The following is a 115,343-nucleotide window of genomic DNA, read 5'->3' as shown; positions in this document are numbered from 1 at the left end:
GTCACATGCCGGTTCGACCGTCCGGACACGACTACCATGTAGTCGCCCAGCGCGGACTTGCCTGCGATGTTGATCGAGACGATGTCTTCTGCCTTTGAGTCCTCAAGACTTGAGAGGACCAGCTCAAGCGCGCGGGCTGCGGCATCGGCGCCACGTTCCGGGCTTTTCGGGACGGCGACATGCGCTCTTCCCTTGGTGTGCACTGTTGTCAGAGGTCTTCCTTTCCTTGGTATAACAGAACAGCACGTCTGTGATTCCCCGATGAGGAAATCGCAGCAAAAGGTGGCATCGATCCGCTAATCTTTCAAGATAGCCAAATGATTTGGACCAGCCGCCCGATCACGCCTCGGCTGCGGCGCGAAGTGCCGACGAACTGAGCGTCGAGCGCGGGCCGTGGATGAAGGTCCAGGCCGGAGCGGGCTTGCGCCAGAGCACGCCGGCATCGTCCTCGTCGATACGGGCATAGTCGAACGTGCGGGCCATTTTCGACGAGAGATAGGACAGGGTCGAGCCGGGCCTGTCGATCACGGCGATCGGGAAGGTGGTGGCGATCTTGCGCCAGCGCTGCCAGTGGTGGAAACCGGCGAGATTGTCCGCGCCCATGATCCAGATGAAATGGGCATGCGGATTGCGGCTGCGGATGAAATCGAGCGTGCGGGCGGTGTAGCTGGTACCCAGCGCCTGCTCGAAGGCGGTAACCTTGATGCGCGGATCGGCGGCCATGTCTTCGCAGAGCGCCAGGCGCTCGGCCAGCGGCGCCAGCTCGCGGCGGCTCTTCAACGGATTGCCGGGCGTGACCATCCACCACAGCTGGTCGAGGCCAAGGCGGCGCAAGGCGATCTCGGCAACGAGCACGTGGCCCTGATGGGGCGGGTTGAACGAACCGCCGAAAAGGCCGACGACCATGCCTCGCTCGACATGGGGCATGACGCGGTAGCGATGGGCGACCTGTTCCTGCTCCACGATGTCGGGGACCGGGTTCAGGGCCGGACCTGGCCGGTGCCGCGCACACGGTATTTGAACGATGTGAGCTGTTCGACGCCGACGGGCCCGCGGGCATGCATCTTGCCGGTGGCAATTCCGATCTCGCCGCCCATGCCGAACTCGCCGCCATCGGCAAACTGGGTCGAGGCATTGTGAAGCAGAATGGCGGAATCGATCTCGTTGAAGAATCGCTCGACCACTTTCGGATCCTCGGCGATCACGGCTTCGGTGTGGTTGGACGAATAGCGTGCGATATGATCGATGGCGCCGGAAATGCCATCGACGATCGCAACCGCGATGATCGCATCGAGATATTCGGTGCGCCAGTCTGCCTCTACCGCCGGCTTCAGGCCAGGAACGACGCGCAGGACCGTTGCCGAGGCCCGGATTTCGCAGCCTGCTTCGGTGAGTACTTGAAGCAGCGGCTTCAGATGGGTGGCGATCGCGCCGCTGTCGACAAGCAGCGTTTCGGCCGAGCCGCATATGCCGGTGCGGCGCATCTTGGAATTGAGGACGATCTGCGTGGCCATGTCGACATCGGCCGATGCATCGACATAGACGTGGCACAGGCCTTCGAGATGGGCAAAGACCGGGACGCGGGCTTCCGACTGGACGCGGGCGACCAGGCTCTTGCCGCCGCGAGGCACGATGACGTCAATCGAATTGTCGAGGCCCGAAAGCATGGCGCCGACGGCGGCGCGATCGGTGGTCGGCACGAGCTGGATGGCGTCGGCGGGCAGGCCCGCTGCGACCAGGCCCTTGACCAGGCAGGCGTGAATGGCGCGCGAGGAATTGACGGAGTCGGAACCGCCGCGCAGGATCACGGCATTGCCGGCCTTCAGGCAGAGGGCGCCGGCATCGGCGGTGACATTCGGTCGGCTTTCATAGATGACGCCGATGACGCCGAGCGGCGTGCGCACGCGTTCGATATGCAGGCCGTTGGGGCGATCCCATTCGGCGATGATCGAGCCGACCGGATCCGGCAATTCGGCAATCTCGCGCAGGGACATGGCAATGCCGGCAATGCGAGCGGCATCGAGCGTCAGGCGGTCGATGAAGGAGGCGGCGACGCCGGTGTCTGCGGCATTCTTCAGATCGATCACATTGGCGGCGAGAATGTCTGTTTCCGCGGCGACAAGCGCATCGGCCATGGCGCGGAGCGCGGCATTCTTGGCTTCGGTCGAGGTGTTGGCCAATGGTCGGGCCGCGGCACGGGCGCGCCGGCCGATGTCCAGCATCAGGGCTTCGACGGAATTGCCATTGGCTGCGGTCTCAAGCATGGGCTGCATCTTTCCTGTCACTCTCGGCCAATTCATTGTCTGCCGGGCCGGCCTGGTTTGTCGGACCCTTGTCGGCGAGGTCCCCGCCGACGATATCCTGGCGGCTGCCGAGTTCGGTCATGACGAGATCGTCGCGGTGGATCATGGCGGCGCGGCCGGCATAGCCGAGGATTGCCTCGATTTCATTGGACTTGCGGCCACAGATGCGGCGCGCTTCCTCGGCGTCATAGCCAGCCAGCCCGCGGGCAATTTCGCGCCCTTCGACACCGATGACGGAAACGGTGTCGCCACGATGGAATTGCCCGGCAACGGAGCGCATGCCGGCGGGTAGCAGGCTCTTGCCAGCCTTCAGGGCGCCTTGCGCACCGCTGTCGACATGCAGTTCTCCAGCCGGCTGAAGCTGGCCGGCGATCCATGTCTTGCGGGCCGTGACCGGCGACCTGGAGGCGGAGAACCAGGAATGGCGCGCGCCATTCTGAATGGCCGCCAGCGGGTTCATGGTCTTGCCTGAGGCGATGATCATGGCGCAGCCGGCACTGGTCGCGATCTTGCCGGCGTCGATCTTGGTGCGCATGCCGCCGCGTGACAGTTCAGACGCAGCACCGCCGGCCATGGCCTCGATCTCCGGGGTGATGTCCTCGATGGTTTCAAGGAACCGGGCATCCGGGTCGAGATGCGGTGGCGCGGAATAGAGGCCGTCGATGTCGGAGAGCAGGATCAACAGGTCGGCGCCCGCCATGGTGGCCACCCGGGCGGCCAGCCGATCGTTGTCGCCGTAGCGGATTTCGGTCGTGGCGACCGTGTCGTTCTCGTTGATGATCGGCACGGCTCCGATCTTCAGCAGCTGCTGCAGGGTGGCCCGGGCGTTGAGGTAACGCCGGCGCTCTTCGGTATCGCCGAGCGTGAGCAGGATCTGGCCGGCCACGATCGACGCGCGCGACAGGCTTTCCGACCAGTGGCGGGCTAGGGCAATCTGGCCGACGGCCGCTGCCGCCTGACTTTCCTCGAGCTTCAGGGCGCCTTTCGGCAGATCGAGCACGGTGCGGCCAAGCGCAATGGCACCCGAGGAGACGACCAGAACATCGGTACCGCTTGCCTTCAGGGCGGCAATATCGTCGCAGATGGCATCAAGCCAGGCCTTCTTCAGGCCTGACATGCGATCAACCAGCAGCGCCGAACCGATCTTGATGACGATCCGCTTGCAGCGAGAGAGCGAGCGAAGCTTGGTGGCCATCAGGCGTCGCCTTCTCCGTCGAGGTCGTCCTCAGTCACGACATTGTTGTCGGGGCGGCTGTGCTTGCGGTTCTTCTCGCGGCGCTCGGGCTGTTGCCGGTTGCCGCCTGCCGAGACAATGACGTCGCGCAGCGCACGCAGTGCATCGGTCATGCCCTTGCCGGTGATCGCCGAGAGCAGTAGCGGCGTCTGGCCGCTGGCCTTCTTCAGTTCCGCGGATTTCTTCTTCAGCTCCGCTTCGTCCAGCACGTCGATCTGTGACAGCGCGACGATCTCGGCCTTGTCCTCAAGTCCGCCGCCATAGGCTTCGAGCTCGTGCTTGACCGTCTTGTAGGCCTTGCCGACTTCTTCTTCCTGGGCGGAGACAAGATGCAGAAGCACGCGGGTACGTTCGACATGGCCGAGGAAACGGTCGCCGATGCCGATGCCCTCATGGGCGCCTTCGATCAGGCCGGGAATGTCGGCAAGGATGAACTCACGTTCGTCGATCGTCGCCACGCCGAGGTTCGGGTGCAGCGTGGTGAAGGGATAATTGGCAATCTTCGGCCGGGCGCGGGTGACGGCGGCAAGGAATGTCGACTTGCCGGCATTGGGCAGGCCAACGAGGCCGGCATCGGCGATCAGCTTGAGCCGGAGCCAGACGTTCTTTTCCTCGCCCTCGAGGCCGGGATTGGCCCAGGTCGGCGCCTGATTGGTGGCGGACTTGAAATGGGCATTGCCGAAGCCGCCATTGCCGCCGGCCGCCAGCCGGAAGCGCTGACCTTCCTCGGTAAGGTCGACGATCAGGGTTTCGAAATCTTCCTCGAAGATCTGCGTGCCGACCGGCACGCGCAGCGTGACATCGCCGCCATTGGCGCCGGTGCGGTTGCGGCCCATGCCATGGGTACCGGTCTGCGCCTTGAAGTGCTGCTGGAAGCGGAAGTCGATCAGGGTGTTGAGGCCATTGACCGCCTCGACCCAGACATCGCCGCCGCGGCCGCCATCACCGCCGTCCGGACCACCGAATTCGATGAACTTTTCGCGCCGAAACGACACAGCACCGGCGCCGCCGTCGCCTGAGCGAATGTAAACTTTTGCTTCGTCGAGAAATTTCATCTTGGTGCCGTTGATCTTCTGTCTGGTTTTGCGGATGGATGGGGCGATGGGGCATCGATATAGCCGGTTGAGGCGGAGGTCAAAGAGTATCGTGAAGTTCGTCAGCTACAACATCCAGTATGGCATAGGTCAGGATGGTCGCTTTGACCCCGAACGCATAGCCCGCGCCGTCGATGGAGCCGATGTGATCGCGCTGCAGGAGGTGACGCGCGGATTTATCCGCAATGGCCATGCCGATCTTGTCGAAACCTTCTCGTCGCTGTTTCCGGCCTATTTCTCTGCCTTCGGCGCGGCCAGCGACGTGCTGGTCGATCATGCGATGGTCGAGGGCCGCCTGCGCGCGCGGCGTTTCCAGTTCGGCAATATGGTGCTGTCGCGCTTTCCGGTCGTGGCCGTGCGCAATCTGCTGCTTCCCAGAGCCCGGACTTTCGACAAGCTCAACCTGCAGCGGGGCGCGCTGGAGGCGGTGATCGATGCGCCGGGCGGCGCGGTGCGCGTCTATTCGGTCCATCTCGACCACGTCTCTCCCGACGAGCGCATGGCGCAGATCCGTTTCCTGAAGGCCCGGGCCAACGGCTTTGTCGACGAAGGCGGCGCGCTGACTGGAGCGAGCGAATTTGCCGTGCCGGATCCGGCGCTGCCGGCCGACTACCTGCTGATGGGCGATTTCAACATGGAACCGGAGGGGCCGGAATACATTGCGATGGTCGGGCAGGACGATGCCTTCTACGGCCGCGTGGCACGCGCCGACCGACCGATCGACGCCGAGGCGCATCTGAAAAAGCGGCCGGCGGACGGCTATAGCTGGATCAGTCCCGACGGGGCGGTGCGCAAGCATCTCGACTACTGTTTCGTCAGCGGCGGCCTGGTTTCGCGATTGAAAGCGGCCTTTGTGGACAATGAGACGATGGCCTCCGACCATTATCCGGTCTGGGTGGAGCTCGCCTGAGGCATGGCCGGGCGGCGAACCGCCCGGATATTCCGGTGGGCTAGCGATCCCGGTTGCGGCTTTGAAAGCCGGACTGGGTTACCCGCATATCGATCATCGGCGCCATGGCGCTGCGCGACAGCGAATAGACGTCGTTCACCCCGACAATCGTGCAGCCGAGCTTTTCCAGCACTTTGAACGAGGCCGGATTGTCGGCAAAGGCGCCTGCGGCGATCTCGGCCTGTGGCATGCGGCGGAAGACATGATCAAGCACGGCATCGGTTGCCTCGCTCATCAGGCCCTTGCCCCAGTAGAAGCGGTTCAGCCAGTAGCCGAGATGCCAGAGGCCATGGCGAAGCTCGATCGATACCGTGCCGATATGCACATCATCGGCCATGGTGATGGCAAAGTACCAATCCGGCCGCAGGCCGGATGTCACCGTGTTCAGCCAATCAAGCGCATCCTGCCGGTCATAGGGCACCGGCACGCGCGTCAGCATGCGGGCAACGGCGAAATCACCGAGCGATGCGGCGATCGGATCGGCATCGCCGAGCCGGTGGGCACGCAGCACGAGACGATCCGTCTCGATGAGCGGGCAGGGGCCGGGCATCGGCATGGCGGTTCGATCCGTCCGGGCGCGGGGCTTGCTCAACAGCGCGCTCATCGCATTTCCCCCCAGCTCTTCAGCGACAGCCAGGTCTTTCGGTCGAGCCTGTACCATTCGACCGGCACCATGCCGCCCATTGCCAGGTTGCCGACCATGCCGGAACCTTGGAACTGGAAGCCGCATTTCTGGATGACCCGGCGCGAGGCGATGTTGGTCACCCGGCATCTTGCATCGATGCGGACGATGTCGCGGGTGCGGAAGGCCATGTCGATCAGGGCGTGGGCGGCTTCCGTGGCATAGCCCCTGTTCCAGTAGGGTTCGCCCAGCCAATATCCCATTTCGAGCGTGTCTTCGTCGGCCGCATGCGGCTCCAGCGCGCAGCAACCGAGAAATTCGCCGTTCTCGGCTTTGGTAATGGCGTAGACGCACTTGCCAATCTCGCCAATATTCGTGCGTCGCACAAAATCAGCGGCGTCTTTTGCCGTGTAGGGGTGCGGCATGCGCGAGACCATGGTGGCGATCGCGGCATTGTTGGCGAGATGGGCAAGGGCGTCGATGTCTTCCACGTGCGGGCTGCGCAAAACGAGCCGTTGCGATAACAAGACGGGGCAATCGGTTCTCGACCGATCGGGCCTTGGCCGATCTTCGGGCGACCGCGATTGGTCATCCCTTAACATTAAGCTTTCCATGGGTCAGTCTCCTTCAGGTTGAAAAAAGGCACAAGAAAAAGGGGAGATGGCGCCCCATCTCCCCTTTTTTCTAGACTGAACCTGGTACGGCCAGCCGGGTCGATGAGACGCCGGCTGGTTTAAAACGCTACCGGCTTTTATTCTGCTGCTTCGGCCGCTTTCGGCATCACAGACACGTATACGCGGCCATTGGCCTTCGTACGGTAGGCGACGTTGCCGGCGGTCAGAGCAAAAATGGTGTGATCCTTGCCGAGGCCGACATTGGCGCCCGGATGCCACTGCGTGCCACGCTGGCGCAGGATGATGTTGCCTGGAATGACGACTTCGCCGCCGAACTTCTTCACGCCAAGGCGCTTGGAGTTGGAATCGCGACCGTTGCGCGATGAACCGCCAGCTTTTTTATGTGCCATGGGATTTCTCCTTTAAACCGTGTTTCTCGTTGACCGTTAGGCTGCCACGATGTCCGTGATACGGACGACCGTGTGATGCTGGCGATGACCGCGCGTGCGCTTGGAATTCTGGCGACGGCGCTTCTTGAACGCGATGACCTTCTTGCCACGGTTGTGTTCGACAACTTCTGCCTTGACGGACGCGCCAGCAACGAAGGGTGCGCCAAACGTGGCATCAGCACCTTCGCCGACAACGAGAACCTCGGTGAATTCGATGGTTGCACCAGCTTCGGCTTCCAGCTTTTCGATGGTCAGCACGTCGTTGGCGTTCACGCGGTACTGCTTACCGCCGGTCTTGATGACTGCGAACATTTTTTATCCTTTCATGTTCGTTCCGGCTCTTGTCCTTTTCGGACGGCCGTCTTTTTGTCAGTCGGATGGCAGAACGACGCATGCGCCTTTGTCCTGCCGGTGGGCTCCGCCTTTGGCGAAGAACGAAAGGCGCAGGTATCCCACGCTCTAAGTCATGGGTCGCATACGTGAGGCCCCTGAGGCTGTCAAGATAAAAGCTTCTGAAACCGTCACATTCGCTCTTGCAAGGGGGGTGAACTGTCGCTAAGAGACAGCCCGCGCACAACTTGCGCCGACCAGCAAAGCGGAGAGGTGGCTGAGTGGTCGAAAGCACCGCACTCGAAATGCGGCATACGGGCAACCGTATCGTGGGTTCGAATCCCACCCTCTCCGCCATATTCTTACATGTCCATAACGAAGACATAGGTAACATCCTGTACCTACTAAGGCATGGGTGACAACCTCGTGCCGAACGGGTGGTCGATGGTTGGCGGCACTCTTTGTTCCTGGTCGATGTATCCGCAATCATGCTGAATTGAGCTGAGAAGGCAGGTGCCCGGTGCCGGCCCTATTGGTTGCGGGGTTCCCGCGCGGCCGATTCGTGCGAAATGGTGATCGCTTGCAAATAGACGCATGCAAGCAAGTCGGTGGTCGGTGATTGGGAAGTCCGTTCACTGACGGTTCGTTGATGTTTGGCGGGGCGCAATCGGTACAGGCTTGGTTGGCGTTTTGCTTGACCGTTGTCTGCGGGATCGGCTGTCGGGGGAGTTTGGGCGGCGATTGCGAGCGTCGGCGCTTCGGTAGATTTCAGTTTAGCTTTCGGGTGAGGTCTGGGCTTCCGCGGTTCGCGGGCCCGGTGCCGTAGCTGTCTGCGCTTTGGCTGATTTTGAAACGGTCTTTTCGGCGTCGCGCAGGCGGCATCGAGGGCTTGACGCGCTCCGTGCAATTTGCACTATTGATCAGATGTCAGACCAATTGAGCTGAAAGACGCGGCGCTGATGAGCAGGCAAAGGGATGATAGGGCGGTATTGTCGCCGCTGCCTCCGGTTGATCGGGTGCAGCAGGTTACGGCTGCTCTTGCCGACTACATCAAGGGCTCCAATCTCGTCCCGGGCGACCGCTTGCCGGCAGAGCGCGAACTGATGCTGGCCTTGGCGGTCGGTCGTTCGACCATCCGCGAGGTGATCCGGCATTTCCAGGCGCTCGGTGTCGTCGAAGCGCGCAAGGGCAGCGGCACCTATCTGCTCAAGCCGATCTCCGGCACCACGATCCATATGCCGCTGTCGCTGGAGACCGCGCATCTGCGCGACGTGCTGCTCAAGACGCTCGAGGTTCGCCGCGGCATCGAGGCGGAGGCCGGCATGGTGGCCGCCCGCATGCGCAGCGCCGAAGACCTCAAGGACATCGAGGCGAAGCTCAACGAAATGGAGCGGGTGCATCTGTCCAAGGGCACGTCCGGGCCCGAGGACCTGCAGTTTCACCTCGCCATCTATGATGCGACCCATAATCCGCTGTTTCGCCAGTTGCTCGAGCAGATGCGCGAAGCCTTCGAGCGGTTCTGGGACAAGCCATTCGACCGGCCGGACTTTGCCCGCAGGTCCTTCCCGTTCCACCGCACCCTGTTCAACGCGATCGCGGACCAGGATCCCGAGGCTGCCCGCGCCGAGACACTGAAGATCCTCGACATCGTCGAGCAAGACATCAAGGAAATGTCCCAATGAGCAACGGCTTTGATCCGTTCGAGAATGCCTCCCTCATCGTCGCCCATGACGAGGGAAATGCCTATGATGCGGTCGTTCCGCCGATCGTGCAGACATCGCTTTTCACCTTTGCCGACTATGACGACATGGTCGCGTCCTATCGCGGCGAGAAGGTCCGGCCGATCTATACGCGCGGCCTCAATCCGACCGTGCGGATGTTCGAGGAGATGCTGGCGAAACTCGAAGGCGCCGAAGACGCGATCGGCTTTGCCAGCGGCATGTCGGCGATCTCGTCGACCGTCCTGTCGTTTGTCGAGCCGGGCGACAGGATCGTCGCGGTCAAGCATCTCTATCCGGATGCCTTCCGGCTGTTCGGCACGTTTTTGAAGCGCATGAAGGTCGAGGTGACCTATGTCGACGGGCGTGACGAGGAAGAGGTGGCCAGGGCCTTGCCGGGCGCCAAGCTCTTCTACATGGAGAGCCCGACCAGCTGGGTGATGCAGACCCATGATGTCAGGGCGCTTGCGGCGCTTGCCAGACGCCACGGCGTGATCACCACGATCGACAACAGCTGGTCGAGCCCGATCTTCCAGCAGCCGATCGCCCTGGGTGTCGATCTGGTCATTCATTCCGCCTCGAAATATCTCGGCGGCCATAGTGACGTTGTCGCCGGCGTCGTGGCCGGTTCGAAGGAACTGATCGGCCGGATCCGGGCAGAGGCCTATCCCTATCTCGGCGGCAAGCTCTCGCCGTTCGATGCATGGCTGCTGATCCGCGGCCTGCGCACCCTGCCGATCCGGATGCGGGCGCACGAGACCTCGACGGTTGCGATCGCCCGGCGGCTGCAGGGGCACGATGCGGTGGAAACGGTCTGCTATCCGGGGCTCGCCAACCAATTGCCGCCCGGCCTGTCCGGTACGTCCGGCCTGTTTTCCTTCATCTTCAAGGAAGGCGTCAATGTGCGCACCTTCGCCGATCATCTCAAGCTGTTCAAGCTGGGTGTGAGCTGGGGCGGGCACGAAAGCCTGATCGTGCCGGGCGAAGTCGTCCTGTCACAAAAAGCGCAACCCAATTCCGCGGAAGCCTTCGGCATCAGCCCGCGGTCGGTACGGCTCCATGTCGGCCTGGAGGGAACGGAGGCCCTCTGGAGCGATCTCGACGCGGCGATCACTGCCGCTTCGTCTGGCTGACACCACGACAAGCAACATCGAAACAGAGGGGAATAAACAATGAAAAAACTGATTACGGCGACATTGTTCGCCACCATGATGGCCGGAACGGCCATGGCCGACACGACGCTGAAGCTGGTCGAAGTGATCACCAGCCCGGAACGCACGGAAACGCTGAAATCGATCGTCGGCAAGTTCGAAGCCGCAAACCCCGGCACCAAGGTCGAGATCATCTCGCTGCCCTGGGGCGAAGCCTTCCAGAAATTCGCCACCATGGTTTCGGCCGGCGAAATTCCCGACGTTATGGAAATGCCCGACACCTGGCTGTCGCTTTATGCCAACAATGGCATGCTGGAGAGCCTCGAGCCCTATCTGAAGGATTGGGAACACACGGCCGGAATGACGGACCGCGCGCTGGAACTCGGCCGCGACGTCAAGGATACCGCCTATATGCTGCCTTACGGCTTCTATCTGCGCGCCATGTTCTACAACAAGAAGATCTTCGCGGAAGCCGGCGTCGACGGCCCACCGAAGACGATGGACGAATTCGTTGCGGCATCGGAGAAGATCTCCAAGCTGCCCGGCAAATACGGCTACTGCCTGCGCGGCGGCCCGGGCGGCCTTAACGGCTGGATGATGTTTGCCGCCACGATGGCCGGCAACAACGAATTCTTCAACGCCGACGGCACCTCGAAGTTCAGCGAACCGGACTGGATCAAGGGCATCGAATGGGTCGTTGACCTGTACAAGAAGGGTTATGCCCCGAAGGACAGCGTCAACTGGGGCTTCAACGAGATCGTCGCCGGCTTCTACACCGGAACCTGCGCCATGCTCGACCAGGATCCGGACGCGCTGATCGCCATCAGCGAGCGTATGGATGCCGCCGACTACGCGGTCGTGCCGATGCCGAAGGGTCCGGCCGGCAAGTCCTTCCCGACGATCGGCTATGCCGGCTGGTCGATGATGTCGGCCAGCGCCAACAAGGATCTGTCCTGGAAGCTGATCGCGACGCTTGAAGGCCCGGAAGGCAATATCGAGTGGAACAAGCGGATCGGCGCCCTTCCGGCGCTGAAGGTGGCCGAGAAGGATCCCTTCTATGCCGGCGAACAGTTCAAGGGGTGGTTCGACGAACTGGCTGACAAGGATGCCGTTCCGACCGTCATGCCGACCTACCTGGAAGAGTTCGCCTATTTCAAGGATTCGCTGGCGATCAAGACCACGCAGGAAGCCCTGCTCGGCGACATCACGCCGGAAGAGCTGGCCAAGCAATGGGCCGAATACCTGACGACCGCTCAGCAGAAGTTCCTGGCGAGCAAATAAGGCTCGCCAACGACGACCGGCAGGCGGCGGCCTCGAACCCGCTGCCTGCCGGCTCCTTTCCGACTGAAAACACGGCCCGCCGGCATCGGCTCGCCGCGAAACGGATTCTTGACGATGGCTTCACTTGCAGCCCGTGGCGGCGGCTCACCAAGAGACCAGCGACCGCTGAAAAAGCGACTGGCGGATGCATCCGCGCCCTATCTCTACAGCGCACCGGCGCTGATCCTCATCGTCACCGTGATGCTGGTGCCGCTGATCCTGGGCATTTCCTATGCGTTCCGGGATATCCAGCTGCTCAAGCCGTTTTCCGGTGGCTTCATCGGCCTCGATCATTTTGCCACGCTGGCCAAGGACGAGAATTTCTATCGGGCGCTGAGAAACACGCTGTGGTGGACGGGCTGGTCGGTCGTTTTGCAATTCATCTTCGGCCTGACGCTGGCGCTTCTGCTCGACAAGCCGTTCTATGGCCGCGGTGTCGTCCAGGCGCTGGTCTTCCTGCCCTGGGCCGTGCCGAGCTTCCTCGCCGGCCTCAACTGGGCTTGGCTGTTCAATCCGCTGGTCGGCCCTCTGCCCCATTGGCTGTTTGCGCTCGGGCTGATGAGCGAGCCGGCCAATATCCTCGCCGACCCGCAGCTCTCGATGTGGGGCCCGATCATCGCCAATGTCTGGTGGGGCATTCCGTTCTTCGCCATCACGCTGCTGGCAGCGCTGCAGGCAATCCCGCGGGATCTCTACGAGGCAGCCAGCATTGACGGTGCCGGTCCGGTCCAGCGCTTCGTGTCGATCACCCTGCCATTTCTCGCGCCGACCATTGCCATCACGGTTCTCTTGCGCACGGTATGGATTTCCAATTTCGCCGACCTGATCATCGTCATGACCAATGGCGGGCCGGCCGATCGCAGCCAGATCGTCGCCAGCTACATCTTCACCCAGGCCTTCAAACGGCTGGATTTCGGTTACGCCTCGGCCATCGCACTGGTGCTGCTCGTGTTGCTGATCACCTATTCGATGCTGATCGTCGTGTTGCGGCAATGGCTGTTGAGCAAGGATTGAGACCATGACCGGCACACGTGTAGTCTCCATCCTCGCCCATCGACTGGCCATTCTCGGCTATGTGGTCTTTGCGCTCTTCCCGCTCTACTGGCTGCTCAAGGTCTCGGTCACACCCAACAAGCTGCTGTATTCCGAGGGTATCCGCATGTGGCCGTCGCGGACCACGTTCGAGCATTTCGAATTTGTCCTGCGCCACAGCGACTTTCCGATCTTCTTCAAGAACAGCCTGATCGTTTCGGGATCGACAGCGATCATCGTCACGGTGCTTGCCTCGCTTGCCGGCTATGCGATGTCGCGGTTCACCTTCCGGGGCAAATACTGGATCGTGACGTTGATGCTGCTGACCCAGATGTTCCCGCTGGTGATGCTGGTCGCGCCGATCTTCAAGATGCTGTCGCCGCTCGGCCTGACCAACAGCCTGACCGGTCTCGTCATCGTCTACACCGCGTTCAACGTGCCGTTTGCCACGTTCCTGATGCAGTCGTTTTTCGACGGCATTCCGAAGGACCTCGAGGAGGCGGCGATGATCGACGGCGCGACGCAGTTCGTGGCGTTTCGTGAGATCATCCTGCCGCTGACGCTGCCCGGCATCGCGGCGACTCTCGGCTTCGTCTTCACCGCGGCGTGGAGCGAGCTGCTGTTTTCGCTGATGCTGATTTCGGGCAATGCTGCGGCAACCTTCCCGGTCGGCCTCTTGTCCTTTGTCTCGAAATTCTCGGTCGATTTCGGACAGATGATGGCGGCGGGCGTCATGGCGCTGATACCCGCCTGCCTGTTCTTCCTGTTGATCCAACGTTATCTCGTGCAGGGCCTGACGGCCGGCGCCGTGAAAGGCTGATCCCATGGCATCCATCGATATTGCCGACGTCCGCAAGTCCTACGGCATCCACCCGGTGCTGCATGGCATCGACCTGGAGATCAAGGATGGTGAATTCGTCGTGCTGGTCGGCCCTTCCGGTTGCGGCAAGTCCACGCTCTTGCGAATGATCGCCGGGCTTGAGGGTGTCACCGATGGCGAAATCCGCATCGACGGCAAACGGGTCAACGATCTCGCGCCGAAAGATCGCGACATTGCCATGGTGTTCCAATCCTATGCGCTCTACCCGCATATGAGCGTGGCCAGCAACATGAGCTACAGCCTGCGACTGCGGAAGATCGCCAAGGAGAAGATCGCCTCCGTGGTTGCCAATGCCGCCGGCAAGCTCGGGCTCGATCCGCTGATGGCGCGGCGTCCGAAGGCGCTGTCCGGTGGCCAGCGGCAGCGTGTCGCCATGGGGCGCGCCATCGTGCGCGAACCGAAAGCCTTCCTGTTCGACGAACCGCTATCCAACCTCGATGCGCGTCTGCGCGAACAGATGCGTGCCGAGATCAAGAAGCTGCACAAGGATCTTGGTGCCACTTCGATCTACGTCACCCATGACCAGATCGAGGCGATGACGCTTGCCGACCGGATTGTCGCCATGCATGGCGGCGTGATCCAGCAGGTCGGCAGCCCGCTCGAGCTCTATGACCGTCCGGCCAACCTGTTCGTCGCCGGCTTCATCGGATCGCCGGGCATGAACTTTTTCGAGGGCCGCTACCGGACCAGCGGGGATGCCGCGGAATTCACCCTCGACGGCGGTGTCGTCCTGCCGCTCGGCGCCACGGCCAATCTTCCCGACGGTAGTGCTGCTACGCTCGGTATACGGCCGGAGCATGTCGTCCTCGGTGCGGAAGGGCCCGATTTGTTCAAGGCAAGGGTCGATCTCGTCGAGCCGACCGGCTTCGGCATCATCGTGCATCTCAAGCTCGGCCCGGTCGCCTTCAAGGCGTTTACACTCGACCGGCGCTTCCTCGGCATGCAGGGTGAGGTCTCGGTCGGACTGCCGGTTGCCAACCTGCATTTCTTCAACGAGGCCGGCGACAAGGTCTAACCTTGGAAGGCTCACTTCAGGCGGGTTTTCCGGCCTTGTAGAAGTCACGGTACCAGTCGACAAAACGACGGACGCCCTCATCGACGGAAACGGTCGGCCGATAGCCGAGCTCGCGGATGAGATCGCTAACATCGGCATAGGTGTCGAGCGCGTCGCCCGGCTGGCGCGGCAGCATTTGCCTGATTGCCGTCTGTCCCAACGCCCGTTCAAGGGCCTCGATATAGGCAATGAGGTTCACCGGTTCGCTGTTGCCGATGTTGTAGAGGCGGAAGGGTGCAAAGCTCGATGCGGGATCCTGCCGGCTTCCGTCCCAGTCGGGGTTGGCCTGTGCGATCGCGTCGCTGGCGCGGATCACGCCTTCGACGATGTCGTCGATATAGGTGAAATCGCGGGTGTGATTGCCGTTGTTGAAGACTGTGATCGGCTGGCCTTCGAGGATATTCCCGGTGAACTTGAACAGCGCCATATCCGGGCGACCCCACGGACCGTAGACGGTGAAGAAGCGCAGGCCAGTGGTCGGCATGGCGAAGAGATGTGAATAGCTGTGTGCCATCAATTCGTTGGCACGCTTGGTGGCGGCGTAGAACTGCAGCGGATGATCCGCCATGTCGTGCTCGCTGAACGGCATCTTCGTGTTCGCGCCATAGACGCTCGACGTGGAGGCATAGGTCAGGTGGGCGACCTGCGCATGCCGGCAGGCCTCCAGAATATTGGTGAAGCCGATCAGGTTGCTTTCGACATAGGAATGGGGGTTTTCCAGGCTGTAGCGAATGCCGGCCTGTGCCGCCAAATGGATGACCCGATCGAAGCTATGATCGGCAAAGCAGGTTTCCACGGCGGTGCGATCGGCAAGATTGGCGCGAATGAAGCTATAGCGGCCACCCTGCCTGCCTGCCGCTTCGTTGAGCAGCGCCAGTCGCGCCTCCTTCAAGGCAGGATCATAGTAGTCGTTGACGACATCGAAGCCGACCACCTCGTCGCCGCGTTCGATCAACCGCTTGGCGACGTGATAGCCGATGAAGCCCGCATTGCCGGTCACGAGGACTTTCATCGTGCCTGCTCCACGGCATGCAGTCGCGGCAGGGCGGGGGCGCGGCCGATGCTCAGATAGGTCCAGCCGTCATCGCGAAGCCTTTCGGGGGCAAAGAGATTGCGACCGTCGAAGATGGTCTTTGCCTGCATGCGCAAGGCCATTTCGCCAAAGTCAGGTGCGCGGAACTGCTGCCATTCCGTGCAAACGGCCAGCGCATCGGCGCCATCGAGGGCCGAATACTTGTCCTTCACCAGGACCATGTCGGGGCGCGACCCATACAGGCGTGCGGCTTCTTCGCCGGCAACCGGGTCGAAGGCCCTGATCCTGGCGCCGGCAGACCAGAGTGATTCCATCAATACGCGGCTGGATGCTTCGCGCATATCGTCGGTATTGGGCTTGAACGACAGGCCCCAGATAGCAACCGTCTTGCCCGCGAGGTTGCGTTCGCCGCCGAAGTGGCCGGCTATCTTGTCGAAAAGCCGATGTTTCTGGCGGTTGTTGACCGCCTCGACCGCCTCGATCAGATGGGCGTCATAGCCGACTTCCCGTGCCGTCCGGGCGAGGGCCTGCACGTCCTTCGGAAAGCAGCTACCGCCATAGCCGATGCCGGGATAGATGAAATGATAGCCGATGCGCGGATCGGCTCCGATGCCGCGGCGCACATGCTCAATGTCGGCGCCCAGCTTCTCGGCCAGATTGGCGATCTCGTTGATGAAGGAAATCTTCGTCGCCAGCATGGCATTGGCGGCATATTTGGTCAGCTCGGACGAGCGACGGTCCATGTAGATCGTGCGTTCATGATTGCGGTTGAACGGCTCGTAGAGCTCGGCCATCATGGTGCGGGCCTTTGCCGAATCCGTACCGACGATGATGCGGTCGGGCTTGAGGAAGTCCGAGACTGCGGCGCCCTCTTTCAGAAATTCAGGATTGGACACGACTTCAAACGCCGGTGCGTTGGTGCGTGCGCCCAGCACGGTTTTCAAGCGTTCCGCGACCTTGTCGCAGGTGCCGACAGGTACCGTCGATTTGACGACGACCAGCTTGAAACCCGCCATGGTCCGGCCGATGGTTTCGGCGACCGACAGCACATATTGCAGGTCTGCGGCCCCGGATTCATCCGGCGGCGTGCCGACGGCCACGAACTGCATGTCCGCATGCGCCACCGCCCTTGCCGCATCGGTGGTGAACAGCAGTGTGCCATCCTTGATGTTGCGCTCGACGATCGCCTGCAGGCCCGGTTCGTAGATCGGAATCTCGCCCTTGTTCAGCCGGTCGATCTTACCCTGATCGATGTCCATGCACATGACATTGTGGCCGACATCCGCGAGGCACGCACCCGTGACCAAACCGACATAGCCTGTTCCAAAGATCGTAACGTTCACTGATGGGTTCCTTGCCTTGGCTCAAAGCTCAATCAAAGCTGGATGCGGATGCTTGCCGGTCGTAGGCCATGTGCCCCGGGATGGCAAGATTCCAGCGCCCGGCATGGTAGATATCGGAGCGCCAACGGATCCGTCGGCGCACCGTCGTGAAAATGCGTCCTGATAGCGTGGCCAAACGACATCCTTATGAAATCCTTATATCGGGCCGCCGGATTCCCTATCGAGATTTAATGCGCATCGGCGCGATGGTGCGGCCTGAATTCAACAACAGGAGTCCGTCGTGACCGATCTTTTGTTCATTGTGCTCGGCCTTGGCAGCTTCGCTGCCCTGGCTGTGTATGCACGCCTTCTCGGTCGTTTGTGAGGTTTGCCATGTTTGAACCCCTCCTTGGCCTCACGGCCGCGATCTTCATCTCAGTCTATCTCGTTGTGACGCTGATCCGTCCCGAGCGATTCTAGACCTCACATCCGGAGCACATCATGTCTTCCAACGGTTGGCTGCAAATCGGCCTGCTGCTCATCCTCGCGCTCGTCACCATCAAGCCCCTCGGCCTCTATCTGGCAAGGGTGTTTGAGGGCGAGCGCACATTCCTGTCCCCCGTTCTGGCGCCCGTCGAACGCGGCATGCTCTGGGCCTCCGGCGTCGACCCGCGCCGGGAGCAGGGCTGGCTTGCCTATACGCTGGCCATGCTCGCCTTCAATGCCATGGGCTTCCTGGCGCTTTATGCGATCCTGCGCCTGCAGGCGTATCTGCCCTACAACCAGCAGGGTTTTGCCGGCATGGCGCCGGACCTGGCCTTCAACACGGCGATCAGTTTCGTCACCAACACCAACTGGCAGTCCTATGCCGGTGAAACGACCGTCAGCAATTTCTCGCAGATGGCCGGCCTTGCCGTGCAGAACTTCCTGTCGGCTGCCACCGGTATCGCGATTGCGCTGGCTGTCACCCGCGCATTTGCGCGCTCGGCCGGCAACACGCTCGGCAATTTCTGGGTCGATATGACCCGCGCCACGCTGTATGTCCTGCTGCCGCTGGCGATTGTTCTCGCCCTCGTCTTCATCTGGCTCGGTCTGCCGCAGACGATGGATGCATCGGTGACGGCGACCACGCTGGAAGGTGCACAGCAGGCTATCGGTCTCGGCCCTGTCGCCAGCCAGGAGGCAATCAAGCAGCTGGGCACCAATGGTGGCGGCTTCTTCAACGTCAACGCGGCCCATCCGTTCGAAAATCCGTCGGCGCTCAGCAACTATTTCAATATCCTGGCCATGCTGTCGATTTCCAGCGCGCTGATCTATGCCTTCGGCAAGATGGTCGGCGATGTGCGCCAGGGCTGGGCGTTGCTTGCCAGCGTCGCCATCCTGCTGGTTGCCGGCATCGTTGCCGTCTATGTGGCTGAGACCTATGGCAATCCTATCCATATGGCATTGGGGCTCGATCCTTCACTTGGCAACATGGAAGGCAAAGAGGTCCGCTTCGGACAGGCGATGAGTGCCGCCTATGTGGCGATCACCACCGGCATTTCGAATGGCGGCGTCAATGCCATGCATGGGTCGTTGACGGCACTCGGCGGCCTTGTGCCGATGTTCCTGATCCAGCTCGGCGAGATCCTGCCTGGCGGCGTCGGCTCGGGACTTTACGGCCTGATCATCTTTTGCGTGCTTACCGTCTTCGTCGCCGGCTTGATGGTCGGCCGCACGCCGGAATTCCTCGGCAAGAAGATCGAGGGCCGCGAGATGAAATATGCGATGCTGGCGGTGCTCGTGCTGCCGTTTGCCATTCTCGGCTTTTCGGCGATTGCAGCCGTGCTGCCGGTGGCGATCGCCTCGCTCGGCAATGCCGGCCCGCATGGCCTGTCCGAGATCCTCTATGCCTATACGTCTGCAGCCGGCAACAACGGCTCTGCTTTCGGCGGTCTCTCGGCAAACACGCCCTGGTACAACACGACGCTCGGCATCGCCATGGCGCTCGGCCGCTTCGCCTATGCCGTGCCGGTTCTTGCCATCGCCGGTTCGCTGGTCGGCAAGACCCGCGGCACGCCTTCGGCCGGTACCTTCCCGACCCACACCCCGCTTTTCGTCGGCCTGCTCGTCGCCATCATCCTGATCCTTGGCGGATTGCAATATTTCCCGGCGTTGGCGCTTGGTCCCATTGCCGAGCATGTCAGCATGCTCGCCGGCAAAACCTTTTGAAAGAGGCTGTCATCATGACACCGTCCCATTCTACTTCCGGCTCCAAGCCGAGCCAAAGACTGTTTGAGCCCAAGATCATCAAGGGTGCGCTCAAGGATGCCGTGCTCAAGCTCGATCCGCGCCAGATGATCCGCAATCCGGTGATGTTCGTCACCGAAATCGTCGCCGCGGTCGTGACGATCCTGTTCCTGCGGGATCTCACTTCCGGCATGCCGGCGGCTTTCTCGGGCCAGATCGCCGCGTGGCTGTGGTTCACCGTGCTGTTTGCCACATTCGCCGAAGCCGTTGCCGAAGGGCGCGGCAAGGCGCAGGCCGACAGCCTGCGCCGGACCAAGAGCGAACTTTCCGCCCGCAAGGTCACCGGCAATGGTCGCGACATCACCACCATCCCAGCTACATCGCTGAAGATCGGCGATGTGGTGGTGGTCGCCGCCGGCGAACTCATTCCCGGCGATGGCGAAGTGATCGAAGGTGTGGCCTCGGTCAACGAAAGCGCGATCACGGGTGAATCCGCGCCGGTCATCCGTGAAGCCGGTGGCGACCGTTCGGCGGTTACCGGCGGCACGCAGGTGCTGTCGGATGAAATCCGCATCCGGATCACCGTGGCACCCGGCTCTTCCTTCGTCGATCGCATGATCGCGCTGATCGAAGGCGCCGAAAGGCAGAAGACGCCGAACGAGATCGCCCTGTCGATCCTGTTGTCGGGCCTGACGCTGATCTTCGTGATCGCTGTCGTGACCCTGTTCGGGCTGGCCAGCTATTCCGGCGTTCTGCTGTCGGTCACGGTGCTGGCCGCGCTTCTCGTGACGCTCATCCCGACGACGATCGGTGGCCTGCTGTCGGCGATCGGCATTGCCGGCATGGACCGCCTGGTGCGGTTCAACGTTATCGCGACCTCCGGTCGAGCGGTCGAGGCCGCAGGCGACGTGGATACGCTGCTGCTCGACAAAACCGGGACGATCACCTTCGGCAACCGCATGGCAAGCGACTTCCTGGCCGTTCCGGGCGTGTCCCCGGAGGAGTTGGCCAAGGCTGCCCTCCTCGCCAGCCTGTCGGACGAGACGCCGGAAGGCCGCTCGATCGTGGCGCTTGCCACCGGCGAGTATGGCCAGGTCCAGCCGAAAACTGTTCCGGATGCCGTGATCGCCTTTAGTGCCGAGACGCGACTTTCGGGTGTCGACATGGGTGGCCAGCGTCTGCGCAAGGGCGCTGTCGATTCGGTGCTGAAATTTGCCGAACTTAATGAGGCATCCGCGCCGAAGGCCTTCAACGATGCCGTCGCCCGTATCGCGCAATCGGGTGGTACGCCGCTTGCCGTTGCCGATGGCACACATTTGCTGGGTGTCATTCACCTGAAGGATGTGATCAAGCCGGGGATCAAGGAGCGCTTCGCGGCGCTGCGTGCGATGGGTATTCGCACCGTCATGGTGACGGGCGACAATCCGGTGACGGCTGCGGCCATCGCCTCCGAGGCCGGCGTCGACGACTTCCTTGCCCAGGCGACGCCGGAAGACAAGCTTGCCTATATCCGCAGGGCGCAGGAAGGCGGCCGGTTGATCGCCATGTGCGGTGACGGCACCAATGATGCGCCGGCCCTGGCCCAGGCCGATGTCGGTGTCGCCATGCAGACCGGCACGCAGGCGGCCCGGGAGGCGGCGAACATGGTCGATCTCGACTCCAGCCCAACCAAGCTGATCGAGATCGTCGAGATCGGCAAGCAGTTGCTGATGACGCGCGGTTCGCTGACCACCTTCTCGATCGCCAATGACGTGGCCAAATATTTCGCCATCATCCCGGCTCTGTTCATCTCGGCCTATCCGGGGCTGGCGGCGCTCAACGTCATGGGGCTCGCCTCGCCGCAATCGGCGATCCTGTCCGCGGTCATCTTCAACGCGCTGATCATCGTCGCGCTGATCCCGCTGGCGCTGAAAGGCGTTGCCTATCGCCCGGTCGGTGCCGCCGCGCTTCTGCGGCGCAACCTCTTCGTCTACGGCCTTGGCGGCCTTGTCCTGCCGTTCATTGGCATCAAGGCTGTCGATATCGCCATCACCACGCTTCAATGGGTGTAACCATGCTGTCTTATCTTCGTCCCGCCATTTCCATGGTGGTCATCTTCACCGGTCTCTGCGGTCTTGCCTATCCCCTGGCGATGACAGGTGCCGCGCAGGCGCTGATGCCGGCCCAGGCCAATGGCAGCCTCGTTCGTCAAGGCGACACGGTCATCGGTTCGGCACTGATCGGCCAGGCATTCACCGCCGATCGTTATTTCTGGCCGCGTCCTTCGGCGACCGGCGGTTCCGCCTACAACGGCCTTGCCTCGAGCGGCACCAATCTCGCGCCGACGTCGCAGAAGCTCCGTGACCAGATGGCTGTCGCGGTCGAGGGCTGGCGGGCCGGCGGTGGTACGGGCGAGGTTCCGGCCGATGCGGTGACTTCGTCCGGCTCCGGTCTCGATCCCGACATTTCGCCGGACAACGCGATGAGCCAGATCGGGCGCGTTGCTCAGGCTCGCGGCATGCCGCTAGCGGATGTCGCATCGATCGTCGAAACCCAGGTTCAGCAGCCTCTGTTCGGACTTATCGGAGAGCCGAGGATCAATGTCCTTCAACTGAACATGGCGCTCGATTCAGGCGGGGCGCCAAGATAAGGTTGCTGCATGCCCGACGATTCCCGCGATAACCTGAACCGGCCCGATCCCGATGCCCTTCTCGGGCTTGCGAACCGTGCCGGGCGGGGCAAGCTCACCATCTTTCTCGGCGCCGCCCCCGGCGTCGGGAAAACCTTCGCAATGTTGTCGCGCGCCCGCATTCGCAAGAATGCGGGCGCCGATGTCGTTGTCGGTCTCGTGGAAACCCATGGTCGGGCCGAGACGGAGGCGCTGGTCGAAAACCTCGAGTTCCTGCCCCGCAAGCAGATCGACTACAAGGGACGCAAGGTCGACGCGTTCGACATCGATGCGGCGCTTGTCCGGCGCCCAGCGATCCTGATCGTCGACGAACTGGCGCACACGAACGCGCCGGAAAGCCGGCACCCCAAACGCTACCAGGATATCGAGGAACTGATCGCGGCCGGTATCGATGTCTGGACGGCGCTCAATATCCAGCATCTCGAAAGCCTGTCGGAAATCGTCGCCCAGATCACCGGCGTGCAGGTGCGCGAGACCGTTCCGGACCGGGTGCTGAAGCAGGCCGATGAAGTGATCCTGATCGATCTGGCGCCGGAGGAACTGATCAACCGGCTGAAAGAGGGAAAGGTCTATCTGCCCGACAATGCGCGGCGGGCGGCCGACAGCTTTTTTCGCCTCGGCAATCTGACCGCCCTGCGGGAGCTTGCGCTCAGGCGAACCGCCGACCGCGTCGACGACCAGATGGTCGATTTCCTCAAGCAGAATGCGATCGAGGGGCCGTGGCGGACGAGCGAAAGGCTTCTGGTCTGCGTCGGCCCGGACACGCTGTCCGAAAAGGTCGTGCGAACTGCGAGCAACCTCGCCTCCGGCATGAACGCCCACTGGATCGTCGTGTCGCTGGAGCAGTCGGACATGGTGGACGACGATCCATCGCGGCAGATGCGGATCGATGTGCTTTTCCGGTTGGCGGAGCGATTGGGTGGCGAGACGAGGCGCGTGCAGGGGCGCGATTTCGTCCAGGAAATCCTGCGGATCGCCAAGCGCGAGCATGTGACGCAGATCGTTCTCGGGGCGCCGCAACGGTCCTTGTGGCAGCGGCTGCTGCGAAAGTCGCTGACCGATGCGCTGCTGGAAGAGTTGTCCGGGATCAGCATTCATCTGATCACCACGGAAGACCAGCCGACCCATGACTGGTTCGCCCCGCTGAAGCGGAGATTGGCCGCCAATCGGCTGAAGGTCCGGCCAAAAGACGTGGTGACGGCGCTGGCCACTACAGCGGTTGCGACACTCGGCGGCCGGGCGATGGTCGAAATCGTGTCACTGCCGAACGTGTCGATGCTGTTCTTGCTGGCCGTGCTGGTTTCGGCCTTGCGTGGCGGTTATTTCGCAGCGGTTCTCGCCTCCGTGCTGTCGGCGGTCGCCTATAATTTCTTCTTCATTTCGCCGGTCGGCACGCTGACCATCGCCGCGCCGCACGAGGTGTTCGCGTTCATCATATTCATTGCCGCGGCGCTGATTGCCGGCGGTATCGCATCCCGGATCCGGGAGCAGGGGAAAATTGCGGCTCGCCGTGCGGCGCAGACCCAGATCCTCTACGACATTTCGTCGAAACTTGCCGGAACCGTGGACCAGGATGCCATCGTATGGACAGCCGTCAGTCAGCTCAACGGGACGATCCAGAGACCGGTTGCATTGCTGTCGCCGATCGACGGGGTCCTGTCATTGCGCTCATGCTGGCCACCTGATACCGAGCTTGGCGTGGCCGAGATGGCTGCTGCCAGGTTTGCCTATGAGAAGGGAGAGGCGGCGGGGGCCGGCACCGGAACGCTGCCCAATTCGACCCTGCAGTTTCGGCCGCTGCGCGGCCCGGTCGGGACGCTTGCCGTGTGCGGCTACGGCATGGACGGGCATGCGCTCGACCCTGTCGAGGAACGGGCGCTCGGGGCCATTCTCGACCAGGTCACCATCGCATTCGATCGTGCCATGCTGACGACGCGCAGCGTCGAGGACAAGGCCCGACTGGAACGGGAACGTTTCCAGTCGACGCTTCTGTCTTCAATCTCCCACGACCTGCGCACGCCGCTTGCGACGATTACCGGCGCGGTGACCAGTCTCAAGGAGTTCGGCGACCGCATGCCGGCGGAAAGCCGTCGCGACCTGCTGCTGTCGATCGAGGAGGAAGGCGAAAGACTGTCTCGTTTCGTCGGCAATCTTCTCGACATGACCCGTATCGAGGCCGGCGCGCTCGAGCCGGTTCGCGACTGGGTCGATCTCGGCGATGTCATTCTCGACAGCGTTGCCCGTGTGCGCCGGATCTGGCCGGATCTCGACATATCCACCAGCATTGCCCCCGACCTGCCGCTGATCCGGGCAGACAGCGTTCTGCTGGGCCAGGTGCTGTTCAACCTGCTCGACAATGCTTTCAAGCATGGCGGCGGCGAGCCGGTAACGCTCTATGCAAAATTCGACGCCCGATCGGTGTCATTGTCTATCACCGATCTTGGTCGTGGCATTGCGGAGAAGGATATCGACCGGATCTTCGAGAAGTTCTATCGTCGCGGCAAGAAGGCGGATGGCCGCAAGCCTGGGACCGGCCTTGGACTGGCGATTGCGAAGGGATTTGTCGAGGCGATGGGCGGAACGATCACGGTCGAGAGCCCGGCCGTCAAACGACGCGGCACGCGGTTCACGCTGCGCTTCCCGATCGAGGATGCACTCAAGGACAGGCGGGAACCATGAAGGGCCAGCGCATCGTCGTGGTCGACGACGAACCGCAGATCCTGCGTTTTCTGCGCCCGGCGCTGACAGCTGCCGGCTATGATGTGGTGGAGGCAGAGACGGGCAAGCAGGCGCTTGCGCTGGTGGCAACAGTCGCCCCGGACCTGTTGATCCTCGATCTGGGCCTGCCGGACATGGACGGCAAGGATGTGATTGCGCAGTTGCGCAGCTGGAACGCGATCCCGATCATCGTCCTGTCGGCCCGCGACCGCGAAACGGAAAAGATCGCGGCGCTTGATCTCGGTGCCGACGACTACCTGGAAAAGCCGTTCGGCATCGGCGAGCTCACGGCGCGCATTCGGGTCGCGCTGCGTCACAAGACACATTCCGAGCCTGCACCCTCGACCATCCGCAGCGGCGATCTCGTTATCGATGTCGAGCACCGGCTGGTGAGCAAGGGTGAGCGGACGGTTAAACTGACGCCGAAGGAATATGACCTGCTGTTGCTGCTGGCATCCCATGCCGGTCGCGTTTTGACACATGGCGCTTTGCTGAAACAGGTCTGGGGACCGGCGCATGAACATGATTTGCAGTATCTGCGCGTGTTCATTCGCCAGATCCGCGCGAAGATCGAAACAAACGAGGCAGAGCCGATCTTCATCCTGACCGAGCCGGGCGTCGGCTATCGTTTCGTGACCACCTGAAAGGTCAGTTCCTGGGCGGCTGATAGCCGAGGGCCTGGGACGCCGTCATGCCGGCTGTGGTGAGAAGGTCGATATAGTCGGGCTTGCGCGCTTCATCGAACCGGAACAGCGGAAAGGCAATCGACATTGCAGCAATCGACTTGCCCATGTAGTTGAAGATCGGTGCGGCCATGCAGCGTACGCCTGCCTCGCTTTCTTCCACTTCCTCCGAATAGCCGCGGTTGCGGGTCAATCGCAACTGCTCGAGCAGGGCATCGGGCTCGGTGATGGTGCGAGGGGCGAGTTTGACCATGTCCATCCTGCCGATCCGCTCGCGGATTTCGTCCTCGTCGCGCCAGGCGAGCAGCGCCTTGCCAAGCGAGGTACTGTGCAACGGGTTGCGCAGGCCAAGGGTCGATTTCATCGACAGGCTGAAGGCGGAATCGTATTTGTGGATGTAGACGACCTTCTGGTCCCGATCGTCGAGAATGCCGAGGTTGATCGATTCTCCGGTTGCCCTGGAGAGTTTGCCCATCACCGGATCGGCCACGCGCAGAAGGTCGGCCTGTTCGGTGAGCGAGCGTGCGCCAAGACTGAAAAGCTTGAGCGTGAGGCCGTATTTCTCGGTTTCGGGGTCCTGCTCGACATAGCCGAGTTCGACCATGGTCTGGAGCAGCCGGTGGGCGGTGGTCTTTGAGGTCATGGCCCGCTGAGCAAGATCGGCGAGGCTGACCCGCTTGTCTTCGACAAGTGCCTCGACCACCGCAAAGACCTTGAGGACGGCAGCAACGTTTTCGGTCTTGGTCTGGGAATCTAACATCTCTGCCGTTCTGTTTTTTTTGGAATTCCATTCTGGAATTTGCGCCTGGTTGTGTCAAGATGGGCGTGGCCGTGCAATCCCGTCTTTTGACCAATCTGATATTTCCAACTCTGCGCGCAAAAAACAGCGTTGAAAAGTGGGCAGGAGTGTGATTTCTTAAATTCCGGAATTATGTTCCGAAAAATTTTTCAGCCTGGGAGGAGTTGAAACATGCATTCGCTGCTGAAGCAGAAGGACCACTTTATTCAGCGCAGCGATGTGTGCGGGCTGATCGACCGGCTGACGGATAATCTCATCCATATCGAGGACAAGACCGGCGAGTTCCTGCTGCGTCTCGATGACGGGCGGGTCATCGACACCAAGGGTTGGGCCGGGTGGGAATGGACGCACGGCATCGCGCTTTATGGCCTTTTGAAATACTGGCAGCAGACCGGCAATGCCAAGGCGATGGAGATCATCACGGGCTGGTTCGAGGCGCGCCTTTCGGAAGGCACGCCGACCAAGAACATCAACACCGTCGCGCCGTTTCTCACGCTTGCGCATCTCTACGAACTGAAGCCGGATCCGCGTTGGCTGCCCTATCTGGAAACCTGGGCCGAATGGGTCATGTACGAGATGCCGCGCACCCGCGAAGGCGGGCTGCAGCACATCACCTATAACAGCGTCAACGACCAGCAGATGTGGGACGATACGCTGATGATGAGCGTGTTGCCGCTGGCGAAGATCGGGCTCATCCTCAATCGTCCGGAATTCGTCGAGGAAGCGAAGTACCAGTTTCTGGTCCATGCGCAGTATCTCTGCGATACCGAGACGGGCCTCTGGTTCCACGGCTGGACCTTCGACGGCAACCATAATTTTGCCAGGGCGCGCTGGGCGCGTGGCAACAGCTGGCTAACCATCGCCATTCCGGAATTCATCGAACTGCTCGACATGAAGGATGGCGATCCCGTTCGCCGGCATCTCGTTTCGCTGCTTGGGCGGCAGGCAGCCGCGCTGAAGGCATGCCAGGATCCTTCGGGCCTGTGGCACACGTTGCTCGACGATCCGCAAAGCTATCTGGAGGCATCCGCCACGGCCGGCTTCGCCTATGGCCTGATGAAAGGCGTGCGCAAGCGTTATCTCGGACCCGAATATCTGGAAACGGCGGAACGCGCGATGAAGGGCGTCGTCGACAATATCAGCCCGGAAGGCGAGTTGCAGCAGGTGTCCTTCGGCACGGCGATGGGCAGCGATCTTGATTTTTACCGGCAGATCAAGCGGACCTCGATGCCGTATGGGCAGGCGATGGCGATGCTCTGCCTGACGGAGCTTTTGCGCAGTCACATCTGAGAGATTGCGCTGGAGAACAGGAGGCATGGGTCCGGTCAGGAGGAGACGGATTGCATGGTGCGGGACATGGTGAGGCAAAAGGGGGCGTCAGGAGATGACGCTCGTGTTCCTTGGAGGAGGATGCAATGACCAAACTGACAAGACGAAGCATGCTGGGCGCGATGGGTGCGGCGGCTGCCGCATCGGCGTTTTCGGCCATTCCGGCATGGGCTGCCGACCGGTCGATCCGGCATTTCTGGTGGGGCAATCCGGAGCGTGACAAACGCACCTTTGCTGTGATCGACGTGTTCCAGAAGGCCAATCCCGCTATCGAGGTTTCCGGCGAGACGATCGGCTGGGGCGACTACTGGACCAAGATGGCAACCCAGACCGCCGGCCGCAACATGGCCGATCTGGTTCAGATGGATTACCGCTTCCTGTTCGAATATGTGCGCCGCGGCGCGCTATTGCCGCTCGACGAGCATATCGGCAAGACCCTGATGATCGCCGACTTTGACCAGGGACCGCTGGAAGGCGGCAAGGTTGACGGCAAGCTCTATGCATTGAACATCGGCTCCAACAGCCAGGTGATGGTGCACAATACGCGCGTCTTCCAGGAAGCCGGCATCGATGCCGACCTGATCAACTGGACGTGGGACGATTTCGCCAAGGCCTGTGAAACGATCACTGCCAAGACCAATGGCGCGGTCAAGGGATCGGACGACCTGTCGCTGATGATCGAGACGTTCGAGTCCTGGGTGCGCCAGAACGGCCGTGAATTCTATGATGCAGACGGCAAGGTGACCGCGACCGTCGATGACGTCGCCAGTTATTGGCAGTTCTGGGCGGATCTGCGCGAGAAGGGCGCCGTCCGTGACGCGGACAAGACGGTGATCCTCGATCCGCCGATCGCCGAATCCGGCATTGCCGTCGGCGATACCGCGATGTCGCATTTCTGGTCCAACCAGCTGGTCGGCATCCAGGCAGTCGCCAAGGACAAGATCGGCGCCGCCATGGTGCCGCACAAGGCGGGCGGCAAGCCGGGTCAGTTCATCAAGCCATCGATGTTCATGTCGCTCAGCCGCGATGCCAAGGATACGGACGCCGCGATCGCCTACATGAATGCCTGGGTCAACGATCCGGAAACCACCGCGATCCTCGGACTGGAACGCGGCATTCCCTGCTCGCCGAAGGTGCGTGCGGCGCTGGCGCCCAATCTGACCGAGGTCGAGAAGATGTCGGTCGATTACTTCGAGGCGATCCAGAGCAAGGTCGGGCCGCTGCCACTGCCGGCTCCCAAGGGTGCCGGCGAAGTGCGCGACGCCTTCATGCGCGTCGGCACCGATGTGGTGCTTGGCAATGCGCAGGCGGCCGATGCAGCCACCGCGTTTATCGAAGAGGCGCAGTCGATCGTCGAGCGCGCCCAGTAAGACGTCCCGTGCCAATGGTTCCGGGCGGCTTATACCGCCCGGGCCGACCACCGAGAACAAGGTCGTTTCCATGAGACGTTTCTTCGCCCGCAATGCGCCGGCCTATGTGTTTCTGCTGCCCTGGCTGATCGGGTTCTTCCTGCTCGCGCTCGGACCGATCCTGGCGTCGCTCTATCTGTCGTTCACCCGCTACGACATGGTCAACGTTCCGGAATGGGTCGGTCTCGACAATTACGTCTACATGTTCACCCGCGACCGGCGGTTCTGGAAGGCGCTCGACGTGACCTTCACCTATGTCGCGCTGGCCGTGCCCGCCCGCCTGATCATGGCGCTCGGCGTTGCCATGCTGCTCGACAAGGGTCTGCGCACGATCGGGCTTTACCGCGCGATCTTTTACCTGCCCTCGCTGCTGGGCGCGTCGATCGCGATCGCCATCCTGTGGCGTCAGTTGTTTGCCGCGGACGGCGTGGTCAACCAGATCCTGGCTACCTTCGGTATTCAGGGCGCATCCTGGATCACCAATCCGAATACCTCGCTTTATACGCTGGTGATTTTGGCGATGTGGCAGTTCGGCTCGCCGATGCTGATCTTCCTCGCGGGTCTCAGGGGGATCCCGCGCGACCTTTACGAGGCGGCGGAAATCGACGGGACGCCGCGTTGGCGCCAGTTTACCCGGATCACACTGCCGCTGCTCGCCCCGGTGATCTTCTTCAATCTGGTGCTGCAGACCATCGACGCCTTCAAGACGTTTTCCAGCGCCTTCATCATCTCGAACGGAACCGGCGCGCCGGCCGATAGCCTTCTGTTCTACACGGTCTACCTGTTCAACGAGGCGTTCAAGTTCTTCCGCATGGGCTACGCCTCAGCGCTGGCCTGGGTGCTGCTGATCATCATCGCGGTTTTCACGGCGGTGGCCTTCTTCACCTCGAAATATTGGGTGCATTATGAAAACGAGCGCGACTGATCTCGACCTCGCGATCCAGGTGGACGAGGCGGCAAGGGTTGCCCACGCGGTGAAGCTGCGGCGTGACCGGCGCGAGCGCAATGGCCGCATCCTGAAGCATGTCTTCCTGATCGGCGTGTCCTGCGTGATGCTCTATCCGCTCTTCTGGCTGCTCGCCTCGTCGTTCAAGCCGGAAAACGAGATCTTCGGCAGTCTGACGCTCTGGCCGTCGGAATTCCGCTTCGACAACTATACCGCGGGTTGGAACGCCCTGCCGAAGTCGTTCACGGTGTTCTACATGAATTCGGCGATTGTCACCGGCCTTTCGGTGATCGGCAACCTGGTGTCCTGTTCGTTTGCGGCTTACGCTTTTGCCCGGCTGCAGTTTACCGGGCGCAGCTTCTTCTTCGCCCTGATGATGATGACCTTGATGATCCCGTATCATGTCGTCCTCATCCCGCAATATGTGCAGTTCCTCAAGCTTGGCTGGGTCGATACCTATCTGCCGCTGGTCGTGCCGCGCTTCCTCGCTTCGGACGCCTTCTTCATCTTCCTGATGGTGCAGTTCTTCCGCCAGTTGCCGCGCGAACTCGACGAAGCGGCGATGATCGACGGTTGTTCGCCCTTCAAGATCTACTGGGCGATCATCCTGCCGCTGTCGCTGCCGGCAATGGGTACGGCGGCGATCTTCTCGCTGATCTGGGTGTGGGAGGATTTTCTCGCGCCGCTCATCTATCTCAATGACATCAAGAGCTACACGGTGCCGCTGGCGCTTCGCCTCTTCCTCGATCAGGAAGGCAAGTCCGCCTATGGCCAGATGTTCGCGATGTCGGTGCTTTCGCTGGTTCCGGTCGTGATCTTCTTCGTCCTGTTCCAGAAAATGATCGTTCGTGGCATCGCCACCTCCGGAATGAAGTAGGGAACAGACGCATGGCAGGATTGACGCTTCGAAACGTCGGAAAGCGCTATGGAGCGCTCTCCATCATCCAGGGGCTCAACCTGGATATCCACGACGGCGAGTTCCTTGTGCTCGTCGGGCCCTCCGGCTGCGGCAAGTCGACATTACTGCGCATGATCGCCGGTCTCGAGGAGATCTCCGAGGGAACTGTGTCGATCGGAAGCAAGGTGGTCAACGACCTGCCGGCTTCCAAGCGCGAGCTGTCGATGGTGTTCCAGTCCTATGCGCTCTATCCGCATATGAGCGTGCGAAAGAACCTCGCCTTCGGTCTGCAGAATTTCAAGATGGCGCGGAACGAGGTCGAGCGTCGGGTGGCGGAGGCGGCCCGTATCCTGCAGATCGAACATCTGTTGGAGCGCAAGCCACGCCAGCTGTCCGGCGGGCAGAAGCAACGCGTGGCGATCGGGCGGGCCATCGTGCGCGAGCCGCAGCTCTTCCTGTTCGATGAGCCGCTGTCCAACCTCGATGCCGAACTGCGCGTCCAGATGCGGGCCGAACTTGCCTCGCTCTATGCAAGGCTCGGCACGACGATGATCTATGTGACGCATGACCAGGTGGAGGCGATGACCATGGCGACCCGGATCGTCGTGCTCCGGGGCGGCAAGATCGAACAGGTCGGCACGCCGCAGGAACTCTATACAAGGCCGCAGAACCTTTTCGTCGCCGGTTTCATCGGGTCGCCGAAGATCAACATGCTGCAGGCCACCATGTCGCACAGCAATGGCATTGCAACGGCGAGCGTTGCCGGGATGCCGGCGTTCGCAATCCCCAATCTTGCGACGTCGGATCCGGCGCTGACGCTCTGCGTGCGCCCGGCATCGCTGCAGATCGGCCGCGGTGAGGTGACCGCGGAAGGCACGATCAAGCTGGTCGAATATCTCGGCAGCGAAACATTGCTGCATATCGCCCTGTCCTCCGGCCAGACGCTGCTGGTCAGCGACAACGGCCGCACGGCCTATCGCATGGGCGATCCGGTGACGATCGGCTTCAATCTTTCCGACCTCCATTATTTCGACGGCAACGGCCAGCGCATCGAAGCCATCCAGAACGAGAGCCAGACCCAGTGAAGATCGCGATTGTAGGATGCGGTTCGCGGCACAAGATGTTTCGCGATTCCGTCGTTGAGGACTATGCGGACAAGCACGAGATCGTTGCCGTCTGCGACAGCAATTCGCACCGCCTGAACGAAGCGGCGAAGGCGGCCTCGAAACCCGGTACGAACGGCGTGGCGACCTACCTGTCCGGTGATTTCGACCGGCTGCTCACCGAGCAGAGGCCGGACACGGTCGTCGTGGCCACACCTGATTTCCTGCACGCGGACTATATCGTGCGGGCATTCGAGGCCGGTTGCGACGTGATCTGCGAAAAGCCGCTGACGATAGATCTTACCCGGCTAAAGATGATCGTCGACGCGCAGAAGCGCACCGGGCGCCAGGTCAAGGTCACCTTCAACTATCGCTATTCGCCGGCGCGCACGCAGATCAAGGAACTGATCGCGTCGGGGGCGATCGGAACCGTGACGGCGGTCGATTTTCGCTGGCATCTCGACCGGGTGCATGGCGCGGACTATTTCCGCCGCTGGCACCGGCAGAAGGAGAATTCCGGCGGGCTTCTGGTGCACAAGTCGACCCATCATTTCGACCTGCTCAACTGGTGGCTGGGCACGGTGCCGATCGAGGTTCTGGCGTCCGGCCGCCGTGCCTTCTACCGGCCGGAGACAGCCGTCGATCTCGGGCTTTCGGGCCGCGGGCCGCGTTGCCATCTCTGTCCGGTGGCGGACAAATGCGATTTCGAACTCGATCTGGCGGCGGATCCGAGCCTGAAAGAACTCTATCTGGATGCCGAGGGTGAGGACGGCTACTTCCGCGATCTTTGCGTCTTCGACGAGGAGATCGGGATCGAGGACACGATGCAGGCCCATATCCGCTACGCCTCGGGCGTGACTGCAAACTATACACTTACGGCCTATTCGCCGTGGGAGGGACTGGAGATCAAGTTCCAGGGCACCAAGGGCGATATCACCCATCGCCATGTCGAAGTGCACGGCGTGTTCGGCGGAGAGCGGGCGCATGCCGACGAGGATGCGATCACGACGGAATTGCATCTGGCAGGAGAAGCGCCGCGGCTGGTCGAGGTACCCAAGGCCAAGGGCCATCATGGCGGCGCCGACCCGGTCATGCTCGGCTATATCTTCGATCCGGACGGCATGGAGCCGGATCGCTTTGATCGCGCTTCCGACCATATCGGCGGCGCCTGGTCGATCCTGACCGGCATTGCGGCCAATGCGTCGATCGAGACCGGTTCGGTTGTCAACATTCAATCGATGCTACGGGCCCGTGGCATCAAACTGGAGCGGTAGAACAGATGGCTTTCGCGATACGCATCGGGGTGATCGGCATCGATCACAACCATATCTACGGCATGCTGAACGGGATGCTGAACGTCGGTGGGGTCGTTGTCGGTTGGGCCACCGGTGCAGAAACGCCGGAGACCCTGCGTCACGTCTTTCGCCAGTCCTATCCCGGCGTGCCCGAGGTGCCGGTCGAGGCGATCCTTGAGGACGAGAGCATCAATCTCGTTCTCTGCGCCGGGATCAACAGCGAACGCGCGGGCACCGCGATGGATGCGATGCGGTATGGCAAGGATGTGCTTGTCGACAAGCCGGGTTGCACCTCGCAGCAGCAATTGGCGGATATCCGCAAGACGGTCGCCGAGACCGGACGGCGGTGGACGGTGTGTTTCTCCGAAAGGTTGCTGGTGCAGAGCGTGACCGTTGCGGACCAAATGATCGCCGAGGGTAGGATCGGCAAGGTGGTGCAGACAGTCGGGCTCGGCCCGCACCGGCTCAATGCGCATCTGCGGCAGCCATGGTTCTGGGACCGGGCTCGTTTCGGCGGGATCCTCACCGATATCTGCGCTCATCAGTTCGATCAGTTCCTGCATTTCACCGGATCCACGCAGGCCAGTGTCGTGACAGCGCATATCGGCAATGTCGCCAATCTCGAACGACCGGATTTCCAGGATTTCGGCGAAGTCATCCTGGCCGGAAACGGCGGACGTGGCTATGCGCGTGTCGACTGGTTGACACCGGATGGCCTGCCGACCTGGGGCGACGGGCGGATGACCATCGTAGGCACCGAAGGTTATATCGAGCTTCGCAAATATATCGACATTGCCGGCCAGCCTGGGACCGATCATGTCTTCGTGGTCGACAAGGCGGGGGTCTCTCGCGTCGATGCGGCGGGTGCCGGAACACCATTCTTCGGGCGGCTGGCCCGCGATCTCGAGCAGGGTACGGAAACCGCCATGCCCCAGGCCCACGCATTTCTGGCAACGGATCTGGCGCTTCAGGCGCAGCGAATGGCGGAAACGGGAGCAGGTCAATGAGCGAACGTATTCGAGTGGCGGTCGTCGGCGCTGGGATCGGCAAGGATCATCTGGCCGGCTATGCGGCACTGCCCGAACTCTTCGAGGTTCGCTATGTCTGCGATCTCAATGCAGCGCGCGCGCAGGAAGGATCCGAGCAAGTTCCCGGCAGCCGTCCGGTCGCCGACATACAGGAGGTCTTTGCCGATCCGCAGGTGGATGTCGTGGACATCTGCCTGCCGCCACTGCTGCACGCGCCGATGACGCTTGCCGCGCTGAAGGCTGGCAAACACGTCGTTTGCGAGAAGCCGTTGTCCGGGTCCTTGTCGGATGTGCGCAAGATCGTTGCGCTGGCTGCACAGGTGGGGCGGCAAGTGTTCCCAGTGTTCCAGTACCGCTATGGTGCCGGATATCGCGCGGCGCATGAACTCAAAATGCGAGGGCTGCTGGGCCGGCCCTATGCCCTGTCGCTGGAGACCCATTGGCAACGTGGCGCAGATTATTATGCGGAGCGCTGGCGCGGCACGTGGACGGGCGAGTTGGGCGGTGCGATCGTCAGCCATGCCTGCCACGCGCATAACCTCGTCTGCCATCTGGTCGGTAACATCGTTCAAGTGGCGGCATTTCTCGACACGCGGGTCAACCCAATCGAGACGGAGGATTGTGCGGCGATCAGCATGCGGACGGCCGAAGGCGCGCTGGTGACGTCGTCGATCACCTTGGGTGCGGCCGGAAATACATCGCGTTTCAGGGCCTTGTTCGAACATGTGACCATGACATCAAGCACCAATCCCTATCAGATTGGCGCTGGACCCTGGACGTTCGAGGCAAGCGATCCGGGGCGTCAGGCCGAGATCGATGCCATTGTGGCATCCGTTCCCGACATACCGCATCGGTTTGCCGGTCAGTTCAGCGACATGCATGCCCGCCTGACCGGAGGAGCCGACCTCTATCTGCCGTCGCTGGAGGAGGGATATCACTCTGTCGAACTGATGACCGCGATCTATGCATCGGCACGGGACGGGCAGGTGGTTTCTCTGCCACTTCATGCCGATCACCCATTGTCCGACGGCTGGCTTCTGGCCGGGGCGGAGGTCGCCGGATGATGGGCAGGTACCCGATCGTTCACGCGCCACCCCAGTTTTCCCGGATATAGGCTTCGAAAAAGTCCGAGAAGGTCGCCACCCTCAGGGGCAGGTGTTCATAGGGCGGATAGTAGAGAGTGAGCCAGATTTCCGGTGTCGACCAGCCCTCGAGGACCTGGACGAGCCTGCCCGTATCGAGGAATTCCTCGACGATGAAATGTGGCAGCATGGCAATACCCTCGCCGGCGACCGCGAGCTGGGTGAGAAAATCGCCATTGTTGACGGTAAAGCGGCCGCGCGCCTCGATGCTGCGGGTGGTGCCGGCCCGGCTCAACTCCCAGATTTCGCTCATCGAATGCTCCTGGTAACTGAGGCATTCGAGTTTGACCAGATCTTCGGGGACCTGTGGCGTGCCATGGGTCTCGAGGAACTGCCTCGAAGCGACCAGAAGGCGCGGCACCGGGCAGATCTTTCGCCAGATCGTCGACTTGTCGCTCGGTGGTCCCGAAATGCGGATCGCCAGATCGTAATCGTCCTCGACGATATCGACGAAGCGGTCGGAAAGGTCGATTGCGACCTGGGTCTGAGGGTGAATGATGCCGAACTGGCCAAGAACGGCGGGCAGAACTTTCATGCCGAGCGACATCGGCGCCGAAATCTTCAGCGATCCGGCAGTCACCTTCTGCAGGTCCTTGGTCTCTTCGGTGGCGCGTGCCAGCCCTTCGGCCAGGGGGGCCACGCGGGCGGCATAGGCGGCGCCTGCCGAGGTCAGCGACACCTTGCGGGTTGTCCGCAGAAGCAGCTGGATGCCAAGCCGGTCTTCGAGTGCTGCGACCGTGCGGGTGATCGAGGCAGGTGTGCTGTTGAGCAGCCGCGCCGCTGCGCTGAAGCTGCGTTCTTCGGCGACCGTCAGGAAGGTACGGATGGATTCCAGTTCGCCCACGGAGCAACCTTTACGAAAATCGCAATAGTGTTTGCCGAATTATGCCTATTCTATGAAAATAATCCATCCCCCATATTCGCTTCAACACTGAACACGAACCGTTTGGACGGGAAGGATCACAATCATGATTACCCAGATCAAAGGACTGCATCACGTCACCTCGATGGCCGCCGATGCCCAGACCAACAACGACTTCTTCACCAAGACGCTCGGCCTTCGCCGCGTCAAGAAGACGGTCAACTTCGATTCACCGGATGTCTATCACCTCTATTACGGCGATGAAGTCGGCAATGCAGGCTCGGTGATGACCTATTTCCCCTTCGCCAACATGGGTGCCGGCAAGCGCGGCACCGGCGAAGTCGCCGATACCGTCTTCTCCGTTCCGAAGGGCACTTTGCCTTTCTGGCAGGAGCGCCTGAGCAGCCAGGGCGTGGCCGAACTGGCTCCCTACACCCTGTTTGGCGAAAACCGCCTGCGCTTTGCCGGTCCGGATGGCGATGGTTTCTCGCTGGCGGAAGTCGACGGTGACCAGCGTCTTCCGTTTGACCGCGGGCCGGTGGCCACCTCCGAAGGTATTCACGGCTTTCGTGGCGTCACCATGCGTCTGCGTGACGAAGGTGCAACCGGTGAACTGCTGAAGTTCATGGGCTACCAGGAGATCGACAAGCAGGGCGAGATGGTGCGCTACGCCATTCCCGGCGGCAATGGCGCCGACTATGTCGATCTGGAGGTCCTGCCGGGCGCGAAACATGCCCAGGCCGGCGCCGGTTCGGTTCACCACGTCGCCTTTGCCGTGGATGACCGTGCAGCCCAGCTCGAAGTGCGCAAGGCGCTGCTCGATACGGGTTATCAAGTCACGCCGGTGATCGACCGCGACTACTTCTGGGCGATCTATTTCCGCACACCAGGCGGCGTGCTGTTCGAAATCGCCACAAACGAGCCGGGCTTCAACCGTGACGAGGACACCGCGCATCTCGGCGAGGCCTTGAAGCTGCCGACCCGCTACACCCAGTATCGCTCGCAGATCGAGGCGCATCTGCCGCAGATCAAGGATTGATTGCCTTTGCCGGCCCGATCAGGCCGGCACCTCCACATCGAACATTTCTCCAGCGCGAGGATCTTTTATGTCCATCGATAGCTATCAACATCTGCATCAGGCGCCCGAGGGTGATGCCCCGGTCGTCTTCACCTTTCATGGCACGGGCGGCGACGAACAGCAGTTTCCCGGCTTGATTGCCCGCATCCAGCCCAAGGCTGGCATCGTCTCGCCACGCGGCGATGTGTCCGAATATGGCGCCAATCGCTTCTTTCGTCGCACGGGAGAGGGCGTTTATGACATGCCCGATCTGGCCAAGCGAACGGATGCGATGATCGCCTTTGTCGCGGCATACAGGGAACGGTATCCGGGCCGCGCGTTCCAGGCGCTTGGTTATTCCAACGGTGCCAATATCCTGGCTTCGGTGATGTTCCAGGCGCCCGATCTGTTCGATCGGGCCGTGCTGATGCATCCGCTGATCCCGTGGACGCCGGCCGCGCAGCAGGGCCTTGCCGGCCGCCATGTTCTGATCACGGCGGGCCAGCGGGATCCGATCTGCCCGATGCCGCTGACGGAAGCGCTTGCAGCTTATCTTGAAGGCCAGGGCGCGATCGTCCAGACCGTGCTGCATCCGGGTGGACACGAGATCTCGCAGGGCGAGATCGAGGCGATCAGCACGTTTCTTCGGGCATGATACAAAGGCGGCACCGGTTTTGCCGGTGCCGCCTTTTGTCTTCACCGGCCCTGCCGGGGCTATCCGTTACCTATCCGTATGATCGCCTTGATCAGTCCGGTCTTCTCGCTTGCCCAGCGCGGCAGGTCCTCTGCTACATCGGCAAGCGTTGTGCGATGGGTGATCAGCTGGTCGATCGGTACCTGACCCCGGGCGATGCAATCGCGCACGTGATCGAAATCGATCTTCGTCGCATTGCGGCTGCCGATCAGGGTCATTTCACGCTTGTGGAATTCGGGGTCGGAGAAGACGATCTCTTCCTTCACGACGCTGACGAAAACCAGGCTGCCGCCATGGGCGACATAAGCGAAGGCTTTTTCCATCGAACCGCGATAGCCTGTGGCGTCATAGACGACATCGAATCCGTCGCCCTGCGTCCGGGCCGATACAGCCTCGACGACGCCGTCACCGGCCAGAATGCCCGAGGTGAAGCCCAGTCGTTCGGCGGCCATGGACAGCCGTTCGGCGCTGGTATCGAGCAAGGTTACGTCCTGGCCGGCGATACGGGCAAAGATTGCCGTGCCGAGGCCGATCGGCCCGGCGCCGATCACCAGGGCGCGGATCGTCTCTTGTCCAGCGGCCGGGATCGCCGCACGACGCACGGCATGGGCGCCGATAGCGAGAAACTCCACCGTTGCTGCCGATTCCAGCGAGAGATTGCTTGCCGGATACAGATTGCCCGCAGGCACGATGATTTCCTCGCACATGGCGCCGTCGGAATGCACGCCGAGCACGCTGATCGCCGTGCAGCAATTCGGCTTGCCCTTGCGACAGGCGATACAGGTGCCGCAGGCGATATAGGGGTTGACGATGACCGTCGTGCCCGGCGCCAGATCGACGCCCTGGCCGGCTTCGACGACGGTCGCCGAGATTTCGTGCCCCATGACGCGGGGATAGGCGAGGAAGGGATGTTTGCCCTCGTAGATGTGGTAGTCGGTGCCGCAGATGCCGACATGGCTTATCGCAAGGCGGGCAAAGCCCGGAGCTGGCGTCTGCGGCGATGGCCGATCAACGATTTCGAGGCGACCCGGTTCAAGGCAGAGCGCGGCTTTCATGGTATGTCCTTCCGGAAGACCCGGGATGTCTGGTCGAAAAAAGAGAGTGGGGACACCCGCTCCCGTGCGTGTGGCGATCAGCGGCTGCCGCGGCGGCGCAACTGGTCGAAATAGACGATCAGGATGATCAGGGCACCGGTGATGATGCGCTGCCAGAACGAGTTGACGTTCAGCAGGTTGGCACCGTTGTTGATCGTTGCCAGAATGAAGGCGCCGAGCAGCGGACCCTGGACCGAACCAACCGCGCCGAACAGGCTGGTGCCGCCGATGACCGATGAGGCGATGGCCTGCAATTCCCAGCCTTCGGCCTGCGTGGCGTTGCCGATGCCGATGCGGGATGCAAGCAGGATGCCGACAAAGGCAGCACAGGTGGAAGACAGGATATAGGCGAGATAGATCGTCCGGTTGACGTTGACGCCGGACAGTCGGGCCGCCTCGCTGTTGGAGCCGACGGCGAACAGATAACGGCCCCAGCGGCTGAGATGCAGGAACACATAGGCCGGAATGGCGACCACGATGACCATCCAGAACAGGCTTGGCACGCCGAGGAAATCGGCGCGGGCAAAATTGGTGAAAGCGTCGTTCGAGATAGAGATGGTCGAACCATTGGTGATCAGCAGGCCGATGCCGCGCAGCGAGGTCAGTGTCGCCAGCGTGATGATGAACGGCGGCAGGCCCATGCGCACGATGCCGAAAGCATGGAACATGCCGATCGCCACGCCGACAAGGAGGGTGATGCCCATGGCGATCCAGAGCGGCACCCCGGCGGCGAGCAGCCAGGCGAGAATGACACTGGCAAAACCGACCACCGCGCCGACCGACAGGTCGATGCCGGCGGTGATGATGACGAAGGTCTGGCCGACGGCGAGGATAGCCGTCATCGCACCCTGGCGCAGCAAGTTGCTGATGTTGTTGGGTGTCCAGAAGCTGTTGGTCGAAAAAGCCAGCAGCAACCAGAGGAACAACAGGAGGCCGAGCAGGGTCAGACTGAAAAGGATGCTCATGCCCCTTTTTGGCGCGACCTTGGTTTCGGTGGTGTCCAGGCTCATTGTCGTTCTCCCTGTCGTCTTTTTTGATGTCGTTCGTCTGGCAATGCCGGATGGAAAGCGGTTTTACACGCCGATCGCTTCGGTCAGCACGTCCTCATGCGAGGCGGCCCGGTAATCATGGCTGGCGACCAGCCTGCCCTGCCTGAAGACATGCAGGCGGTCGGCGAGTTCGTAGACTTCCGGCAGGTAGGAGGAGATCAGGATGATGCCCGCCCCCTGTTTCAGCAGTTCGCCAAACAGCCGGTAGATTTCCGCCTTGGTGCCGACGTCGACGCCGACGGTCGGTTCGTCGAAGATGAACAGGCGGGCGCCGTGGCTCAGCCACTTGCCGATGACGATCTTCTGCTGGTTGCCGCCGGACATGGCGGACGCGAGGACCGCACGGGTCGGCGTCTTGATCTTCAGGTCGTTGATCTGCTTGTCGGCATTGGTGGTCTCGAGCTTGCGACTGATGGTCAGGCCACGGCTCAAGCGCTTGAAGACCGGCAGGTTGATGTTGAGGCCGATCGGCAGGTTGAGACAAAGGCCCTGGTCACGGCGGCTTTCCGGGGCGAGCGCAATGCCGAGGTCCATGGCCTTGCGCTCGCTGTTGATGGTGACCTTTTTGCCGTCCCAGTAGACTTCCCCGGCCGAACAGGGCTGACGGCCATAGAGGCCAAGCGCAAATTCGCTGCGGCCGGCGCCGATCAGACCGTAAAGGCCGACGATCTCGCCGGCGTGAACCGTGATCGACACATCGTTGAAGCCGGGACCACTGAGGTCTTTCGTTTCCAGGATTGTCGCACCGATCGGCAGCTTTTCCTTGTGGTAGATCTGCTCGATCGAGCGGTTGATCATCAGGGAAATCAGCTCGGCATCGTTGGTCTCGCCAATCAGGCGGGTACCGACATGGGTGCCGTCGCGCAGGACCGAGACGCGGTCCGCCAGCTCGAAAACCTCCTCCATGCGGTGGCTGATATAAACGATGGTCACGCCTTCGGATTGCAGCCGGCGGATCAGGCGGAAGAGCTGGGCCGATTCCTGGCGGGTCAGATAAGCCGTCGGCTCGTCGAAGATGAGGAAACGGATGCCGCGCATGGCGGCGCGGGCGGTGGCGACCAGCTGCTGCTGGCCGATGGTGAGATTGGCCAGCGTTTCGCCGGCGGGCAGATTGAAACCGAGGTCGTCCAGGACATTCTGAGCGGCCGTGGTCATGGCGCTCTTGCGCATGATGCCGCCGGACGACATCTCGTCGCCAAGAAACATATTGGCGGCAACGGAAAGATGCGGGCAGAGGACGACTTCCTGATGCACCGCATTGATGCCGCGCTGGATCGCCTCGTTGGGGTCGGCGAGCGGCACGGGCTTGCCGCACCAACAGATCTCGCCGGATGTGCGGGGGATGACGCCGGTCAGGAGCTTGATCAGGGTGGATTTTCCAGCACCGTTTTCACCGACGATGGCGTGGATCTCGCCTGCCAGGAAGGTGATGGTCGCGGGTTTCAGGGCTTCGACGGCGCCATATTTCTTCTGCAGGCCGACAAGCTCGAGGATCGGTGTTCCCGGTGGAATCCGGTCCGTCTCCAGAAGCTCCGGCGTGTCGTCGTGCCTGTGGCTGAGATCGTGCAGTCCCGTCATCGTTTCCTCCCGCGATCGCGGTTGTCTCAAGAGCAGGCTGGCCTTCTCCCAAGGCTTTGCCCTCCCTGCATGAAAGTCACGCGCGACGCGAGCCGCGCGTGACGAAAGATCGGATCAGTTGACCTTCGGGTTCAGAAGGGCGTCGATCTTCGGCTCGGCCATGTTGGCCTTGGTTACGAGGTTGGCGCCGGTATCGACGAAGGTTTCGACCTTCTCGCCCTTGGAAACGGCAAGCGCGGTCTTCACGCCATCGTAACCCATCCGGTAGGGATCCTGCACGACGAGGCCGGCGAGCACGCCTTCCTTGAGGAAGCCGACCGTCTTTTCATCGGAGTCGAAGCCGATCACCTTGATCTTGTCGCCGAGCTTGTTTTCAGCGATCGCCTGGCCAACGCCCTGCGCCATGATCAGGTTGGAGGCGAAGACGCCGACAAGGTTCGGGTTCGCGGTGATCAGGTCGGTCATCATGTTGAGACCGGTGGTTGCCTGGCCGTCGGCATATTTGTCGGCAACGACCGTCAGGCCCGGATACTTGGCCTTGAGCTGCTCCATGAAACCATCATGGCGCTGGTCGAGCGAACCGACGCCCGGCAGGCTGGTGATGACGGCGATTTCGCCTTCTTCCTTGCCCGTGGCTTCCTTGATGGCCGCGGCAAGACCATCGGCGGCGATGCGGCCGCCCTGGACGTTGTCGGTGGTCAAGAAGGAGGTGAATGCCTTGGAGTCGGCGCTGGAGTCGATGCCGATGATCGGAACGGACTTGGCGGCTTCATCGATCGGCTTGCCGAGCGCCTTGAATTCGGTCGGCGAAATGACGACGGCAGCCGGCTTGCCGGCGACGGCGTTTTCAAGAATGCTGATCTGGCCGTTGATGTCGGATTCCGACTGCGCGCCGAGTTCCGGAACGGTGACGCCGAGATCCTTGCCAGCGGCGCGAGCGCCGGCAAGCACGATCTGCCAGTAGAAGGATGTGGTGTCCTTGACGATGATCGGGATGGTGACGTCCTGCGCAAAGGACGCAGCCGGCATTGCCGATACCATCATTGCAGCACCGGCAACCCCGATCAGGGCGCGGCGCGTCATGCTGTTCAGAATAGACATGTGGTTCTCCTCTCAATTTGCGTCCTGTTCCTCCAGTGAGATCTTCCCGCAGAACGCGACCGAGACGATCTTTTATCGATAAAAAACATTTTACCGAGGCACGCTACTCCAGCATTCTGGAGAAATCAAGCGGGCAGAAAACGCAAGCTCCCATTGCGTCAGATGCCTTGTTTTTCAGGCGTTCCGGCAGGCTCGCCCGCACGGGCCCGCGGCTAAACGCGGTGGACTTCCTCCGGATAGACGACGCCTTTCTTCAAGATGATATTGCCATAGATCCTGAGCTCCGTCGTGGCGACGATATAGGCCGCATTGGCGGCGCGCTCATAAAAGGCGAAGCGTTCAAGCGATGTCAGCTTGAAGTCGCCGCTGAGGCGCTGGACCATGGCGCCGAACTCCTGGCAGATCTCCGGAACGGTGATGGGATCGCCGACGATCTGCATGTACCAGGCTGCCTCGTCGACGAACTGATCAAGCGGCATATGCGCGAGAATGGCCTCGAGGACCGCCACGGCGCCGAGGCCATCGGCCCGCACAACGGGCGGCCCGATCGTGCTCGAGGGGAAATTGCCATCGGCGATGACGATTTCGTCGCCATGGCCCATGGTGGCTATGGCGTGAAGCAGTTCAGGTCCAAGCAGAGGATGAATTCCCTTCAGCATGGCATACTCCTATTCGCGGACCGGCACATCGCCGAGCGGCGGGGCGACCAGGGTGTGAGGCTCGAAGGGCGCGAAGGCGGAAGCGGGCAGTTCTTCCTCGGTCAGCGCCATGTTGCGGTTCAGGCTTTCCGGCTTTGCGGTCCCGATGATGACGGAGGCGACGGCCGGGTGCTGCAGCGGGAATTGCAAGGCATACTCGGCGAGCGGCCTTCCCGCGGCCTTGGCTACCTCCTCCATGGCGCGAACCTTGGCAATGATCTCGTCGGTTGCCGGCGTATAGTCGAAATGGGCGCCGGGGACGACGCCGGTCGCCAGGATGCCGGAATTGAAGACGCCGCCCGCGGTGATCGACGTGCCGCGTTTCTCGCAGAGCGGTAGCAATTCCTCGACGGCCGAGCGATCCAGCAGCGAGTAGCGCCCCGCCATTAGGATGACGTCGATGTCGATGTCGGCCATCATCGCGAGGCAGGCCGGCACTTCGTTGACGCCGAGACCGAAGGCCTTGATAGCACCGGAGGACTTGAGTTCGTCGAGGGCCTTGTAACCGCCGTCGCGCAACTGCTTCACGTAGCGGTCGTTGGCTTCGCGTCCATGCGTGTACACGCCGATGTCGTGGACATAGAGGATATCGATGCGGTTGAGGCCGAGCCGTGCGTAGCTGAAGTCGACCGATCGCATGATGCCGTCATAGCTGTAGTCATAAACCAGCTTGAAAGGCAGCGGATCGACGAAGCCGACATTGGGGATCTGATCGCGTGGAACCGGTGCCAGAAGGCGACCGACCTTGGTGGAGAGCACGTAGCTGTCTTCCGGCTTGTCGCGCAGGAAATCGCCGACATAACGTTCGGCCTGGCCGAAGCCGTAATGCGGGGCAGTATCGAAGTAGCGGATGCCGTGGTCCCAGGCTGCCTGGAGCGTCGCCAGGCCAGCCTCGCGCGGGCACGGGCGATAGAGGCCACCAAGTGGCGCCGTTCCGAAGCTGTATTCGGTGACGTCCAGGGTCGTTTTGCCGATGCGTCTGGTCTTCATGCTTCTCTTCCGGGTTTCTGTTTTACAGATCAGAGCGTGGCGCCGAGATGCCAGGGCACAAATTCATTGTCGCCATAACCGAACAGCTCACTCTTGGTCTTCTGACCGGAGGCGGTGTCGATGATCAGATCGAAGATCTCGCGGCCGAGTGCCGACACGGAAATGTCTCCCGAGGCGATCACGCCGCAGTCAATATCCATGTCCTCTTCCATAGCCCGGTATAGTGCTGTGTTGCTGGTCAGCTTGATCGACGGCACGGGGCGGCTGCCGAAACAGCTGCCGCGGCCCGTGGTGAAGGCGATCACATTGGCGCCGCCGGCAACCTGGCCTGTCGCCGATACCGGATCGTAGCCGGGGGTGTCCATGAAGACGAGGCCGTGTTCCGTGACGCGTTCGGCGTAGTTGTAGACGGCGGTCAGCGGCGAGCGGCCACCCTTGGCGACGGCCCCGAGCGACTTTTCGAGAATTGTGGTCAGGCCACCCTTCTTGTTGCCGGGCGAAGGATTGTTGTCGAGAGAAGCGCCGTGCTGCGCGACATAGGCTTCCCACCAGGAAATCAAACCGTCGAGCTTGACCGCAACGGCGTCGTTGACCGAGCGGCTGCGCAAAAGATGTTCGGCACCGTAGATCTCGGAGGTTTCGGAGAGGATGGCCGTTCCGCCTGCACCAGCGAGGAGATCAACGGCGACACCAAGTGCGGGGTTGGCGGTGATGCCGGAGAGACCGTCGGAGCCGCCGCATTGCAGGCCGACGATGATTTCACTGACCGAGATCGGCTCCCGACGCGCGGTGCCGACTTCGGCGGCGATTTCGCGCAGGATGCCAAGGGCATTTTCGACCGCACGGCGCGAACCGCCGGCATCCTGGATGTTGAAATGACGTTTTCCGGCGCCTGCGCCGCTCTGGCCGTAAAGGGTGAGCTGATTGACCTCGCAACCGAGGCCGACCATCAGCACGCCGGCGAAATTCACATGACGGGTGTAACCGGCCAGCGTGCGATGAAGGGTGCGCATGCCGTCGCCGGTCGAGCTCATGCCGCAGCCCTGGTCGTGGACGATCGGGACGAACCCGTCGATGCCGTCGTAGTGCGGCAGGATGGTGCGATTGGCCGCTTCGGCAATCGCCCGACAGACCGTGGTGGAACAGTTGACGCTGGCGATGATGCCGACGAAATTACGGGTCGCGGCACGGCCATCGGCGCGACGGTAGCCCATGAAGGTGCGTGCCTTGTCAGCCGGGGTTGCTGCTTCCGGCTGGGCAAGGCCGGTGACGGACAGGCGATCCTCATCGAAGGCAAGGTTGTGGGAATGGACATGATCACCGGCGGCAATGTCGCTGGTCGCACGACCGATGGCCTGGGCATATTTCACCACCGGCTCACCCTTGCGAATGTCGCGGACGGCAACCTTGTGGCCGGGGTCGATCCTGGTGCGCGCCAACGCGCCGCCGGGAAGCACTTCGCCGGCTTCGATTGCGATGGTCGTGACAGCGACATTGTCGTCTGCAGACAGCAGAATGCAGGCAGTCTTGCTCACCCGTTCTTTCTCCCTATAGCCCAACATTGAAGTCGGATCATTGCTTTTGTCTTTTATCTACAATAGACAGATTGACGTCAATGGCCATGATGCGGACAAAGCAGAAAAGCGCATGGCCGGCAGAACGGGAGATGATTGAAACTTCGGGAAATTCAGAATTTTCAAGCCTTTGCGCTTGATGGTTCTCTTTGCTGCCGATCAAGGGTAGATCGGGGCACGGCCCCGGATGTCGGATTCGGCGGCGCAACCAACCCAGACACGGCAAGACACATGGCCAAGCAAAACACCGTCTTCAAGGATGCGTATAACCGCACGCTGAAGCTGATCGGGGAGACCGACAGCCTGCCGTCCGAACCGGAGCTCGGCGGGATCCTCGGCGTCAGTCGGACAACCGTGCGCGCGGTGCTGACACGGCTTGGAGAAACCGGCCTTATCGTCTGGGACAAGCGGGCGAAAACGGTCCTCAGACGGCCGGTCAAGACCGATTATTTTCCGTCCGAGGAAACAGATTCCCTGTCGGAGATCATCGAGCGCAGCTTCATGCGCCGCATCCTTGCCGGCGGTGCGCAGCCGGGCATGCAGATCAATGAACTGGAGCTGGCGCGCGAGATCGGCACGGGGACGACGAGCGTCCGCGAATTCCTGATCCGTTTCAGCCGTTTCGGGCTGATCGAAAAGCGGCCGAACAGCCATTGGGTGCTCAAGGGATTCACCCGCGAGTTCGCACTGGAGCTGACGGAGGTGCGTGAGATGTTCGAACTGCGCTCGGCGGCGCGATTTGGCCATCTGGATGAAGATCACCCCGCCTGGGGCGAGCTGAAAGAGGTCGAGGCCCAGCACCGCGCATTGCTGGCGGATATCGACAATCGCTATTCCGAATTCTCCGAACTCGACGAACGTTTCCATCTGCTGGTTCAAAAGGCGTCCAGCAACAGGTTCATCATCGATTTCTACGACATCATCTCGATCGTCTTCCACTATCACTACCAGTGGAACAAGACCAATGCGCGCGCCCGCAATGCGCGGGCTCTCGAAGAGCATCTCGACTATATCGACGCCTTGTTTTCACGCGATGAGAGGCGGATCGAGGAGGCTTGCCGGCGGCATCTGAAATCCGCCCGCGAGACGCTGCTGCAATCGATCCAGGATGCGGAGTGACGCGCCCGCGACCCTGGATCACGTCGGAGCGCCGCCCTTTGAGCGCATGCGCTTGCGGAATGCAGTCGGTTTCTCGTTGAAGCGATCGCTGAAGGCTTCATAAAATCGCGACACCGAGCCGAAGCCGGATTCGAAGGAGACGTCGGTGATCGACAGGTCGGTTGCAATCAGCAGCGACTGGGCCGTGTCGAGGCGGTGGCGGATAATCGCCTGGTTGATCGTCAGGCCGACGGCGCGCTTGAAGACGGACATGGCATAGTTAGGATGCAGACCCGCATCGCGACCGACGTCCTCGGCCGAGATTTCATCCAGCGCGTGCTCGGCAATGTAGCGCAGCATGCGTTCGACATTCTCCACCCTTTCGCTGTCGCTATGGCCGAGGCTGGCAATCGCCGAGCCTTCCTCGCGCAGGTCGCGCCAGCCGTCGCGTTCTATGCGCAACACGCGAGCGGTCAGTTCGTTGCGGACGATTTCGCTCAATCCCTCGTCGCCCGACAGAAGCTCCTCGCGCCAGCGCAGGAAGATGTCGCGGTCGTAAGGGCGAAGTTCCGTCGCCTCGATCATCGCGCCGCGAAACACCGCGTCGCGAAATCGGGTAAGATTGGCGAGCCCAAGGAAGAAGGACATCGGCACATAGAGGCATATGAAGCGGGTTCCGTCCGCGCGATCGATCACCTGGTGCGGGATCATGCCCCAGAACAGGCACAGGCGGCCCTTGCCGACGGTCAATTCGCGGCCGTCGAACCAGTAGGTCATATGACCATCAAGGACGAAATTGAGTTCGATCTGGCTGTGCATATGCGGACCGGCCATGCGCTGGACGAAAAGGGCTTCGCCGGCACAAAAGCGATGGTCACCGAAGATCACCAGCGGATGACGCGGGTCGTGGTCGGGATGAACGGGGACGGATTCGTCCTGAACAACGGGTTGCTGAGGCATCATGCTTAGGATCCCGGATAAGTTACCTAAAAAGTCGGTAGATTATTACGGCTTTGCGGCTGATGATCAAGGTGAGCTGACCTGCATGTCCGGTGGGATCCGGACCGCACCAGTTCTGCCATATGCGATGCATACCGGTCATAGGGAGGAAAACATGACCCTTTTCAAGAGCCTGAGCGGGCTCGCGCTCTCCGTAGCGCTGTTCTCGACTGCCGCATTTGCCGGCGAAATCACCATCAATTCCGACCATTCCGATCCGGTGCCGAAGAAGGCAATGGAAGAGCTGATCGCCGACTTCCAGAAGGCCAATCCGGATGTGACGGTCAAGTGGAACAATTTCGACCACGAAGGCTACAAGTCAGCGATCCGCAACTTCCTCACGGCCGATGCGCCGGATGTGGTTGCTTGGTACGCCGGCAACCGCATGGAGCCCTTCGTCAAGGCTGGCCTGTTCGAGGATGTCACCGATGTCTGGACGGCCAATGGCCTCGACGAGCAGCTGAAGTCGTCGGCACCGTCGATGACCATCGACGGCAAGAAATGGGGCATGCCCTATACGTATTACCAGTGGGGTATTTACTACCGCAAGGACATCTTCGCCGAGCAGGGCATCACCCCGCCGAAGACCTGGGCCGAACTGCTGGCGGCATCGGAAAAGCTGAAAGCTGCCGGCATCACGCCGTTCACCATCGGTACCAAGGCCTTGTGGCCGACCGGCGGCTGGTTCGACTATCTGAACCTGCGCGTCAACGGCTACGAGTTCCACATGGAGCTGACCTCGGGCAAGGTTCCCTACACCGATCCGCGTGTAAAGGCCGTGTTCGAGAAGTGGGGTGAACTGGTCAAGGCCGGTTACTTCATCGACAATCACGCCGCGATCGACTGGCAGGATGCCGTGCCGCAACTGGTACAGGGCAAGGCCGCCATGTATCTGATGGGCAACTTCGCCGTCGCGACCTTCAAGGAAGGCGGCCTTAAGGAAGAGCAGATCGGCTTCCTGCAGTTCCCGGAAATCACCCCCGGCATCCCGGTGGCGGAAGAGGCTCCGACCGACACGTTCCACATTCCGTCGGGTGCAAAGAACAAGGAAGACGCCAAGAAGTTCCTGGCCTATCTCGCGTCTCCGGCGGTTCAGACCAAGATGAATGCGACGCTCGGCCAGCTGCCGGTCAACAATACTGCCGAGAAGCCGAAGGATGTGTTCCTCGATGCCGGCTTCACGATGCTGTCCAACGCCCATGCGCTGGCGCAGTTCTACGATCGTGACGCCCAGGCCGAAATGGCGAAGGCGGGCATGGAAGGCTTCCAGGAATTCATGGTCAAGCCCGACAATCTCGACCGCATTCTTGAGCGGCTCGAAAAGGTGCGTGCCCGCGTCTACAAGTAAGGACCAAGGTCCTCCCTGCGCCGGGTGCCGTCGACCTCGTTGTCTTCGGCATCCGGTTGCCATTCCCTTCCTGTTTCCAAAGGTGCCGCCGTGAGCAACGCCGTCTCCCCCCAGTCCAGCGTCAGGCCCTCGTCCGGCTTCTGGAAGAAAAACCAGCAGACGCTGGCGCCCTGGCTGTTTCTTGCGCCGGGCATGCTGATGTTCGTGATTTATGTCCTGGTGCCGATCTTCCAGTCCATCTGGATCAGCTTCCATGACTGGGACGGGCTGGGTGAGCAGGTCTGGATCGGGTTTGGCAACTATGCCGAACTGCTCGACGACGACACCTTCTATGTCGCGCTGAAGAACAACCTGATCTGGCTGGTGCTCTATCTCCTGTCGATCCCGGCGGGTCTTGCGGCCGCCCTGTTCCTCAACCAGACGGTTGCCGGCATCCGGCTCTACAAGTCGCTGTTCTTCTTTCCCTTCGTGATCAGCCAGGTCGTCGTCGGCCTGATGTTCACCTGGTTTTACGCGCCGGATTTCGGCCTGTTCTCCAAGCTGACGGAGTGGTTGACCGGCGAGCAGATCGCCGTGCTCGCCGACGAACGTTTCGTCACTTACGGCATCATCGTTGCCGGTCTCTGGCCGCAGACGGCCTATTGCATGATCCTCTATCTGACCGGTCTCAACAACATCAATCCCGAGCAGGTGGAAGCCGCCCGGATGGATGGCGCCAAAGGCTTCAAGCTGTTGTGGAACATCATCCTGCCGCAACTCGGTCCGGCGACCTTCATCGCCATGGTGGTGACCGTCATCGGCTCGCTGCGCTCCTTCGACCTTGTTTCCGTCATGACGGCCGGCGGTCCCTACGGCTCGAGCCAGGTTCTCTCCTACTTCATGTATGAGCAGGCGCTGTCGGAATACGGCTTCCGCATGGGCTATGGCGCGGCGATCGCCGTCGTCCTGTTCCTGATCATGATGGTCTTCATCTCGCTGTTCATCGTTCGCATGCTGCGCCAGGAAAGGAACGCCTGATGTTCCCGACACCCATCGAAAAAGCCTCGCGCTTCGTCCAGGTCGGCTACAAGATCCTGCTGCCGGTGGCGCTGTTTCTCTGGCTGCTGCCGTTGATCGGGGTGGCGATCACTTCGGTGCGGCCTGCCGGCGATCTGGCTGCCGGCAACTACTTCGGCATTCCGTCCGCCTTTGCCGGGGTCGAGAACTATACCGCCGTGTTCCGCGATTCGCCGATCGGCTGGTACATCCTGAATTCGTTCAAGGTGACGATCCCGACGGTGATCGGAGCGGTTGCGCTGTCCTGCCTCACCGGCTTTGCGCTCGCGGTCTACAAGTTCAAGAGCAACCTCGTGCTGTTCTTCCTGTTTGTCGCCGGCAATTTCATTCCGTTCCAGATCCTGATGGTGCCTGTGCGTGACATGACGCTGAGGGCCGGGCTTTACGATACGACGATGGGCCTCGTGCTGTTCCATGTCGCCTTCCAGACCGGCTTCTGTACGCTGTTCATGCGCAATTTCATCAAGGGTCTGCCGTTTGCGCTGATCGAGTCTGCGCGCGTAGAGGGCGTGTCGGAATGGCGGATCTTCCGTCACATCGTGCTGCCCCTGATGCGTCCGGCGATTGCGGCGCTTTCGGTGCTGGTCTTCACCTTTGTGTGGAACGACTATTTCTGGGCCACCGTGCTGGTGCAGGGACAGCATGCGATGCCGGTGACGGCCGGCCTCTATTCGCTGAACGGCCAGTGGGTTGCCGCCTGGCACCTGGTTTCCGCCGGTTCGATCGTCGCGGCGCTGCCGCCGGTCGCCATGTTCTTCCTGATGCAACGGCATTTCATTGCCGGCCTGACGCTTGGAGCTACCAAGGGATGAGTGAAATCGTAACAGTTGACTCTGGCCAGTTCGCGCTCAGCCTGCGCCTGCCGGACCTCGGCATGCCGGAAATTCTGTCTTTCGGCACAGTGCCGGCAGAGGTCGATGCGCTGTTCGACATCGAGCGCTCGAGCCGCGTCAACGGCATGGATGTCGCCGTGCCGACATCGGTCCTGCTGCCGACGGGTGGCATGGGCTTCTTCGGATGGCCGGCGATTTCCGGCCATCGGGCCGGTCGTGATTTCACGGCGCAGTTCGGCGGATGGTTGGTCAAGCGGGACGGCAATCGCACTATCCTGAATGGGGACGATGCAGTGGCGAAGCTCGGCATCGCCATCACGCTCACCGCCCATGCTTCCGGGCTGATCTCGATGGCGACGGAGCTCACCAATCTGGGCGAGGCCGATTACCAGCTCGACCGCTGCATGGCGGCGACATTTCTCGCACCTGCCGGCGATGTGCAGGTGATGAGCTTTACCGGCATCTGGGGTCGCGAGTTCCAGACACGCCGCGAATTGCTCGGCAATGGCACCTGGGTGCAGGAGAGCCGGCGCGGCAGGACCTCGCATGACCGTTTCCCGATGCTGTTCATCGAAAGCGAAACCCAGGTCTTCGGCGTCACGCTCGGCTGGAGCGGCAATCACCAGATGGTCATCGACCGCACGGACGACGGCCAGCGGCTGGTGCATCTGGGTGAATTGTTCGAGCCGGGCGAGATCGTTTTGACACCGGGCGAGAGCTACACGAGCCCGATTGCCTATGCAGGCGCCGACAGCCAAGACTTCCACGCCTTCGTTCGTGACGAGCTGACCTGCTGGCCGGGTGGCCGGATGAGCCCGCGTCCGGTGACGCTGAACACCTGGGAAGGCAATTATTTCGATCACCAGATGGGGTCGCTCAAAGCCCAGGCGACGGCTGCGGCCGCGCTTGGCATCGAACGTTTCGTGCTCGATGACGGCTGGTTCGGCAAGCGCGACAATGACACGACCAGCCTTGGCGACTGGGATATCGATGCGCGCAAGTATCCCGACGGTTTGAAGCCGCTGGTTGATCACGTGACCGGTCTCGGCATGCAGTTCGGCATCTGGTTCGAGCCGGAAATGGTCAATCCCGTTTCCGAACTCTACAAGGCGCGTCCGGACTGGGCGCTGCAGGTCGAGGGCCGCCCGCTGCTCGAATCGCGCACCCAGCTGGTGCTCGACCTGACGCGGCCGGAAGTCTCCGATTATCTGTTCGGCAAGATCGATGCGGTGCTTGCCCATCATGCCGTGTCCTATGTGAAGTGGGACATGAACCGCGATCTTACCCATGCGGGTGGCCGTGACGGCAAGGCGAAGATCGCAGCGCAGACCCGCGCCGTCTATGCGCTGATGGACCGCGTGCGCGCTGCACACCCCGACGTCGAAATCGAAAGCTGTGCCTCCGGTGGCGGTCGCATCGACTATGGCGCCCTTGCCCGCACGCACCGTGTCTGGACATCTGATTGCACCGATGCACTGGAGCGTCTGGAAATCCAGCGCGGCGCCTCGGCCTTCGTGCCGCCTGAAATCCTCGGAAGCCATATTTCGGCCAGCCCGAACCACCAGACCGGACGGCGCCATACGCTGTCCTTCCGCGCCCTTGTCGCAATCGCCTATCATCTCGGCGTCGAGCTCAATCCGCTGGAACTGACCGAGGAAGAGCGCGCGGACCTCAAGGTCTATATCGAGGCCTATAAGCGATTGCGTGGCCTGTTGCATGCGCCGGGTGCATCCTTCCGGCTGGAGCCGCTCGACGGGCGCTATGTGTGGGGCGCTGCCGGACCTGACAAGATCGTCGTGATCGTGGCCCAGGGGCCGCAGATGGTCGGCGAACAGCCGGCACCGCTGAAGCTGCCCGATAGCGTCATCGATCTTGGCGGCACATGGCGGATCGCCAATGTGCTGCCGGCCCCACCGCAATTCGTCCGTATCTCCGAGGGGCAGACGAAACTTCTGGCGGGCGAGATCAGCTTCCAGTTGTCGAGCACCGGCCTTGCCGGCCTGCCGCTGCCAATGCTGATGCCGGAAAGTGCGCTGCTCCTCGAACTCATTCCTTCAAAGGGAGGCAAGACCCATGGCTGATGTGCGCCTGCGCGACGTCAAGAAACAGTTCGGCGCGCTCAGCGTCATCAAGGGCGTCGATCTCGACGTCCAGGATGGCGAGTTCTGCGTCTTTGTCGGCCCGTCCGGCTGTGGCAAGTCCACGCTGCTGAGGATGATCGCCGGTCTCGAGGAGATCACTTCCGGTGCGCTGTCGATCGGTGGTCAGGACATGACCAAGGTCGGCCCGTCCGAGCGCGGCGTCGCCATGGTGTTCCAGTCCTATGCGCTGTATCCGCATATGACCGTGGCTGAAAACATCGGCTTCGGCCTGCGCATGACCGGCCACTCGAAGGAGTTGATCGCCGAGCGTACGGCGACAGCCGCCAAGATGCTGCAGCTCGAGCCGCTGTTGCAGCGCAAGCCGGGGCAGCTTTCCGGTGGTCAGCGCCAGCGCGTGGCGATCGGCCGGGCGATCGTGCGCAACCCGGAGGTCTTCCTGTTCGATGAGCCGCTGTCCAATCTCGATGCGGCGCTGCGCGTGCAGATGCGCGGCGAGTTGTCGAAGCTGCATCAGGACCTGAAGTCGACGATGATCTACGTCACGCATGACCAGGTCGAGGCGATGACCATGGCGGACAAGATCGTGGTGCTTTCGGCCGGCAAGATAGAGCAGGTCGGTTCGCCACTCGAACTCTACCATCGTCCGAACAATCTCTTCGTTGCCGGCTTCATCGGGTCGCCGAAGATGAATTTCCTGAAGGTGCAGGTCAGCCCGGCCGAAGGTGGCAAGCTGAGCGTCGCGCTGCCCGGCGGCGTGTCGCTGACCATGGCCGGCGAGGGAAAACCTGCGCTTGGCGAGATGACATTCGGCATCCGTCCCGAGCATATCGATGCAACGGGCAAGGGTGATGTCGTGCTCGATAGCAAGGTAAACCTTGCCGAATATCTCGGCTCCGAGACACTGTTTTTCGTCACGCTTGCCGATGGATCGGAACTGTCGCTGAAGGCAGATGGCCTGGCGCGCGAAAAGCCGGGCGACACGCTGAAGATCGGCATCAATGCCAAGGCCTGCCATCTGTTCAACAAGGATGGCCTTGCCGTCATCAACGGGGATCTCACGCGATAATGCTGGGCGTATGTTACTATCCGGAGCACTGGGACGAAACACGTTGGGCCGAAGACGCCCGGCGCATGGTCGAGCTCGGCATTTCCTTCGTGCGGATCGGCGAGTTCGCCTGGTCGCGGCTTGAGCCTTCGCGCGGCACGTTCGATTTCGGCTGGCTCGACCGGTCGATGGATATTCTGACCAAGGCCGGCCTGAAGATCGTGCTCGGCACGCCGACGGCGACACCGCCGAAGTGGCTGGTCGACGAGCATCCCGACATTCTGCCTTACGACGAGGAGGGCAAGGTTCGTGGTTTCGGTTCGCGCCGTCACTACACGTTTTCGTCGGAAACCTGGTGGCGCGAAAGTGGGCGTATCGTCGAGATCGTGGCCGAGCGCTATGGCAATCATCCGGGTCTGGTCGGCTGGCAGACCGACAATGAATATGGCTGCCATGACACAACCGTGTCCTGGGGGGCTGAAGACCTGAAGAGCTTCAAGCGCTGGCTGCGGCTACGCTACCAGTCGACCGACCAGCTCAACGAAGCCTGGGGCTCGGTGTTCTGGTCAATGGAGCTTTCGAGCTTTGACGAGGTGGTGCTGCCGAATCTGACCGTGACGGAACCCAATCCGGCGACGCGGCTTGATTTCTGGCGCTTCCATTCGGACCAGGTCGCTGCCTATGACAGGATGCAGTGCGAGATCATTCGCAAGCATTCGCCGGAGCGCTGGATTACCCACAATTTCATGGGCTTCGTTTCGGATTTCGACCATTTCAAGGTCGGTGACAATCTCGACCTGGCCTCCTGGGACAGCTATCCGATCGGCTTCGTCGAGAAGTTCCCCTTCAGCGAGGACGAGCGCAATCGCTGGGCGGAAACCTCGCATCCCGATATCGCACCCTATCACCACGATCTCTACCGCGCAGTCGGCAAGGGTCGCTTCTGGGTCATGGAGCAACAGCCTGGCCCGGTGAACTGGGCGCCCTGGAACCCGGTGCCGAAGCCCGGCATGGTGCGCCTGTGGACCTGGGAGGCGCTGGCCCATGGGGCCGATGTTGTCAGCTATTTCCGCTGGCGGCAGGCGCCGTTCGCGCAAGAGCAGATGCATGCGGGTCTCAACCTTGCCGGCCTCGACGAATTCTCGCCGGGTGGCATCGAGGCGCGCCAGGTTGCCGAAGAGCTGAGGACACTCGGGCCGCTGCCGGACACGGGCAAGGCATCCGTCGCGCTGGTCTTCGACTACCAGAGCTACTGGACGACGATGATCCAGCCGCAGGGCAAGGATTTCCGCTACGAGGAACTGTGCTTCCGCTGGTACGAGGGCCTGCGCCGGCTTGGTCTCGATGTCGATTTCGTCCGGCCCGGTGCGTCGCTCGAGGGCTATGCGCTTGTCGTCGTTCCCTGCATGACGGAAGTGGACACGGCTGCGGAAACCGCACTTGCGCAGGCTACCGGCCATGTCCTTATCGGGGCACGCACGGGGTCACGCGATCGCAATTTCGTCATTCCGGCAAACCTGCCGCCGGGGCCGCTTGGCAGCCATACCGGCAATCGCGTCATCCAGGTCTCCACCCTGAGACCGGGACTTTCGGATGTCGTTTCCGGTTCCGTCTCGGGTGCCGGCATCCGCTGGCGGGAATATCTGGAGACATCGGCCACGGTCCTCGCCCGCTTTGCCAATGGCGATCCGGCCCTGACCGAAAAGGAACGCATGCTTTATCTGGCCTGTTGGGCCGATGAGACCCTGCTGTCGAGCGTTCTGACGCTTGCCGCGGAAAAGGCGGGCCTTAGCATGCTGCCGGTGCCGGATTACATCCGCATCCGTCGCCGCGGCGATCTGACCTTTGCCTTCAACTATGGACGCGAGGATTGGGCGGTTCCGGCCGGTGCGAAAATGGCGCTGGGCGAGGCCGTGTTGAAGCCACAGGCGGTTGCCGCCTGGCGATAACGGCAGGCGCCGACGCATTCTTCACAGCGAAAAACAGGCAGGGGGCGCTATCTGTGCCCCCTGCCTGTTTTGCTTCTTGCCTTCGGTGCCGGTCGTGGCAAGTTGCGCGCCATGACAAAAGTGATCCTCATCGTTCTCGATGGCTTGCGCTATGACGCGGCCCGCAATTGCCTTGGATACATGGAAGGCCTGGTGCAGGCGGGCATGGCGGAGGTGCGCAGGCTGACCTGCGAACTGCCGGCAATGTCGCGGCCACTCTATGAGACCCTTTTGACCGGGAGGCGCCCGGTTGAGCATGGCATCGTCAGCAACGGGGTGGTGCGCCGATCGGTTGGCGACAATCTCTTTGCCCGCTGCCGGGCCTCGGGAAAGGTTACCGCTGCGGCCGCCTATCACTGGGTGTCGGAGCTTTATGTCTCCTGTCCGTTCGACCGGCATCGCGACCGTATCCTGGTGGATGGCGGTGGCGACATCAATCACGGCGTCTTCTACTGGGACGACCATTATCCCGACAGCCACCTGTTTGCCGATGCCGAATGGCTGATCCGTAGCCAGAGCCCGGACTTCCTGCTGCTGCATCCGATGAATGTCGATGATGCCGGTCATCGCCATGGCGGCGACAGCATCGGCTACCGCAATGCGGCGCGCGTTCAGGGGGACCTGCTGGCGCGTCATGTTCCGGGCTGGCTTGAACTTGGATACAAGGTCATCGTGACCGCCGACCACGGCATGGGCGACGATGGCAATCATGCCGGACCTGCGCCGCAGGAGACGCATGTGCCGTTTTATGCGCTTGGCTTTCGGCTGGGTGCGGAAACGGACCTGCCGCAAACCGAGATTGCAGGTCTGGTCTGCCGGCTGATGGGCATTGATGCAGGACAGATGCAGGGCTTTCAGGGGCCGCTCGAAATTCTCGCCTGAAACCTCTGCCCGTGATCCGAAACCGCTTCCGTCATCGTAGTTGTCCGCAAAGGACGTCGATCTGGAGCGGACCATGGCAGACTTTACCGGCATAACCTCGCTGGAGCCGGGCTATACGGCACTTGTGCTGGGTGCGAGCGGCGGCATTGGGTCCGCCTTCGCCGAGGTATTGGGTGCCGATCCTCGCTGCGGCGAGGTGGTTCGCCTGTCGCGCAGTGTCGATGGCTTCGATGTGACGGATGAGGATAGTGTTGCTGGCGCGGCCGCGCGGCTTGCCGGTTCCGGGGGCCGTTTCGACCTGATCCTCTGTGCAACAGGGGCCTTGACGATCGATGAGATAGGTCCGGAAAAGGCGATCAAGGCCATCCGTCCGGAGGCCATGGCAGCGCAGTTTGCCGTGAACGCGATCGGTCCGGCTCTGGTCCTGAAACATTTCTCGCCGCTGCTTGCCGGTGATCGACGAAGCCTGCTTGCAGCTCTGTCTGCCCGTGTCGGCTCGATCGGCGACAACAGGCTGGGCGGCTGGATCTCCTATCGGGCGGCCAAGGCGGCGTTGAACCAGATCGTCCGGACCTCGGCGATCGAGATTGCCCGGACAAGGCAGAAAGCCGTCATCGTCAGCCTGCATCCCGGATCCGTGGAGACAGGGCTGTCTTCTGCCTATGCCAAAGGACATGACCGCCTGCCGCCGGCCGACAGCGCCAAGCTGATGTTGTCCGTGCTCGACAGGCTGGAGCCCGCCCAGAGCGGTGGCTTCTATGCCTATGATGGCCAGGCGATCGAATGGTAGGCCAGACCATGGCGGACTGAACGGCAGCTTTCTGCCAGCTCTCGAAGAACTAAATCGCCGGAGAGATTTCTTCAACCAGAAGGCCGCTTGTCCTCAACAGCGAGGTGAAGCGACCGCCAAGGGCACTCAACTGATCATAATTGCCCATCTCGATGATCTTTCCATGGTCCAGGAAGACGACCAGATCGGCTTCGCGGATTGTCGAGAGGCGATGGGCGATGATGAATGTGGTGCGGTGCTTGCGCAGTCGGTCGATCGCCTGTTTGACCCGCGCTTCCGTTTCGACGTCTAGCGCGCTGGTCGCCTCGTCGAGCACCAGGATCGGAGCGTTCTTCAAAATGGCGCGCGCGATCGCGATGCGCTGGCGCTCGCCACCCGACAGCCGGTTTCCGCGTTCTCCGACAACCGTGTCGTAACCGATCATGCGGCTTTCGATGAAGTCCGTTGCAGCGGCGGCCTCGGCGGCCTTGATGATGTCCTCCTCGCTGGCATCCTCGCGGCCGAGGCGGATATTTTCCTTGATGGAGCGGTTGAGCAGGCCCGCATCCTGGAAAACCGTGGCGATGGCATGGCGCAGCGACTTGCGGGTGATTTTCGCGATGTCGTGACCGTCAATCAGGATCTGCCCGGATTGTGGCTGGTGGACGCGCTGGAGCAGGTTGATCAGCGTCGTCTTGCCGGCGCCGGTCGGGCCGACGATGGCGACCGTCTGGCCCGCCTGAACGCGGAAGGACACGTCGCGCACGCCCTGTGTGGTGGAGGCGAAATCAAATGAAACGTCGCGGAATTCGACGTCACCCTTCACATTTTTCAGTTCCGTCGCCCCGACCGATTCCTCTCGGTCCTGCACGGCGTCTTCCAGATGGTAGAAGTCCTCGAGCTTGGAGCGCGCCTCGAAAATCTGGTTGGCGAAGGCGATCATCTGGTCGAGGCGGGCGATCAGCAGGCCGGCAAAGCCGGTAAAGGCGATGACGTCACCCACCTTGAGCTGGCCGCTCTGGACGAACATCGTGCCGATCACCAGAATGATCAGCATGGACAGGGTGGAGGCGATCCGGTTCAGTGCGCCGGCGATGGCCCACCAGTCCAGGACGGGATACTGGGCCGCGAGGAGTTTCGTCGTGTATTCCTTGAGCGCCCGGGTTTCCGCTTCGATGCGGTTGTAGCTGTGCAGCACCGAAACGTTGCTGATCGAGTCGCTCACATGGGAAAAGACGGTGTGATAGTGGCTCTCGACCGAGGCCTGCCCCTCCTTTGTCCGGTTCATCACGGTCTTGCCGATGATGATGTAGAGGATGGCAAGCACGATCAGCACCGAGGTCAGGCGGATATCCATCGAAAATGCTGTCGGAACAAGCAGCGTCAGTGCAACAGCGGTGGCAAGGTGCGTGCGCATGAACTCGAGCCAGAGGCCGAACAGCGTCTCGCCGGCGCGCAGGAGCGTATGCAGCGCGTTCGAGGTGCCGCGCTGCTGGTGCCAGCTTAGCGGCATCGAGATGATCTTGCCGAAGGATTCGGTCAGGAGGTCGGCGCGGCGGCCATGGGCAAGGCGATCGGCCTGCCTCGCTACGAGCACATAGGCGACGGTGTTGAAGACGCCGAAGCAGCCCCAGGCGATCAATATCGAGCTCGCGTCACGCTTTTCGGAGATCGCATCGATAATGCGGCCGAACAGAATGGGCTCGATGATGGTTATGGCGGCGAGAACGACGTTTGCGAGCACAACGAAGGAGACACGCAGCCGATAGGTCGCAAGATATTTCAGGGCCTTGAAATATACCTGTATCAGGGACAATCGCGTTTACCTCCAGATGGCTGCTCAGTGGTGTTCTGCTTCAAACGGTTTTCGCCGCGTCTGACAAGAGCAAAGCGCCGGATTCCTGCGATGGCGGTAGCAGCGTCGGCAATCCTGCCGGGCCTTTCTGGCACAGGTGATCCCGGCAGTCTGCTCATCCCGCCAGACGCCGACACGACGGCAGCAAACGGATGATCGGGTTCACCCAAGTGCTGTGAAATTTTGTGGTCGATTTTTAATACCCTCCTAACGCAATATGATAATATTTGTTCATATTGCGTTGGTTCATTCAGAATGACGAGCCTCGTGGCTTTTTCGTGATTTTATAAGCACACAGTTATTCAGGGGGTCTGGGTGAATATTAACCAGCTGTTGCATTTTTTGGTCGTTGCGGATGAATGCAGGTCAGCGACGGAGGTCGTGGCAGAGCTGGAAAAACTCGTCGCCGCCTATGGGTTCGACTATTACGGGCTGGTGCGGCAGCCAAAGCCTGACGAAAATCCGCTGGAACTGGTGCTGTGTGGTCGCTGGCCCGAGGGCTGGCCGCAGATCTACATTGCCAAGAAATATGTGCTGATCGATCCGACCATTCGCTATCTCTCGCAAGCCCAGTCGGGCTTTCGCTGGCGTGATACTGCGCATGCCTTTCGTGCCGATCCGCATCGCAAGCGCATGGAGCGCATGCTGATGGACGGCATGCGCTTCGGTCTGCTCGACGGTTACATCTTTCCGGTGCATGGGCGGACCGGTCTGCTCGGCAACATGACGGTGGGCGGAAAGCCGATCGATCTGTCGCCGATTGAAATCAGCCTGTTCGACGCCGTCGCCAAAAAGGCCTTCTGGCGGTTGCTTGAGCTGACCCGGGAAGGGGACGTGCATTCGGCGAAGGCGATCGATACGCGGATGACCCGACGGGAGATGGAAGTGCTGAGCTATCTGGCCGATGGCCTGACCTCGAACGAGATCAGCAAGATCCTGAAAATATCCAATCACACGGTGGATTGGTACATGAACGGCATCCAGGACAAGCTCAATGCGAAGAACCGGCAGCATGTCGTGGCGCTGGCCTTCCGGCTCGGGCTGGTAACCTGAGGGCGACGGCAAATTTCAGATAGCCGCTCAAGGTAAATTGAACTTCCTAAAACAACGCGCTATGAATTTTCTTCGCAGGTGCACAATGCCCTGGCATATCGTTTTGGGGAGACCGAATTGCCAATATCCAAGATCCTTGTCGCCAACCGTTCCGAAATTGCAATTCGCGTGTTTCGCGCAGCAAACGAACTGGGAATAAAAACGGTTGCGATATGGGCGGAGGAGGACAAACTGGCTCTCCACCGCTTCAAAGCGGACGAGAGTTACCAGGTAGGTCGCGGCCCGCATCTGGCGCGTGATCTTGGACCGATTGAAAGCTACCTCTCCATCGAGGAAGTGATCCGTGTCGCCAAGCTGTCGGGTGCCGATGCCATTCATCCGGGTTATGGGCTGCTGTCGGAAAGTCCTGAATTTGTAGACGCCTGTAACGATGCAGGTATCATTTTTATCGGTCCCCGCGCCGATACGATGCGCCGGCTCGGCAACAAGGTGGCGGCGCGCAACCTGGCGATCGAAATTGGCGTGCCGGTGGTCCCGGCGACCGATCCCTTGCCCGACGATATGGCAGCCGTCGCCAGGATGGCCGAGGAAATCGGCTATCCGGTGATGTTGAAAGCCTCATGGGGCGGCGGCGGGCGCGGCATGCGCGCGATCCGCGATCCGAAGGACCTGGCCCGGGAAGTCACCGAAGCCAAGCGCGAGGCGATGGCCGCCTTCGGCAAGGACGAAGTCTACCTGGAAAAGCTGGTCGAGCGGGCGCGTCACGTCGAGAGCCAGGTTCTCGGCGATACGCATGGCAATGTCGTGCACCTGTTCGAGCGCGACTGCTCCGTCCAGCGCCGCAACCAGAAAGTCGTGGAACGTGCGCCGGCGCCTTACCTGAGCGAAGAACAGCGCCAGGAACTCGCCAGCTATTCGACGCGGATTGCCAAGGCGACGAATTATGTCGGTGCCGGAACCGTCGAGTATCTGATGGATATGGACAGCGGCAAATTCTACTTCATCGAGGTCAATCCGCGCATCCAGGTCGAGCATACCGTCACCGAGGTCGTGACCGGTATCGACATCGTCAAGGCGCAGATTCACATTCTCGACGGCTGCGCCATCGGCACGCCGGAATCGGGCGTGCCAAGACAGGAAGACATCAAGCTCAACGGTCATGCGTTGCAGTGCCGCATCACGACGGAAGATCCCGAGCAGAACTTCATTCCCGACTACGGCCGCATCACGGCCTATCGCGGCGCGACCGGCTTCGGCATTCGCCTCGACGGCGGCACCGCTTACTCCGGCGCGGTCATTACCCGGTTCTATGATCCGCTTCTGGAAAAAGTCACCGCATGGTCGCCGAGCCCGGAAGAGACGATTGCCCGCATGCACCGGGCGTTGCGCGAATTCCGTATCCGTGGCGTGGCGACCAACCTGACCTTCCTCGAGGCGATCATCACCCACGAGAAGTTCAAGGACAATACCTATACCACGCGCTTCATCGACACAACGCCGGAACTGTTCCAGCAGGTCAAGCGTCAGGACCGTGCGACCAAGCTGCTGACCTATCTCGCCGACGTGACCGTCAACGGTCATCCGGAAGCCAAGGGTCGTCCGAAGCCGTCGAAGGAAATCGCCGAGCCGGTGGTGCCGTTCACGCCCGGCGACATCAAGCCGGGCACGAAGCAGAAGCTGGACGAACTCGGTCCGAAGAAGTTCGGTGAATGGGTGCGGGCGCAGAACCGTATCCTGGTCACCGACACGACGATGCGTGACGGCCACCAGTCACTGCTGGCCACCCGCATGCGCACCTATGACATCGCCCGCATTGCTGGCACCTATGCCCGGGCGCTGCCGAACCTCTTCTCGCTCGAATGCTGGGGTGGTGCGACCTTCGACGTTTCGATGCGCTTCCTGACGGAAGATCCATGGGAGCGGCTGGCGAAGGTCCGTGAAGATGCGCCGAACCTCTTGCTGCAGATGCTGCTGCGTGGCGCAAACGGCGTCGGCTACAAGAACTACCCGGACAATGTGGTGAAATATTTCGTTCGCCAGGCGGCTGCCGGCGGCATCGATCTGTTCCGCGTATTCGACTGCCTGAACTGGGTGGAAAACATGCGCGTCTCGATGGATGCGGTGGCCGAAGAGAACAAGATCTGCGAAGCGGCGATCTGCTACACCGGCGACATCCTGAATTCGGCGCGTCCGAAATACGACCTCAAATACTACACAGCCCTTGCTGCCGAGCTGGACAAGGCGGGTGCGCATATCATTGCGGTCAAGGACATGGCCGGCCTGCTCAAGCCGTCGGCGGCGCGCGTGCTGTTCAAGGCGCTGCGCGAGGCAACGGACCTGCCGATCCATTTCCACACGCATGATACGTCCGGCATCGCCGCGGCGACCGTGCTTGCGGCGGTTGAATCCGGCGTCGATGTCGTCGATGCGGCGATGGATGCGCTCTCCGGCAACACGTCGCAGCCGTGCCTCGGCTCGATCGTCGAGGCCTTGCGCGGCACGGAACGCGACCCGGATCTCGATCCGGAATGGATCCGCCGGATTTCCTTCTACTGGGAAGCCGTCCGCCACCAGTATGCGGCCTTCGAAAGCGATCTCAAGGGACCGGCATCCGAGGTCTATCTGCATGAAATGCCTGGCGGCCAGTTCACCAATCTCAAGGAGCAGGCGCGCTCGCTGGGTCTTGAGACGCGCTGGCACGAGGTGGCCCAGACCTATGCCGACGCCAACCAGATGTTCGGCGACATCGTCAAGGTGACACCATCCTCCAAGGTGGTCGGAGACATGGCGCTGATGATGGTCAGCCAGGACCTGATGGTGTCCGACGTGGTCAATCCGGACAAGGATGTTTCCTTCCCGGAATCGGTCGTGTCGATGTTGAAGGGTGATCTTGGCCAGCCTCCGGGCGGCTGGCCGGAAGGGCTGCAGAAGAAGGCACTGAAGGGCGAAAAGCCGTATACGGTTCGTCCCGGTTCGCTGCTGGAAGACGCTGATCTTGATGCCGAGCGCAAGGCGATCGAGGCCAAGCTCGAACGCGAGGTCAGTGATTTCGAGTTCGCTTCCTACCTGATGTATCCGAAGGTGTTCACCGACTACGCCCTGGCTGCCGATACCTATGGCCCGGTCAGCGTGTTGCCGACGCCGGCCTATTTCTACGGCCTCGGTTCGGGGGAAGAGCTATTTGCCGATATCGAGAAGGGCAAGACCCTGGTGGTGCTCAATCAGGCGCAGGCGGAGATCGACGAGAAGGGCATGGTCAAGGTGTTCTTCGAGATCAACGGCCAGCCGCGTCCGATCAAGGTGCCGGATCGCAACCGGGGCGCGTCGAGCGCCATTCGCCGCAAGGCGGAAGCCGGCAATGCGGCACATCTCGGCGCGCCTATGCCGGGTGTCATCTCGACGGTGGCCGTCACGGCCGGCCAGGCGGTCAAGTCCGGCGATGTGCTGGTCTCGATCGAGGCGATGAAGATGGAAACGGCGCTGCATGCGGAGAAGGACGGCACGATCGCCGAGGTGCTGGTGCGCACCGGCGACCAGATCGACGCCAAGGATCTGCTGATCGTCTACGGCGCCTGATCGCGACACTTGAGATTGAGGCATAAAAGAAACCCCGCCGAGCGATCGGCGGGGTTTCTTCGTTGCGTCGGAAGGCTTCAGGCGAAGGCTACTTCGCCTTGCCGAGCTTGATGCCCTTTTCCGGGCTGGTGACCTTCTTGCCATCGACGGTGATTGCATAGGCGCCCTTGTCGCCGCGCGTGACGGCGATGGCGACGTCGCGGCCATCGATTGCCACCTTGGCTTCGAACCCGTTCCAGTGGTCAGGCAGAGCCGGATTGACGAAGAGCTGGCTGCCCTTGCGGCTGATGCCGAGCAGGCCCTCGACGGCGAAGCGATAGAGCCAGCCGGCCGAGCCCGTGTACCAAGTCCAGCCACCACGGCCGACATAGGCCTCGCCACCGTAGATATCGGCAGCGACGGCGTAGGGTTCGACGCGGTAGCGTTCGGCGGCCTCTGGATCCAGTGCATGGTTGATCGGGTTGAGCAGGCCGAACACGCGCCATGCGTCGCTGTTACGGCCGGCCTTTGCCAGCGCCAGACCCAGCCAGATCGCGGCATGGGTATACTGGCCACCGTTTTCGCGCACGCCCGGCGGATAGGCCTTGATGTAGCCTGGATCGACCGGCGCCTTGTCGAAAGGCGGAGTGAACAGGCGGACAATGCCGCCTTCATCATCGATGAGCTTGGCGACGGCCGCATCAAGCGCCTTTTCGATATGGTCGGGATGCCCCATGCCCGAGAGAACGCTCCAGGACTGCGCGATCGAATCGATGCGGCATTCCAGGGACGCGTCCGAGCCGAGCGGGGTGCCGTCATCGAAATAGCCGCGGCGATAGTATTCGCCATCCCAGCCGGCCGTTTCGAGCGCTGTCGTTAGCGTCTGGATATGTGCTGCCCAGCGTTCGCTGCGGGCGGTATCATTGCGCGTTTCGGCATAGGGCAGGAATGCCTTCAGCGTGGCGGCGAGGAACCAGCCGAGCCAGACGCTTTCGCCCTGACCCTTGGCGCCGACGCGGTTCATGCCGTCGTTCCAGTCGCCGCCGAGGATCAGCGGCAGGTTATGCTCGCCGGTGCGGGCGATCGCCAGATCGAGGGCGCGGGCGGCATGTTCGTAGAGATCAGCCTGTTCTTCCGAACGGGTCGGCTGGAAGAAGGAATCGTGCTGCGACAGGCGCAGTTCCGGCCCTTCGATGAAGGCGATCTTTTCGTCCAGAATTGCCTTGTCACCCGTCGTGGAGACATACTGGTCGATGGCATAGGCCAGCCACACGACATCGTCGGAGATATGCGTGCGCACGCCAGCTTCGGTTTGCGGCAACCACCAATGCTGGACGTCGCCTTCGATGAACTGGCGGGCGGCGGCATTGAGGATCTGCTTGCGGGCCAAGGCCGGCTGCTGGAGCAGGAAGGCCAGCGTGTCCTGCAACTGGTCACGGAAGCCGAAAGCGCCACTTGCCTGGTAGAAACCGGCACGGGCGAAGATGCGGCAGGCCAGTGCCTGGTAGGGCAGCCAGCGATTGACGAGATGGTCGAAGGCCTTGTCGCCGGTCGAGACCTGCAACTGGCCGGTAAAGCCGTTCCAGAACGTTCGATTGGCTTCCAGCACGCTGTCGAAATCGACGCTACGCATGGTGTTGACCAATGCCGTTGCCTTTTCGGCGGTATCGGTCTCTCCGAGCAGGAAGGTCAGGTCACGCTGCTGGCCGGGGCCGATCTCGATGTCGAAGGCGAGTGCCGCGCACGGATCGCTTTCGGTATCGATGGAACCGGAAAGCCTGGACATCCGGGCCAAGGCCTGCGGCAGCTTGATCGTGCCGTGACGGCCGATGAATTCGCGGCGGCTGGACGTGTGGCCGACCGGTACCGAGGGACCGGCGAGGAAGGCAAAACGACCAGGATAGTTGATGTCGAACGGATTGCTCGCCAGAAGCGCGCCCGTGTGCTCGTCATAGGTCGAGAGTACGAAGGGGGCGGTCTTCTGGGCATTGTTGCCGAGAACCCATTCCGCATAGCCGTAGACGCGGAACGTCCGCGTTTCCGTGCCCGTGTTGCGCAGGACAAGCCGCGAAAGCTTCACCGGACGCTCGCGATCGACCGTCTGGGTGAGTTCGATGTCGAGATCGCCGTGATGGCTAGCGAAGATCGAGTATCCATGGCCATGCCGTGTCTCAAAGCGCGCGTCGTTGTCCTGATTCAGCGCACTGACGGGCGCATAGGTACGACCGCTTTCGAGATCTGCAACATAGAAGGCCTCGCCCGGACGGTTGGTGACGGGATCATTGGTCCACGGGGTCAACTGGTAGTCGCGGGAGTTCTGGCTCCAGGTGAAGCCGGCGCCTTCCGCGGCCACATGGAAGCCGAACTGCTCGTTGGTGATGACATTGATCCACGGCTGCGGCGTGGCAGCGCCGGCCGCCAGGCGGACGACATATTCACTGCCGTCCCTGGCGAAGCCACCGAAGCCGTTCCAGAAATCGAGATCGCTGCCATCGGGGGTCTTTGCCGTCGTCTCGGTCGCTGCCAGCAGGGTAGGGGTGACGCCGATCCATTCGGGTTCGGCACCTTCCGGTGCACGGGGCGTGGCAAACAGCGAAACGGCGCGATTGACCTGGTCTACGATCTTGCCGTTGCGGGCATGCAGCACGACGCGGGCCGCGCCAAGCAGGGCCTGGGTTGCTGTTTCGTCGTTGAGATCGTTGCGTACCGTGAAGACATGCTGGCGACCGGCGCCGTCCGGCAGACGGTGGCGCAGGTTCTCCGCCAATTGGTCCAGGGCGTGCTGCATATCCTGGGCATAGGACGTGGCGCGTTCGTTGACGATTGCCAGGTCGATCACGAGGCCGCGGCGGCGCAGATATTCGAGCGCGCTCAATGCTTCGCGGGCGATCTCGATGTCCATGTCGTCGTTGATGCGCAGGGCAAAGATCGGGAAGTCGCCGGAGATTGCCATGGGCCAGAGTGTGGACTGGGAACGCAGGCCGGTGCGCACGGTCTCCGGGTCGGCCCGCAGATGGGTGTCGGGATAGACCAGATAGCGACCGAGATGCTGGAAGGCTGCGGCCTGCTGCGAGGTGATGCCAATATGGCGCAACTCGACCTGTACACGGGTCCAGGCGTGGATCAGTTCATGGCTGAAGGCATCCGGGTGGCGGTAGCGGTCGATCGCCTTGTCGATCTCCTCGCGGTTTGGGGCAGCGATCGTCCAGAAGATCACCGAGACCTTCTTGCCGGCGGGGACACGAACGACGCGGCGCAGGCTGAGGATCGGATCGAGCGTGTAGCCATCGGTACCCGAGAGCGTGGCACCCGGATCGAAGGCGGCGGCTTCGGCGAGGCTGCGACCGCGACCGAGGAAGGCGCGGCGATCGGTTTCGAATTCGGTCGGGCGGCCCGGTCCGGCATTGTCGACGATCAGGTGGGCGACGCAGATATCGGGATCGTCCGGGCTGCGCTTGTTGCGCTCGGCGCGGATGACGTCGCCGCGCTTGCCGATCTCGGTCTTGACGAACATGCGCGAGAACAGCGGATGGGCATTGTCGGCATCGTCGTAGCCGAGCACCGGCTCGAGATAGGACGTGACTTCGATGAAGCGGTCTTCGGTGCCGGTGTTGAGGATCGTCAGGCGACGGCCTTCGGCGTCATGCTCGGTTGCCACGATGCATTCGACCGTGGTCGAGATCTCGCCGACCGTCTTGAAGAACTCGGCCTTGTCGTCGCCGAAGATGACCTTGGATTTTTCCTCTTCGGCGCGACGGGGCGTTGCCGTGGCCGACCACCACTGGCTGGATGCCGTGTCGCGCAAGAAGATGAAGGTGCCCCAGCGATCCTCTGTCGGATCGGCCTTCCAGCGGGAAACGGACTGGCCGTTCCAGCGCGAGAAACCGGAACCGGTCGCCGTCAGCATCACCGAATAGTGGCCGTTGGACAGGAAGGCCACTTCGCGGTCCTTGGAGGCCGGATCGTTGATGGTGCGGATTTCGGCGCGCAGCAGGTCGGCCTGGCCCTTGCCGGGGGTCTGCGGCTCGTATTTGGCGCTCATCACCGGGATTTCGCGCGGTGCCTTTTCCTGCAGCAGCAGTTCGGCCGCCTCGATGACCGGGTCGGCGTGGAAGAGTGCGCGCAGGCGGCCGTTGAAGGCGACGTTGGCGACGGCTGCGATCGACATGCCATGGTGGTGGGCATAGTAGTTATACACCACCGCGCATTTCTTGCCGTCCGGCAGGCGGGTCGGGGTGAAGTCCACGGCGTCATGGAAGCCATAGGCACCGAGGGCACCGAGCTTGCGCAGGCGCTGAAGATTTTCCAGCGATGCTTCCGGATAATACTGGCTGGCGAGGATCGAGGCATAGGGCGCGATGACGGCGTTCTGGCCGAGACCGCGCTTGAGGCCCAGCGTCGGAACGCCGAAGTTGGTATACTGGTAGTTCATCTCGTGGTCGCGGGCATTGAAGGCCGCTTCCGAGATACCCCAGGGAATGTTCAGACGCCGGCCATGATTCATCTGCTCCAGGACGACCAGATTGTTCGTCTGGTTCAGGATGCCGCCCTGGCGCTCCTGCATGACGAGCGGCGGCATCAGATATTCGAACATCGAGCCGGACCAGGAGATCAGCGCCGCGCGGGCGCCGATCGGCACGACCTGGCGGCCGAGGCGGTACCAGTGTTCGGTCGGCAGGTCACCCTTGGCAATGGCAAACAGGCTGGTCAAGCGGCATTCGGAGGCCAGAAGGTCGTAGCAGGCTTCGTCGAGTTCACGGCCATCGACACGGTAGCCGATCGACAACAGGCGGCGTTCGGGGCGGAACAGGAAGCTGAAATCCATCGAAAACGCGATGCCACGGGCGCTTTCGCAGAGTTGCGACAGGCGCTGGCGGATCGGATCGATGTTCGACAGGTCGAAGGCCGTATCGGAAATATGGGCCTCGCAGACGGCGACGAGCGATTCCGTCCAGCGGATCACCTCTATGCTCTGGTCGGAGCGGACTTCGTGATGCAGGTTGGCTGCCAGTTTCTGGATGTCGCGGGCAAGCACGGCCAGATTGATGATGCGGATCGAGGCGAACTCATGTTCGCGCTTGACGGCAGCAAGGGCTGTGTTGAAGCCGATGATGCGTTCTTCCAGGCGACGGCGCAGCGGGCGAACGGTCTTGCGGTCGTCCGGGAGGTCAGCAAGAATCTCGAGCAGGATGCCGCCGACATCGCCGATGCCGTCGAGATTGCCCTGAAGATGGGCAGACGGCGCTTCTGCCCATTCCCGACATGCGGATGAGATGGCGATCAGGTGACCGGCGAGATTGCCGCTGTCGACGGCGGAAATGTAACGCGGGCCGAGCGTCTTCAGCGTGTCTGTATGGTACCAGTTGTAGAGGTGGCCGCGATATTTATCCATCCGCTCAACGGTGGCGATGGTCTGCTCCAGCCGTTCGATCGTCTGCTCGAAGCTTAGCCAGCCGAAGTGACGGGCCGAGACGACGGAGAGGAGATAGACGCCGATATTGGTCGGCGAGGTCCGGTGCGCGACGATCGGTTCCGGCGTTTCCTGGAAATTGTCCGGCGGCAGGTAGTTGTCGCCAGCGGTAGTGAAGGTCTCGTAGTAGCGCCAGGTGCGGCGGGCGATCTTGCGCAGCTCGATGGCAACGTGTTCAGGAACTTCCAGGCTGTCTTCGGTCTCGGCAGACTGGCTGACATACCAGGCAAGCAGCGGCGAGAGCACCCAGAGAAACGCGAAGGGCAGGCCGATCAGGTAGCCATAGCCGCCGGGAAGAGCGGCGACGCCGACCGACAGGACCGCGAGGATCGGGGCATGACGCATCGAGCCATAGTAGGAGCCGATGGAGCCCTGGGCAGCCGACTGCACGCTCGAGGCAGTGCGCCATTCCAGAAGCAGCTTGCGGCTGACCGTCATGCGGTAGATCGAACGGGCGATGGCATCGGCCATCATGCAGGCCTGATCGGCAATGAAGACGATGCGCAACGCGACCTGGGCATTGATCGAGCGAATTTCCGACCAGAGTGTCTGGAAGTGGGCGGCCGGAACGATATCGGTCTGGCGCGGCACGATGCCGGAGAGGAGCGAGAGTGTCGGCGCGACGAACAGGCTGAAGATCAGGACGAGCTGCCAGATGGTGGCGCCGACCGGATCCATCGTCGCCCATCCGAGAACCGAAGCCATGAACCAGGCGATCGGTGTGAGCGAGCGGCGCAGGTTGTCGATCATCTTCCAGCGGGCCAGTGCCGTGATGCCACGCGCCGGATCGCCGATATAGGAGAGGAGCTGCCAGTCGCCACGGGCCCAGCGATGCTGGCGGGAGATCTCGACTTCGTAACGCGTCGGGAAGTCCTCGACCAGTTCGACATCGGTGACGAGCGCGCAACGGGCCATCGAGCCTTCAAGCAGGTCGTGACTGAGCACGGTGTTTTCATCGATGCGCCCCTTCAGCGAGCGCTCGAAGGCATCGACGTGATAGAGGCCCTTGCCGGTGAACGAACCTTCACCGGTAATGTCCTGGTAGACGTCGGATACGGTGAAGACATAGGGGTCCACGCCGCGGTTCATCGAGAAGATTCGCTGGAAGACCGAGGCATCCTTGCCGGTGGTCAGGGACGGCGTGACGCGAGGCTGCAACACCCCGTAACCGCTGATCACGCGGCCCGACTTTTCATCGTGGACCGGACGGTTGATCGGGTGGTGCATCTTGCCGACGAGCTTGGTGACGGCGTCGCGCATCAGGCGGGTGTCTGCGTCGAGCGTCATCACATACTGGACGTTCTCGGGCACCATGTTTGCACCCGGCAAATACGACGTGTCACGGTCGCCGCGCAGCAACAGGTTCAGTTCGTGCAGTTTGCCGCGCTTGCGCTCCCAGCCCATCCAGGCGCCTTCGGCCGGATTGTAGAGGCGGCGGCGATGTAGCAGGTAGAAACGGGTCTTGCCATCGGTTGCGTAGCGGGCGCTCAGTTGCGCCACCTCGCGCTTGGCATAGTCCAGCACCTCGAGATCAGCGATCGTTTCTTCGATCTGGCTATCCTTCCAGTCGCTGAGCAGCGAGAAATAGATCTCGCCATGCGGATTGGTCAGATAGTGGACTTCCAGATTACGGATCAGTTCATCGACATCGTCGCGCTTGGAAATCAGGCAGGGTACGACCACAAGGGTACGTGCGTCCGCCGGAATTCCGTCCTTGAACTCGTAGCCGGTCAGGCGGGTCGGCTTGACGAAGAACGTGACCAGCGTGTTGAACAGGCCTGTCGCGCCTTCGGAGACGGGCAGCGAGACCATGGCGAGGAGCAGCAGGATCAGCGGTGTCGAGAGGCCGGCGAGCACCAGGAAGTGTCCGATGACCCAAAGTGCGGCGATCGTCAGGCCGATGACCGGAATGGTGATCGACAGCCAGTTCAGTCGCTTGATCGCATCGACGATGATGCGCGACAGCGGGCGGCTGTAGCCGATCGCCTCTTCGAGTTCCAGCCGACGCGTGCCGACGAAATAGCTTCCGACATCCAGCACGTCACCGGTCGCTCGCGCATTTTCCGTCGCCAGATCGATCGCGGTCTGGGCGATTTCGATCTCGGTGCGCTCGGAACGGCGTGCGAGCTTTTCAATGGTGTTGCGATAGGCGTTTCGCGAACCGAAATCGAGTTCGCGGTAGTCGGTATGCTGGCCGAGAATCTTGTCGACATGGCAGACTTCCTCGACCCAGACCGACCATTCCTTGTCGTCGATCTCGCGCAGGCCGCGGACGATGTTGCCCATCGTGACATTGCCGGACGACAGGCGGTTGTGCTCGGCGTCCATCGCTTCCTGGGCGGTGCGGCCGGCGGCTTCCAAGCGGTCTTCCAGCCAGGTGACGGCAAAGCTGGTGTTCTGCGAGCCGTTGCGCAGGCGGTAGAGGAACTGGGTGGCGAAGGTATTGTCGTCGGCCAGCGGTTCGATCTGGCGCAGATATTCCGCGGCGGTGACCGGGTCGTTCAGGCGAACGATCTCGTCCGCGACTTCGTTGGCCTTGCGGCGCATTCGGCGCGAGCGATCCACGCGGGTGGCAATGCGGCGCAGATTTTCGACGAGAACGAAGCGAACGATCGATGGCAGCGCCCAGAGTTCACCGATCTCGAGCGTCTGGTGTAACTGGAAGCCCTCGACCAGTGCGGTCATGCTTTCCTGCGAGACGGTCGAATGGGTATGGGCGACATAGAGCCATGCCATCGCCATGGTGCGTGGGATTTCGCGATTGCCGATCTTCATCGTCGGCAGTTGCCGATAGAATTTCTTCGGGAAGTCGCGCCGGACTTCCTGGATCGCCTCTTCGATGACGTAGTGGTTGTCGAGCAGCCATTCCGCCGCCGGCGTGATCGTGGCGCCGGCCTCGACATCGGCTGCCGTCGCCCGGTAGACGCGCAGGATTTCCCGCTCGTTTTCCTTGTGGCGGGCAAAAAAGTCGAAATCAGTCAGACTGGGCAACTCGTTGGCGCCGTCGCGCGCGAGGGCTGCCGCACTTTCGTGCAACTCCTCGATCGTGAAATAGGCAGCTCTGATCGAGTCGTTGTGATCGATCTGTTTGGTTTCGAGGTCGCGCGACGGGACATGCAGCGTCATGGGATGAATTGGATCTCGGGTTGTCTGTTAAAGAATGCTGTCAGGGCGTGCCTTAACCGCGGGTCTTCCTGGGGCGTTGGCTTTGCACAATTTCTGGCGTCTATTCAACAATTGAAGCAGAAAAAGGCTGCAATGCGACGTGGTGCCGGCAAGTAAACTGGTCTGGGCGGATATGCTTTCGAGCCTTGGCTGGGAGAATTGGCTTTTTATGCCTTATTTCAAGGCAGTAGCCAAGGGGGCCGGCCACAGGCATTGATCTGTGCCAGAGCATGGATTTTTGTGCGTCCCCATCGCGGAAACCGTCCGACCGGTCGGCTCAGGCGGCGTCGGCGGCCAGAGTGCGCGCGAGCTTGACCATGCGGTCCGCAGCTTCCGCGAGCGTTTCGTCCGATACGGTCAAGGAGATCCGGATCAGGTGTCGCGCCGCCTCGCCAAAGGAAGAGCCTGGCATGACCGCGACATGTTGTTCCTCCAACAGACGCGCGGCAAATTCATAGCCTGTGAGGCCGGTCGCGCTGACATCAACGACAATGAACATCCCGCCTTCCGGCATGACCGGTCTCAGGGTGCTGATCGACTTCAGGCGGTTCGCCATCAGCCTGGCGCGCCGCTCGTAGTTTGTCCGCATGATGGATGCGGTTTCGATCGGCTGCGTCAATGCCATGGCCGTCATGTCGGCAATGAAGGGCTGGACGCCGAACAGCATTGTTTCGGACACCGGCAAAAGACGATCGCAGAATTCGGACGGGCCGACGGCCCAGCCGCTGCGGAAGCCCGGTGCGGCGTGAGATTTCGAGATCGAGGATACCACGATGGTGCGCTCGGCAAGATCGGGATTGTCAAAGGGCGAGGCGAAAGTCGAGCCGGAGGCCTGGCCGAAGGTCAGCTCCTCATAGACTTCGTCGCAGACGATCCACAGGTCATGGCGGCGACAGAGTTCGCCGATGGTGGCGATTTCTTCCGATGTCAGCACCGCCCCGGTGGGATTGTGCGGCGTGTTGAGGAGTAGAACGCGGCTGCCCGGCGTGATGGCCGCCTCAAGATCGGCGGCGTTCAGGTGGAAGCGGTTCTCCACCTTGAGTTCGACCGGGGAAATCTTCGCCCCGCTCGATGCTATCAGGCCTTCGTAGGTTGCATAATAGGGATCGCCGACCAGGACTTCATCACCTGCGTCCAGCAGTCCCATGAGAACGACGAACAACGCGGACTGGGTGCCCGGAAAGCAAAGAACGTTCCGCTCGGTTATGCCCTGCCGGCGCCTGGAATATTTCTCGACAAGCGCGGTGACCACGGAAGCTTCGCCGCGTCCGTTTGAGTAGCGGGTGCGCCCGGCATGGAGCGCGCGGGTGCATTCGGCCAGCAAAGCCGGATCGGGCGGCAGATCCGGTTCGCCGATGGTCAGCTGGATCACCGGTATGCCTTCCGCCGCTTTCCGGCGAGCTTCGATGTGAATGGCCCATTTGCCAGAGCCAAGGCCGGCCAGTCGTTCGGTGATCGAGGCATAACGCATTGGGTCTTTGTCCGTTGTCAGGCCGATGCCGGCGTGTTTTTCAAGAATGGGCCACCGAGCAGGGCTTCGACCGCGTCGATTGCAATCTGCTCAAGGCTCTGGTCAGCGAACAGGTCGCTGGCCAGGGAGGATTCCAGCCACAGGCCGTCGATCAATCCGTTCATTGCGATGGCGAGCTTGTGGCATTCATCCGGTTCCGGGCGGCGGCCCTGTGCGTCGAGAACGGCGTAGATCAGGGTTTCCAGGATGCCGAGGAAAGTCAGGTAGTTTTCCCGATGGATACGAGCGAATTCGTCGTCGGAACGGACGCGGCTGATGAAGGCAGCCCAGAGCGACAGGGCCTTGGAGTCGGCAATCGGCGGGCTGACATTGGCGATGATGAAGCGTCGCAAACGGTTGTGCGGATCGGTGTCCACCTCGCCGAGTGCTGCCACGGCCGTCTCGGTCATGTTCGCGAGCACTTCGCGATATGCTGCCTGCAGCATCTGGTCCTTGCCGGCAAAATAGTGGCGGATCAACCCGCCCGTGACCCCGGCGCGTGCCGCGATGTCGCGCACCGTCGCCCCCTCGAGCCCATGTTCGGAAATACTGTCGAGGGTCGCGGCGATAAGATCCGTGCGCCGCTCTGCCTCACCGGCCCGATGAAAGCTGCGTCTCGTCATGCGGCCCTCCCGGACGTCTGGCCGCGCATGCAGCGGGCGGTTTGCTGAGAAGCGCGACCGTTTTCGCGCCAGTACTAATTATACAGCCGAATAACAAGCGAACAAGCAGAAACGCACTTATGTGGTCGGCTGATCGGCCCATCAGGCCCGCATCAATCGCCGTTCGCCAAGAATGATGATGATGCCGGCGCTGGCGATCAGCAGGGCGCCGACAATCACGTTGTTGCCGGGAATGTCGCCCCAGATGGCATAGCCGAGAACGAAGGCCCAGATCAGCGCGGTGTATTCGAACGGGGCGATGACAGAGATCGGCGCGCGCCGCATGCCTTCGAAGAAGGCGAGTTGACCGATGCCGCCCATCACGCCGACCGCAAGCAGCAGCAACAAGGCCGGACTATCGGGCGATACCCACGCGCTCAGGGCCATGGGCGCGGTCAGGACCAGGAAAAAGAAGTTGGTGACGGTCATCTGGACGATGGTTCGGGCGCCCATCGCCGTGCGGCGCAGGAGCACGGTGGCGAAGGCCCATAGGCAGGCCGCGAGGAGGGCCAGATAGACGGGCCACTCTATCGTCATGCCCGTGGGGTCGGTTGCGATGACCACGCCGACAAAGCCGATGCCGACCGCCAGCCAGCGCGGCAAAGTGACGTGTTCGCCGAGCATTGGGATCGACAGCAGGATCGCGACGACCGGGGCGGCGAAATAAAGCGTGGTGATATCGGCAAGCGGGAGAAACTTGGCGGCGTTGAAATAACAGAGCCAGGCGGCCAGGAGGATGAAGCTGCGGATCAGCAAGGGTTTTATAACCGGCGATGCGACGGTCTCGCGCAGGTGTTCCTTGCCGCCCATGGCGAAACACCCCACCAGGATGGTCAGACTTCGGCAGAACAGGATCTGCCAGACGGTCGTCGTCTCAACCAACAGCTTGATCATGCCGTCATGCACTGAAAACAGGAAATAGGCGAAGCTGGTCAACAGGATGCCGGCGCCGATGGCGGTCTTCACAATGGTAGCCTTTCAGGGATGGATGCCGCCACGCGGGTGAGGCGTGACGCGGATGCCATCTCATGGGTTGTCGCGCGGGTGTCAACCGCGAAATCCTGCGACTGGTGCAAACATGTTCGACGGAAACAAAATGTGAGACTTTAAACCGCTTTCGAGATTGCTGTTTAAATCGATTAAATTAAATTGCCGGCCGACTGCAGAGGAGTGCTTCACAATGAATATTGGCAATATCGCTGCCTTGGCCCAGGCTCCGGCGCCATTGATCACCCGCGAAAGAGCGGCGGTATCGCTGCTGTTTTTCCTCAACGGCATGGTGATCGGTGCCTGGGTTCCAAAAATTCCGCTGTTTGCCAGTGCATTGTCGCTGTCGGAGTCCGCGCTTGGCATGATGATCTTCGCCTTTGGCGTCGGCTCGCTGGTGCTCATGCCGATCGCCGGCATGCAGATCGCGCGTTTCGGGTCGAGCGCCGTGGTCAAGGTGACGACGCTGCTGTTCATTCCGACCATCGTTCTGGTTACGCTCTCCAGCAGCGTCTGGTCCGGGGCCATCGCCATCTTCCTCTTCGGCGGCCTGACTGGCGCCATGGATGTGGCGATGAATGCCAACGCAGTCGAGGTCGAGCGCAAGATGCGCCGTTCGATCATGTCGTCCTGCCATGCGTTCTGGAGCCTCGGTGGCCTGGTTGGTTCTGCAACGGGCGGCATTCTGATCGCGGCTATCGGCGCGACCGGCCATGTCCTGCTGCTTGCAGCCGTCTGCCTTGCCCTGTTCCTGGTGGCCCTGCCGATGATCCAGCCGGATGCGCCGCATGCGAGCGAAAAGGCTGCCGGCGGCAAGCTGCCGCTGACGCCGCTTCCGTGGCTGATCGGTCTGATGGCGCTTTTCTCCATGGTGCCGGAAGGAACCGTGCTCGACTGGAGCGCGCTTTACCTGCGCAACGAACTCGGCGCGTCGACCGCCTTTTCGGGCTTTGCGTTTGCTGCCTTCTCACTGACCATGGCGACCCTTCGCTTTGCCGGTGACTTTGTCCGCGATCGCTTCGGTGCGGTGAGGACAATGCGTTTTTGCGCGGTCGCTGCCTTTGTCGGCCTGATCCTTGCCGGGCAGGCGCCCAATGTCACCGTGGCGCTGATCGGCTTTGCGATCGCCGGGGTCGGTATTTCCAATCTGGTGCCGATCGCATTTTCCGCGGGCGGCAATGTGCCCGGATTGGCGCCGGGCATCGGTCTGTCCGTGGTCACGACGATGGGTTATTCAGGCATCCTGTTTGCCCCCTCGCTGATCGGCTTCATTGCCGAGCATACGTCGCTGTCGAACGTCTACACCGCAATCTCCGCCCTCTTGCTGGTGGTGCTCGCCCTGTCCGGCCTCGCCCGGCATGCGGATCGTGTCCAGGGCGACTAAACGAGGCGAACCTCATGCGACAAGGGCAGGCGCCGATGGCGCTTGCCGGTGAGTGCAAAGATGGCGTTGGCAAGGGCCGGCATGACGGGAGGTGTTCCCGGTTCACCGGCGCCGCCCATACGCTTCGAATTTTCCAGCAATTCGACGGAGATGGCCGGGCACTGGTTGATGCGCAGGGCATCGTAGTCGTGGAAGTTCGATTGCTGCACCACTCCGTCGGCAAAGGTGATTTCCTGGCCGATGGCGGCTGAAAGGCCGTAGAGAATGCCTGACATCATCTGTGCCTTGAAGTTCAAGGGATCGAGCACGATACCGGGATCCGCGGCGCAGAAGACCTTGGTCACTGCGATCGCGCCGTTCCTGTCCGCCACTTCCACCACCTCCGCGACCCAGGTGCCGAAGGACAGCGCGAATGCCATGCCGCGCGCCTGACCTTTCGGGAGCGGCGTTGACCATTCCGACATTTCCGCAACCTTGTCGATCACGCCGAGCGCTGCCGGATGGGCGCCAAGCAATTCACGGCGAAGGGCGAGCGGGTCCTGGCCGCCGGCATGGGCGATCTCGTCGATGAAGCTTTCGTGCATGAAGGTGTTGAAGGAATAGCCGACGGATCGCCAGAAGCCGACCGGTACGGCGAGGTCTACCTTGCGGCCGTCGATACGGTAATTCTCGATGGCGTAAGGTTGGTTGTAGGCGCCGTCGAGCAGGGAATTGTCAGGCCCGCCGATGGGTAAGGATGGAAAATAACGGCCGAGCGCGCTGGCGATCACCGAAGGCGAGGCGACGGAACCGATGACGGCCTTCGGCTTGCCGTCCTGGTCGAGCACGGCCTTGTATCGCGATTTCGCCATCGGACGATATGGTCCATGGGTCATGTCCTCCTCGCGGGTCCAGACGAGCTTGATCGGGCGGCCTTTCATGCGCTGGGCGATGCGGATGGCGTAGTCGGCATAGTCGGGTTCGATGCGGCGTCCGAAGCCACCGCCGAGAAAGGTGGTGTGCACCTTGATCCTGTCATGATCGAAGCCTGTGATACGCGAGGCGACATACTGGATGATCGTCGGTCCCTGATTGGGCGCCCAGATTTCGACACCTGTGTCCGTGACGAGCGCCGTCGCGTTCATCGGCTCCATGGTCGCGTGGGACAGATAGGGTACGTGATATTCGGCTTCGACGAGGCTTTCGCGCGACGCATCTGCGAAGACCAGGTCCGGATCACCCAGGGTGCGAAGCGAGAAGCTTTCCGTGCCGTCGAGGGCGGCTGTGTGAAGGGCCTCCATTTCGGCGGTCGAGGACGGTATCGGGCCGTTGTCCCATTCGACGGAGATCGCCTCGGCGGCCTTGAAGGCGCGCCAGGTATTGTCGGCGATGACGGCAATGCCCTGTCCATAAGGGCTGTCGATGGCAATCACCTGCTTGACGCCCGGCATGGTGCGGGCCGGATCACCGTTGAAGCTCCTGACCCGGCCGCCTGGACTGGGGTTGATGCGCACGGTCGCATAGAGCATGCCCGGCAGGTCGACATCGACGCCGAAGATGGGCGCACCGGTCACCTTGGCGAGCATATCCTTGCGTGGCTGTGGCTTGCCGAGGATGGTCCAGTCGCTCCGGGGCTTGAGCTTGGCTTCGACCTTGCCGGAGAATTTTGCTGCATCGCGTGCGAGTTCGCCGTAGGTGGCGCTGCGGCCGCTGGCCGTATGGAGGACCGTGCCGGCTTCGGTTCCCAAGCTGCCGGTTTCGACGCGCCAGCGCTGCGCGGCTGCGGCCTTCAAGGCTTCGCGCGCGGCAGCACCCGCGTGGCGCAGCTTGTCGAAGTGGTCGATCATCGAACTCGATCCGCCGGTAAACTGGATTGAGACCAGTTTCGCCACGACGCCGAGCGCACCGCGAAGGCTTTCTGCAACGAGTCCGTCTTCAAACTGTGGCAGGGGTGCGCCTTCGCGCATCGCGGCGGCGTTGAAATAGGCAACGGATGCGGGACCATGCTCGATGGTGACCTGGTCCAGCGTCACATCCAGTTCCTCCGCGAGCAGGGCGGCCAATGTCGTATAGCTGCCCTGGCCCATCTCGGCGCGCGGAGCGATGATCGTGATGCGGTTGTCGGTTGCGATCTTGAGAAAGGGATTGAAAGTCGCCTCTCCCTCGGCGAGATCCTGTTCCAGCGGATTTTCAGGCTGCGCCGAATACCGATAGTAGCCGAAGGCGACGCCGCCGGTGACCGCGACAGCACCGAAGAGAAACGCACGTCTGGTGATGGTGCCAATGCTTGACATGCTCACGCTCCCGCCAGTTCGCCGGCTGCGCGATGGATGGCGGCGCGGATCCGGGGATAGGTGCCACAACGACAGAGATTGCCTGTCATCGCGGTATCAATGTCGTCATCGGTGGGGCTGGGATTGGCTTCGAGCAAAGCCACGGCACTCATGATCTGGCCGGCCTGACAGTAGCCGCATTGAGCAACCTGCTCATCCATCCAGGCCTTCTGGATAGGGTGGAGGCCTGCGGCATCGGTCAGACCGTCGATGGTGCGTACGGGGGCAATGACATCACCGACAAGGGTCTGGCAGGAGCGCACTGCTTCTCCCTCGATGATCACCGTGCAGGCGCCGCAAAGGCCGGCGCCGCAGCCGAATTTTGGACCCTTGATGTTGAGGATGTCCCTGAGCGCCCAGAGCAGCGGCATGTCGGGCTCGACTTCGATCGCGTGGGATGTGCCATTGACGATGATGTTCACGAATGCCTCCGGCTCGACTATAAGGGTGCTGCAACAAGGATATTTGACATAGTGACAAAAAATGTCAAAACGTCAATAATGGATGATACAAAGACGGACCAGCGACGCGCAATCGTTCTGCGGGAGGCTTTCAATGCCTTCACGAACTATGGCTTCAAACGCACGACGATGGACGATATCGCACGGGCTGCTGGTATCTCACGGCCCGCGCTTTATCTGGTCTATCGCAACAAGGCGCACATCTTCCGCGCCTGCATGTTGTCGATGATGGGCGACATGCGCACACGTGTTGCGGCCAGTTTTGCGGGAGAGGCGGACATCGTTCGCAAGATCGAGCAGGCCCTGGACGAGGGTATTCTCCGGCCGCACCGCGAGATTTCCGCCACCACGCATGGTGCCGAAATCTTCGACACCAGCCATGAGTTCGCGGCCGACCTGTTTCTGGACTGGATGCAGACCATGGAAGAGGAAATCGCCAGGGGCCTGGAGGCGGAAGCGCGCGCGGGACACATCACATTCACGTCAGCGCTTTCGCCTGCGACGGTTGCCTCCTTGATGCTGGACGCGGTCGAGGGCATGAAGAGCCGTAATTCCGACATGGATCTGGTGGCAGAGAAAATCCGGCATCTGGTCGCGCTGATGATTGGTCCCTTGATCCGCTAGGCTTGGCATGGATTGCCGACGACTGGCGCATCCGGTTGACAACTTCGGGGCTTTGGGCCACCTCCATGTCACACTAGAGACTTTCAGAGACGACGCTCATGTCCACAGCAGACGCATATGATCCCAAGCCGCGCCGCGCTTCCGTCGCCGTTGATGTCGGTGGCGTGATTATCGGGGGTGGTGCACCGGTCGTGGTGCAGTCGATGACCAATACCGACACGGCCGATGTGGATTCGACCGTTGCCCAGGTCGCAGCCCTCTACAAGGCGGGTTCGGAAGTCGTGCGCATCACCGTCGATCGCGACGAGAGTGCGGCGGCGGTGCCGAAGATCCGGGAGCGCCTGCTTCGGCTCGGCATGGATGTGCCGCTGATCGGCGACTTCCACTATATCGGCCATCGGCTGCTCGCCGACCATCCGGCCTGCGCCGAGGCGCTGGCGAAATACCGCATCAACCCGGGCAATGTCGGCTTCAAGGACAAGAAGGACAAGCAGTTCGGCGATATCGTCGAGATGGCGATCCGCTACGACAAGCCGGTGCGCATCGGCGTCAACTGGGGTTCGCTCGATCAGGAATTGCTGACCAGTCTGATGGACAAGAACCAGGCGGAAGGTTTTCCGCTGTCGGCGCGTCAGGTGACGCGCGAAGCCATCGTGCAGTCGGCGCTGATTTCCGCAGAGCTTGCCGAGGATATCGGCCTGCCGCGCAACCGCATCATCCTGTCGGCCAAGGTCAGCCAGGTTCAGGATCTGATCGCCGTCTATTCGATGATCGCCGACAGGTCCGACCATGCCCTTCATCTTGGCCTGACCGAAGCCGGCATGGGCACCAAGGGTATTGTCGCCTCGTCGGCGGCGATGGGCTACGTGCTACAGCACGGGATCGGCGACACGATCCGCGTTTCCCTGACGCCGGAGCCGAACGGCGATCGCACGCGCGAGGTGCAGGTGGCGCAGGAACTGCTGCAGGTCATGGGGTTCCGCCAGTTTGTGCCCGTGGTTGCGGCCTGTCCCGGTTGCGGCCGCACGACCTCCACCGTGTTCCAGGAGCTTGCCCAGAAGATCCAGGACGACCTGCGCAAGAACATGCCGGTGTGGCGGGACAAATATCCGGGTGTCGAGGGCCTCAACGTTGCGGTGATGGGCTGCATCGTCAACGGACCTGGGGAAAGCAAACATGCCGATATCGGCATTTCGCTTCCCGGTACGGGGGAAAATCCGGCGGCGCCGATCTTCATCGACGGGCAGAAGGCGATGACCTTGCGCGGCCCGAACATCGCCAGCGACTTCGAAGCATTGGTGGCGGACTATATCGAGAAGCGCTACGGTCAAAAGACGGCGGCGGAGTAACGGCGGGGCTGCAACTTTATCTTGCCGCAATTTCACTGTTCAGGGATTATCAGCCTGTTCTTGGAGGGACATCCAGCATGATCAAGAAGATTGCCATCGTCGCGCTGTCTGCGACTTTCCTGAGTGCCTGCACGACGACCGACCCTTATACGGGCCAGCAGAAGGTTTCCAATACCGCAGGGGGCGCTGCGCTCGGTGCCGCTGTCGGCGCACTTGGTGGCCTTGCCGTTGGCGGTTCGCCCGTCGGTCGCCGCAATGCCGCGCTGATCGGTGCCGGTGTCGGTGCTCTGGCCGGTGGTGCTATCGGCAACTACATGGATACGCAGGAATCCGAGCTGCGCGCGCAGCTCCAGGGCACCGGCGTCTCGGTCACGCGTAACGGCGACCGCATCATCCTCAACATGCCGTCGAACATCACGTTTGCCACCGATCAGGATCAGGTGATTCCGCCGTTCTATGCGACGCTCGATTCAGTCGCGATCGTGTTGAACAAGTTCGGCAAGACCCTGATCGACGTCAACGGTCACACCGATTCCACCGGCAGCCTGCAGCACAACCAGGCCCTGTCGGAACGTCGTGCCGCGTCGGTCGCCAATTATCTCGGCAGCCGTGGCGTCGACCAGCGCCGCATGTCGACGATGGGCTTCGGTCCCTCGCAGCCAGTGGCAACCAACGCCACGCCTGAGGGTCGCGCGCTCAACCGCCGCGTCGAAGTGCAGATCGCCCCGATCACCCAGTAAATCTGGGTACGGGTCCATTCGAAGGGCGCCGCCGCAAGCGGCGCCTTTTTTCGTTGATCAGCGGGCCAGGAGAAGCTTTGTGCCGGCTGCCGCGAAGAGCACGCCAAGCGTGCCGTCGATCGCGCGGCGGGCCCTCCTGTAGATCTGCAGGGCCCTGGGCGTGGAGAATAGCAGCGCATAGCCCATGAAGACGCTGAAGCCCGTTGCCAGGCAGCCGCCGACGATCAGGGCGACTGCAGATGCCGAGGCATGTGGTGGCAAACCGAGCGAGATGATCGCGAGCCAGCCAAAGATCGCCTTCGGGTTGGTCAGGTGAACGGCATAGCCGAGGAGAAAATTGCGCTTCAGGCTCTGGCGGCTGCCAGCCGTCCATTGGGCGGGTTCCGCGGCGGTTGTTGCCGAACGGAAGGCGCGCCATGCCAGATAGAGCATGTACAGCCCGCCTGCGATCCGGAGGATGACCAGCGACTGGGCGTAGTGCGTGAGCAGGGCGGCAAGGCCGAGCGACGCGGCCGTCGCCCAGGTTGCCGAACCGGCAAAGATGCCGGCCGCCGTGGCGATGCCGCGGCTGCGACCCTGGCCGATGGATGCGGATGCGATCGCCATGGTCGCAGGACCGGGGCTGATGACGGCAACCAGGTAGACGAGATAGGCCGAGAGGATCTGCGGCAGGTGTTGCAGGATATCGTTCATCCGAAGCGTTCCGGTATCGTGGCGGGTACCATCACGATAGCCGGAACCGCAACACGCCACACGTCAGATGATTTGATCGATCGCGGTCAAAAACTGATGGCATTCCTGCTCGGTGCCGATGGTGATGCGCAGGAAGTCAGCAATCCGGGGCTTGTTGAAATGGCGTACAAGGATCGCGCGTTCGCGCAGAGCCCTGGCCAGATCGATGCCATGGTGTGCCGGATGGCGGGCAAAGAGGAAATTGGTCTTTGACGGCAATACCTCGAAACCGCGCGTTTCCAACTCGGCGGCGAGATGTGTGCGATTGATGACGATCTTGTCGCGCGTTCCCTCAAACCAGTTCGCATCCTCGATAGCGGCCGTTGCCGCTGCCTGGGCGATGGCATCGAGGGGGTAGGAATTGAAGCTGTCCTTCATGCGCTCCAGTGCCTCGATCAGCGGGCGCTGACCGATGGCGAAGCCGACGCGCAGGCCGGCCAGAGAGCGAGACTTGGAGAAGGTCTGCACGACCAGAAGGTTGTCGTATCTGCTGACCAACGTAGCTGCACTCTCGGCGCCGAAATCGACATAGGCCTCATCGATCACCACGACCTGGTCGCGATGGCTTTCCACGAGCCGCACGATATCTGCCAGTGGCAATGCAATGCCGGTCGGCGCATTTGGATTGGCCAGGATGACCGCACCGCAGGGGCGATCGAAATCCTCGATCCGCACAGCGAGGCCTTCGACAAGAGGCACTTCCTCGACGGTGATGTCGAAGAGGCGGGCATAGGTCTTGTAGAAGCTGTAGGTGATATCGGGATAGAGCAGCGGCAGATCATGCTTGAGAAGGGCGGCGAAGGTGAAGGCCAGCACTTCGTCGGACCCGTTGCCGACGAAGACCTGATCGATCTCAACCCGATTATAGGCCGCAATCGACTGGCGCAATTTCACGGAACTCGGATCGGGATAGAGCCGCAGATTGTCGCCAGCCGCGGCCTTGATCGCCTCGATCACGCTTGGCGAGGGTCCGAACGGGTTCTCATTGGTGTTGAGCTTGATCAGGCCGGGGATTTTCGGCTGTTCGCCAGCCACATAGGGCTCGAGGTCATGAACGGCGCGGGACCAGAAACGGCTCATCTCAGTTCTTTCTCTGTGCAATGAAGCGGGCCGCCTCGGCCAGGGGGTCGGCGGCGCTGCCGAAGGGGGCGAGAATTTCGTGGGCCTCGTCGACCAGGCGCACCAGTTCTGTCTCAGCCCAATCCTTGCCCTTCAGGGCAACCAGCGTGCCCTTGCCCTTGGCGGCGTCCTTGCCGGCTGCCTTGCCGAGCGTCGCTGCGTCGGAGGTCAGGTCGAGGAGGTCGTCGGCCAGCTGGAAGGCGCGGCCGATGACTTCGCCAAAGCGGCGAATGCGGGTGCGGTCGGCGTTGGGCCTGCCGGCGATGATTGCGCCTGCCTCGCAGGCAAAGCGTAGCAGGGCGCCGGTCTTCATCGACTGCAGCAGGATGATGCCAGCCTCGTCCGGCGGGGTCTTCTCGGCGTCAAGATCCAACGCCTGGCCGCCCGCCATACCACCAATGCCGGCCGCGCGGGCAAGCTCCAGCACGAGTGCGATCTTGGCGCTGTCGGGCAATTCCGTCTCCGGTGCCGCGATGATGTCGAAGGCATAGGTCAGCAGGCCATCGCCGGCAAGGATCGCTGTCGCGTAATCATAGGCGATGTGCACGGTGGGCTTGCCACGGCGCAGATCGTCGTCGTCCATGGCCGGAAGATCGTCATGGACGAGGGAGTAGCTGTGCAGACATTCCAGCGCGCAGCCGACGCGCAACGCCGTTTTTTCATCGCCGCCGAACAGCCGGGCGCTTTCCATGACCAGGAAGGGTCGAAGCCGCTTGCCGCCGTTCAGCACGCCATAGTGCATGGCCTCGATCAAACGGCCGGGACGAGCGATCTCGCCATCTCGCGTTCTGGCGTCGAGAAGTTCCGACAACGTCGCCTCGACCTGTTCGGCCAGGGCGAGGAGGCGTGTTTCGAAGGGAGTGTCCGGGCGGGTCATGCGGGCTATTTGGCATGCAGGCATGTGGCTGGCAACGGGAATCTGCGGGATGAACGCCGCTCGGGTCCGTCGCCGGACTGGTCATTCGTCAACAGGATGGGTATGACAGGCGAGAGCCCTAACAACTGGACCGACCTTCGTTGACATTGGAAGCCGAGACCGTGGAGGACGAGAGCCTTGCAGCAACCGAGGATGAGGGGCAGCGCATACCGCGTTTGATCCGCAGGGTACTGATCGCGCTGCTCGTGTTTCTGGTGGCGCCATATGTCCTGATCCTGGTCTACCGTGTCGATTTCATCCGGCCGGTATCGACATTGATGCTCGCCGATCTCGTGACCTTCCAGGGCTATGACCGCCGCTGGGTGGATTTCGAGGATATTTCGCCCAACCTGGTTCGGGCGGTGATGATGTCCGAAGATGGCCAGTACTGCGCCCATGGCGGGGTGGACTGGAAGCAGATGCGCGGTGTCGTCGACGACGCACTGGCCGGTGAAGCGACGCGTGGCGCGAGCACCATCCCGATGCAGACATCAAAGAACCTGTTTCTCTGGAACAGCCGGTCCTTCGTGCGGAAAGTGCTGGAGATCCCGCTGGCGATGGTTTCCGATTTCATCTGGCCCAAGCAGCGAATGATGGAGATCTATCTCAATATCGCCGAATGGGGTCCCGGAATCTACGGGATCGAGGCGGCGGCTCAGTATCATTTCAAGACCTCTGCCGCCAAGCTCAGCCCGCGCCAGTCGTCGCTGCTCGCCGTGGCATTGCCCAATCCGATGGACCGGGTGGCGAGCAAGCCCGGCAATGGCATGAAGCGGCTCGCGTCCCTGATCGATCGTCGCGCCAAGCGCTCGGGCGCATATATCACCTGCCTTTATGACTGAGTTTCATAAGTTTCATTGGTCCTGAGGCTCGATGGCTCCTAGACTCGGGTTCAATGCAAACCGGGTGCGCGCCATGTCTGAGTTGATCCTCTATATCGCCAACAAGAATTATTCGTCCTGGTCGTTCCGGCCGTGGATCGCCATGACCGCCGCCGGAGTACCGTTCCGGGAAGAGTTGGTCCGGTTCGGCGAGGGGGCCACCAATCCGAAGTTTCGCGAGATCTCGCCCACGGGCCGGGTGCCGGTGCTGCATCATGGCGGGCTCAGGATCTGGGAATCGCTGGCGATCATCGAATATGTGGCGGAGCTTTACCCGCAGGCCGGGCTCTGGCCGTCCGATGCCGGGCATCGGGCGATGGCGCGGTCGATCTCGATGGAAATGTTGTCCGGCTTCCGGGCGCTGAGGAGCGCCTGCCCGATGAATATGCGCCGGCCGGTGCGGGCCATCGCCCTGCCCGAAGGCGTGGATGTCGATGTGCGGCGGATCGAGCAGATCTGGCGCGAAATGCGCGCCCTGTCGGGCGGCCCCTTCCTGTTCGGGGCGTTCAGCGCGGCCGACGCGATGTTTGCGCCGGTGGTCAATCGCTTTGCTTCCTATGATCTTGTCCGCGATGGCGATACGCTCGACTATATGGCGGCGATGCGTTCGCATCCGGCCTGGCTTGCCTGGGAACAGGCGGCATTGGCCGAAAGCTGGATCGTTCCGGAAGACGAAGCCTGAGACGGTTGATCGCTAGATTCGAAAAAAGTATCTCGGGGTCTGGTCAAAGCCCCGGATGGCATGTATAAGCCCGCCAAATTCCGAGATCGAGACAGGTGCTGTTCGGCCTCATCTGGGCCGCTAAACCTGTTTTGTCCGTCACGTGGAGTAAGTGAAATGGCTGTACCTAAAAGAAAAACAAGCCCGTCCAAGCGCGGTATGCGCCGCTCTGCAGACGGTTTGAAGGCCCCGACCTATGTCGAGGACAAGAACTCTGGCGAACTGCGCCGTCCACATCATATCGATCTGAAGACCGGTATGTATCGCGGCCGCCAGGTCCTGACGCCGAAGGAAAGCGCATAATCTTCGGATTTGCGTGAGCATTTTTAAAAGGCCGGCCTTTCGCCGGCCTTTGCTTTTTTGTCGAACGCACCGATATAGCCTGCGGCAGATCCGCTCGACATCCGGCAAGGATCCTGCGCCAACACGAGGATCCGCCATATGTTTGCCGCCGTGCCTCTGATGCTCGTTCCGCTCGCCCTTTACAATCTGGTCATGATTGGCTTCTGGGGCGGGGGAATTGCGGCATTTTCCGATACCGTCATGTCCGTTGCCATGCTGTCGGGTGCGCTGTGGACCCTCAGCCTTGGCGATGTCCTTGTTCTCGTCGCTCTGGTCGTCCTGTTCATCGAAGTGTTGAAGGCGACGCGCAGCGGTCGCGGGTCATTGCTCAATCACATGCTGTCGATGCTTGTTTTCATCGTCTTCCTGGTCGAATTCCTGCTGGTGAGGAATGCTGCGACCCCGATTTTCTTCATGCTGATGACGATCGCCTTCATCGATGTGGTGGCGGGCTTTGCCATATCCAACCGTGCGGCCGGACGGGACGTTTCGATCGGGCTCTGACGCTTGCACCCGTTGCCTGTCGCGGAAAACAAAATGGCCGCGAGATGATCGCGGCCTATTCGGTCAGAGACTATCGAGCTTGTTTTGAAGGGATCGGAGCTGTTCCTTGAGCTCATCGATATCCTTGGCCTCAGCCTTGCGCGTTTCCTTCGCTGGCTGCTGACCGGCGACAAAGGGCGAAAACATCTGCATCGCCTGCTGGAACATCTCGGTGTTGCGCTTGACCTGTTCTTCCATCAGCTGGATCGGCATCTGCAGGTTCTTCGACATCGGATGGTCGCCGAAAGCGCGTGTCATCTGTTCGCGCATCTGCGTCTGCTGCTCTGTGAAGGCGGTCATCGAATGCTCGAGGAAGCTCGGGACGACCATCTGCATCTGATCGCCATAGTAGCTGATCAGCTGGCGCAAGAAGGAGATTGGCAGAAGCGTATTGCCGGTCTTGGATTCCTGCTCGAAAATGATCTGGGTCAGGACAGAGTGGGTGATGTCATCGCCGGACTTGGCATCCTGCACGACGAAATCCTCGCCCTTCTTGACCATCTTGGCCAGGTCCTCAAGTGTCACATAGGTGCTCGTGCCGGTGTTGTAGAGGCGTCGATTGGCGTATTTCTTGATCACGATATCGCCATCGGCTTTGGCCATGTCTGTCTCCTAACCCGTCGTTTTTGGTTAATTTTTGCTCTTCCCGTCGAGAATGTAAGCGCAAAAGAAGGCTGGTGACAATCTCTTTGTGCAATGCACGAAGCGCATTTGACGAATGTCAGCAAGTTGCAACCAAAGAACGAAAGCGGCACTCCAATCCCGTTTGACACCGGATGAAACCTTTGTCAGGTTCTTGCCAAAGATCGACAAACTGGAGGATACGTCCCATGAGCAGCCCATCCATCGTGATCGCCAGCGCGGCCAGAACTGCGGTCGGTTCCTTCAACGGTGCTTTTGCCACCGTTTCAGCCCATGATCTGGGCGCGGTCGCCATCAAGGGCGTGCTTGAGCGTGCCGGTGTCGAGGCGGCGGAAGTCGATGAAGTCATTCTCGGCCAGATCCTGACCGCCGGCCAGGGGCAGAATCCGGCCCGCCAGGCGGCCATGAAGGCGGGCATTCCCCAGGAAGCAACGGCCTGGGGGCTGAACCAGCTTTGCGGTTCGGGTCTCCGCGCCGTGGCGCTAGGCATGCAGCAGATTGCAACCGGTGATGCCAAGATCATCATTGCCGGTGGCCAGGAATCGATGTCGATGGCACCGCATTGCGCGCATCTGCGCGGCGGTACCAAGATGGGCGACCTGAAGATGGTCGATACCATGATCAAGGACGGCCTGACCGACGCGTTCTACGGTTATCACATGGGCACCACCGCCGAGAATGTTGCCCGCCAGTGGCAGCTTTCGCGCGACGAGCAGGATGCATTTGCGCTTGGCTCTCAGAACAAGGCCGAGGCGGCCCAGGTCGCCGGCCGGTTCAAGGATGAAATCGTGCCTGTGGTCGTACCTGGGCGCAAGGGCGACGTGACCGTCGACGCCGACGAATACATCCGTATTGGCGCGACGATGGAAAGCATGACCAAGCTGAAACCCGCCTTCGACAAGGAAGGCACCGTGACGGCCGGCAACGCTTCCGGCCTCAATGATGGCGCAGCCGCCGCTTTGCTGATGACGGAGGCGGAGGCATCGCGCCGCGGGATTGCACCGCTCGCAAGGATCGTGTCCTGGGCCACGGCCGGGGTCGATCCGCGGATCATGGGCACGGGCCCTATCCCTGCGTCGCGCAAGGCGCTGGAGCGTGCCGGCTGGAAAGTCACCGATCTCGATCTCATCGAAGCCAATGAGGCCTTTGCCGCGCAGGCCTGCGCGGTTAACAAGGATCTCGGCTGGGACACGTCGATCGTCAACGTCAACGGCGGTGCGATCGCGATCGGCCATCCGGTTGGCGCGTCGGGTGCACGCATCCTCAACACGCTTTTGTTCGAGATGAAGCGCCGCGGCGCCAAGAAGGGTCTTGCAACCCTCTGCATCGGCGGCGGCATGGGTGTCGCCATGTGCCTCGAAGCTTTCTGACGCCTTGGGCGTGAAGGAATGGCGAGTGTAGGCATGGAGAAGCCGGCAATGGCTTCACGTATCTTCATCCGAATATGAGGCTGTCCCGGTTCAGGCCGGGGGCCCCAATCTGCGCTCAGCGTGAGGGAACCACGCTGCCAAGTGTTGCCAGACAATCCAGAACAACATGGGGAGGAAGAAATGAGCAGAGTTGCATTGGTAACGGGCGGCACGCGCGGCATCGGCGCGGCCATATCCGTCGCACTCAAGGCTGCGGGCTACAAGGTGGCGGCAAACTATGCCGGCAATGACGAGAAGGCCAAAGCCTTCGAGGCCGAAACGGGCATTCCGGTGTTCAAATGGGATGTCTCCGTCTACCAGTCCTGCGTGGATGGCATCGCAGCCGTCGAAGCCGCGCTTGGTCCAGTCGAGGTCCTGGTCAACAATGCGGGCATTACCCGCGATGCGATGTTTCACAAGATGACGCCGGACCAGTGGAGCGAGGTGATGAACACCAATCTCACCGGACTGTTCAACATGACGCATCCGGTGTGGAACGGCATGCGCGACCGCAGTTTCGGCCGTGTCATCAATATTTCTTCGATCAACGGTCAGAAGGGGCAGATGGGGCAGGCCAATTATTCGGCAGCAAAGGCCGGTGATCTTGGCTTTACCAAGTCTCTCGCACAGGAAGGGGCTGCCAAGGGCATCACCGTCAACGCGATCTGCCCCGGTTACATCGGAACCGAAATGGTGCGGGCCATACCTGAAAAGGTTCTCAACGAGCGGATCATTCCGCAGATCCCGGTTGGTCGCCTGGGCGAACCGGAGGAAATTGCCCGTTGCGTGGTGTTTCTGGCTTCCGACGATGCGGGTTTCATCACGGGTTCGACCCTCTCGGCGAATGGCGGGCAGTTCTTCGTGTGATGTTCAATATGTGCTGTCGGTCGATTAACGATTGGCAGCACATATCTGGATCCGAACCGTTAACATCCACCGTTTTCTATGGTTAAGTAATTGTTATTCAACACTATATAGTGGTGAACAAACCAGGAAAGCCGTTGCGTCCGCGATTCGTCTCCGTTTCGTTCTGGCTTTGACCAATAGGTTAATTCGGAAGACAGAAAAGCCGCCAAACACAAGGTTTGGCGGCTTTTTCCGTGGTCTCGACTTAGCGGCAGCGCGCCTCGTAGGTCCGGCCATAACGGTCGCGATAGACGCAGTAACCAGCGCGTTCCTGCGAGTTGCCGATCAGGGCACCGGCAACACCACCGACGGCCGCGCCAACCGCTGCGCCACGAACGTTGCCGGTGGCCACGCCACCGATCACGGCGCCCGATGCCGCGCCGATCGAGGCGCCACGTTCGGTTGCGGTGCAAGATGCAAGCGGAGCAATCAATGCCAGTGCAAGAAGGGTCTTTTTCATTGTTCCAGTCCTTTCGACAACGTCGCGTTAGATTCGGCCCATCAGCATCAGGATGATGAGGATGAGAAGTACCAGTCCCAAGCCGCCGGACGGGCCGTAACCCCAGCTGCGACTATGACCCCAGTTCGGCAGAGCGCCGATCAGCAGAAGAATTAGAATGACGACAAGAATGGTACTCATAAGGGGCCTCTCCTAAGCCTATGGGAAACATCGTGTTCTGTGCTGGTTGAACGCCTTCCGCTTTGATTTGTTCCATCGGATTTGCGAGAGCGCCGAGCAATCTGTCGAGATGGCTCGGCATGCGATTGCCACTGGCTTTGTGAAGCGATGGCAGAATGAACCTCGTCTGGCGGGCGTGGACGAAGCTTTCCACGATCCTGTCGGTCTGCGTCTGGTGCTCGACCATCGGCAGATGGCCGCAAGCACTGAGGATGACGGTTTGTGCCTGGGGCAGAAGCTTCGACACGCGCAACTGGTGCGCCGGCGGGACAATTGCATCGTTGGCGCCGACAAGATTGAGGATCGGCATGCGCAGGTATTGCAAGTCCGACAGGAGGCTCGTTCCGGACATGAACCGGATACAGGCGGCGATGTCTTCCGAGCGGCCGCGCAACAGATTTTCGCGAACCTTCTCCATTGCGAAGCGGGCGCGATTGTTCTCCCATGGGCACGACTTGTCATACACACATTCGACAGAGCCCCAGCGAAACTGCTCGCTGGTCGAGATCCAGCGACGAAAGAACTGGCGAAACAGATAGGGGCCCATGTGCGGAATGCGCAGCAGGCGTGCCGCCAGTCGTTCCTGCCCTTCGAAACGACCGCAAGCGAATGCGCCCATCAGGATCACCGACCGGACAAGTTCCGGATGATCGAGGGCGAGCAGCAGGGAGATAAACCCACCGGTCGAGTGGCCAATCAAAGTTACGGGCCGTCCGCCGAAATCGCGTCGTATGGCGGCGGCAAGCGCTTCGGTTACCTTCTGCCGCGTGATGGGCTGCCGCGCTATGGGATCGCCGAGGGTGTCGAGACTCCAGGGATGGTGGCCGGGAAGGGGATAGGCTGCGGTCCGACCCTGCCGGGTGATCCCCGGCGCATAGGCATGCCAGAACGCCGGCGCCATGACCATGCCGTGCAGAAGCACGAAGTTCTGGCCATCGTGCTTGCGGCTAATCCATTCGGCGGGTGGAAGCGTCAGTGTCATTTCAGCGATACCTCGGCTCTCTTAACGCGGAGAGGAAAGCCGAGGTTCCGTGACCGGAACACGTTAATATCGACCTGTCAGTTGCCTGAATGCCGATTCGGTCGATTCAGCATATGGTGGGTAAAGGGGCCTGTCGGGCCGAGATGTAGCCGTGAACAAATCCTGAATCTGTCCGAGTCTGTGATTCGTCTCTGATTCGTTCGCACCCTGTTCCACCGGTTAATTTGCATGCAAAAAGATGATTCTGATCAAGGGTTTGCCCGGTTTTTCCCGGCGCGTGCGACAAGCGGCTTGCCTTTGATGCACTTCATCGCCATTTGTTGCCCAGGGTCGCCTCCCCCCTTCGGTACGGCGGCCCTGTGAATCGGAGCGGTCGTTGAATACCCAACCCATGATCCTGAGTGGCCGCAGCGTGACAGCCGTGCTGGGGCCAACGAATACGGGCAAGACCCATTTCGCCATCGAGCGCATGGTTGCGCATGGTTCGGGGATCATCGGACTGCCGTTGCGGCTGCTTGCCCGTGAGGTGTACACCCGCGTGGTCGAGCGTGTCGGTGTGCAAAATGTCGCGCTGGTGACCGGCGAGGAAAAGATTTCGCCGCCGAATGCCCGTTTTTCGGTTTGTACCGTCGAGGCCATGCCGCGCGAAACCAAAGCGTCCTTCGTGGCGATCGACGAAATCCAGCTCGCCGGTGATCTCGAGCGCGGGCATATCTTCACCGACCGGCTGTTGCATCTGCGCGGACGTGACGAGACCCTTCTGCTCGGCTCGGCGACGATGAAGCAGATCCTGATCCAATTGTTGCCCGGCATCACCATCGTCGAGCGGCCGCGGCTGTCACAGCTGTTTTATGCCGGACAGAAAAAGATCACCCGGTTGCCGCAACGGACGGCGATCGTGGCTTTCTCTGCCGACGAAGTCTATGCCATCGCGGAATTGATCCGTCGCCAGCGGGGTGGTGCCGCCGTTGTGCTTGGCGCGCTCAGCCCGCGTACGCGCAATGCCCAGGTTGGGCTCTATCAGGAAGGCGATGTCGAATATCTGGTCGCGACCGATGCCATCGGCATGGGGCTCAATCTCGATGTCGATCATGTGGCTTTCGCCCAGGATCGCAAATTCGACGGTTTCCAGTTCCGCAATCTGAATGCCGGAGAGCTCGGGCAGATCGCGGGTCGCGCCGGACGGCATTTGAAGGACGGGACCTTCGGCGTTACCGGTCGCGTCGATCCGTTCGATGACGAATTGGTCGAGCGGCTGGAAGCGCACCAGTTCGATCCGGTCAAGGTCCTGCAATGGCGCACATCGCATTTTGATTATTCTTCCGTGGCGGCTTTGCAGCGCAGCCTGGATGCGGCACCGAGGGTTGGCGGGCTGACGCGGGCCTTGCCGGCCATCGACCAGCAGGCGCTCGAGTTTCTGGCGCGATATCCCGAGGTCATAGACCTTGCCAATCGCCCCGAACGGGTCGAGAAGTTGTGGGAGGCGTGCGCGCTGCCCGATTATCGGCGTATTACGCCCGCACAGCATGCCGACCTGATTCAAAGCCTGTTTTTCGATCTGGTTCGGCTGGGTGCGGTAAATGAAGATTTTCTCGCCGAGCAGGTTCGCAGGGCCGACCGGACTGATGGGGAAATTGATACACTTTCTGCGCGAATCGCGCAGATCAGAACTTGGACATATGTGTCGAACCGGCCCGGTTGGCTTGCCGATCCGACACACTGGCAAGAAAAGACGCGGGAAATCGAAGACCGATTGTCCGATGCGCTACATGAACGGTTGACGAAACGCTTTGTTGATCGCAGGACATCTGTGCTCATGAAGCGCTTGAGAGAGAATGCAATGTTGGAAGCTGAAATCAGTGTGAACGGTGATGTCTTCGTTGAAGGGCATGCCATGGGACAACTCTCCGGTTTCCGGTTCACGCCGATTTCCGGGGCCGAAGGTTCGGATGCCAAGGCAATCCAGGCGGCTGCCCACCGGGCAATGGCGCTGGAATTCGAAGCGCGCGCCGCGCGGCTTCACGCCTCTGGCAACAACGATCTGGCCATCGGCTCGGATGGACTGGTGCGCTGGGTCGGCGATCCCGTCGCGCGGCTGACCGGCGCCGATCACATCCTGCATCCGCGGGTGATCCTTTTGGCCGATGAACAGTTGACCGGCAATGCGCGCGATCATGTCGCTGCGCGTATCGAGCGTTTCGTCAATCACCACATCTCGACCATCCTGAAGCCGCTTGACGATCTGTCGCGTGCCGAGGACCTGCAGGGGCTGGCCAAGGGTCTTGCCTTCCAGCTGGTTGAAAACCTTGGCGTGCTGTTCCGCCGTGACGTCTCCGATGACGTCAAGTCGCTGGATCAGGACGGTCGTGCCTCCATGCGGCGCTACGGTGTGCGCTTCGGTGCCTACCATATCTTCATGCCGGCACTGCTGAAGCCTGCCCCCGCCGAGCTGATCTCGCTGCTCTGGGCGCTGAAGCATGATGGTCTCGACAAGCCGGGTTACGGTGATCTCATTCCGGTTCTGGCGGCAGGTCGTACATCCGTCGTCACCGATCCGACCTTCGAGCGGATGTTCTACAAACTGGCTGGCTTCCGGTTCCTCGGTAAGCGCGCGGTGCGTATCGATATTCTCGAGCGCCTGGCCGACCTGATCCGCCCGCTGCTGCAGTGGAAGCCCGGTTCACCGGCGCGTCCGGATGGTGCCTATGACGGTCGCCGTTTCACCGCGACAACGGCCATGCTGTCGATTCTGGGCGCGACACCGGATGACATGGAGGAGATCCTGAAGGGGCTCGGCTATCGTGCCGACAGCGTTTCGGCCGAAGATGCAGCCGGTTTCCTTGCTGCCCAGACAGCAGGTGCTCCTACTGCACCGGAAGCTGCTGCCGAAAAGAACGAAGACGACAGCGTTGACGACGCCGATCATGCTGTAGCGGAAACGCCGGCTGGCGAAACAGTCGTTGCCGAAGCGCCGGTCGCGACCCTCGTGGCTGCCGAAGGCGAGGCTGCAACCGCAGACGCCGAGGGTGCCGCAGCCGACGCAGTACCTGCCGAGCCGAAGCCGGTCCTCCTGTGGCGTCCCGGCGGTCGCAGCGACAACCAGCGTGGCGCCCGTCCGGCGGGCGACCGTCGTCCGCAGGGCCAGCGTGCGCCGGCCGGCGAAGGCAAGACCGAGGGCCGCCGCGATGATCGCCGTCGTGATGGTGGTCGCAGCGAACAGGGTCAGGGCGGCAAGCCGCGTGACAACAACACGCGTGGTAACAACGCCGGCAAGGGTGATCGACAGGAGCGTGGAGAGCGGCAGGACCGCAAGGATCGCGGTCCGCGTCCCGAGCGTGAAAACAACAAGTCGCAGCCTGCCCGTTTCGAGGCAAAGCCGCCGCGCAAGGAAAAGCCGGTGGATCCGGATTCGCCTTTTGCCAAGCTCGCTGCCCTTAAGGAACAGATGAAGAAGTAGCATGGACGAAAAACAGCCACCAACCGGTTCGCGCCAGCGCATCGACAAGTGGCTGTTCTTTGCCCGTGTGACAAAATCACGCAGCCTAGCGCAGGAGCGCGTGGCCGGTGGGCGTGTGCGCGTCAACGGTCAGCCGGTCCGCCAGCCAAGCTATCAGATCAAGCCGGGTGACCGGCTGGAGATCGCCATGCCGGAGCGCGACCTGATCCTGGTCGTGCGTCTGCCGGGCGAGCGACGCGGTCCCTATGAGGAGGCCCGGCACCTCTATGAGGATCTCAGCCCGCCGCCGATCAAGAAAGACGCCTTCACGCCGATGGAACAGGCAGTGCGGGCGCCTGGAGCCGGTCGTCCGACCAAGCGGGACCGGCGCATCATCGACGAGCTGCGTTCCGGGCCTGATTGGGGCGACGAATAGAAAATTTGTGGCGTCTATGGTCAAATGGAGGATTGATAATCCTTGCCTTGGACCCCAGAACACAGTAGCTCACAACGCTGTCCGACAGAAAACCCCGATGGGGACGCAAGGCATCCGGTCCTGGGCGAAAAGCCCGGAATGCATTGAGATGCCAGACGTTCTCCACCCGTGCATAACGCCATCCTGGAGTGCCGCATGACCTATATCGTCACAGACAATTGCATTCGCTGCAAGTACACCGATTGTGTCGAGGTCTGCCCGGTCGACTGCTTCTACGAGGGTGAGAATTTCCTCGTCATCCATCCTGATGAGTGCATCGATTGCGGTGTTTGCGAACCGGAATGTCCGGCTGAGGCGATCAAGCCCGATACGGAGCCGGGTCTTGATAAGTGGCTGAAGATCAACACCGACTATGCGAAGATCTGGCCGAATATCACGGTGAAGAAAGACTCGATGCCGGAAGCCAAGGAGATGGACGGCGTCACGGGCAAATTCGAGAAATACTTCTCGGAGAAGCCGGGTTCTGGCGACTGAGCTTTCACGGCAAGGCTTTCTTGTTTGCTCGGAAGGCCCGCCGTACCGTTTTTGCCTCCTTGGCGCTGCTTCGGGCGCTAAGCTCGCCACGATTGTGACGCTTGGCAGTAAAATATTGATTTCCTCGTCTTTTTGTGATAGCCTCTCAAAACTGTTCCACTTTGCGGCATAGTTGTGCCCAGAACCATCACGAAAGCAACTTCACCATCGACCGCGGTCTCCGTGACATAAACGGCATTTGCTTGTCGTGTCTCTGTCGCGACGAGGGAGATGCTTGTTTGTGACGGATCGGATCAGGATGGAATAACCTGGCGGTTTCTTCCATCTCATCCGGGCCTGACCGACCCGGCGCCGGCATTATGCCGGGAGCAAAACAGGGAGTTTTTGAATCGAATGACGACCCAGCAGAAAAAATCCTCGGCACGCCACGGTTTCAAGACCGGCGAGTCGATTGTCTACCCGGCACATGGCGTCGGTACCATCACCGCTATCGAAGAGCAAGAAGTGGCCGGCATGAAGCTTGAGCTTTTTGTAATCGATTTCGAAAAGGACAAGATGCGTTTGAAGGTTCCGGTTGCCAAAGCCGTGAGCATCGGTATGCGCAAGCTGTCCGAGACCGACTTTGTCGAACGCGCTCTCAAGGTTGTGCAGGGCAAGGCTCGCGTCAAGCGCACCATGTGGTCACGCCGTGCGCAGGAATATGATGCCAAGATCAATTCCGGCGATCTGATCTCGATTGCAGAAGTCGTTCGCGACCTCTATCGCGCAGAGAACCAGCCCGAGCAGTCCTATTCCGAGCGTCAGCTCTATGAAGCTGCCCTCGACCGCATGGCGCGGGAAATCGCCGCCGTGAACAAGATGTCTGAGACAGAGGCCGTGCGTCTGGTCGAGGTCAATCTTGCCAAGGGCCCGAAGCGTGGCAAGACGATCGAAGAAGAAGATACCCAGGAAGAAGAAGCGGCATAAGCCGATCCTCTCATGGGTCACCTATAAAAAGCCTCCGGTGCAAACCGGAGGCTTTTTTGTGCCTTCCGCATATTGCTCCTGCCCGAGCAGGCAATAAAAAACCCCGCCGAAGCGGGGTTTTCCATGGAGATCGGACAAAAACCAAAACGCGTTCTGGTTCAGTTGCGGTTTCCGAGGAAGCGCAGCATGAACAGGAAGAGGTTGATAAAGTCGAGATAGAGGCGCAGGGCACCCATGATGGCGTTGCGTCCAGCCGTCTCGTGGTTATCCGATTCAGCATATGCCGCCTTGATCGCCTGGGTATCATAAGCGGTCAAGCCGGCGAAGATCAGCACGCCGATCACCGAGATGGCGAAGTCCAGAGCGGACGAAGCCATGAAGATGTTGACCAGCGAGGCAATGATCAGACCGAAGAGACCCATCATCAGGAAGGAGCCCATCGCCGACAGGTCGCGCTTGGTGGTGTAGCCATAGAGCGACAAAGCGCCGAAGGAGGCTGCCGTCACGAAGAAGGTCTGGACGATGCTTGCGCCTGTGTAGATCAGGAAGATCGACGACAGCGACAGGCCCATCAGGGCGGCATAGATCCAGAATGTCATCTGCGCAGAGGCGACGCTCATCTTATGGATGCGGAAGCTCAGGAAGAACACCATGGCCACCGGTGCCAGAATGACCACCCACTTCAGTGGGCTCAGGAAGATGGCTTGGCCGAAAGCGGTCAACTGGCCGTCCGATACGGCCATCTGGAAGGTGGCGAAGGCTGCAATACCGGTGATGGCAAGGCCCAGCGCCATGAGGTTGTAAACCTTGAGCATGTAGGCGCGCAGACCTTCGTCGATCATCGTAGCCGACTGGGTCTGGCCCGCACGGCTCTGATAGTTGCGAAGTTCAGACATTGGTTTCCTCTTTCAAGCTCCGAGGGATGACGGTGCGGACGAAGCGCCCGGGCGCCGCTGCGGAGCTCAGCATGCGTAACAACAATATGAGGTGTTCCCGGGTCTTGGACAAGAGCCGAAAGCTTAAATCGCGGTAATCCGCCCAGTTGCAGGTGACGAGTGCCAGAAGTTCTGTTTCTGGCTTAAAGTTCACGCAAAACGGGAGCTGCTTTCTGTCCGAGAATGCGCCATGTGCCAGCCAGACCTATTCCGATGGTGACCACAAGAGCAATCAGGATGGTCATCACGGCGACATCGGGCAGGAAGTTGGACGGAAGCTTCATGATCTGGCTCAACACGTACCAGGCTATGCCGCCGCCGGCGATGAGGGCGAACAGTGCGGTTGCCGCCCCAAGCAGCATATACTCATAGGTGAAGGCGCGAACAAGCATGGCTCGGGTGGCTCCAAGCGTCTTCAGGATGACCGCGTCATGGGTTCGTGCGCGATTGCCGGCGGCAAGGGCGCCTGACAGGACCAGCACCGAGGCAATCAGGGCCAGGGCGGCTGCCGCACGGATCGCCGTTGCCAATTGTCCAACGAGACGGTCGACTACCTCCAGCGCGTCCTTGACCCTGACGGTGGTGATCGTCGGGAAGGTCTGCGTGACCGCGCGCAGGATCGTGGCTTCCTCGGCCGCACTCGCCTCGCCATCGATCAGGGTTGCCAGCCATGCGTGCGGTGCGCCAGCGAATGTATTGGGAGAAAAGACCATGACGAAGTTCATCGACAGGCTCTCCCACTGTACCTTGCGGAAATTGGCGATCCTTGCGGTAATGCTGCGACCGAGCACATTGACGGTCACGGTGTCGCCGATCTTCAGGCCCAGCTCCCGGGCTTCCTGCTCGGAGAAAGAGACGAGCGGCTCGCCGGTATAGCCGTCCTGCCACCATGTACCTTCCGTGACGCTGCTGTTTTCCGGTACATTGCGGGCATAGGTCAGGCCGCGATCGCCGCGCAACACCCACCGGCCTTCCGGCGGCACGTCGATCTTGGCGACATCCGTGCCGTTGAGCGCCAGGATACGCCCGCGCAGCATCGGAACCTCGACCAGCTTGCCTTCGGGGGCCTGGCGGCTGACAAGGTTTCGGAAGCTGTCGAGTTCGCTACCCTGGATGTCGACAAAGAAGAAATTCGGAGCACGGTCCGGCAGATTGCCAGTCAGTTCGCGGCGCAGGTTGCCATCGATCAGCGCCAGTGCCACCAGGAGGCTCAGGCCGAGGCCAAGCGAGAGCGTTACAGCCGGCGTCAGGGCACCAGGACGATGGATATTGCCGACGGCGAGACGCAGCGCTGCCGAATGGATCCGGGGGCTGCGGCGTGCCGCGACAGCGATCAGATAGGCAACGATGCGCAAGAGAACAAATCCCGCTGCCATGGCAGCCAGGAAGACCGTCGCAATGCGCTTTTCTTCGGACGAAAATATCGCAAGGGCTGCGAGTGCGGCCAATGCAAGGGCGGTCGCAAGAAGATACGGCCAGGACGGCAAGCCACGGGTCTCGAAGCCCTGCTCGCGGAACAGGGCTGTTGCCGGGACCCTGCGTGCATGGCCGAGCGGCAGGATGGCAAAGGCGAGCGTTACAAGGATGCCGAAAACGGCAGCCAGAAGCAGGGCACGCGGATAGAGCGTCGCTTCTGTCGAGATCGGCAGGATGCCGGCCAGATAGCTGGCGGTGATCGGTGGTGCAATGGCACCCAAGACCAATCCGATCAGGATGCCGACAGAAGCAACCAGCGTGATCTGAATCAGGTAGACCATGACGACCACGGATGCCGGCGCGCCGACGCATTTCAGCGTTGCGATGACGGTCCGCTTGGAATCGAGAAAGGCGCGCACGGCGTTGGCGACGCCTACGCCGCCGACCACGAGGGCCGTCAACCCAACGAGCGTCAGGAACTGGGAGAAGCGTTCGATGTTTTCGGTCAGCGCCGGTGCTGCGCGATCACTGCTGCGGATCGACCAGCCGGCATCGGGAAGTTCTTTCTGGGCGCGCTGACGTATGGATGCGGGATCGGGTGCCGGGTCGCTGAAGCGGACCTTGTAGGCCTGCTCGACGAGGCTGCCGGTTTCGGTCAGGCCGCTTGCCAGCAGTGCGGTGCGGCTGGTCAGGAAGCGCGGTGCAAAGCCAAAGCCATCCGAAATGGAATCCGGCTCATTGACGATCACGCCGTTGATACGAAATCGGGCATTGCCGACAAGGATTTCGTCACCGACGGATATGTTCATCCGGTCGAGCAGCAGCTGGGCTACGACTGCGCCATGGGCACCGTCGCGTTGCGCAAGAAGTTCGGACAGGGGTTGGTTGGGTTCGGCCGTGAAGCTGCCATAGAGGGGATAGGCTTCGTCCACCGCTTTCAGCTCTACCAGCGACTGATCGGCACCGTCGGGCAAACGCGCCATGGAACGCAGGGCTGTCGTCAACGACACCGTGCCCAGGCTTTCGAGGAAGCGTTGTTCCTCTGCATTGGCTTCGCGGTTGTTGAGTTCGAAGCGCATGTCGCCAGCGAGCAGCGTACGACCTTCCGAGGAAATTGCATCGGTGATGGCGGTCGAGACCGAATTGACGGCGGCGATGGCACCGGTGCCAAGCGCGATGCAGGCGAGGAAAATATAGAAGCCCTTGAGGCCGCCGCGCAATTCGCGAAGTGCGATGCGGAAGGCGATCCGCACTCGTGATCCAAAACCGCTCATGCGAGCACCGCGGCCGGACGGCTCAGCTCGGCGGCACTGTCGCCTGCAATGGTGCCGGAGGCGACGCGGACCTGGCGCGAACAACGCGCGGCAAGGGCGTTGTCATGGGTAACCAGCACCAGGGTCATGGCGCGCTCGGACTGTTTTGAAAACAGCAGGTCGGCAATCTGGCGTCCGGTTTCCGTGTCGAGATTGCCGGTCGGTTCGTCCGCGATCAGAACGGCGGGGGAAGGGGCGAGGGCGCGGGCAATCGCCACGCGCTGCTGTTCGCCACCCGACAGTTGACCGGGATAGTGATTCAGGCGCTCGCCAAGGCCGACCGCCTCCAGTTCCTTGCGGGCAATGTCGAAGGCATTGCGCACATTGGCCAGTTCCAGCGGCACTGCGACATTCTCGATTGCCGTCATATTGGCAATCAGATGGAAAGATTGGAAAACGATGCCGATATTCTTGCCGCGAAAATCGGCAAGGGCGTCTTCGCCAAGCGTATGCAGTGCGGTGTTACGGACATGGATCTCACCGCTGTCCAGTCGTTCGAGACCTGCCAGAACCATCAGCAGGGTAGATTTTCCGGAGCCGGAGGGGCCGATGATGCCCACGGCTTCCCCTTCGGCGATGATGAGATCGATATCCTTGAGGACGTGGACGGAGGCGGCTGCATTGCCCAGCGTGAGATCGGCGCTTTTGAGCTCGATAATGGTTTTTCTCACGCGCAACCGTCCTATATCTATTGGAAATCAATTTTTGTTGCCGCGGGATGCGACCTGAGGGCAATCTAGGAAAGCCATGATGAGATTTAAAGCCGTAGCCCTTCATTTCACCGTGATCCTGATGGCGGCGCTGGGCACTGCCCCGCTTGCCGTGGCAGAGACCATCCAGCTGGTCGGCTTCGGCGACAGCTTGATGGCCGGCTATCAATTGCCACAGGAGGATGCGCTCCCGGCCCAGCTGCAGCGCGCGCTCGTGGCGAAAGGCCATGAGGTGGTCATCACCAATGCCGGTGTTTCGGGCGATACCACGTCCGGTGGCCTGTCGCGCGTGGATTGGTCGGTGCCCGACGGTACGGACGGCGTGATCCTCGAGCTGGGCGCCAATGACGCGTTGCGCGGAATTGCACCGGAACAATCAGAAAAGAACCTGGACCAGATCATCAGCCGCCTGAAAGCGCGTCACATTCCCATCCTTCTCGTCGGGGTGCTGGCACCACCGAATATGGGGTCAGACTATGGCAACAAATTCAATGCCATCTATCCCCGCCTGGCCGAAAAATACGAGCTGCCGCTTTATCCATTCATCCTCGACGGGGTGATCACCGACCGCAGTCTTTTGCTGGAGGATGGCATGCATCCCAATACCAAAGGGCTGGCCGTGATGGCGGAGCGGATGCTGCCCCTGGCCGAAGAGCTGGTGAAAAGCGTTGAGGGTAAGTCTAAATAAGCGCTTGCGCCTGATGGCATTGCGTGATTCGCTGTGAGCATCTGCAAAAGATTCGGGGAGCTCGCGATGCCGAGATTATTCACTGCCCTCGAAATTCCGCGCAATGCTGCGATGAGCCTCTCATTGTTGCGCGGTGGTCTCCCCGGCGCCCGGTGGATTGATGTGGAGAACTATCACATCACCCTGCGCTTCATCGGCGATGTCGATGGCCGGACAGCGGACGAGATCGTTGATCGTCTCGACCGGATTGACCGACCGGAATTCTCTCTCTCGCTGAATGGCATCGGTTCCTTCGGATCGAAGAAGCCGCATTCGATCTGGGCAGGCGTCACGCCGGCCCCTGAGATGTATGCGCTACAGGGCGAGATTGAACGGATTTGTCAGCGGATCGGCCTTCCACCCGACCCACGAAAGTTTACACCGCACGTCACCCTGGCGCGCCTCAAGCAGTCTCGTCTCGAGGATGTGGTGCACTATCTCAGCGGTCGCGGCGACTTCCAGACCGTGCCCTTCATCACGCCGCGCTTTGTCTTGCTGTCATCGCGGGAGTCCGTCGGTGGCGGGCCTTATCTGACGGAAGAAGTGTTTCCGCTTCATGAAAACCGGTCGGTGGCGAATTTCGCGGCCAGGGCTTTGCAGCCTGAAAAGAGCATGGTGTAGACAGCGTCGAAATCGGCCTGTCCACCGTAGTAGGGATCGGGGACATCGGCACTGGTCGATGTCGCATAGTGGCTGAACAGATGCAGCCGATCCTGATTTTCAGCCGGTGCCAGCGCACGCAAGCGTTCAAGATTGCTGGCGTCCATGGCCAGGATCAAATCGAAGGTGGCGAAATCCTGCGCCTTGACCTGCCTTGCCCTCTGCCTTGAAATGTCAATGCCGTGTTGACGGGCGGTGAGGATCGAGCGGTTGTCTGGCGGATTGCCGACATGCCAGTCGCCGATCCCCGCAGAGGCAATTTCGCCGGCATACGCATCCGATGCGACAAGGTGGCGGTAAATGCCCTCTGCAAGCGGCGAGCGGCAGATATTGCCAAGACAGACAAAGAGGATCGAAGGTGTGTTCATCGGCGCATTCCAACGGGAGGTGGAGAGATGAAATACGAGAAACTCGATGACGCGGCAATCGCCGGCCGTCTTGGCGAACTCAAGGGATGGTCGATCACGCGCGCCGGGGCGGCGATGGAGAAACACTATGTGTTTCGCGATTTTCGCCAGGCGTTCGGTTTCATGACGGAGTCTGCACTTGCTGCTGAAAAGCTTGATCATCATCCCGAATGGTTCAATGTCTACAAGCGGGTCGACGTCACCCTGACCACCCATTCTGCCGGCGGCCTGACGGAACTGGATTTCAAGCTGGCCGTTCTGATGGATATGGCGGCGGCTCAGGACGATTGAATTCGCCGCGGCCAATCCACATATGCGTGAAGGGTCCAAACGAAGGAATCGATGGACGATGGATGACGTGAAGATCGGGGAAATTCTGCTGCCGGGCGACGAAGAGACGCAGGAGCGACAGGAAGCAAAGGTTCGCCGTCGCTTCTGGCCGACGTTGAAGAAGGCCGCCCGCCAGATCCCGTTCTCGCGCGATGTCGTTGCGGCATTCTACTGCGCGACGGACCGTGAAACACCTTTTCGTGCGCGCGGCATCCTGCTCGCGGCGCTTGGCTATTTTGTCCTGCCGCTCGACGCCGTTCCCGACGTCTTCGCCTTCATCGGCTTTACCGACGACGTGGCGGTGCTGACTGCCGCTTTTGCGCTGATCAACCGGCACATCAAGGAACGGCACTACGATGCCGCGGACGAGATCCTGGCTGAACAGGTTGAAAACCAGGGCAAGGCGTCCTGAGTAAAAACAGCTTTACCGGCGAAAAGTCAGATCAGCCTAACTCTCGCCTGATTTCCTCTCTCTACATCGCTGCAGGGAGCCAGGATCCGAAACTGGCGGCTTTTTGCCGGATTTCGGATGCCAAATTCGGATAGGCGACGCTGATTGTGACAAGAAGGCGTCTGTCGTTCATCCTTTGGTAAGGTAAATTAAGTCAAACTGAACACAGGTTTTGACGAAGAGCGTCCGGTTTTCGACCGGATGATGGATGGAAACAACCGGCAGGAAGACATGTTTGTAAGAAGTAGCGTAGCCGCACTGGCACTCATCCTGGCAAGCAGCGGGCTCGCCGTCGCGCAATCGCCGACGCGTATCGAGCAGTTCAAGGCCTGGGGTGCTTATTCCTATAAATCCAACGGTGGCACGGTCTGCTACGTGTTGTCGGTCCCGACAACCAAGGAACCGGCCAGCGTCAATCATGGCGATATTTTCTTCGTCGTGTCGCAGCGCCCGGGCCAGAACATATCGTATGAGCCGCAGGCGATGATGGGTTATGCGATGAAGGGCGATTCGAAAGTCAATGTGACGATCGATGACAAGAACTTCGTCCTGTTCGTCAAGGATACCTCGGCCTGGGTCGAGAATGCAGCCGAAGAGCCGGCCCTGGTGGCTGCCATGAAGACGGGCAAGTCGATGACCGTGAAGGCCACGTCGGCGCGCGGTACCGGCACCAGCTACAGTTATTCGCTGTCGGGTATCTCGGCGGCGCTGAAGAAGATCGAAGGCTGCAAATAATCCTTTTGGGTTCCGTATGATCGCATGGGGTCGGCACTGCCGACCCCATTGGTCGTTAAGGCTGTCGCATCCATCGTGATGCTGCGGGGTGACGTCAGCTAAAAAAGCTGATATTGGCCCGCCTCAAAGTCGAATGCGCGACCATGTTCCGCATTGCCAAGTCCCGCATTCATGCATCGCCAAACATTGATCGCCGCTCGCCGGTGGCGGCCCTGATATTGGCAAGAGGTTTGAACCATGTCCGTCACAGGCACCATTTCTGAACGTCCCAGCACCCTTGCGCCGGCCCTGCGTCCAGCCGTCTCGACGGAGAAGCCGAGCCTGATCGGCATGGACCGGGACACGCTTGGCGCGGCACTGCGCGAAAAAGGCGTTCCGGAAAAGCAGGTCAAGATGCGCGTCGCGCAGATCTGGAACTGGGTCTATGTGCGCGGCGTGTCGGATTTCGACGCGATGGTGAATGTCTCCAAAGATATGCGCGAAATGCTGAAGACGCATTTCACCATCGCGCGGCCGGAGATCGTCGAGGAACAGATTTCCAACGACGGCACACGCAAGTGGCTGTTGCGTTTTCCGCCCCGCGGTGCCGGTCGACCGGTCGAGATCGAGGCGGTCTACATTCCGGAAGAGGGTCGTGGAACGCTCTGCATATCCAGCCAGGTGGGCTGTACGCTGACCTGTACCTTCTGTCACACCGGCACGCAGAAGCTGGTGCGCAACCTGACGGCAGAGGAAATCCTGTCACAGTTGCTACTGGCCCGCGACCGGCTCGGCGACTTCCCCGACCGCGATGTGCCGCAGGGCGGCATGGTACCGTCGAGCGACCGCAAGGTGACCAACATCGTGATGATGGGCATGGGCGAACCGCTCTACAATTTCGAGGAAGTGAAGAAGGCGCTGCTGATTGCCTCCGACGGCGATGGCCTGTCGCTGTCGAAGCGCCGCATCACCTTGTCGACTTCGGGCGTCGTGCCGGAAATCTATCGGACCGGCGATGAAATTGGCGTCATGCTGGCGATTTCCCTGCATGCGGTGCGAGACGACCTGCGCGACCTGCTGGTGCCGATCAACAAGAAGTATCCGCTGAAGGACCTGATCGAGGCCTGTCGCAACTATCCGGGTCTGTCGAATGCCCGCCGCATCACCTTCGAATATGTCATGCTCAAGGACGTCAACGACAGTCTGGAAGATGCCAAGGGTCTGATCAAGCTGTTGAAGGGCGTCCCTGCCAAGATCAACCTGATCCCGTTCAATCCTTGGCCCGGCACAAACTACCAGTGTTCGGACTGGGAGCAGATCGAGAAATTTGCGGATTTCATCAATGCTGCGGGCTATGCCTCGCCGATCCGCACCCCGCGCGGTCGCGATATCCTGGCTGCCTGTGGCCAGTTGAAGTCGGAATCAGAGCGCATGCGCAAGACCGAGCGGCTTGCCTTCGAGGCGATGATGATCGCCAATCATGGCGCCGACGACGAGGATTGAAAAAGCGGGCCTCGGCCCGCTTTTTTGTTTCAGCCTACAGCTTTCAGCCTTGTCAGCCCGTCACTTTGCCTGGGTCATCAGGATCTTTGCGGCGAAGATCGAGAAGACGCCGGCAAAGGTGTAGTCGATGCCGCGCAGGATCTTGCGATTGGCCTGCAGCCAGCCGGAGAGGAAATCCGCGCCGAAGATGATCGCGATGCCGATCGGCAGCGACAGGATGATCGACCACAGGCCGAGGAAGATCAGCTTGCCGGTGACATGTGGATCGTCTGCAGTGACGAACTGCGGCAGGAAGGTCATGAAGAAGATGATGACCTTGGGATTGAGCAGATTGACCCACAATCCATTGACGAAAGCACTCAGCCGCGAGGCTTCGCTGTCGCCGTCGGCCTTGACGACGAAGTTCGAGCCATGGCGAATGGCCTGGATCGCCAGCCAGAACAGATAGGCAGCCCCTCCGGTCTTCAGCATCATGAAGGCGGTTGGCGACGCGACGATCAGCGCGGAGATGCCAAAGGCAACCAGGATGGTGTGGACGGAGATTCCGAAGCTGGTGCCGGCAAGTACCATCAGGCCGATCGATCGTCCATCGCGCAGGGACCGGCTGATCCAGAGCGTCATGTCCGGACCAGGCGTCAGTGCAAGAAGCAGGATGGCGAGGCTGAAGGCGAGGAATGTCGGAAGGCTCGGCACGAAATCCATGGGTGACACCGCAAATCAAGAAGCCCGATAAGGCAGGAGTATCCTTCCTTATCGGGCTTCGTGCGGCTTGCCAATCGGGTGGATTACTTTGCCAGATGCGCCTTGAAGGCCTCGGCATAGTCTGCATGCCAGCGCGACAGCGGCGGCCTGTTTTCGATGATGTCGCCGGCTGCCCAGGCAATGCGTTTTTCGTCCGTCGAACGATCGACGTCATTGTCCGGGCAAAGGATGTAGAAGTCGCCTCGCTCCAGACTTTCCAGCATGAAATCGACTGTCTGTTCAGAGGTCCAGGCAGCGACTGGCTTTTCCGCGCGGCCATTGGCGGTGAGCCCGGTATAGACAAAGCCGGGGATCAGCAGATGGGCCGTGACATTGCAGTCTGGAGTGTTGCGCAATTCGTGCTGAAGCGCTTCGGTGAAGGCCTTCACCCCTGCCTTGGCGACATTGTAGGCCGGGTCACCCGGCGGTGTCGTGATGCCCTGCTTGGAGCCGGTATTGATGATGATGGCCGGATCTTTGTGGTTGATCATGCCCGGTCCGAAAACCCGCGTTCCAAGCACCACGCCCATCAGATTGACCGCAAGCACATTGTCCCAATTGGCCTGGGGGCCAAACAGGCTGCTGCCCGGCTGGATGCCCGCATTGTTCATCAGCAGATGAACGCGACCGAAGCGCTGGATGACGGCGCGTTCAAGCGCTTCCAGATCGTCTCGCTTGCTGACATCGGTCTCGATCGCAACGATATCGCTTTCAGGATTTTCCGACAGAGTTGCCACCTGCTGGCATGCTTCGGCCAGCCTGTCGCCGCCGAGGTCGGCCAGTACGACGCACATGCCCTTGGACGCGAAGATCTTGGCGGCGGCCAAGCCGATGCCGGAGGCAGCACCGGTCACGACCGCAACCTTGCCCTTGGCCATCACGGATAGGATGTCTGCCATGTCATGTTCCTTTCGTCTGTCGTTGTGCACGGACGGCATATGGTATGATTTTGCTGCAAGTCAAACCGTACCGCTTCATAGCATAAGTCAGGTGACAGGACGAAAATTGCCCTTGCCCGACGCGCAGCTGGGGGGCGAATTCTTCCGCCCGTGATCATTTGTCCGTTTCCAAGAAAGTCGCGGAAGCGACCGCCAGCGGCGCGCTTGCCCTTGCACCGCGCGGGAATCCGGCTAAAAGTGCCGCCAAACCAGGGGCCCAGGTTGGTCGGGCTCGCCTTCATCAACGGACTTTATCATCATGGCACTCCCGAAAGACGTCAAAAAGGTCGTTCTCGCTTATTCCGGCGGCCTCGATACCTCTATCATCCTGAAGTGGCTGCAAACCGAACTCGGTGCTGAAGTCGTCACCTTCACTGCCGACCTTGGCCAGGGCGAAGAGCTTGAGCCGGCGCGCAAGAAGGCCGAGATGATGGGTATCAAGGAGATCTTCATCGAAGATGTCCGCGAAGAGTTCGTCCGTGATTTCGTCTTCCCGATGTTCCGCGCCAATGCCGTCTATGAAGGCGTCTACCTGCTCGGCACGTCGATAGCCCGTCCGTTGATCTCCAAGCACCTGATCGAGATCGCCAAGAAGACCGGCGCCGATGCCATCGCGCATGGCGCAACCGGCAAGGGCAATGATCAGGTTCGTTTCGAACTGTCGGCCTATGCGCTGAACCCCGACATCAAGATCATTGCGCCGTGGCGCGACTGGGCCTTCAAGAGCCGTACCGATCTGCTGGCCTTCGCCGAGCAGAACCAGATCCCGGTTGCCAAGGACAAGAAGGGCGAAGCGCCGTTCTCCGTCGATGCCAACCTGCTGCATTCGTCTTCCGAGGGCAAGGTTCTCGAAGATCCCTCCGTCGAGGCACCGGAATACGTGCACATGCGCACGATTTCGCCGGAGGCCGCGCCCGACAAGGCAACGACCATCAAGGTCGGCTTCGAAAAGGGCGATGCGGTTTCGATCAACGGCGTTCGCATGAGCCCGGCGACGCTGCTCGCCGAGCTGAACAACTACGGCCGCGACAACGGTATCGGTCGTCTCGATCTGGTCGAGAACCGCTTTGTCGGCATGAAGTCGCGCGGCGTCTATGAAACGCCCGGCGGTACGATCCTGCTGTCGGCTCACCGCGCGATCGAATCGATCACGCTCGATCGCGGTGCGGCGCATCTCAAGGACGAGATCATGCCGCGTTACGCCGAACTGATCTACTACGGCTTCTGGTTCTCGCCGGAGCGCGAAATGCTGCAGGCGCTGATCGACAAGAGCCAGGAACATGTCGAAGGCGAAGTGACGCTGAAGCTCTACAAGGGCAATGTCATGGTGATCGGCCGTGAATCGGCCAAGTCGCTCTATTCGGACCAGCTGGTTACCTTCGAAGACGACCAGGGCGCCTACGACCAGAAGGATGCGGCCGGCTTCATCAAGCTCAATGCCCTGCGCCTGCGCACGCTCGCCAAGCGCAATCTCGGAAAATAATCCACGGGTTCATCCCTGTTGTCGTCTGAGCCCGCCGTTTCTGACGGCGGGTTTTTTACGCCTGAAACCGGCTCGCCCGCAGGAAGCCCAGATAGGCAATAAGGGCGCCGACCTCCATGATCGGAATGATCGTGCCGAAAGCGGTCAGCGGATCGGTGAGGAGAGAGGCGGCGACGCCGCCGAGAAAGCCCGAAGCCATCTGGACGAAGCCGATCAGGGCCGCTGCCGAGCCGGCGATCTGGGGATGGGGCTGGAGCCCCGCCGTGGTGATATAGGGAATGACGAAGGCGATGCCGAAGGAGCAGATTGCCACCGGCGCCATGATCGACAGGAAGCTCGGTTCAATCAGGCGGACTGAAAGTGCAATCAGGATGCCGCCGCCCGCTGCCATGGCCAGGCCGAGCCGCAGCGCACGTGTTTCGCCGAGACTGGGTGCCAGCAGGCGCAGGGCAACGGATCCCGAGAAGAAGAAGCCCGATTGCATCAGCATGCCGACACCGAACTGCGCCGGCGTCAGGCCGACCCTGTCGATCAGAACGAAGGGCAGCATGGTGGACTGCGCATAGAGGGCGCCGACGCAGCCGCCGAGCACGAGCGCGGCGAAGAGGACCCGCGGATCGGCGATCAGGGTGCGATAGGCGCTCAGGATACGGTCCGGGCGGATCCTGCTGCGATCGGGGATCGTCGTCTCGCTCATTGCGAACGCGACGACGGCCGCACTGAGTATGCCGAAGCCGACCATCAGGTAGAACACGGCCTGCCATCCCGCCACGGACAGGGCGATGCCGCCCAGTGTCGGTCCGGCGGCTGGACCGACAGCAAGCATGATGCCGATCATGTTCAGTATGCGGGCGGCTTCACTGCCGGTGAATTGATCGCGAACGATGGCACGCGAGACGGTGACGCCAACCGAGGCGCCGATGCCCTGAACCAGTCGGCCGGCAAGCAGCAGGTCTACCGTCGGCGCCAGCGCGGCGATGAGACTGCCGGCGAGATAGATCAGCAGGAAGGCCAGCGTCGCCTTGCGCCTGCCGAAGGCATCGGAAACCGGCCCGGCGGCAAGCTGTGCCACGGCGAAGCCGGCGAAATAGAGCGAAAGGCTGAGCTTGATCGCCGAACTCGTGGTGTCGAAGGCGGTGACGAGCTGGGGCATGGCCGGCGTGTATATCGCCATGGAGACCGGGCCGATCGCCGTCAAAAGCGCGCCGATCAGCGAGGTTCGCCTCTCGCTCATGCGAGCATGTGTCATGTGAGCGGCTTTCGGCTGCTGGTGGGATTCAGGTGTTTCGGGCCGCAAGCGCGACCGACCGGATGCAGCCCGGCGATGCAGACATAGTGCGGGAGGCCGGTGAAGGCGAGATCTTTTCGATGTTTACGCCGCGGCGAAAACGGTGCGGATGGCGAATGCGATCAGCGGGTGCGGTCGAAGAAATCGAGAACCTTGGCATAGGAGTCGGCGGTATCGAGATTACCGATCATTTCGGCAAGCGCATGCTGGGTGCGGTAGTATTCGGCATAGTCGAATTCAGTATTGTCGGTCAGGTCGGACAGATCCGCGACGTTGCCGTGGCGGTCGACCGCCTGAAGCGGCAGTTCGGTCGACAGTTCCCGATAGGTATCCTCGTCGATTTCAGCCCGATCGAAACTTTCGACGGCGATTTCGCGCAGCCGGCGCGGTGTCATGCTGGCAAAGACGGAAAGTGCTTCCTCGAATGTCTCGCGTTCCCGCGAGACCATAGGCTTCGGCGAGAGCTCGCTCAGACTTACCTCTTGCTGGAGGTTGCTTTCCTTGACCTTCAGAGACGGGCCGCCAATCGGCCGTATTGGAAACACTTCCATGGCACACACCATCCTTTCATAGGATAGTTCGATCTATCTCCCAGTTCTAATTTTCGTCAATGTTGATGGAACAAAGTTGTGGGTCATATTCATTTTTGTTCACTGCTTTTTGCATGCTTGTCATCTGTTCGTCGCGATAGCATACCGGAGGAACGTGCTTCGCAGATCGGAAGCGCCACCGAAGGAGATGCTGATGTCCGGTTCCCCCGTCTATAATCCTGCCGTTGTCGAATGGACGGGCCCGCATGGCCTGCCGAAGTTCGAGGAGGTTGCGGATGGTGATTTCGCACCAGCCTTCGAGGCGGCCTTGGCCGAGCACGATACCGAAATCGATCTGGTCGCGGGCAATGCGGACGCCCCGAGCTTTGAAAACACCATTGTCGAGCTGGAATTGGCCGGAGACAATCTTTCGCGCGTATCGGCGCTGTTCTGGAACCGGGCGGGTGCGCATACCAATCCCGCCATTCAGGCACTGGAGCGCGAGATCGCGCCGAAGATGTCACGCCACTATTCGAAGATCGGCATGAATGCCGCGCTGTTTCAGCGAATCGACACGCTGTGGAACGCACGGGACGAGCTTGGTTTGACGCTGGAGCAGGCCCGCGTCTTGGAGCGGCACTGGAAAGGCTTTGTCAAATCGGGTGCGAAGCTGCCCAAGGCTGAGCAGGAGTGCCTTGCGTCGATCAACGAGCGACTGGCAAGCCTCGGAGCCCAATTCGGCCAGAACGTTCTTGCGGATGAAAGTTCGTGGATCCTGCCGCTGGCGGGAGAAGATGACCTTGCCGGCATTCCGGGTTTCTTGCGCGACGCCATGGCCTCCGCAGCAGCGGCCCATGATGGCGGGCATGCTCATGTCGTGACGCTCTCACGCTCGATCATCGAACCGTTTCTGACTTTTTCCGAGCGCCGCGACCTGCGCGAGGCCGCGTTCAAGGCCTGGACTGCCCGAGGCATCAGTGGCGGGGCGACCGACAATCGCCAGATCGTCAAGGAGACGCTGGCGTTGCGGGCCGAGAAGGCAGCACTTCTGGGATATGAGAATTTTGCCTGCCTCAAGCTCGACAATACGATGGCAAAGTCGCCCGACGCAGTAAACGGACTCCTGATGCAGGTCTGGGAGAAGGCCGTGTCGCAGGCCGAGGGCGAGGAGCGCGAGCTGGCCGAGCTGATTGCCGAGGAAGGCCGCAACCACGAGGTTGCTCCCTGGGACTGGCGCCACTATGCGGAAAAGCTGCGCGCCCGGAAGTTCAGTTTTTCCGAAGCCGAGTTGAAGCCCTACCTGCAGCTCGAGAAAATCATCGAAGCCTGTTTTGATGTCGCGGGCCGCATTTTCGGGATCAAGGCCGTGCCGATGGCGAATGTCGCCGGGTATCATCCGGACGTGCGGGTTTTCGAGATCCGTGACCATGCAGACCAGCTCGTCGCGCTGTTCCTTGGCGACTACTTTGCCCGGCCCTCGAAGCGTTCTGGTGCTTGGATGAGTTCATTCCAATCGCAGCACCGGCTGATGCTGAAAAACGGACATGTCGGCGAAATCCCGATCATCTACAATGTCTGCAATTTCGCCAAGCCGGAGCCGGGTCGTCCGGCACTGCTGTCGCTTGACGATGCCCGCACGTTGTTTCATGAGTTTGGCCATGCGGCGCATGGCATGCTGTCGAACGTGACCTATCCGTCGGTGTCCGGCACAAGCGTATCGCGCGATTTCGTCGAATTGCCGTCGCAGCTCTATGAACATTGGCTGACGGTCCCGGACATCCTGAAGACCTATGCCGTGCATTTCGAGACTGGCGAGCCGATGCCGCAAGCCCTGCTCGACAAGGTGCTGGCGGCGCGAACCTTCAATGCCGGCTTCAATACCGTCGAGTTCACCTCTTCGGCGCTGGTCGACATGGCGTTCCATACGCAAGGACCCGTCGAGGATCCAATTGCCGTGCAGAATGCGGTTTTGGCAAAAATCGGCATGCCTGCTTCCATCGTGATGCGGCACGCGACACCGCATTTCCAGCACGTTTTTTCCGGCGATGGCTATTCGGCCGGCTACTATTCCTACATGTGGTCGGAAGTTCTGGACGCGGATGCGTTTGCCGCCTTCGAGGAAACAGGCCATGCCTTCGATCCTGAGACGGCCAGAAAGCTTAAGGAAAACATCTACTCCGTCGGCGGTTCGGTCGATCCGGAAGATGCCTACAAGGCGTTTCGCGGACGAATGCCGAGCCCGGAGGCGATGCTGAGGAAAAAGGGGTTTGCGGCTTAGTCAGCCTGCAAGAAAAGGCGATTTTTCTGCGCCGTCGGTAACCATTGACCCGGTGCCGGCGGTTTCCCCTCTTTCGCAATTGCAAAAAAAGGGTTATGAGCGCCCCAAAGTAACAGGCGCGCCACCGGCACTTCACCGGCATTTGCACCAAAGCCATCAGAGATCCTTATCATGAAAATGCGCAACATCGCGATTATCGCGCACGTCGACCATGGCAAAACAACGCTCGTCGACGAGCTCCTGAAGCAGTCCGGTTCGTTCCGCGACAACCAGCGCACGGTTGAGCGCATGATGGACTCGAACGACCTCGAAAAAGAGCGCGGCATCACCATTCTCGCCAAGGCGACCTCGATCGAGTGGAAGGGCACACGCATCAACA

At 61.2% G+C, this 115,343-nt stretch carries 101 protein-coding genes and 1 tRNA gene (2 of these 102 only partly in view); 58 read left to right on the top strand and 44 right to left on the bottom strand.

The window, feature by feature from the left end; translation table 11 throughout:
* From rsfS to obgE, 5 genes are all read right to left on the bottom strand, one after another.
* Positions 1-212: the 5' portion of a ribosome silencing factor gene (rsfS, locus tag IM739_RS02145; protein WP_442981116.1), read on the bottom strand. Its footprint begins 202 nt before the window's first position; 212 of the gene's 414 nt are visible here — the first part of the coding sequence; it begins with the start codon at positions 210-212; its stop codon lies beyond the left edge, outside the window.
* Positions 213-339: 127 nt separating this feature from the next.
* Positions 340-927, bottom strand: a complete 588-nt coding sequence (locus IM739_RS02140; RefSeq protein ID WP_237370941.1) for a nicotinate-nucleotide adenylyltransferase — start codon at positions 925-927, stop codon at positions 340-342.
* A gap of 53 nt (positions 928-980) precedes the next feature.
* Complete coding sequence (locus IM739_RS02135; RefSeq protein ID WP_237369622.1) at positions 981-2,264, bottom strand: glutamate-5-semialdehyde dehydrogenase; 1,284 nt, start codon at positions 2,262-2,264, stop codon at positions 981-983.
* Positions 2,257-3,498: a glutamate 5-kinase gene (proB, locus tag IM739_RS02130; protein WP_237369621.1), complete on the bottom strand. Its 1,242-nt coding sequence runs from the start codon at positions 3,496-3,498 to the stop codon at positions 2,257-2,259. The genes IM739_RS02135 and proB overlap by 8 nt, the downstream gene beginning before the upstream one ends.
* A complete protein-coding gene (gene obgE / locus IM739_RS02125; protein WP_237369620.1) occupies positions 3,498-4,592 on the bottom strand; it encodes a GTPase ObgE in 1,095 nt (364 codons plus the stop codon). The genes proB and obgE overlap by 1 nt, the downstream gene beginning before the upstream one ends.
* Before the next feature lie 91 nt (positions 4,593-4,683).
* On the opposite strand from obgE, the gene IM739_RS02120 reads away from it, so the two are divergent.
* Positions 4,684-5,541 (top strand): endonuclease/exonuclease/phosphatase family protein, encoded by an 858-nt coding sequence (locus IM739_RS02120; RefSeq protein ID WP_237369619.1) that lies wholly within the window; start codon positions 4,684-4,686, stop codon positions 5,539-5,541.
* Positions 5,542-5,581: 40 nt separating this feature from the next.
* Here the strand turns inward: IM739_RS02120 and IM739_RS02115 are convergent, their stop codons facing one another.
* The 4 genes from IM739_RS02115 to rplU all read right to left on the bottom strand — a co-directional run bounded on the left by IM739_RS02115 (position 5,582) and on the right by rplU (position 7,577).
* Positions 5,582-6,184, bottom strand: coding sequence for a GNAT family N-acetyltransferase (locus IM739_RS02115; protein ID WP_237369618.1), 603 nt, complete (start codon positions 6,182-6,184; stop codon positions 5,582-5,584).
* Positions 6,181-6,816, bottom strand: a complete 636-nt coding sequence (locus tag IM739_RS02110; RefSeq protein ID WP_237369617.1) for a GNAT family N-acetyltransferase — start codon at positions 6,814-6,816, stop codon at positions 6,181-6,183. Before IM739_RS02110 ends, IM739_RS02115 begins: the two co-directional genes overlap by 4 nt.
* A 137-nt stretch (positions 6,817-6,953) precedes the next feature.
* Positions 6,954-7,226 (bottom strand): 50S ribosomal protein L27, encoded by a 273-nt coding sequence (gene rpmA / locus IM739_RS02105; protein ID WP_007604271.1) that lies wholly within the window; start codon positions 7,224-7,226, stop codon positions 6,954-6,956.
* 36 nt (positions 7,227-7,262) lie between these two features.
* Positions 7,263-7,577 carry a 50S ribosomal protein L21 gene (rplU, locus tag IM739_RS02100; RefSeq protein ID WP_007604273.1) on the bottom strand — a complete coding sequence of 105 codons (315 nt, stop codon included), beginning with the start codon at positions 7,575-7,577 and terminating at the stop codon, positions 7,263-7,265.
* A gap of 285 nt (positions 7,578-7,862) precedes the next feature.
* Between rplU and IM739_RS02095 the strand changes: the two genes are divergently transcribed.
* The 7 genes from IM739_RS02095 (at position 7,863) to IM739_RS02065 (ending at position 14,711) form a co-directional block, all read left to right on the top strand.
* A tRNA-Ser gene (locus IM739_RS02095) sits at positions 7,863-7,952 on the top strand.
* 602 nt (positions 7,953-8,554) lie between these two features.
* The gene (locus IM739_RS02090) at positions 8,555-9,277 is read left to right on the top strand and encodes a FadR/GntR family transcriptional regulator (protein ID WP_237369616.1); all 723 of its coding nucleotides are present in this window, start codon (positions 8,555-8,557) and stop codon (positions 9,275-9,277) included.
* A complete protein-coding gene (locus IM739_RS02085; RefSeq protein ID WP_237369615.1) occupies positions 9,274-10,446 on the top strand; it encodes a PLP-dependent transferase in 1,173 nt (390 codons plus the stop codon). Before IM739_RS02090 ends, IM739_RS02085 begins: the two co-directional genes overlap by 4 nt.
* Before the next feature lie 39 nt (positions 10,447-10,485).
* A complete protein-coding gene (locus IM739_RS02080) occupies positions 10,486-11,745 on the top strand; it encodes an ABC transporter substrate-binding protein (RefSeq protein ID WP_237369614.1) in 1,260 nt (419 codons plus the stop codon).
* Positions 11,746-11,859: 114 nt separating this feature from the next.
* Entirely contained in the window at positions 11,860-12,798 is a 939-nt protein-coding gene (locus IM739_RS02075; RefSeq protein ID WP_237369613.1) for a carbohydrate ABC transporter permease, read from the top strand.
* Positions 12,799-12,802: 4 nt separating this feature from the next.
* On the top strand, positions 12,803-13,636 hold the full coding sequence (locus tag IM739_RS02070) for a carbohydrate ABC transporter permease (protein ID WP_237369612.1): 834 nt from the start codon (positions 12,803-12,805) through the stop codon (positions 13,634-13,636).
* A 4-nt stretch (positions 13,637-13,640) separates the two neighbouring features.
* A complete protein-coding gene (locus IM739_RS02065) occupies positions 13,641-14,711 on the top strand; it encodes an ABC transporter ATP-binding protein (protein WP_237369611.1) in 1,071 nt (356 codons plus the stop codon).
* A 16-nt stretch (positions 14,712-14,727) separates the two neighbouring features.
* Here IM739_RS02065 and IM739_RS02060 read toward each other — a convergent pair whose 3' ends face one another.
* Together IM739_RS02060 and IM739_RS02055 are read right to left on the bottom strand one after the other, a co-directional pair.
* Positions 14,728-15,762: an NAD-dependent epimerase gene (locus tag IM739_RS02060; protein WP_237369610.1), complete on the bottom strand. Its 1,035-nt coding sequence runs from the start codon at positions 15,760-15,762 to the stop codon at positions 14,728-14,730.
* Complete coding sequence (locus tag IM739_RS02055; RefSeq protein ID WP_237369609.1) at positions 15,759-17,126, bottom strand: UDP-glucose dehydrogenase family protein; 1,368 nt, start codon at positions 17,124-17,126, stop codon at positions 15,759-15,761. The genes IM739_RS02060 and IM739_RS02055 overlap by 4 nt, the downstream gene beginning before the upstream one ends.
* Positions 17,127-17,498: 372 nt before the next feature.
* Here IM739_RS02055 and IM739_RS24115 point away from each other — a divergent pair, with 372 nt between their 5' ends.
* From IM739_RS24115 to IM739_RS02030, 6 genes are read left to right on the top strand one after another with little or no spacing between them, the layout of a single operon-like run.
* Positions 17,499-17,585 (top strand): potassium-transporting ATPase subunit F, encoded by an 87-nt coding sequence (locus IM739_RS24115; protein WP_442981115.1) that lies wholly within the window; start codon positions 17,499-17,501, stop codon positions 17,583-17,585.
* A 21-nt stretch (positions 17,586-17,606) separates the two neighbouring features.
* Positions 17,607-19,316 carry a potassium-transporting ATPase subunit KdpA gene (gene kdpA / locus IM739_RS02050; RefSeq protein WP_237369608.1) on the top strand — a complete coding sequence of 570 codons (1,710 nt, stop codon included), beginning with the start codon at positions 17,607-17,609 and terminating at the stop codon, positions 19,314-19,316.
* Positions 19,317-19,330: 14 nt separating this feature from the next.
* Positions 19,331-21,385 carry a potassium-transporting ATPase subunit KdpB gene (gene kdpB, locus IM739_RS02045; protein WP_237369607.1) on the top strand — a complete coding sequence of 685 codons (2,055 nt, stop codon included), beginning with the start codon at positions 19,331-19,333 and terminating at the stop codon, positions 21,383-21,385.
* Between the two features lie 2 nt (positions 21,386-21,387).
* Positions 21,388-21,963 carry a potassium-transporting ATPase subunit KdpC gene (kdpC, locus tag IM739_RS02040; protein WP_237369606.1) on the top strand — a complete coding sequence of 192 codons (576 nt, stop codon included), beginning with the start codon at positions 21,388-21,390 and terminating at the stop codon, positions 21,961-21,963.
* Between the two features lie 9 nt (positions 21,964-21,972).
* Positions 21,973-24,681: a sensor histidine kinase gene (locus IM739_RS02035; RefSeq protein WP_237369605.1), complete on the top strand. Its 2,709-nt coding sequence runs from the start codon at positions 21,973-21,975 to the stop codon at positions 24,679-24,681.
* On the top strand, positions 24,678-25,364 hold the full coding sequence (locus tag IM739_RS02030; RefSeq protein WP_237369604.1) for a response regulator: 687 nt from the start codon (positions 24,678-24,680) through the stop codon (positions 25,362-25,364). The genes IM739_RS02035 and IM739_RS02030 overlap by 4 nt, the downstream gene beginning before the upstream one ends.
* 4 nt (positions 25,365-25,368) lie before the next feature.
* On the opposite strand, the gene kdgR is transcribed toward IM739_RS02030, so the two are convergent.
* Complete coding sequence (gene kdgR / locus IM739_RS02025; RefSeq protein WP_237369603.1) at positions 25,369-26,163, bottom strand: DNA-binding transcriptional regulator KdgR; 795 nt, start codon at positions 26,161-26,163, stop codon at positions 25,369-25,371.
* 210 nt (positions 26,164-26,373) lie between these two features.
* On the opposite strand from kdgR, the gene bglB reads away from it, so the two are divergent.
* The 8 genes from bglB (at position 26,374) to IM739_RS01985 (ending at position 35,274) form a co-directional block, all read left to right on the top strand.
* A complete protein-coding gene (gene bglB / locus IM739_RS02020) occupies positions 26,374-27,492 on the top strand; it encodes a beta-galactosidase BglB (RefSeq protein ID WP_237369602.1) in 1,119 nt (372 codons plus the stop codon).
* 125 nt (positions 27,493-27,617) lie between these two features.
* Positions 27,618-28,901, top strand: coding sequence for an ABC transporter substrate-binding protein (locus tag IM739_RS02015; protein WP_237369601.1), 1,284 nt, complete (start codon positions 27,618-27,620; stop codon positions 28,899-28,901).
* 70 nt (positions 28,902-28,971) lie between these two features.
* Positions 28,972-29,865, top strand: a complete 894-nt coding sequence (locus tag IM739_RS02010) for a carbohydrate ABC transporter permease (RefSeq protein ID WP_237369600.1) — start codon at positions 28,972-28,974, stop codon at positions 29,863-29,865.
* Positions 29,846-30,763, top strand: coding sequence for a carbohydrate ABC transporter permease (locus tag IM739_RS02005; RefSeq protein ID WP_237369599.1), 918 nt, complete (start codon positions 29,846-29,848; stop codon positions 30,761-30,763). The genes IM739_RS02010 and IM739_RS02005 overlap by 20 nt, the downstream gene beginning before the upstream one ends.
* An 11-nt stretch (positions 30,764-30,774) precedes the next feature.
* A complete protein-coding gene (locus IM739_RS02000) occupies positions 30,775-31,869 on the top strand; it encodes an ABC transporter ATP-binding protein (RefSeq protein ID WP_237369598.1) in 1,095 nt (364 codons plus the stop codon).
* A 35-nt stretch (positions 31,870-31,904) separates the two neighbouring features.
* Positions 31,905-33,161: a Gfo/Idh/MocA family protein gene (locus tag IM739_RS01995; protein WP_237369597.1), complete on the top strand. Its 1,257-nt coding sequence runs from the start codon at positions 31,905-31,907 to the stop codon at positions 33,159-33,161.
* 5 nt (positions 33,162-33,166) lie between these two features.
* Positions 33,167-34,189, top strand: a complete 1,023-nt coding sequence (locus IM739_RS01990; RefSeq protein WP_237369596.1) for a Gfo/Idh/MocA family protein — start codon at positions 33,167-33,169, stop codon at positions 34,187-34,189.
* Positions 34,186-35,274 (top strand): Gfo/Idh/MocA family protein, encoded by a 1,089-nt coding sequence (locus tag IM739_RS01985; protein WP_237369595.1) that lies wholly within the window; start codon positions 34,186-34,188, stop codon positions 35,272-35,274. Before IM739_RS01990 ends, IM739_RS01985 begins: the two co-directional genes overlap by 4 nt.
* 19 nt (positions 35,275-35,293) lie before the next feature.
* Here the strand turns inward: IM739_RS01985 and IM739_RS01980 are convergent, their stop codons facing one another.
* Entirely contained in the window at positions 35,294-36,196 is a 903-nt protein-coding gene (locus IM739_RS01980) for a LysR family transcriptional regulator (protein WP_237369594.1), read from the bottom strand.
* Positions 36,197-36,320: 124 nt separating this feature from the next.
* On the opposite strand from IM739_RS01980, the gene IM739_RS01975 reads away from it, so the two are divergent.
* Both IM739_RS01975 and IM739_RS01970 read left to right on the top strand, forming a co-directional pair.
* Positions 36,321-37,253, top strand: coding sequence for a VOC family protein (locus tag IM739_RS01975; protein ID WP_237369593.1), 933 nt, complete (start codon positions 36,321-36,323; stop codon positions 37,251-37,253).
* A gap of 67 nt (positions 37,254-37,320) precedes the next feature.
* Positions 37,321-37,926, top strand: a complete 606-nt coding sequence (locus tag IM739_RS01970; RefSeq protein ID WP_237369592.1) for an alpha/beta hydrolase — start codon at positions 37,321-37,323, stop codon at positions 37,924-37,926.
* Positions 37,927-37,985: 59 nt separating this feature from the next.
* Here IM739_RS01970 and IM739_RS01965 read toward each other — a convergent pair whose 3' ends face one another.
* The 8 genes from IM739_RS01965 to IM739_RS01930 form a co-directional block, all read right to left on the bottom strand.
* Positions 37,986-39,020, bottom strand: coding sequence for a zinc-binding alcohol dehydrogenase family protein (locus IM739_RS01965; RefSeq protein ID WP_237369591.1), 1,035 nt, complete (start codon positions 39,018-39,020; stop codon positions 37,986-37,988).
* Positions 39,021-39,097: 77 nt separating this feature from the next.
* Positions 39,098-40,069: an ABC transporter permease gene (locus IM739_RS01960; RefSeq protein ID WP_237369590.1), complete on the bottom strand. Its 972-nt coding sequence runs from the start codon at positions 40,067-40,069 to the stop codon at positions 39,098-39,100.
* Positions 40,070-40,132: 63 nt separating this feature from the next.
* Entirely contained in the window at positions 40,133-41,686 is a 1,554-nt protein-coding gene (locus IM739_RS01955) for a sugar ABC transporter ATP-binding protein (protein WP_237369589.1), read from the bottom strand.
* Between the two features lie 114 nt (positions 41,687-41,800).
* Positions 41,801-42,787 (bottom strand): ABC transporter substrate-binding protein, encoded by a 987-nt coding sequence (locus IM739_RS01950; RefSeq protein ID WP_237369588.1) that lies wholly within the window; start codon positions 42,785-42,787, stop codon positions 41,801-41,803.
* 212 nt (positions 42,788-42,999) lie between these two features.
* The gene (locus IM739_RS01945) at positions 43,000-43,446 is read right to left on the bottom strand and encodes an RbsD/FucU family protein (protein ID WP_237369587.1); all 447 of its coding nucleotides are present in this window, start codon (positions 43,444-43,446) and stop codon (positions 43,000-43,002) included.
* A 9-nt stretch (positions 43,447-43,455) separates the two neighbouring features.
* A complete protein-coding gene (locus IM739_RS01940; RefSeq protein ID WP_237369586.1) occupies positions 43,456-44,475 on the bottom strand; it encodes an aldo/keto reductase in 1,020 nt (339 codons plus the stop codon).
* A gap of 29 nt (positions 44,476-44,504) precedes the next feature.
* Positions 44,505-46,037: a UxaA family hydrolase gene (locus tag IM739_RS01935; protein ID WP_237369585.1), complete on the bottom strand. Its 1,533-nt coding sequence runs from the start codon at positions 46,035-46,037 to the stop codon at positions 44,505-44,507.
* Positions 46,038-46,047: 10 nt separating this feature from the next.
* The gene (locus tag IM739_RS01930) at positions 46,048-46,212 is read right to left on the bottom strand and encodes a hypothetical protein (RefSeq protein ID WP_237369584.1); all 165 of its coding nucleotides are present in this window, start codon (positions 46,210-46,212) and stop codon (positions 46,048-46,050) included.
* 68 nt (positions 46,213-46,280) lie between these two features.
* On the opposite strand from IM739_RS01930, the gene IM739_RS01925 reads away from it, so the two are divergent.
* A complete protein-coding gene (locus tag IM739_RS01925; protein ID WP_237369583.1) occupies positions 46,281-47,168 on the top strand; it encodes a GntR family transcriptional regulator in 888 nt (295 codons plus the stop codon).
* 18 nt (positions 47,169-47,186) lie between these two features.
* On the opposite strand, the gene IM739_RS01920 is transcribed toward IM739_RS01925, so the two are convergent.
* Complete coding sequence (locus tag IM739_RS01920) at positions 47,187-48,110, bottom strand: helix-turn-helix domain-containing protein (protein ID WP_237369582.1); 924 nt, start codon at positions 48,108-48,110, stop codon at positions 47,187-47,189.
* 151 nt (positions 48,111-48,261) lie between these two features.
* Here IM739_RS01920 and IM739_RS01915 point away from each other — a divergent pair, with 151 nt between their 5' ends.
* From IM739_RS01915 to IM739_RS01880, 8 genes are all read left to right on the top strand, one after another.
* The gene (locus IM739_RS01915) at positions 48,262-49,494 is read left to right on the top strand and encodes an ABC transporter substrate-binding protein (protein WP_237369581.1); all 1,233 of its coding nucleotides are present in this window, start codon (positions 48,262-48,264) and stop codon (positions 49,492-49,494) included.
* 90 nt (positions 49,495-49,584) lie between these two features.
* On the top strand, positions 49,585-50,511 hold the full coding sequence (locus tag IM739_RS01910) for a carbohydrate ABC transporter permease (RefSeq protein ID WP_237369580.1): 927 nt from the start codon (positions 49,585-49,587) through the stop codon (positions 50,509-50,511).
* Complete coding sequence (locus IM739_RS01905; RefSeq protein ID WP_237369579.1) at positions 50,511-51,362, top strand: carbohydrate ABC transporter permease; 852 nt, start codon at positions 50,511-50,513, stop codon at positions 51,360-51,362. The genes IM739_RS01910 and IM739_RS01905 overlap by 1 nt, the downstream gene beginning before the upstream one ends.
* On the top strand, positions 51,359-53,464 hold the full coding sequence (locus IM739_RS01900; protein WP_237369578.1) for an alpha-galactosidase: 2,106 nt from the start codon (positions 51,359-51,361) through the stop codon (positions 53,462-53,464). The genes IM739_RS01905 and IM739_RS01900 overlap by 4 nt, the downstream gene beginning before the upstream one ends.
* Positions 53,457-54,551, top strand: a complete 1,095-nt coding sequence (locus IM739_RS01895) for an ABC transporter ATP-binding protein (RefSeq protein WP_237369577.1) — start codon at positions 53,457-53,459, stop codon at positions 54,549-54,551. Before IM739_RS01900 ends, IM739_RS01895 begins: the two co-directional genes overlap by 8 nt.
* Positions 54,551-56,479 (top strand): beta-galactosidase, encoded by a 1,929-nt coding sequence (locus tag IM739_RS01890; protein WP_237369576.1) that lies wholly within the window; start codon positions 54,551-54,553, stop codon positions 56,477-56,479. Before IM739_RS01895 ends, IM739_RS01890 begins: the two co-directional genes overlap by 1 nt.
* 111 nt (positions 56,480-56,590) lie before the next feature.
* Positions 56,591-57,400, top strand: coding sequence for an alkaline phosphatase family protein (locus IM739_RS01885; protein ID WP_237369575.1), 810 nt, complete (start codon positions 56,591-56,593; stop codon positions 57,398-57,400).
* Positions 57,401-57,473: 73 nt separating this feature from the next.
* Positions 57,474-58,190: an SDR family oxidoreductase gene (locus IM739_RS01880; protein ID WP_237369574.1), complete on the top strand. Its 717-nt coding sequence runs from the start codon at positions 57,474-57,476 to the stop codon at positions 58,188-58,190.
* A 49-nt stretch (positions 58,191-58,239) separates the two neighbouring features.
* Here IM739_RS01880 and IM739_RS01875 read toward each other — a convergent pair whose 3' ends face one another.
* The gene (locus tag IM739_RS01875) at positions 58,240-59,985 is read right to left on the bottom strand and encodes a glucan ABC transporter ATP-binding protein/ permease (protein WP_237369573.1); all 1,746 of its coding nucleotides are present in this window, start codon (positions 59,983-59,985) and stop codon (positions 58,240-58,242) included.
* Between the two features lie 354 nt (positions 59,986-60,339).
* Between IM739_RS01875 and IM739_RS01870 the strand changes: the two genes are divergently transcribed.
* Both IM739_RS01870 and pyc read left to right on the top strand, forming a co-directional pair.
* A complete protein-coding gene (locus IM739_RS01870) occupies positions 60,340-61,077 on the top strand; it encodes a LuxR family transcriptional regulator (RefSeq protein WP_237369572.1) in 738 nt (245 codons plus the stop codon).
* 117 nt (positions 61,078-61,194) lie between these two features.
* Complete coding sequence (gene pyc / locus IM739_RS01865; RefSeq protein WP_237369571.1) at positions 61,195-64,653, top strand: pyruvate carboxylase; 3,459 nt, start codon at positions 61,195-61,197, stop codon at positions 64,651-64,653.
* A gap of 88 nt (positions 64,654-64,741) precedes the next feature.
* On the opposite strand, the gene IM739_RS01860 is transcribed toward pyc, so the two are convergent.
* From IM739_RS01860 to IM739_RS01845, 4 genes are all read right to left on the bottom strand, one after another.
* Positions 64,742-73,228: a GH36-type glycosyl hydrolase domain-containing protein gene (locus IM739_RS01860; protein WP_237369570.1), complete on the bottom strand. Its 8,487-nt coding sequence runs from the start codon at positions 73,226-73,228 to the stop codon at positions 64,742-64,744.
* Between the two features lie 316 nt (positions 73,229-73,544).
* The gene (locus IM739_RS01855) at positions 73,545-74,738 is read right to left on the bottom strand and encodes a pyridoxal phosphate-dependent aminotransferase (protein ID WP_237369569.1); all 1,194 of its coding nucleotides are present in this window, start codon (positions 74,736-74,738) and stop codon (positions 73,545-73,547) included.
* Positions 74,739-74,755: 17 nt separating this feature from the next.
* A complete protein-coding gene (locus tag IM739_RS01850; RefSeq protein ID WP_237369568.1) occupies positions 74,756-75,400 on the bottom strand; it encodes a TetR family transcriptional regulator C-terminal domain-containing protein in 645 nt (214 codons plus the stop codon).
* Between the two features lie 141 nt (positions 75,401-75,541).
* A complete protein-coding gene (locus IM739_RS01845) occupies positions 75,542-76,405 on the bottom strand; it encodes a DMT family transporter (RefSeq protein WP_237369567.1) in 864 nt (287 codons plus the stop codon).
* Between the two features lie 214 nt (positions 76,406-76,619).
* Here IM739_RS01845 and IM739_RS01840 point away from each other — a divergent pair, with 214 nt between their 5' ends.
* Entirely contained in the window at positions 76,620-77,810 is a 1,191-nt protein-coding gene (locus tag IM739_RS01840; RefSeq protein ID WP_237369566.1) for an MFS transporter, read from the top strand.
* On the opposite strand, the gene IM739_RS01835 is transcribed toward IM739_RS01840, so the two are convergent.
* A complete protein-coding gene (locus tag IM739_RS01835) occupies positions 77,807-80,083 on the bottom strand; it encodes a xanthine dehydrogenase family protein molybdopterin-binding subunit (protein WP_237369565.1) in 2,277 nt (758 codons plus the stop codon). The genes IM739_RS01840 and IM739_RS01835 overlap by 4 nt on opposite strands.
* Positions 80,084-80,085: 2 nt before the next feature.
* Entirely contained in the window at positions 80,086-80,544 is a 459-nt protein-coding gene (locus tag IM739_RS01830; RefSeq protein WP_272911326.1) for a (2Fe-2S)-binding protein, read from the bottom strand.
* Between the two features lie 78 nt (positions 80,545-80,622).
* Here IM739_RS01830 and IM739_RS01825 point away from each other — a divergent pair, with 78 nt between their 5' ends.
* From IM739_RS01825 to IM739_RS01815, 3 genes are all read left to right on the top strand, one after another.
* Complete coding sequence (locus IM739_RS01825; protein ID WP_237369564.1) at positions 80,623-81,207, top strand: TetR/AcrR family transcriptional regulator; 585 nt, start codon at positions 80,623-80,625, stop codon at positions 81,205-81,207.
* 98 nt (positions 81,208-81,305) lie between these two features.
* Positions 81,306-82,556 carry a flavodoxin-dependent (E)-4-hydroxy-3-methylbut-2-enyl-diphosphate synthase gene (ispG, locus tag IM739_RS01820; RefSeq protein WP_237369563.1) on the top strand — a complete coding sequence of 417 codons (1,251 nt, stop codon included), beginning with the start codon at positions 81,306-81,308 and terminating at the stop codon, positions 82,554-82,556.
* Between the two features lie 77 nt (positions 82,557-82,633).
* Positions 82,634-83,296 carry an OmpA family protein gene (locus IM739_RS01815; RefSeq protein WP_237369562.1) on the top strand — a complete coding sequence of 221 codons (663 nt, stop codon included), beginning with the start codon at positions 82,634-82,636 and terminating at the stop codon, positions 83,294-83,296.
* Between the two features lie 57 nt (positions 83,297-83,353).
* Here IM739_RS01815 and IM739_RS01810 read toward each other — a convergent pair whose 3' ends face one another.
* From IM739_RS01810 to IM739_RS01800, 3 genes are all read right to left on the bottom strand, one after another.
* A complete protein-coding gene (locus IM739_RS01810; protein ID WP_237369561.1) occupies positions 83,354-83,989 on the bottom strand; it encodes a LysE family translocator in 636 nt (211 codons plus the stop codon).
* A 63-nt stretch (positions 83,990-84,052) separates the two neighbouring features.
* Positions 84,053-85,108, bottom strand: a complete 1,056-nt coding sequence (gene hisC / locus IM739_RS01805) for a histidinol-phosphate transaminase (protein ID WP_237369560.1) — start codon at positions 85,106-85,108, stop codon at positions 84,053-84,055.
* 1 nt (position 85,109) lies between these two features.
* A complete protein-coding gene (locus tag IM739_RS01800; protein WP_237369559.1) occupies positions 85,110-86,024 on the bottom strand; it encodes a polyprenyl synthetase family protein in 915 nt (304 codons plus the stop codon).
* A gap of 206 nt (positions 86,025-86,230) precedes the next feature.
* On the opposite strand from IM739_RS01800, the gene mtgA reads away from it, so the two are divergent.
* From mtgA to IM739_RS01780, 4 genes are all read left to right on the top strand, one after another.
* Entirely contained in the window at positions 86,231-86,905 is a 675-nt protein-coding gene (gene mtgA, locus IM739_RS01795; protein WP_442981114.1) for a monofunctional biosynthetic peptidoglycan transglycosylase, read from the top strand.
* A 73-nt stretch (positions 86,906-86,978) separates the two neighbouring features.
* The gene (locus tag IM739_RS01790) at positions 86,979-87,626 is read left to right on the top strand and encodes a glutathione S-transferase family protein (RefSeq protein ID WP_237369558.1); all 648 of its coding nucleotides are present in this window, start codon (positions 86,979-86,981) and stop codon (positions 87,624-87,626) included.
* Between the two features lie 156 nt (positions 87,627-87,782).
* A complete protein-coding gene (rpmF, locus tag IM739_RS01785) occupies positions 87,783-87,968 on the top strand; it encodes a 50S ribosomal protein L32 (RefSeq protein WP_007604390.1) in 186 nt (61 codons plus the stop codon).
* Between the two features lie 138 nt (positions 87,969-88,106).
* Positions 88,107-88,511, top strand: coding sequence for a hypothetical protein (locus IM739_RS01780; protein WP_237369557.1), 405 nt, complete (start codon positions 88,107-88,109; stop codon positions 88,509-88,511).
* A 63-nt stretch (positions 88,512-88,574) separates the two neighbouring features.
* Here IM739_RS01780 and phaR read toward each other — a convergent pair whose 3' ends face one another.
* On the bottom strand, positions 88,575-89,153 hold the full coding sequence (phaR, locus tag IM739_RS01775) for a polyhydroxyalkanoate synthesis repressor PhaR (RefSeq protein WP_007604392.1): 579 nt from the start codon (positions 89,151-89,153) through the stop codon (positions 88,575-88,577).
* A gap of 227 nt (positions 89,154-89,380) precedes the next feature.
* Between phaR and IM739_RS01770 the strand changes: the two genes are divergently transcribed.
* The gene (locus IM739_RS01770) at positions 89,381-90,562 is read left to right on the top strand and encodes an acetyl-CoA C-acetyltransferase (protein ID WP_237369556.1); all 1,182 of its coding nucleotides are present in this window, start codon (positions 89,381-89,383) and stop codon (positions 90,560-90,562) included.
* 180 nt (positions 90,563-90,742) lie between these two features.
* Positions 90,743-91,468, top strand: a complete 726-nt coding sequence (locus tag IM739_RS01765) for a beta-ketoacyl-ACP reductase (protein ID WP_237369555.1) — start codon at positions 90,743-90,745, stop codon at positions 91,466-91,468.
* A 244-nt stretch (positions 91,469-91,712) separates the two neighbouring features.
* Here the strand turns inward: IM739_RS01765 and IM739_RS01760 are convergent, their stop codons facing one another.
* From IM739_RS01760 to IM739_RS01750, 3 genes are read right to left on the bottom strand one after another with little or no spacing between them, the layout of a single operon-like run.
* Positions 91,713-91,967 (bottom strand): glycine zipper domain-containing protein, encoded by a 255-nt coding sequence (locus IM739_RS01760; RefSeq protein WP_159951897.1) that lies wholly within the window; start codon positions 91,965-91,967, stop codon positions 91,713-91,715.
* A 27-nt stretch (positions 91,968-91,994) separates the two neighbouring features.
* A complete protein-coding gene (locus IM739_RS01755; protein ID WP_159951895.1) occupies positions 91,995-92,147 on the bottom strand; it encodes a DUF3309 family protein in 153 nt (50 codons plus the stop codon).
* Positions 92,080-93,168 carry an alpha/beta fold hydrolase gene (locus tag IM739_RS01750; RefSeq protein ID WP_237369554.1) on the bottom strand — a complete coding sequence of 363 codons (1,089 nt, stop codon included), beginning with the start codon at positions 93,166-93,168 and terminating at the stop codon, positions 92,080-92,082. Before IM739_RS01750 ends, IM739_RS01755 begins: the two co-directional genes overlap by 68 nt.
* A gap of 391 nt (positions 93,169-93,559) precedes the next feature.
* Between IM739_RS01750 and IM739_RS01745 the strand changes: the two genes are divergently transcribed.
* From IM739_RS01745 to IM739_RS01730, 4 genes are all read left to right on the top strand, one after another.
* Positions 93,560-96,625 carry a helicase-related protein gene (locus IM739_RS01745; protein ID WP_237370938.1) on the top strand — a complete coding sequence of 1,022 codons (3,066 nt, stop codon included), beginning with the start codon at positions 93,560-93,562 and terminating at the stop codon, positions 96,623-96,625.
* Between the two features lies 1 nt (position 96,626).
* Positions 96,627-97,040: an RNA-binding S4 domain-containing protein gene (locus IM739_RS01740; protein ID WP_237369553.1), complete on the top strand. Its 414-nt coding sequence runs from the start codon at positions 96,627-96,629 to the stop codon at positions 97,038-97,040.
* A gap of 195 nt (positions 97,041-97,235) precedes the next feature.
* A complete protein-coding gene (fdxA, locus tag IM739_RS01735; RefSeq protein ID WP_237369552.1) occupies positions 97,236-97,574 on the top strand; it encodes a ferredoxin FdxA in 339 nt (112 codons plus the stop codon).
* Positions 97,575-97,967: 393 nt separating this feature from the next.
* A complete protein-coding gene (locus IM739_RS01730) occupies positions 97,968-98,540 on the top strand; it encodes a CarD family transcriptional regulator (RefSeq protein WP_113142698.1) in 573 nt (190 codons plus the stop codon).
* 158 nt (positions 98,541-98,698) lie between these two features.
* Here IM739_RS01730 and IM739_RS01725 read toward each other — a convergent pair whose 3' ends face one another.
* From IM739_RS01725 to IM739_RS01715, 3 genes are all read right to left on the bottom strand, one after another.
* Positions 98,699-99,436 carry a Bax inhibitor-1/YccA family protein gene (locus IM739_RS01725; RefSeq protein ID WP_237369551.1) on the bottom strand — a complete coding sequence of 246 codons (738 nt, stop codon included), beginning with the start codon at positions 99,434-99,436 and terminating at the stop codon, positions 98,699-98,701.
* A gap of 182 nt (positions 99,437-99,618) precedes the next feature.
* Positions 99,619-102,165 (bottom strand): ABC transporter permease, encoded by a 2,547-nt coding sequence (locus IM739_RS01720; RefSeq protein ID WP_237369550.1) that lies wholly within the window; start codon positions 102,163-102,165, stop codon positions 99,619-99,621.
* A complete protein-coding gene (locus IM739_RS01715) occupies positions 102,162-102,875 on the bottom strand; it encodes an ABC transporter ATP-binding protein (RefSeq protein WP_237369549.1) in 714 nt (237 codons plus the stop codon). Before IM739_RS01715 ends, IM739_RS01720 begins: the two co-directional genes overlap by 4 nt.
* Positions 102,876-102,954: 79 nt before the next feature.
* Between IM739_RS01715 and IM739_RS01710 the strand changes: the two genes are divergently transcribed.
* On the top strand, positions 102,955-103,602 hold the full coding sequence (locus IM739_RS01710) for an arylesterase (protein WP_237370937.1): 648 nt from the start codon (positions 102,955-102,957) through the stop codon (positions 103,600-103,602).
* 66 nt (positions 103,603-103,668) lie between these two features.
* Complete coding sequence (gene thpR, locus IM739_RS01705; protein WP_237369548.1) at positions 103,669-104,262, top strand: RNA 2',3'-cyclic phosphodiesterase; 594 nt, start codon at positions 103,669-103,671, stop codon at positions 104,260-104,262.
* Here thpR and IM739_RS01700 read toward each other — a convergent pair.
* A complete protein-coding gene (locus tag IM739_RS01700; protein ID WP_237369547.1) occupies positions 104,196-104,669 on the bottom strand; it encodes a low molecular weight protein-tyrosine-phosphatase in 474 nt (157 codons plus the stop codon). The two genes, thpR and IM739_RS01700, sit on opposite strands and share 67 nt — an antisense overlap.
* Positions 104,670-104,696: 27 nt before the next feature.
* Between IM739_RS01700 and IM739_RS01695 the strand changes: the two genes are divergently transcribed.
* From IM739_RS01695 to rlmN, 4 genes are all read left to right on the top strand, one after another.
* The gene (locus IM739_RS01695; protein ID WP_237369546.1) at positions 104,697-104,999 is read left to right on the top strand and encodes a 4a-hydroxytetrahydrobiopterin dehydratase; all 303 of its coding nucleotides are present in this window, start codon (positions 104,697-104,699) and stop codon (positions 104,997-104,999) included.
* Between the two features lie 58 nt (positions 105,000-105,057).
* The gene (locus IM739_RS01690) at positions 105,058-105,450 is read left to right on the top strand and encodes a YkvA family protein (RefSeq protein ID WP_237369545.1); all 393 of its coding nucleotides are present in this window, start codon (positions 105,058-105,060) and stop codon (positions 105,448-105,450) included.
* 270 nt (positions 105,451-105,720) lie between these two features.
* Entirely contained in the window at positions 105,721-106,224 is a 504-nt protein-coding gene (locus IM739_RS01685; RefSeq protein WP_007605881.1) for an invasion associated locus B family protein, read from the top strand.
* 237 nt (positions 106,225-106,461) lie between these two features.
* Complete coding sequence (rlmN, locus tag IM739_RS01680; RefSeq protein WP_237369544.1) at positions 106,462-107,706, top strand: 23S rRNA (adenine(2503)-C(2))-methyltransferase RlmN; 1,245 nt, start codon at positions 106,462-106,464, stop codon at positions 107,704-107,706.
* A gap of 60 nt (positions 107,707-107,766) precedes the next feature.
* Here the strand turns inward: rlmN and IM739_RS01675 are convergent, their stop codons facing one another.
* Positions 107,767-108,408, bottom strand: a complete 642-nt coding sequence (locus IM739_RS01675) for a LysE family translocator (protein WP_237369543.1) — start codon at positions 108,406-108,408, stop codon at positions 107,767-107,769.
* Positions 108,409-108,491: 83 nt separating this feature from the next.
* Positions 108,492-109,346 carry an SDR family NAD(P)-dependent oxidoreductase gene (locus IM739_RS01670; RefSeq protein WP_237369542.1) on the bottom strand — a complete coding sequence of 285 codons (855 nt, stop codon included), beginning with the start codon at positions 109,344-109,346 and terminating at the stop codon, positions 108,492-108,494.
* A 298-nt stretch (positions 109,347-109,644) separates the two neighbouring features.
* Between IM739_RS01670 and IM739_RS01665 the strand changes: the two genes are divergently transcribed.
* Positions 109,645-110,868, top strand: coding sequence for an argininosuccinate synthase (locus tag IM739_RS01665; protein ID WP_237369541.1), 1,224 nt, complete (start codon positions 109,645-109,647; stop codon positions 110,866-110,868).
* Between the two features lie 55 nt (positions 110,869-110,923).
* On the opposite strand, the gene IM739_RS01660 is transcribed toward IM739_RS01665, so the two are convergent.
* Together IM739_RS01660 and IM739_RS01655 are read right to left on the bottom strand one after the other, a co-directional pair.
* Positions 110,924-112,117 (bottom strand): multidrug effflux MFS transporter, encoded by a 1,194-nt coding sequence (locus tag IM739_RS01660; RefSeq protein WP_237369540.1) that lies wholly within the window; start codon positions 112,115-112,117, stop codon positions 110,924-110,926.
* A 161-nt stretch (positions 112,118-112,278) separates the two neighbouring features.
* Positions 112,279-112,707 (bottom strand): hypothetical protein, encoded by a 429-nt coding sequence (locus IM739_RS01655; RefSeq protein WP_237369539.1) that lies wholly within the window; start codon positions 112,705-112,707, stop codon positions 112,279-112,281.
* A 193-nt stretch (positions 112,708-112,900) separates the two neighbouring features.
* On the opposite strand from IM739_RS01655, the gene IM739_RS01650 reads away from it, so the two are divergent.
* The gene (locus IM739_RS01650) at positions 112,901-114,964 is read left to right on the top strand and encodes a M3 family metallopeptidase (protein ID WP_237369538.1); all 2,064 of its coding nucleotides are present in this window, start codon (positions 112,901-112,903) and stop codon (positions 114,962-114,964) included.
* Positions 114,965-115,135: 171 nt separating this feature from the next.
* Positions 115,136-115,343, top strand: partial view of a translational GTPase TypA gene (gene typA / locus IM739_RS01645; protein WP_237369537.1) — the 5' end (the start) only. It continues 1,610 nt past the right edge of the window; 208 of the gene's 1,818 nt are visible here — the first part of the coding sequence; the start codon lies at positions 115,136-115,138; its stop codon lies off the right edge, out of view.

It is taken from the genome of Rhizobium sp. SL42 (assembly GCF_021729845.1).
Lineage (GTDB): Bacteria > Pseudomonadota > Alphaproteobacteria > Rhizobiales > Rhizobiaceae > Allorhizobium.
The sequence above is the reverse complement of the archived record's forward strand: the minus strand, read 5'-3'. Positions and strand labels throughout refer to the sequence as shown.

Bases quoted from the DNA above. Each gene is read 5' to 3' on its own strand.
- IM739_RS01945 (WP_237369587.1), bottom strand. From the start codon at position 43,446: ATGCTGAAGGGAATTCATCCTCTGCTTGGACCTGAACTGCTTCACGCC.
- IM739_RS01975 (WP_237369593.1), top strand. From the start codon at position 36,321: ATGATTACCCAGATCAAAGGACTGCATCACGTCACCTCGATGGCCGCC.
- IM739_RS01675 (WP_237369543.1), bottom strand. From the start codon at position 108,408: ATGGATTTCGTGCCGAGCCTTCCGACATTCCTCGCCTTCAGCCTCGCC.
- IM739_RS01920 (WP_237369582.1), bottom strand. From the start codon at position 48,110: ATGATGCCTCAGCAACCCGTTGTTCAGGACGAATCCGTCCCCGTTCAT.
- IM739_RS01755 (WP_159951895.1), bottom strand. From the start codon at position 92,147: ATGAGTACCATTCTTGTCGTCATTCTAATTCTTCTGCTGATCGGCGCT.
- rpmF (WP_007604390.1), top strand. From the start codon at position 87,783: ATGGCTGTACCTAAAAGAAAAACAAGCCCGTCCAAGCGCGGTATGCGC.
- IM739_RS01765 (WP_237369555.1), top strand. From the start codon at position 90,743: ATGAGCAGAGTTGCATTGGTAACGGGCGGCACGCGCGGCATCGGCGCG.
- IM739_RS01915 (WP_237369581.1), top strand. From the start codon at position 48,262: ATGACCCTTTTCAAGAGCCTGAGCGGGCTCGCGCTCTCCGTAGCGCTG.
- IM739_RS02090 (WP_237369616.1), top strand. From the start codon at position 8,555: ATGAGCAGGCAAAGGGATGATAGGGCGGTATTGTCGCCGCTGCCTCCG.
- IM739_RS02060 (WP_237369610.1), bottom strand. From the start codon at position 15,762: ATGAAAGTCCTCGTGACCGGCAATGCGGGCTTCATCGGCTATCACGTC.
- IM739_RS01940 (WP_237369586.1), bottom strand. From the start codon at position 44,475: ATGAAGACCAGACGCATCGGCAAAACGACCCTGGACGTCACCGAATAC.
- IM739_RS01790 (WP_237369558.1), top strand. From the start codon at position 86,979: ATGTCTGAGTTGATCCTCTATATCGCCAACAAGAATTATTCGTCCTGG.
- hisC (WP_237369560.1), bottom strand. From the start codon at position 85,108: ATGAGCCGTTTCTGGTCCCGCGCCGTTCATGACCTCGAGCCCTATGTG.
- IM739_RS01740 (WP_237369553.1), top strand. From the start codon at position 96,627: ATGGACGAAAAACAGCCACCAACCGGTTCGCGCCAGCGCATCGACAAG.
- IM739_RS02000 (WP_237369598.1), top strand. From the start codon at position 30,775: ATGGCAGGATTGACGCTTCGAAACGTCGGAAAGCGCTATGGAGCGCTC.
- kdgR (WP_237369603.1), bottom strand. From the start codon at position 26,163: ATGTTAGATTCCCAGACCAAGACCGAAAACGTTGCTGCCGTCCTCAAG.
- IM739_RS01905 (WP_237369579.1), top strand. From the start codon at position 50,511: ATGTTCCCGACACCCATCGAAAAAGCCTCGCGCTTCGTCCAGGTCGGC.
- IM739_RS01650 (WP_237369538.1), top strand. From the start codon at position 112,901: ATGTCCGGTTCCCCCGTCTATAATCCTGCCGTTGTCGAATGGACGGGC.
- IM739_RS01710 (WP_237370937.1), top strand. From the start codon at position 102,955: ATGAGATTTAAAGCCGTAGCCCTTCATTTCACCGTGATCCTGATGGCG.
- IM739_RS02070 (WP_237369612.1), top strand. From the start codon at position 12,803: ATGACCGGCACACGTGTAGTCTCCATCCTCGCCCATCGACTGGCCATT.
- IM739_RS01745 (WP_237370938.1), top strand. From the start codon at position 93,560: ATGATCCTGAGTGGCCGCAGCGTGACAGCCGTGCTGGGGCCAACGAAT.
- IM739_RS01860 (WP_237369570.1), bottom strand. From the start codon at position 73,228: ATGACGCTGCATGTCCCGTCGCGCGACCTCGAAACCAAACAGATCGAT.
- kdpA (WP_237369608.1), top strand. From the start codon at position 17,607: ATGTCTTCCAACGGTTGGCTGCAAATCGGCCTGCTGCTCATCCTCGCG.
- IM739_RS01760 (WP_159951897.1), bottom strand. From the start codon at position 91,967: ATGAAAAAGACCCTTCTTGCACTGGCATTGATTGCTCCGCTTGCATCT.
- IM739_RS01925 (WP_237369583.1), top strand. From the start codon at position 46,281: ATGGCCAAGCAAAACACCGTCTTCAAGGATGCGTATAACCGCACGCTG.
- IM739_RS01800 (WP_237369559.1), bottom strand. From the start codon at position 86,024: ATGACCCGCCCGGACACTCCCTTCGAAACACGCCTCCTCGCCCTGGCC.
- IM739_RS01660 (WP_237369540.1), bottom strand. From the start codon at position 112,117: ATGACACATGCTCGCATGAGCGAGAGGCGAACCTCGCTGATCGGCGCG.
- IM739_RS02080 (WP_237369614.1), top strand. From the start codon at position 10,486: ATGAAAAAACTGATTACGGCGACATTGTTCGCCACCATGATGGCCGGA.
- thpR (WP_237369548.1), top strand. From the start codon at position 103,669: ATGCCGAGATTATTCACTGCCCTCGAAATTCCGCGCAATGCTGCGATG.
- IM739_RS01995 (WP_237369597.1), top strand. From the start codon at position 31,905: ATGTTTCGCGATTCCGTCGTTGAGGACTATGCGGACAAGCACGAGATC.
- IM739_RS01955 (WP_237369589.1), bottom strand. From the start codon at position 41,686: ATGACGGGACTGCACGATCTCAGCCACAGGCACGACGACACGCCGGAG.
- IM739_RS01825 (WP_237369564.1), top strand. From the start codon at position 80,623: ATGGATGATACAAAGACGGACCAGCGACGCGCAATCGTTCTGCGGGAG.
- ispG (WP_237369563.1), top strand. From the start codon at position 81,306: ATGTCCACAGCAGACGCATATGATCCCAAGCCGCGCCGCGCTTCCGTC.
- IM739_RS01670 (WP_237369542.1), bottom strand. From the start codon at position 109,346: ATGGCAGACATCCTATCCGTGATGGCCAAGGGCAAGGTTGCGGTCGTG.
- IM739_RS01730 (WP_113142698.1), top strand. From the start codon at position 97,968: ATGACGACCCAGCAGAAAAAATCCTCGGCACGCCACGGTTTCAAGACC.
- IM739_RS02035 (WP_237369605.1), top strand. From the start codon at position 21,973: ATGCCCGACGATTCCCGCGATAACCTGAACCGGCCCGATCCCGATGCC.
- IM739_RS01685 (WP_007605881.1), top strand. From the start codon at position 105,721: ATGTTTGTAAGAAGTAGCGTAGCCGCACTGGCACTCATCCTGGCAAGC.
- fdxA (WP_237369552.1), top strand. From the start codon at position 97,236: ATGACCTATATCGTCACAGACAATTGCATTCGCTGCAAGTACACCGAT.
- IM739_RS01935 (WP_237369585.1), bottom strand. From the start codon at position 46,037: ATGTTGGGCTATAGGGAGAAAGAACGGGTGAGCAAGACTGCCTGCATT.
- IM739_RS01780 (WP_237369557.1), top strand. From the start codon at position 88,107: ATGTTTGCCGCCGTGCCTCTGATGCTCGTTCCGCTCGCCCTTTACAAT.
- IM739_RS02085 (WP_237369615.1), top strand. From the start codon at position 9,274: ATGAGCAACGGCTTTGATCCGTTCGAGAATGCCTCCCTCATCGTCGCC.
- kdpC (WP_237369606.1), top strand. From the start codon at position 21,388: ATGCTGTCTTATCTTCGTCCCGCCATTTCCATGGTGGTCATCTTCACC.
- IM739_RS01835 (WP_237369565.1), bottom strand. From the start codon at position 80,083: ATGTCAAGCATTGGCACCATCACCAGACGTGCGTTTCTCTTCGGTGCT.
- IM739_RS01855 (WP_237369569.1), bottom strand. From the start codon at position 74,738: ATGCGTTATGCCTCGATCACCGAACGACTGGCCGGCCTTGGCTCTGGC.
- IM739_RS01890 (WP_237369576.1), top strand. From the start codon at position 54,551: ATGCTGGGCGTATGTTACTATCCGGAGCACTGGGACGAAACACGTTGG.
- IM739_RS01750 (WP_237369554.1), bottom strand. From the start codon at position 93,168: ATGACACTGACGCTTCCACCCGCCGAATGGATTAGCCGCAAGCACGAT.
- IM739_RS01840 (WP_237369566.1), top strand. From the start codon at position 76,620: ATGAATATTGGCAATATCGCTGCCTTGGCCCAGGCTCCGGCGCCATTG.
- obgE (WP_237369620.1), bottom strand. From the start codon at position 4,592: ATGAAATTTCTCGACGAAGCAAAAGTTTACATTCGCTCAGGCGACGGC.
- IM739_RS02010 (WP_237369600.1), top strand. From the start codon at position 28,972: ATGAGACGTTTCTTCGCCCGCAATGCGCCGGCCTATGTGTTTCTGCTG.
- IM739_RS02005 (WP_237369599.1), top strand. From the start codon at position 29,846: ATGAAAACGAGCGCGACTGATCTCGACCTCGCGATCCAGGTGGACGAG.
- IM739_RS01960 (WP_237369590.1), bottom strand. From the start codon at position 40,069: ATGAGCCTGGACACCACCGAAACCAAGGTCGCGCCAAAAAGGGGCATG.
- IM739_RS02140 (WP_237370941.1), bottom strand. From the start codon at position 927: ATGCCCCATGTCGAGCGAGGCATGGTCGTCGGCCTTTTCGGCGGTTCG.
- IM739_RS01655 (WP_237369539.1), bottom strand. From the start codon at position 112,707: ATGGAAGTGTTTCCAATACGGCCGATTGGCGGCCCGTCTCTGAAGGTC.
- IM739_RS01695 (WP_237369546.1), top strand. From the start codon at position 104,697: ATGAAATACGAGAAACTCGATGACGCGGCAATCGCCGGCCGTCTTGGC.
- IM739_RS01725 (WP_237369551.1), bottom strand. From the start codon at position 99,436: ATGTCTGAACTTCGCAACTATCAGAGCCGTGCGGGCCAGACCCAGTCG.
- IM739_RS01965 (WP_237369591.1), bottom strand. From the start codon at position 39,020: ATGAAAGCCGCGCTCTGCCTTGAACCGGGTCGCCTCGAAATCGTTGAT.
- IM739_RS01985 (WP_237369595.1), top strand. From the start codon at position 34,186: ATGAGCGAACGTATTCGAGTGGCGGTCGTCGGCGCTGGGATCGGCAAG.
- IM739_RS01990 (WP_237369596.1), top strand. From the start codon at position 33,167: ATGGCTTTCGCGATACGCATCGGGGTGATCGGCATCGATCACAACCAT.
- IM739_RS02065 (WP_237369611.1), top strand. From the start codon at position 13,641: ATGGCATCCATCGATATTGCCGACGTCCGCAAGTCCTACGGCATCCAC.
- IM739_RS01665 (WP_237369541.1), top strand. From the start codon at position 109,645: ATGGCACTCCCGAAAGACGTCAAAAAGGTCGTTCTCGCTTATTCCGGC.
- IM739_RS01950 (WP_237369588.1), bottom strand. From the start codon at position 42,787: ATGTCTATTCTGAACAGCATGACGCGCCGCGCCCTGATCGGGGTTGCC.
- IM739_RS24115 (WP_442981115.1), top strand. From the start codon at position 17,499: ATGTTTGAACCCCTCCTTGGCCTCACGGCCGCGATCTTCATCTCAGTC.
- IM739_RS01690 (WP_237369545.1), top strand. From the start codon at position 105,058: ATGGATGACGTGAAGATCGGGGAAATTCTGCTGCCGGGCGACGAAGAG.
- IM739_RS01895 (WP_237369577.1), top strand. From the start codon at position 53,457: ATGGCTGATGTGCGCCTGCGCGACGTCAAGAAACAGTTCGGCGCGCTC.
- IM739_RS01900 (WP_237369578.1), top strand. From the start codon at position 51,359: ATGAGTGAAATCGTAACAGTTGACTCTGGCCAGTTCGCGCTCAGCCTG.
- IM739_RS02135 (WP_237369622.1), bottom strand. From the start codon at position 2,264: ATGCTTGAGACCGCAGCCAATGGCAATTCCGTCGAAGCCCTGATGCTG.
- rplU (WP_007604273.1), bottom strand. From the start codon at position 7,577: ATGTTCGCAGTCATCAAGACCGGCGGTAAGCAGTACCGCGTGAACGCC.
- IM739_RS01810 (WP_237369561.1), bottom strand. From the start codon at position 83,989: ATGAACGATATCCTGCAACACCTGCCGCAGATCCTCTCGGCCTATCTC.
- IM739_RS01720 (WP_237369550.1), bottom strand. From the start codon at position 102,165: ATGAGCGGTTTTGGATCACGAGTGCGGATCGCCTTCCGCATCGCACTT.
- phaR (WP_007604392.1), bottom strand. From the start codon at position 89,153: ATGGCCAAAGCCGATGGCGATATCGTGATCAAGAAATACGCCAATCGA.
- IM739_RS01815 (WP_237369562.1), top strand. From the start codon at position 82,634: ATGATCAAGAAGATTGCCATCGTCGCGCTGTCTGCGACTTTCCTGAGT.
- IM739_RS01770 (WP_237369556.1), top strand. From the start codon at position 89,381: ATGAGCAGCCCATCCATCGTGATCGCCAGCGCGGCCAGAACTGCGGTC.
- IM739_RS01700 (WP_237369547.1), bottom strand. From the start codon at position 104,669: ATGAACACACCTTCGATCCTCTTTGTCTGTCTTGGCAATATCTGCCGC.
- IM739_RS01850 (WP_237369568.1), bottom strand. From the start codon at position 75,400: ATGACGAGACGCAGCTTTCATCGGGCCGGTGAGGCAGAGCGGCGCACG.
- IM739_RS01970 (WP_237369592.1), top strand. From the start codon at position 37,321: ATGTCCATCGATAGCTATCAACATCTGCATCAGGCGCCCGAGGGTGAT.
- rpmA (WP_007604271.1), bottom strand. From the start codon at position 7,226: ATGGCACATAAAAAAGCTGGCGGTTCATCGCGCAACGGTCGCGATTCC.
- IM739_RS01880 (WP_237369574.1), top strand. From the start codon at position 57,474: ATGGCAGACTTTACCGGCATAACCTCGCTGGAGCCGGGCTATACGGCA.
- IM739_RS02030 (WP_237369604.1), top strand. From the start codon at position 24,678: ATGAAGGGCCAGCGCATCGTCGTGGTCGACGACGAACCGCAGATCCTG.
- rlmN (WP_237369544.1), top strand. From the start codon at position 106,462: ATGTCCGTCACAGGCACCATTTCTGAACGTCCCAGCACCCTTGCGCCG.
- IM739_RS02015 (WP_237369601.1), top strand. From the start codon at position 27,618: ATGACCAAACTGACAAGACGAAGCATGCTGGGCGCGATGGGTGCGGCG.
- IM739_RS02075 (WP_237369613.1), top strand. From the start codon at position 11,860: ATGGCTTCACTTGCAGCCCGTGGCGGCGGCTCACCAAGAGACCAGCGA.
- IM739_RS02110 (WP_237369617.1), bottom strand. From the start codon at position 6,816: ATGGAAAGCTTAATGTTAAGGGATGACCAATCGCGGTCGCCCGAAGAT.
- kdpB (WP_237369607.1), top strand. From the start codon at position 19,331: ATGACACCGTCCCATTCTACTTCCGGCTCCAAGCCGAGCCAAAGACTG.
- IM739_RS01885 (WP_237369575.1), top strand. From the start codon at position 56,591: ATGACAAAAGTGATCCTCATCGTTCTCGATGGCTTGCGCTATGACGCG.
- IM739_RS02115 (WP_237369618.1), bottom strand. From the start codon at position 6,184: ATGAGCGCGCTGTTGAGCAAGCCCCGCGCCCGGACGGATCGAACCGCC.
- bglB (WP_237369602.1), top strand. From the start codon at position 26,374: ATGCATTCGCTGCTGAAGCAGAAGGACCACTTTATTCAGCGCAGCGAT.
- proB (WP_237369621.1), bottom strand. From the start codon at position 3,498: ATGGCCACCAAGCTTCGCTCGCTCTCTCGCTGCAAGCGGATCGTCATC.